Origin of the sequence: Pseudooceanicola aquaeponti, from assembly GCF_050897975.1 — a bacterium.
GTDB lineage: Bacteria > Pseudomonadota > Alphaproteobacteria > Rhodobacterales > Rhodobacteraceae > Pseudooceanicola.
Genome location: NZ_JBPAXY010000006.1, coordinates 166172 through 278041 on the forward strand (window position 1 = coordinate 166172; position 111870 = coordinate 278041).

General features: G+C 68.7%; 102 protein-coding genes, 2 tRNA genes and 1 pseudogene (2 of these 105 only partly in view). 58 read left to right on the plus strand and 47 right to left on the minus strand.

Annotated elements, in window-relative coordinates; all coding sequences use genetic code 11:
* Both ACRARE_RS15735 and ACRARE_RS15740 read left to right on the plus strand, forming a co-directional pair.
* Positions 1–580, plus strand: the 3' portion of a protein-coding gene (locus tag ACRARE_RS15735) for a citryl-CoA lyase (protein WP_432657408.1). The gene continues 236 nt to the left of window position 1, outside the view; 580 of the gene's 816 nt are visible here — the last part of the coding sequence; its start codon lies beyond the left edge, outside the window; the stop codon is at positions 578–580.
* 170 nt (positions 581–750) lie between these two features.
* Entirely contained in the window at positions 751–1743 is a 993-nt protein-coding gene (locus ACRARE_RS15740) for a Gfo/Idh/MocA family protein (protein WP_432657409.1), read from the plus strand.
* 40 nt (positions 1744–1783) lie between these two features.
* Here the strand turns inward: ACRARE_RS15740 and ACRARE_RS15745 are convergent, their stop codons facing one another.
* The 9 genes from ACRARE_RS15745 to ACRARE_RS15785 form a co-directional block, all read right to left on the minus strand.
* Entirely contained in the window at positions 1784–3154 is a 1371-nt protein-coding gene (locus tag ACRARE_RS15745; RefSeq protein WP_432657410.1) for a glutamine synthetase family protein, read from the minus strand.
* Positions 3151–3831, minus strand: a complete 681-nt coding sequence (locus tag ACRARE_RS15750) for a type 1 glutamine amidotransferase (RefSeq protein WP_432657411.1) — start codon at positions 3829–3831, stop codon at positions 3151–3153. Before ACRARE_RS15750 ends, ACRARE_RS15745 begins: the two co-directional genes overlap by 4 nt.
* Positions 3832–3961: 130 nt before the next feature.
* Positions 3962–5278: a glutamine synthetase family protein gene (locus ACRARE_RS15755; RefSeq protein WP_432657412.1), complete on the minus strand. Its 1317-nt coding sequence runs from the start codon at positions 5276–5278 to the stop codon at positions 3962–3964.
* Between the two features lie 203 nt (positions 5279–5481).
* On the minus strand, positions 5482–6321 hold the full coding sequence (locus ACRARE_RS15760) for an ABC transporter permease (protein WP_432657684.1): 840 nt from the start codon (positions 6319–6321) through the stop codon (positions 5482–5484).
* Positions 6321–7238 carry an ABC transporter permease gene (locus ACRARE_RS15765; RefSeq protein ID WP_432657413.1) on the minus strand — a complete coding sequence of 306 codons (918 nt, stop codon included), beginning with the start codon at positions 7236–7238 and terminating at the stop codon, positions 6321–6323. Before ACRARE_RS15765 ends, ACRARE_RS15760 begins: the two co-directional genes overlap by 1 nt.
* Positions 7239–7352: 114 nt before the next feature.
* Positions 7353–8069: a transporter substrate-binding domain-containing protein gene (locus ACRARE_RS15770; RefSeq protein ID WP_432657414.1), complete on the minus strand. Its 717-nt coding sequence runs from the start codon at positions 8067–8069 to the stop codon at positions 7353–7355.
* Between the two features lie 76 nt (positions 8070–8145).
* Complete coding sequence (locus tag ACRARE_RS15775) at positions 8146–8922, minus strand: ABC transporter ATP-binding protein (protein WP_432657415.1); 777 nt, start codon at positions 8920–8922, stop codon at positions 8146–8148.
* Between the two features lie 84 nt (positions 8923–9006).
* The gene (locus ACRARE_RS15780; protein WP_432657416.1) at positions 9007–9831 is read right to left on the minus strand and encodes a phosphate/phosphite/phosphonate ABC transporter substrate-binding protein; all 825 of its coding nucleotides are present in this window, start codon (positions 9829–9831) and stop codon (positions 9007–9009) included.
* A gap of 6 nt (positions 9832–9837) precedes the next feature.
* Entirely contained in the window at positions 9838–10329 is a 492-nt protein-coding gene (locus tag ACRARE_RS15785; RefSeq protein ID WP_432657417.1) for a tellurite resistance TerB family protein, read from the minus strand.
* A gap of 198 nt (positions 10330–10527) precedes the next feature.
* On the opposite strand from ACRARE_RS15785, the gene ACRARE_RS15790 reads away from it, so the two are divergent.
* On the plus strand, positions 10528–11061 hold the full coding sequence (locus ACRARE_RS15790; protein WP_432657418.1) for a hypothetical protein: 534 nt from the start codon (positions 10528–10530) through the stop codon (positions 11059–11061).
* A 43-nt stretch (positions 11062–11104) separates the two neighbouring features.
* On the opposite strand, the gene ppk2 is transcribed toward ACRARE_RS15790, so the two are convergent.
* A complete protein-coding gene (gene ppk2 / locus ACRARE_RS15795) occupies positions 11105–12043 on the minus strand; it encodes a polyphosphate kinase 2 (RefSeq protein WP_432657419.1) in 939 nt (312 codons plus the stop codon).
* 381 nt (positions 12044–12424) lie between these two features.
* On the opposite strand from ppk2, the gene ACRARE_RS15800 reads away from it, so the two are divergent.
* Positions 12425–13723, plus strand: coding sequence for an MFS transporter (locus ACRARE_RS15800; RefSeq protein WP_432657420.1), 1299 nt, complete (start codon positions 12425–12427; stop codon positions 13721–13723).
* 346 nt (positions 13724–14069) lie between these two features.
* Here the strand turns inward: ACRARE_RS15800 and pyrG are convergent, their stop codons facing one another.
* The 3 genes from pyrG to ACRARE_RS15815 all read right to left on the minus strand — a co-directional run bounded on the left by pyrG (position 14070) and on the right by ACRARE_RS15815 (position 17177).
* Positions 14070–15713, minus strand: a complete 1644-nt coding sequence (gene pyrG, locus ACRARE_RS15805; protein ID WP_432657421.1) for a CTP synthase — start codon at positions 15711–15713, stop codon at positions 14070–14072.
* Positions 15714–15958: 245 nt separating this feature from the next.
* The gene (gene secG / locus ACRARE_RS15810; RefSeq protein ID WP_432657422.1) at positions 15959–16327 is read right to left on the minus strand and encodes a preprotein translocase subunit SecG; all 369 of its coding nucleotides are present in this window, start codon (positions 16325–16327) and stop codon (positions 15959–15961) included.
* A 448-nt stretch (positions 16328–16775) separates the two neighbouring features.
* Positions 16776–17177, minus strand: a complete 402-nt coding sequence (locus ACRARE_RS15815; protein ID WP_432657423.1) for a DUF6524 family protein — start codon at positions 17175–17177, stop codon at positions 16776–16778.
* Between the two features lie 283 nt (positions 17178–17460).
* Here ACRARE_RS15815 and ACRARE_RS15820 point away from each other — a divergent pair, with 283 nt between their 5' ends.
* The 3 genes from ACRARE_RS15820 (at position 17461) to ACRARE_RS15830 (ending at position 20490) form a co-directional block, all read left to right on the plus strand.
* Positions 17461–18756: an adenylosuccinate synthase gene (locus ACRARE_RS15820; protein WP_432657424.1), complete on the plus strand. Its 1296-nt coding sequence runs from the start codon at positions 17461–17463 to the stop codon at positions 18754–18756.
* Positions 18757–18940: 184 nt separating this feature from the next.
* Positions 18941–19213: a DUF2842 domain-containing protein gene (locus ACRARE_RS15825; protein ID WP_432657425.1), complete on the plus strand. Its 273-nt coding sequence runs from the start codon at positions 18941–18943 to the stop codon at positions 19211–19213.
* A 44-nt stretch (positions 19214–19257) separates the two neighbouring features.
* Positions 19258–20490: a multidrug effflux MFS transporter gene (locus tag ACRARE_RS15830; protein ID WP_432657426.1), complete on the plus strand. Its 1233-nt coding sequence runs from the start codon at positions 19258–19260 to the stop codon at positions 20488–20490.
* A 114-nt stretch (positions 20491–20604) separates the two neighbouring features.
* Here ACRARE_RS15830 and ACRARE_RS15835 read toward each other — a convergent pair whose 3' ends face one another.
* The gene (locus ACRARE_RS15835) at positions 20605–23730 is read right to left on the minus strand and encodes a valine--tRNA ligase (RefSeq protein WP_432657427.1); all 3126 of its coding nucleotides are present in this window, start codon (positions 23728–23730) and stop codon (positions 20605–20607) included.
* Positions 23731–24150: 420 nt separating this feature from the next.
* On the opposite strand from ACRARE_RS15835, the gene ACRARE_RS15840 reads away from it, so the two are divergent.
* Positions 24151–26457 carry a xanthine dehydrogenase family protein molybdopterin-binding subunit gene (locus tag ACRARE_RS15840; RefSeq protein ID WP_432657428.1) on the plus strand — a complete coding sequence of 769 codons (2307 nt, stop codon included), beginning with the start codon at positions 24151–24153 and terminating at the stop codon, positions 26455–26457.
* Complete coding sequence (locus ACRARE_RS15845) at positions 26441–27511, plus strand: T6SS phospholipase effector Tle1-like catalytic domain-containing protein (protein ID WP_432657429.1); 1071 nt, start codon at positions 26441–26443, stop codon at positions 27509–27511. Before ACRARE_RS15840 ends, ACRARE_RS15845 begins: the two co-directional genes overlap by 17 nt.
* Before the next feature lie 233 nt (positions 27512–27744).
* Here ACRARE_RS15845 and ACRARE_RS15850 read toward each other — a convergent pair whose 3' ends face one another.
* Entirely contained in the window at positions 27745–28218 is a 474-nt protein-coding gene (locus tag ACRARE_RS15850) for a PaaI family thioesterase (RefSeq protein WP_432657430.1), read from the minus strand.
* A gap of 146 nt (positions 28219–28364) precedes the next feature.
* Entirely contained in the window at positions 28365–29231 is an 867-nt protein-coding gene (metF, locus tag ACRARE_RS15855; RefSeq protein WP_432657431.1) for a methylenetetrahydrofolate reductase [NAD(P)H], read from the minus strand.
* A 93-nt stretch (positions 29232–29324) separates the two neighbouring features.
* Between metF and ACRARE_RS15860 the strand changes: the two genes are divergently transcribed.
* Positions 29325–30248 (plus strand): LysR family transcriptional regulator, encoded by a 924-nt coding sequence (locus tag ACRARE_RS15860; RefSeq protein ID WP_432657432.1) that lies wholly within the window; start codon positions 29325–29327, stop codon positions 30246–30248.
* Positions 30249–30360: 112 nt separating this feature from the next.
* Positions 30361–31149, plus strand: coding sequence for an inositol monophosphatase family protein (locus ACRARE_RS15865; protein WP_432657433.1), 789 nt, complete (start codon positions 30361–30363; stop codon positions 31147–31149).
* 206 nt (positions 31150–31355) lie between these two features.
* On the opposite strand, the pseudogene ACRARE_RS15870 reads toward ACRARE_RS15865, so the two are convergent.
* Positions 31356–31415 (minus strand): annotated as a pseudogene (locus tag ACRARE_RS15870) (hypothetical protein); the annotation flags it as partial.
* A 110-nt stretch (positions 31416–31525) separates the two neighbouring features.
* A complete protein-coding gene (locus ACRARE_RS15875; RefSeq protein WP_432657434.1) occupies positions 31526–32374 on the minus strand; it encodes a rhomboid family intramembrane serine protease in 849 nt (282 codons plus the stop codon).
* A 122-nt stretch (positions 32375–32496) separates the two neighbouring features.
* Here ACRARE_RS15875 and ACRARE_RS15880 point away from each other — a divergent pair.
* Positions 32497–32582 (plus strand) — tRNA-Leu (locus ACRARE_RS15880).
* A 30-nt stretch (positions 32583–32612) separates the two neighbouring features.
* On the opposite strand, the gene ACRARE_RS15885 is transcribed toward ACRARE_RS15880, so the two are convergent.
* From ACRARE_RS15885 to ACRARE_RS15920, 8 genes are all read right to left on the minus strand, one after another.
* Entirely contained in the window at positions 32613–32864 is a 252-nt protein-coding gene (locus tag ACRARE_RS15885; RefSeq protein WP_432657435.1) for a MarR family transcriptional regulator, read from the minus strand.
* Between the two features lie 191 nt (positions 32865–33055).
* Positions 33056–33868: an inositol monophosphatase family protein gene (locus tag ACRARE_RS15890; RefSeq protein WP_432657436.1), complete on the minus strand. Its 813-nt coding sequence runs from the start codon at positions 33866–33868 to the stop codon at positions 33056–33058.
* 4 nt (positions 33869–33872) lie between these two features.
* Entirely contained in the window at positions 33873–34904 is a 1032-nt protein-coding gene (locus ACRARE_RS15895; RefSeq protein WP_432657437.1) for a LacI family DNA-binding transcriptional regulator, read from the minus strand.
* Complete coding sequence (locus ACRARE_RS15900) at positions 34901–36391, minus strand: glycerophosphodiester phosphodiesterase (protein ID WP_432657438.1); 1491 nt, start codon at positions 36389–36391, stop codon at positions 34901–34903. The genes ACRARE_RS15895 and ACRARE_RS15900 overlap by 4 nt, the downstream gene beginning before the upstream one ends.
* Positions 36388–37443, minus strand: a complete 1056-nt coding sequence (locus ACRARE_RS15905) for an ABC transporter ATP-binding protein (protein ID WP_432657439.1) — start codon at positions 37441–37443, stop codon at positions 36388–36390. The genes ACRARE_RS15900 and ACRARE_RS15905 overlap by 4 nt, the downstream gene beginning before the upstream one ends.
* On the minus strand, positions 37443–38285 hold the full coding sequence (locus ACRARE_RS15910; RefSeq protein ID WP_432657440.1) for a carbohydrate ABC transporter permease: 843 nt from the start codon (positions 38283–38285) through the stop codon (positions 37443–37445). Before ACRARE_RS15910 ends, ACRARE_RS15905 begins: the two co-directional genes overlap by 1 nt.
* Positions 38286–38292: 7 nt before the next feature.
* A complete protein-coding gene (locus ACRARE_RS15915; RefSeq protein ID WP_432657441.1) occupies positions 38293–39651 on the minus strand; it encodes a carbohydrate ABC transporter permease in 1359 nt (452 codons plus the stop codon).
* Between the two features lie 41 nt (positions 39652–39692).
* Positions 39693–41048, minus strand: a complete 1356-nt coding sequence (locus tag ACRARE_RS15920; RefSeq protein ID WP_432657442.1) for an ABC transporter substrate-binding protein — start codon at positions 41046–41048, stop codon at positions 39693–39695.
* A gap of 290 nt (positions 41049–41338) precedes the next feature.
* On the opposite strand from ACRARE_RS15920, the gene ACRARE_RS15925 reads away from it, so the two are divergent.
* The 5 genes from ACRARE_RS15925 to ACRARE_RS15945 all read left to right on the plus strand — a co-directional run bounded on the left by ACRARE_RS15925 (position 41339) and on the right by ACRARE_RS15945 (position 47885).
* Positions 41339–42268, plus strand: coding sequence for an L-lactate dehydrogenase (locus ACRARE_RS15925; RefSeq protein ID WP_432657443.1), 930 nt, complete (start codon positions 41339–41341; stop codon positions 42266–42268).
* Positions 42269–42457: 189 nt separating this feature from the next.
* Entirely contained in the window at positions 42458–42943 is a 486-nt protein-coding gene (locus ACRARE_RS15930) for an NUDIX hydrolase (RefSeq protein ID WP_432657444.1), read from the plus strand.
* Positions 42940–44496 carry an inorganic phosphate transporter gene (locus ACRARE_RS15935; RefSeq protein ID WP_432657445.1) on the plus strand — a complete coding sequence of 519 codons (1557 nt, stop codon included), beginning with the start codon at positions 42940–42942 and terminating at the stop codon, positions 44494–44496. The genes ACRARE_RS15930 and ACRARE_RS15935 overlap by 4 nt, the downstream gene beginning before the upstream one ends.
* A 167-nt stretch (positions 44497–44663) precedes the next feature.
* Positions 44664–45248 (plus strand): hypothetical protein, encoded by a 585-nt coding sequence (locus ACRARE_RS15940; RefSeq protein WP_432657446.1) that lies wholly within the window; start codon positions 44664–44666, stop codon positions 45246–45248.
* Positions 45249–45284: 36 nt separating this feature from the next.
* Positions 45285–47885: a methyl-accepting chemotaxis protein gene (locus tag ACRARE_RS15945; RefSeq protein ID WP_432657447.1), complete on the plus strand. Its 2601-nt coding sequence runs from the start codon at positions 45285–45287 to the stop codon at positions 47883–47885.
* A 455-nt stretch (positions 47886–48340) separates the two neighbouring features.
* On the opposite strand, the gene metG is transcribed toward ACRARE_RS15945, so the two are convergent.
* From metG to ACRARE_RS15960, 3 genes are all read right to left on the minus strand, one after another.
* Positions 48341–50053, minus strand: a complete 1713-nt coding sequence (gene metG, locus ACRARE_RS15950; RefSeq protein ID WP_432657448.1) for a methionine--tRNA ligase — start codon at positions 50051–50053, stop codon at positions 48341–48343.
* 167 nt (positions 50054–50220) lie between these two features.
* On the minus strand, positions 50221–50976 hold the full coding sequence (locus ACRARE_RS15955) for an SDR family NAD(P)-dependent oxidoreductase (RefSeq protein WP_432657449.1): 756 nt from the start codon (positions 50974–50976) through the stop codon (positions 50221–50223).
* Positions 50977–51181: 205 nt separating this feature from the next.
* Positions 51182–52399, minus strand: coding sequence for an MFS transporter (locus ACRARE_RS15960; protein ID WP_432657450.1), 1218 nt, complete (start codon positions 52397–52399; stop codon positions 51182–51184).
* 186 nt (positions 52400–52585) lie between these two features.
* Here ACRARE_RS15960 and ACRARE_RS15965 point away from each other — a divergent pair, with 186 nt between their 5' ends.
* Complete coding sequence (locus tag ACRARE_RS15965; protein ID WP_432657451.1) at positions 52586–53632, plus strand: aldo/keto reductase; 1047 nt, start codon at positions 52586–52588, stop codon at positions 53630–53632.
* 98 nt (positions 53633–53730) lie between these two features.
* Here the strand turns inward: ACRARE_RS15965 and ACRARE_RS15970 are convergent, their stop codons facing one another.
* A complete protein-coding gene (locus ACRARE_RS15970) occupies positions 53731–54588 on the minus strand; it encodes a helix-turn-helix domain-containing protein (RefSeq protein WP_432657452.1) in 858 nt (285 codons plus the stop codon).
* 122 nt (positions 54589–54710) lie between these two features.
* Here ACRARE_RS15970 and ACRARE_RS15975 point away from each other — a divergent pair, with 122 nt between their 5' ends.
* The 3 genes from ACRARE_RS15975 to ACRARE_RS15985 are packed head-to-tail and all read left to right on the plus strand — an operon-like array spanning position 54711 to position 56700.
* Positions 54711–54893 (plus strand): DUF2061 domain-containing protein, encoded by a 183-nt coding sequence (locus ACRARE_RS15975; protein ID WP_432657453.1) that lies wholly within the window; start codon positions 54711–54713, stop codon positions 54891–54893.
* Positions 54886–55800: a fatty acid desaturase gene (locus ACRARE_RS15980; RefSeq protein WP_432657454.1), complete on the plus strand. Its 915-nt coding sequence runs from the start codon at positions 54886–54888 to the stop codon at positions 55798–55800. Before ACRARE_RS15975 ends, ACRARE_RS15980 begins: the two co-directional genes overlap by 8 nt.
* Before the next feature lie 15 nt (positions 55801–55815).
* On the plus strand, positions 55816–56700 hold the full coding sequence (locus ACRARE_RS15985) for an EamA family transporter (RefSeq protein WP_432657455.1): 885 nt from the start codon (positions 55816–55818) through the stop codon (positions 56698–56700).
* On the opposite strand, the gene ACRARE_RS15990 is transcribed toward ACRARE_RS15985, so the two are convergent.
* A complete protein-coding gene (locus ACRARE_RS15990; RefSeq protein WP_432657456.1) occupies positions 56693–57439 on the minus strand; it encodes an NUDIX hydrolase in 747 nt (248 codons plus the stop codon). The two genes, ACRARE_RS15985 and ACRARE_RS15990, sit on opposite strands and share 8 nt — an antisense overlap.
* A 43-nt stretch (positions 57440–57482) precedes the next feature.
* Positions 57483–57980 (minus strand): DUF983 domain-containing protein, encoded by a 498-nt coding sequence (locus tag ACRARE_RS15995; protein WP_432657457.1) that lies wholly within the window; start codon positions 57978–57980, stop codon positions 57483–57485.
* 395 nt (positions 57981–58375) lie between these two features.
* Between ACRARE_RS15995 and ACRARE_RS16000 the strand changes: the two genes are divergently transcribed.
* From ACRARE_RS16000 to ACRARE_RS16015, 4 genes are all read left to right on the plus strand, one after another.
* Positions 58376–59029, plus strand: a complete 654-nt coding sequence (locus ACRARE_RS16000; RefSeq protein WP_432657458.1) for an EF-hand domain-containing protein — start codon at positions 58376–58378, stop codon at positions 59027–59029.
* 178 nt (positions 59030–59207) lie between these two features.
* The gene (locus tag ACRARE_RS16005; protein WP_432657459.1) at positions 59208–59798 is read left to right on the plus strand and encodes an RNA polymerase sigma factor; all 591 of its coding nucleotides are present in this window, start codon (positions 59208–59210) and stop codon (positions 59796–59798) included.
* On the plus strand, positions 59795–60340 hold the full coding sequence (locus ACRARE_RS16010) for a hypothetical protein (RefSeq protein ID WP_432657460.1): 546 nt from the start codon (positions 59795–59797) through the stop codon (positions 60338–60340). Before ACRARE_RS16005 ends, ACRARE_RS16010 begins: the two co-directional genes overlap by 4 nt.
* A gap of 4 nt (positions 60341–60344) precedes the next feature.
* Positions 60345–60953 carry a periplasmic heavy metal sensor gene (locus ACRARE_RS16015; RefSeq protein ID WP_432657461.1) on the plus strand — a complete coding sequence of 203 codons (609 nt, stop codon included), beginning with the start codon at positions 60345–60347 and terminating at the stop codon, positions 60951–60953.
* 13 nt (positions 60954–60966) lie between these two features.
* On the opposite strand, the gene ACRARE_RS16020 is transcribed toward ACRARE_RS16015, so the two are convergent.
* Entirely contained in the window at positions 60967–62484 is a 1518-nt protein-coding gene (locus ACRARE_RS16020) for a GGDEF domain-containing response regulator (RefSeq protein WP_432657462.1), read from the minus strand.
* Positions 62485–62664: 180 nt separating this feature from the next.
* Between ACRARE_RS16020 and ACRARE_RS16025 the strand changes: the two genes are divergently transcribed.
* Complete coding sequence (locus ACRARE_RS16025) at positions 62665–62961, plus strand: DUF3572 domain-containing protein (RefSeq protein WP_432657463.1); 297 nt, start codon at positions 62665–62667, stop codon at positions 62959–62961.
* A gap of 63 nt (positions 62962–63024) precedes the next feature.
* Here ACRARE_RS16025 and ACRARE_RS16030 read toward each other — a convergent pair whose 3' ends face one another.
* The gene (locus tag ACRARE_RS16030) at positions 63025–63483 is read right to left on the minus strand and encodes a MarR family winged helix-turn-helix transcriptional regulator (RefSeq protein WP_432657464.1); all 459 of its coding nucleotides are present in this window, start codon (positions 63481–63483) and stop codon (positions 63025–63027) included.
* Between the two features lie 225 nt (positions 63484–63708).
* Here ACRARE_RS16030 and ACRARE_RS16035 point away from each other — a divergent pair, with 225 nt between their 5' ends.
* Both ACRARE_RS16035 and ACRARE_RS16040 read left to right on the plus strand, forming a co-directional pair.
* Positions 63709–64404 (plus strand): HAD family hydrolase, encoded by a 696-nt coding sequence (locus ACRARE_RS16035; RefSeq protein WP_432657465.1) that lies wholly within the window; start codon positions 63709–63711, stop codon positions 64402–64404.
* Positions 64405–64592: 188 nt separating this feature from the next.
* Positions 64593–66194, plus strand: a complete 1602-nt coding sequence (locus tag ACRARE_RS16040; RefSeq protein WP_432657466.1) for a trimethylamine methyltransferase family protein — start codon at positions 64593–64595, stop codon at positions 66192–66194.
* A gap of 51 nt (positions 66195–66245) precedes the next feature.
* On the opposite strand, the gene ACRARE_RS16045 is transcribed toward ACRARE_RS16040, so the two are convergent.
* Both ACRARE_RS16045 and ACRARE_RS16050 read right to left on the minus strand, forming a co-directional pair.
* Entirely contained in the window at positions 66246–66770 is a 525-nt protein-coding gene (locus ACRARE_RS16045; protein WP_432657467.1) for a CHAP domain-containing protein, read from the minus strand.
* 262 nt (positions 66771–67032) lie between these two features.
* Positions 67033–67818 carry an NYN domain-containing protein gene (locus tag ACRARE_RS16050; protein WP_432657468.1) on the minus strand — a complete coding sequence of 262 codons (786 nt, stop codon included), beginning with the start codon at positions 67816–67818 and terminating at the stop codon, positions 67033–67035.
* A 144-nt stretch (positions 67819–67962) separates the two neighbouring features.
* On the opposite strand from ACRARE_RS16050, the gene ACRARE_RS16055 reads away from it, so the two are divergent.
* The 4 genes from ACRARE_RS16055 to ribD all read left to right on the plus strand — a co-directional run bounded on the left by ACRARE_RS16055 (position 67963) and on the right by ribD (position 71463).
* Positions 67963–68550, plus strand: coding sequence for a heme NO-binding domain-containing protein (locus ACRARE_RS16055; RefSeq protein ID WP_432657469.1), 588 nt, complete (start codon positions 67963–67965; stop codon positions 68548–68550).
* Between the two features lie 74 nt (positions 68551–68624).
* Positions 68625–69692, plus strand: a complete 1068-nt coding sequence (locus ACRARE_RS16060) for a GGDEF domain-containing protein (RefSeq protein ID WP_432657685.1) — start codon at positions 68625–68627, stop codon at positions 69690–69692.
* 182 nt (positions 69693–69874) lie between these two features.
* Complete coding sequence (gene nrdR / locus ACRARE_RS16065) at positions 69875–70345, plus strand: transcriptional regulator NrdR (protein WP_432657470.1); 471 nt, start codon at positions 69875–69877, stop codon at positions 70343–70345.
* Positions 70342–71463: a bifunctional diaminohydroxyphosphoribosylaminopyrimidine deaminase/5-amino-6-(5-phosphoribosylamino)uracil reductase RibD gene (gene ribD, locus ACRARE_RS16070; RefSeq protein WP_432657471.1), complete on the plus strand. Its 1122-nt coding sequence runs from the start codon at positions 70342–70344 to the stop codon at positions 71461–71463. The genes nrdR and ribD overlap by 4 nt, the downstream gene beginning before the upstream one ends.
* On the opposite strand, the gene ACRARE_RS16075 is transcribed toward ribD, so the two are convergent.
* The 3 genes from ACRARE_RS16075 to ACRARE_RS16085 form a co-directional block, all read right to left on the minus strand.
* Positions 71460–73574: a capsule polysaccharide biogenesis protein gene (locus ACRARE_RS16075; RefSeq protein WP_432657472.1), complete on the minus strand. Its 2115-nt coding sequence runs from the start codon at positions 73572–73574 to the stop codon at positions 71460–71462. The two genes, ribD and ACRARE_RS16075, sit on opposite strands and share 4 nt — an antisense overlap.
* Before the next feature lie 4 nt (positions 73575–73578).
* Positions 73579–74715, minus strand: a complete 1137-nt coding sequence (locus tag ACRARE_RS16080; protein WP_432657473.1) for a polysaccharide biosynthesis/export family protein — start codon at positions 74713–74715, stop codon at positions 73579–73581.
* Positions 74716–74883: 168 nt separating this feature from the next.
* On the minus strand, positions 74884–76176 hold the full coding sequence (locus tag ACRARE_RS16085; RefSeq protein ID WP_432657686.1) for a capsule polysaccharide biogenesis protein: 1293 nt from the start codon (positions 76174–76176) through the stop codon (positions 74884–74886).
* Between the two features lie 270 nt (positions 76177–76446).
* Between ACRARE_RS16085 and ACRARE_RS16090 the strand changes: the two genes are divergently transcribed.
* The 7 genes from ACRARE_RS16090 (at position 76447) to ACRARE_RS16120 (ending at position 80888) form a co-directional block, all read left to right on the plus strand.
* Positions 76447–77037: a riboflavin synthase gene (locus ACRARE_RS16090; RefSeq protein ID WP_432657474.1), complete on the plus strand. Its 591-nt coding sequence runs from the start codon at positions 76447–76449 to the stop codon at positions 77035–77037.
* Positions 77038–77087: 50 nt separating this feature from the next.
* A complete protein-coding gene (locus ACRARE_RS16095) occupies positions 77088–77630 on the plus strand; it encodes a hypothetical protein (protein WP_432657475.1) in 543 nt (180 codons plus the stop codon).
* A 149-nt stretch (positions 77631–77779) separates the two neighbouring features.
* Positions 77780–78910, plus strand: a complete 1131-nt coding sequence (gene ribB, locus ACRARE_RS16100) for a 3,4-dihydroxy-2-butanone-4-phosphate synthase (RefSeq protein ID WP_432657476.1) — start codon at positions 77780–77782, stop codon at positions 78908–78910.
* Between the two features lie 6 nt (positions 78911–78916).
* Positions 78917–79444 (plus strand): 6,7-dimethyl-8-ribityllumazine synthase, encoded by a 528-nt coding sequence (locus tag ACRARE_RS16105; protein WP_432657477.1) that lies wholly within the window; start codon positions 78917–78919, stop codon positions 79442–79444.
* Between the two features lie 40 nt (positions 79445–79484).
* Positions 79485–79979 (plus strand): transcription antitermination factor NusB, encoded by a 495-nt coding sequence (gene nusB / locus ACRARE_RS16110; RefSeq protein ID WP_432657478.1) that lies wholly within the window; start codon positions 79485–79487, stop codon positions 79977–79979.
* Between the two features lies 1 nt (position 79980).
* On the plus strand, positions 79981–80487 hold the full coding sequence (locus tag ACRARE_RS16115) for a GNAT family N-acetyltransferase (protein ID WP_432657479.1): 507 nt from the start codon (positions 79981–79983) through the stop codon (positions 80485–80487).
* Between the two features lie 95 nt (positions 80488–80582).
* A complete protein-coding gene (locus ACRARE_RS16120) occupies positions 80583–80888 on the plus strand; it encodes a hypothetical protein (RefSeq protein ID WP_432657480.1) in 306 nt (101 codons plus the stop codon).
* Between the two features lie 274 nt (positions 80889–81162).
* Here ACRARE_RS16120 and ACRARE_RS16125 read toward each other — a convergent pair whose 3' ends face one another.
* Complete coding sequence (locus ACRARE_RS16125) at positions 81163–81915, minus strand: COG3904 family protein (RefSeq protein ID WP_432657481.1); 753 nt, start codon at positions 81913–81915, stop codon at positions 81163–81165.
* A complete protein-coding gene (locus ACRARE_RS16130) occupies positions 81912–83171 on the minus strand; it encodes a hypothetical protein (RefSeq protein ID WP_432657687.1) in 1260 nt (419 codons plus the stop codon). Before ACRARE_RS16130 ends, ACRARE_RS16125 begins: the two co-directional genes overlap by 4 nt.
* A gap of 173 nt (positions 83172–83344) precedes the next feature.
* Here ACRARE_RS16130 and ACRARE_RS16135 point away from each other — a divergent pair, with 173 nt between their 5' ends.
* Positions 83345–83800 (plus strand): MmcB family DNA repair protein, encoded by a 456-nt coding sequence (locus ACRARE_RS16135; RefSeq protein WP_432657482.1) that lies wholly within the window; start codon positions 83345–83347, stop codon positions 83798–83800.
* Positions 83801–83836: 36 nt separating this feature from the next.
* Here ACRARE_RS16135 and ACRARE_RS16140 read toward each other — a convergent pair whose 3' ends face one another.
* Entirely contained in the window at positions 83837–84037 is a 201-nt protein-coding gene (locus ACRARE_RS16140) for a DUF6324 family protein (protein WP_432657483.1), read from the minus strand.
* Between the two features lie 416 nt (positions 84038–84453).
* Between ACRARE_RS16140 and ACRARE_RS16145 the strand changes: the two genes are divergently transcribed.
* Positions 84454–84530: transfer RNA gene (locus ACRARE_RS16145), tRNA-His, on the plus strand.
* 58 nt (positions 84531–84588) lie between these two features.
* On the opposite strand, the gene ACRARE_RS16150 is transcribed toward ACRARE_RS16145, so the two are convergent.
* Positions 84589–85122 (minus strand): hypothetical protein, encoded by a 534-nt coding sequence (locus ACRARE_RS16150; RefSeq protein WP_432657484.1) that lies wholly within the window; start codon positions 85120–85122, stop codon positions 84589–84591.
* A gap of 131 nt (positions 85123–85253) precedes the next feature.
* Here ACRARE_RS16150 and ACRARE_RS16155 point away from each other — a divergent pair, with 131 nt between their 5' ends.
* The 4 genes from ACRARE_RS16155 (at position 85254) to ACRARE_RS16170 (ending at position 89364) form a co-directional block, all read left to right on the plus strand.
* Entirely contained in the window at positions 85254–85826 is a 573-nt protein-coding gene (locus ACRARE_RS16155) for a hypothetical protein (RefSeq protein WP_432657485.1), read from the plus strand.
* A 1-nt stretch (position 85827) separates the two neighbouring features.
* Positions 85828–86415 (plus strand): LemA family protein, encoded by a 588-nt coding sequence (locus ACRARE_RS16160; RefSeq protein WP_432657486.1) that lies wholly within the window; start codon positions 85828–85830, stop codon positions 86413–86415.
* Positions 86416–86422: 7 nt separating this feature from the next.
* The gene (locus tag ACRARE_RS16165) at positions 86423–87451 is read left to right on the plus strand and encodes a hypothetical protein (RefSeq protein ID WP_432657487.1); all 1029 of its coding nucleotides are present in this window, start codon (positions 86423–86425) and stop codon (positions 87449–87451) included.
* A 101-nt stretch (positions 87452–87552) separates the two neighbouring features.
* The gene (locus tag ACRARE_RS16170) at positions 87553–89364 is read left to right on the plus strand and encodes a serine aminopeptidase domain-containing protein (protein ID WP_432657488.1); all 1812 of its coding nucleotides are present in this window, start codon (positions 87553–87555) and stop codon (positions 89362–89364) included.
* Here the strand turns inward: ACRARE_RS16170 and ACRARE_RS16175 are convergent.
* Complete coding sequence (locus ACRARE_RS16175) at positions 89339–91267, minus strand: vWA domain-containing protein (protein WP_432657489.1); 1929 nt, start codon at positions 91265–91267, stop codon at positions 89339–89341. The genes ACRARE_RS16170 and ACRARE_RS16175 overlap by 26 nt on opposite strands.
* 26 nt (positions 91268–91293) lie before the next feature.
* Positions 91294–92100 carry a hypothetical protein gene (locus ACRARE_RS16180; protein WP_432657490.1) on the minus strand — a complete coding sequence of 269 codons (807 nt, stop codon included), beginning with the start codon at positions 92098–92100 and terminating at the stop codon, positions 91294–91296.
* A gap of 275 nt (positions 92101–92375) precedes the next feature.
* On the opposite strand from ACRARE_RS16180, the gene ACRARE_RS16185 reads away from it, so the two are divergent.
* From ACRARE_RS16185 to ACRARE_RS16210, 6 genes are all read left to right on the plus strand, one after another.
* Positions 92376–94244 (plus strand): hypothetical protein, encoded by a 1869-nt coding sequence (locus tag ACRARE_RS16185; RefSeq protein WP_432657491.1) that lies wholly within the window; start codon positions 92376–92378, stop codon positions 94242–94244.
* Between the two features lie 998 nt (positions 94245–95242).
* On the plus strand, positions 95243–96415 hold the full coding sequence (locus ACRARE_RS16190) for a TolC family protein (RefSeq protein ID WP_432657492.1): 1173 nt from the start codon (positions 95243–95245) through the stop codon (positions 96413–96415).
* Positions 96416–96452: 37 nt separating this feature from the next.
* On the plus strand, positions 96453–98588 hold the full coding sequence (locus tag ACRARE_RS16195) for a type I secretion system permease/ATPase (RefSeq protein WP_432657493.1): 2136 nt from the start codon (positions 96453–96455) through the stop codon (positions 98586–98588).
* The gene (locus ACRARE_RS16200) at positions 98585–99757 is read left to right on the plus strand and encodes an HlyD family type I secretion periplasmic adaptor subunit (RefSeq protein ID WP_432657494.1); all 1173 of its coding nucleotides are present in this window, start codon (positions 98585–98587) and stop codon (positions 99755–99757) included. Before ACRARE_RS16195 ends, ACRARE_RS16200 begins: the two co-directional genes overlap by 4 nt.
* A gap of 94 nt (positions 99758–99851) precedes the next feature.
* Positions 99852–101207, plus strand: coding sequence for a BamA/TamA family outer membrane protein (locus ACRARE_RS16205; RefSeq protein WP_432657495.1), 1356 nt, complete (start codon positions 99852–99854; stop codon positions 101205–101207).
* Positions 101208–101305: 98 nt separating this feature from the next.
* Complete coding sequence (locus ACRARE_RS16210; RefSeq protein ID WP_432657496.1) at positions 101306–101749, plus strand: hypothetical protein; 444 nt, start codon at positions 101306–101308, stop codon at positions 101747–101749.
* A 71-nt stretch (positions 101750–101820) separates the two neighbouring features.
* On the opposite strand, the gene ACRARE_RS16215 is transcribed toward ACRARE_RS16210, so the two are convergent.
* Positions 101821–102465 (minus strand): response regulator transcription factor, encoded by a 645-nt coding sequence (locus tag ACRARE_RS16215; RefSeq protein WP_432657497.1) that lies wholly within the window; start codon positions 102463–102465, stop codon positions 101821–101823.
* A 104-nt stretch (positions 102466–102569) separates the two neighbouring features.
* Complete coding sequence (locus ACRARE_RS16220) at positions 102570–104579, minus strand: hybrid sensor histidine kinase/response regulator (protein ID WP_432657498.1); 2010 nt, start codon at positions 104577–104579, stop codon at positions 102570–102572.
* 510 nt (positions 104580–105089) lie between these two features.
* Between ACRARE_RS16220 and ACRARE_RS16225 the strand changes: the two genes are divergently transcribed.
* From ACRARE_RS16225 to ACRARE_RS16255, 7 genes are all read left to right on the plus strand, one after another.
* A complete protein-coding gene (locus ACRARE_RS16225) occupies positions 105090–106592 on the plus strand; it encodes a BapA/Bap/LapF family prefix-like domain-containing protein (RefSeq protein WP_432657499.1) in 1503 nt (500 codons plus the stop codon).
* A gap of 2 nt (positions 106593–106594) precedes the next feature.
* The gene (locus ACRARE_RS16230; protein ID WP_432657500.1) at positions 106595–106732 is read left to right on the plus strand and encodes a hypothetical protein; all 138 of its coding nucleotides are present in this window, start codon (positions 106595–106597) and stop codon (positions 106730–106732) included.
* Positions 106733–107420: 688 nt separating this feature from the next.
* Positions 107421–108584 (plus strand): ABC transporter substrate-binding protein, encoded by a 1164-nt coding sequence (locus ACRARE_RS16235; protein WP_432657501.1) that lies wholly within the window; start codon positions 107421–107423, stop codon positions 108582–108584.
* Between the two features lie 59 nt (positions 108585–108643).
* On the plus strand, positions 108644–109504 hold the full coding sequence (locus ACRARE_RS16240; protein WP_432657502.1) for a branched-chain amino acid ABC transporter permease: 861 nt from the start codon (positions 108644–108646) through the stop codon (positions 109502–109504).
* Position 109505: 1 nt separating this feature from the next.
* Entirely contained in the window at positions 109506–110456 is a 951-nt protein-coding gene (locus ACRARE_RS16245) for a branched-chain amino acid ABC transporter permease (protein WP_432657503.1), read from the plus strand.
* The gene (locus tag ACRARE_RS16250; protein WP_432657504.1) at positions 110443–111189 is read left to right on the plus strand and encodes an ABC transporter ATP-binding protein; all 747 of its coding nucleotides are present in this window, start codon (positions 110443–110445) and stop codon (positions 111187–111189) included. The genes ACRARE_RS16245 and ACRARE_RS16250 overlap by 14 nt, the downstream gene beginning before the upstream one ends.
* A protein-coding gene (locus ACRARE_RS16255; protein WP_432657505.1) for an ABC transporter ATP-binding protein crosses the window boundary here: on the plus strand, positions 111182–111870 show its 5' portion. The gene runs 22 nt beyond the window's last position; the window shows 689 of its 711 coding nt (coding positions 1–689); the start codon lies at positions 111182–111184; its stop codon lies beyond the right edge, outside the window. The genes ACRARE_RS16250 and ACRARE_RS16255 overlap by 8 nt, the downstream gene beginning before the upstream one ends.

Here is a 111870-nt window from a genome sequence, read left to right on the forward strand (position 1 = left end):
CGATCACGGGCCGCAGGCGCCCTCGATTGCCACGGCGCGCATGGCGATCACCTGCGGCGTGGGTCTGAACAACGCCATGGGGTCGGCTGTCAACGTTCTGGGCGATGTCCACGGCGGCGCTGGCGAACAACTGGTCGAGCTGTTCGAGCGGATCGACGCGGCGGGCGGCGTGCCTGCGGTGCCCGAGATGCTGGCGGCCTTCCGCGCCGAGAAGGGCAAGTTCGTGCCCGGCTACGGCCACCGCTTCCACAAGGACGGCGACCCGCGCGCGCCGCGCCTGCTGGGGCTGGTCGACGATCTGGCGGCGAGGGGCGAGATCTCGGGCCGTTTCGCCGCCATCGCCCGCGCCATCGAGGCCGAACTGGCCCGGGGCCGGACGCGCGGCGTGCCGATGAACATCGACGGCGCCACGGCGGTGATCTTTGCCGAGCTGGGTTTCGCCGCGCCCCTGGCGCGCGGCATCTTCTGCCTGTCGCGCTCGGTCGGCATCCTGGCCCATGCCTGGGAACAAAAACAGCAGGGCGGGCGCAACAAGGGGCCGATGCCGCCCAACTACCTGTGGACCTATTCCGACAGCTAGGCCCCTCTGGCCTGCGCGGGGCGCGGGGCGCGGGGCGCGCCATCGCCCCGCGCCGGGTGTCCTGGCCGCCCGTGACTGGCCCGCCTCGCGCGGCCCGAGCGGCGGGCCCCGGCAATTGATCCCGCGCCCCGCCCGCGCTATCGCGGACGGGCAAGCGTGAGGAGATCCGCATGACCCAGCCCTTAAGATGGGGGATCACGGCCACCGGCCTGATCGCCGAAACCTTCGTCAAGGATCTGCATGTGGCGGGCCTGTCGGTCGTGGCCGCAGGCTCGCGCGATCTGGCCAGGGCGCAGGTCTTCGCTGACCGCCTGGGGCTGGCCCGGGCCCATGGCAGCTATGAGGCGCTGGTCTCCGACCCCGAGGTCGACGTGATCTACGTGGCCACCCCGCATCCCTTCCACCTGGACGGGGCGCGGCTGGCGCTGGAGGCGGGCAAGCATGTGCTGGTCGAGAAACCCTTCGCCATGAACGCCGCCGAGGCGCGCCAGATTGCCGCCCTGGCCGAGGCGCGGCAGCTCTTCGTCATGGAAGCCATGTGGACGCGGTTCCTGCCGCATATGTGTCGGCTGCGCGAGATCCTGGCCTCGGGGCGCCTGGGCCGGCTTCTGTCGTTGCGGGCCGATCACGGCCAGGCCCTGCCCAGTGATCCGGGCCACCGGCTGAACGATCTGTCGCTGGGCGGTGGCGCCCTGCTGGATCTGGGGATCTACCCGGTGTCCTTCGCCTGCGAGGTGCTGGGCCTGCCGAAGGCGCTTCACGCGGTGGCCCGGTTCAAGGAGACCGGCGCGGATGCCGCCGTCGAGGTGGTGATGCGGCACGCAGGCGATGCCCTGTCGCAGCTGTCCTGCGCCAGTGACATCCGTGGGCCCAATACCGCCAGTGTGGTGGGAGAGGCGGGCTCGGTCGAGATCGACGCCACCTGGTATGCGCCCGCTCGGCTGCGCCTGCGCGCGCCCGACGGTGCGGTGCTGGAAGAGTTCGAGGCGCCGATGCAGGGGCGCGGGATGCAGTATCAGGCCCTGGCCCTGCAAGAGGCCGTTCAGGCCGGGCAGCGCAGCCATCCGCTGATGTCGATCGACGAGACGATCCGCATCCTCGAGGTGATGGACGAGATCCGGGCGCAGATCGGCCTGACCTATCCCGAGCGCGCCACCGGCTAAGGCGCCGTGGTCCGCCCCGCCCGGTCGGGCGGGGCCGGGATCAGACGTTCAGCAGCAGGTGTTCGCGTTCCCAGGGCGAGATGACCGAGAGGAATTCCTCGTATTCGGTGCGTTTCACGATGGAATAGACGCGCAGGAATTCCGGGCCCAGCACCTCTTTCAGCGCGGTCGCCTCATCCATCAGGTCCAGGGCCTCGCCCAGGGTGCGGGGGAAGTCGCCCTCGCCTTCGTAGGCGTCCCCGCGGAACTGCTTCTCGGCGCGTTCCTCGTTCATCAGCCCCAGATAGCCGGCCGCCAGAGAGGCAGCGATGCCGAGGTAGGGGTTGCAATCCATGCCCGCCACGCGATTTTCCACCCGCCGCGCATCGGGCGAGCTGATCGGCACGCGGATGCCCGTGGTGCGGTTGTCGCGGCCCCATTCCAGGTTGATCGGCGCGGCGTGGTCCTTCACGTAGCGGCGATAGCTGTTCACATAGGGGGCCATCAGCGGGATACATTCCGGCAGGTGCTTTTGCAGGCCGCCGATGAAGTAATAGAAGGCGTCGGTTTCGCCGCCCTGGGGGCCGGTGAAGATGTTCTTGCCGGTCTCGATATCCAGCACCGAGTGGTGGATATGCATGGCCGAGCCGGGCTCGTCCATGATCGGCTTGGCCATGAAGGTGGCAAAGCAATCGTGGCGCAGGGCCGCTTCGCGGATCAGCCGCTTGAAGTAGAAGACCTCGTCGGCCAGTTTCACCGGATTGCCGTGGCGCAGGTTAATCTCCAGCTGGCCTGCGCCGCCTTCCTGGGTGATGCCGTCGATTTCGAACCCCTGGGCCTCGGCGAAATCGTAGATGTCGTCGATCACCGGGCCGAATTCATCGACGGCGGTCATGGAATAGGCCTGGCGCGCGGCCGCCGGGCGGCCCGAACGGCCCATCATCGGCTCGATCGGCTTGGCCGGATCCAGGTTGCGGGCGACGATGTAGAATTCCATCTCGGGCGCGACCACGGGTTTCCAGCCCTGCTCTTCATAAAGCTTCACGACCCGTTTCAGCACGTTGCGGGGGCTGTAGGGGATCGGGTTGCCCTTGCGGTCGAAGGCGTCGTGGATCACCTGCAAGGTCCAGTCGCCGGTCCAGGGGGCGGCGGTGGTGGTGGACAGGTCCGGTTCCAGGATCATGTCGGGCTCGATGAAGCCCTCGTCGCCCGCCGCATCCGACCAGTCGCCGGTGATGGTCTGGAAGAAGATAGAATTGGGCAGGTGGAAATTCTTCTGCCGGGCGAATTTCGATGCGGGCACCGCCTTGCCGCGGGCAATGCCGGGCACGTCGGCGATGATGCATTCCACCTCGTCCAGGCGCCGCCCTTCCAGGTAGTCGCGTGCGGCCTCGGGGATGTCCTGGATCCAGTCCTTGGTGTCGGGGCTCACAGCGGGGTTCCTTTCAGCACGGCGGCGATGCGTTCGGCCTCGTCCGAGGCGGTGGTGGGCGTGTCCAGCGCCTGGGTCGCCTGGGCGATCAGCGGGGCGGGCACCACGCCGGGGGCGCGTTCGGCCAGCAACATCCCGATGGCCTCGGCGCCATATTCGGGATGGGGCTGGATGGTGTAGACATGGCTGCCATAGGCTAGGGCGGCATATTGGCAGAAGGGCGAGGCGGCCAGGACGCGGGCGCCGTTGGGCAGCACCGTCACCTGGTCCTGGTGCCAGGCGTTCAGCACCTTCTCGCCCTCGGGGCCGGTATAGCGGGTGGCGCCCACGGACCAGCCGCCGGGGAATTTCTCGACCCGGCCACCCAGGGCCTGGGCGATGATCTGGTGGCCGAAACAGACCCCGACCAGCGGCACGCCCGCCGCATAGATGCGCCGGATCAGGTCTTCCAGCGGCGGGATCCAGTCGTGATCCTCGTAGGCGCCGAATTTCGAGCCGGTGATCAGCCAGCCGTCGCAATCGTCCGGGCCCTCGGGAAAGAGGCCGTCACAGACGGCGTAGGTCTGGTAGGTAAAGTCGTGGCCCGCGAGGAGCCGCTCGAAGAAGGCGGGCGTATCGCCCATCGTCTCAAGCATGTTGTCCGGTGCGTGGCCGGTCTGCAGAATGCCGATTTTCATGAAACACCGTTGGGTTGCATCGCGAAGGTAGTAGAGCGCGCGCGGGGCGGCAAGGGCTGAGGGGGCGCCGCGCCACAGGATGGGGCGCGGGCAGACCCCCTTTGGCCGCCCGTCGCCCGGGCGCGCGGCCTCAGACGGTTTCGAGATAAACCAGCCAGTGTTCCTCGGGCGGGATCTCGGCCAGGCGGCGGATCTCCTGACGCTTGGTCATGGCGAAGTTGCGGATCAGCTCGGGGGTGAAGATCCGCGCCATCAGCGGATCGGTCTCAAAACGGTCCAGCGCGGTTTCCCAGTCGGGCATCAGCCCCGGCAGCTTCTGGTCATAGGCGTTGCCGGTGATCGGCGCGGGCGGCTCCATCTCGTCCTCGATCCCCACCAGGGCCGAGCCCAGGATGGCGGCCAGCACCAGATAGGGGTTGATGTCGCCACAGGCCACGCGGTGCTCGATCCGCCGCGCCCGCGACGGCCCCGAGGGGATGCGGATGGCCGCCGTGCGGTTCTCATAGGCCCAGCAGCCGCCGGTGGGGGCGTGCGAACCGGGGGTGAACCGGTCGTAGGAATTGCCATGGGGCGCCCAGATCAGGGTGCCCGGCGCCAGCCCTGCCAGACAGCCCGCCACCGCATTGCGCAGCAGCGGCGTGCCCTCGGGGCCGCGGTTGTCGAAGATGTTGTTGCCGTCGCGGTCCAGCACCGAGAAATGCACATGCATCCCGTTGCCCGCGTCATTGGCAAAGGGTTTCGCCATGAAGGTGGCGGCCATGTCGTGGCGCCGCGCCATGCCGCGCACCATGGCCTTGAAGAGCCAGGCATCATCGGCCGCCGCCATGGCGTCGCGGTGGTCGAGGTTGATCTCGAACTGGCCAAGCCCGGCCTCGGAACTGGCGCTGTCGGCGGGGATCTCCATCGCGTCGCAGGCGTCGTAGAGGTCGGTCAGGAAGTTGTCGAAGGCGTCCAGCTGGCGGATCGACAGGATGGCATTGCCGAAGACCGGCCGACCAGAGATCGGGTTCTGCGGCGCCGCCAGCTGGTGGCCGGTGTCGTCGACCAGGTAGAATTCCATCTCGACGGCGGCCTGCACGGTCCAGCCACGTTCGGCGTAGCGGTCCAGCACCCGGCGCAGGGCATGGCGCGGATCGCCCGCAAAGGGGGTGCCGTCGTCGTGGAACATCCACATCGGCACCAGGGCCGAGGGGCTGTCGAGCCAGGGCATGGGGACGGGCCCGTGTTCGGTGGGTTTCAGAACCCCGTCCTCGTCGCCACTGGCGAAGACCAGCGGGCTGTCTTCGATATCCGCCCCCCAGACATCGACGTTCAGGACCGACAGCGGCATCCGCGTGCCCTCCGTGCCCAGCTTGTCGAAGGTGGCCAGGGGCACGCGCTTGCCACGCATCTGGCCATTGAGGTCTGCGGCCGCCACCCGGAAGGTGCGGTACTGATCGAAGTGCATTGGGTCCTCTCGGGCCGGGATCCGGCCACTCGTTAATATGATCAAATCACGCCCATCATGCCGCATGGCGCCGCATCGGTGAAGCGAAAAGGGGATCAAATCGCGCTGCGTCCCCCCGGGACGCCCGGCCCCTGTCAACCTAAAGCCGAAAATACTCCCGCCGGAGGCCTCCGCCGGTGGCCCCGGGGGGCGGCGCCCGGGACTTAGCGCACCAGCTGCGGGCGGATCTTCATCCGGGGCTTGCGGTTCGACGGCAGGTGGCGGTTCAGGCGGCGATAGATCGCCCCGTAGACCAGCACCACGGTCAGGGTTAGCAGGATGAAATACATCGCCAGGATCGGGTAGGGGATGAAGGGGTTGAAGGTCTTCGAGGCGAAGTAATCGGCGTAGTACAGGGCATCGCCCTTCTGCTGCCGCGCCGGGAAAGAGCTGAAGTAGACCAGCGTCGTGGCGTGGAACAGAAAGATCGCCTCGTTGGTGTAGGCGGGCCAGCCCAGGCGCAGCATGGTGGGGAAGGTGATGCGGCGGAACTTCTTCCAGCCAGAGAAGCCATAGGCATCCGCCGCCTCAAGATCGCCCTTGGGGATGGCGCGCAGGGCGCCCAGGAAGATCTCGCCAGTATAGGCGGTGGTGTTCAGGAACAGCGTGATCAGCGCGCCACCCCAGGCCCGGGTCAGCCAGGAGGTCTCGGCGGTGAACTGCACGAAGCCAAGGTTGATCGGCACCCCGTCGCGCGGCAGCTGGGTGAAAAGGGCGTAGAACAGGAAGAACTGGATGAACAGCGGCGAGCCCCGGAAGACGAAGACGAACCAGTCGGCGGGCTTGCGGATCAGCCGGTTCTCGGAATGGCGCATCAGGGCCACGCCGATAGACGCCCAAAAGCCCAGCAAAAGGGCGCCGAGGCCGAAGTAGAGGTTCCAGATCATGCCCGAGCCGATCAGCACGAACTGATCGCAAAGGGTGAAATCGCTGCGCGGCAACAGCCGTTCGCCAAGGCCGATAGAGCGCAGGCCATAGGCCTGGATCGTGTCGAGACAGGACATCATGCCGGGGCCCCCTTGCCGCTATCGCCGCCCGGGCCCGCATCGCCGCGCCCCTGACGCATCCCCGAGGCTGTGGCCTGGCCGCGCGCGAAGCGGCGTTCAAGCCGGGCAAAGGCCATCTCGGACAGCTTGGTCATCGCCAGGTAGAACAGCAGCAGGGCGGTGAAATACCACAGCCGCCAGTCGGGATGCGGATAGGCATAGGCCGAGGTCTTGGACCCGCCCAGTTCCCGCGCCCAATAGACGATGTCCTCGACCCCCAGCAGGAACAGCAGCGGCGTGGCCTTGATCAGGATCATCCACAGGTTCGACAGGCCGGGCAGGGCATAGGCCCACATCTGCGGCACCAGGATCCGGCGGGTCACCTGGGCCCGGGTCATGCCATAGGCCTCTGCGGTCTCCAGCTGGGCGCGCGGCACGGCGGTCATGGCGCCCGACAGGACATGCGAGGCGAAGGCGCCGAAGACGAAGGCGAAGGCCAGGATCGCCAGGGCAACACCGTAGAGCTCGTGCCAGATTTGCGGTGCGGAGCTGAGGGGGAGCTTGGCGGCGGCGCAGACGACGAAATCATTGCCCTGGCGGATCGGTTCCTGCCAGTCGGGGCATTTCACCTCGTGTCGGATCCATTCCAGCAGCTGATCCAGTGCCAGCGGCACGAACAGGAAGAAGGCGATGTCGGGCACGCCGCGCACGATCGAGGAATAGCCCAGACCCAGCCAGCGCAGCGGCGCGATATGCGACCGTGTCGCCAGCGCCCCCAGAAAGCCGCCGAACAGCGCCACCGGCGCGGTGATCAGCAGCAGCGCGATGACCACCCCGAAGGACTGGTAGAACATCATGTGCTTGGGCGTGGTCAGATAGCAGGCCAGCCAGCGGCTGCCCTCCAAGAGGTCCGGATCTGTGCAGAAGTCGAACACGGGGCGCAGGTATCCCTTGCGTCAGGGGTGAAGCGGGGGGAAGAGGCGGCACCCCTTCCCCCAGAGGCAACGGCCAGGACGCGAGGCGCGCCCCGGCAGCCGCCCGGGACCGGATCAGTAGGTGCCGGTGCCTTCGCCGAAGTACTTGTCGAGAAGGGCGTTCAGCGAGCCATCGGCCTTCATCGCGTCGATGGCGGCGTTGAACTTGTCCTTCAGCTCGGTGTCGCTTTCGCGCAGGCCCAGGCCGATGCCCTTGCCCAGGGGCACTTCCTCGCCCACCATCATCAGCTCGCCTTCATCGGCATAGGGCAGCAGGAAGTCCTTGTCGGCGAAGACCGCGTCGGCCTCGCCGTTCATCACCGCGGCGATGGTCTCGTCGGGGGTGGCGAATTCCAGCAGGGTGGCGCCGGTCTCGGCCACGTAACCCGCCTGGATCGTGGCGGTCTGGGCGGCGACGACGCCGCCTTGCAGGTCCACGCCCTCATCCAGCGCCAGGTAGATCGAGCCGGTCGGCGGGTAGTAATCCTGGGTGAAGTCGATCACCTCTTCGCGTTCGTCGGTGATCGACATGCCCGCGATGATGGTATCGTAGTTGCCGGCCACCAGGTTGGGGATGATCGAATCCCATTCGTTGGTGACCCATTCGCAGTCCAGCTCGGCCAGCTCGCACATCTTGTCGCCCAGCTCGCGCTCGAACCCGGCCACTTCGCCGTTGTCGTCGATGAAGTTGTACGGAGGGTAGGCGCCCTCGGTGCCCATGCGCACGGTATCGGCCAGCGCGGCGCCTGCGGTCAGGGCCAGGACGGCGGTGCTGAGGATGAGTTTCTGCATCTTTCTCTCCCGGTTTGGGTGGCGGCGGCGCCGCCGGTTGTCCGGCCCGGTTTGTCCGGGCTCGGGGTGTCGGTTCTCAGGCGCTGATCGTGGCGCTGAGGAATTGTTTCAGGCGCTCGGTCTTGGGCGCGCCGAACAGCTCGGCGGGCGGGCCCTGTTCGATCAGGTTCCCCTGGTGCAGGAAGACCACCTGATCCGAGACATCGGCGGCCAGGCGCATGTCGTGGGTGACCAGCAGCATGGTCCGCCCCTCGGCGGCCAGATCCTTGATCACCTTGACCACTTCCTGTTCCAGCTCGGGATCCAGCGCCGAGGTCGGCTCGTCGAAGAGCAGGGCCTCGGGCTCCATCGCCAGGGCCCGGGCGATCGCTGCGCGCTGTTGCTGGCCGCCCGACAGCTGGGCGGGCCAGGCATCGGCCTTGTCGGCGATGCCCACCTTGGCCAGGTAATCGCGCGCCTTCGGCTCGACCTCTTTCGGGTCGCGGCCCAGTACGGTGACCGGCGCCTCCATCACGTTTTGCAGGATGGTCATGTGGGACCACAGGTTGAACTGCTGAAAGACCATCGACAGGTTGGTGCGGATCCGCAGCACCTGCTTGGCGTCGCCGGGGCGCCGGTGATGCCCCTCGCCGCGCCAGCGCACGGCCTCGCCCTTGAACAGGATCTCGCCCTGCTGGCTGTCTTCCAGCAGGTTGGCACAGCGCAGCATGGTGGATTTGCCCGACCCCGAAGAGCCGATGAGCGAGATCACGTCGCCCCGATGCGCGGTAAGAGAGACGCCCTTGAGCACCTCCAGCGCGCCATAGGCCTTATGCAGGTCGCGCAATTCGATGACGGGCGGGTTCTGGCTCACGTGTCCCCCTGAAAGCCGGTGCCTTTGGTGTTCGGCGATTTGGACCGAATTTGACCGTGAAATCAATATTTGTGAGAGGTGACTTCACGACAATAGGTCGCAGGCCGGGGCAGGCGGCAGGGGGATGGCGAAATATTGGGCCGGGTCGGGGGGCAGAAGCCGGGTAAAGCCGATGGCCTGGCGCGCGCTTGCGGGCAGCTGGGCCAGGGCGCGGGACAGGGCGGCGGCCAGGGGCGCGGGGTCGCGGCCCGGGGCGGTGATGATCGGATGGGCCGGGGTGGGGCGGGTGATCTCGATCACTTTCAGCGCCCGGGCGGCGGGCAGGCCCTCGGACAGCAGCAGGTTCCAGGTGATCAGGTCGATTGAGGCCAGATCGGCGCGCCCCTCGGCCACCGCCTCGACCGCGTGGACATGGGCGCCGGTGAAGGTGACCGGGCCAAGGCGGATGCCCGCGGCCTGGGCATGGTCGCACAGGGCGGCCCAGCCCGACTGGCTGACCGCCTCGTTCGCCGCCGCCGGGCGCCCGTCCAGATCGGCCATGGCGCGCGCCGGATCCTCGGCCCGGGTCACGATGACCGAGCGGTAATGCCCGGGCGGCGTGTCGGGCAGGGCCGGATCCGTGGTGCCCACCAGGGTCACCTTGCCCTTCAGCGGCCCGCGAAACGGCAGGCCGCAGGTCTGCGCCAGCAGCAGGTCGGGCGCCTGCCACAGATCGAATAGATCGACCTGGCCCCGCCACAGCGCCTGCGGCAGATCCGCCGCCAGATCCGGCAGGGCCGCAGCCAGTTCCGGGCGCAGATGCTGCCACAGCTGATCGTAGATCGGCGCGGTGGCGGCGCGCTCATACATGGGAAAGGCCACCGCCAGGGGCGGGATCCGGGATTGCGGGACGGCGGCGGGGGCTGACATCGGCGCCTAGGACCAGGGGCCGGGGCGGGCGCTGGTGTCGTCGGGATCGCCGACCGCAGGGGCCGTGGCCCCGGCGCGCTGGCGGGCGCGGGCGCTGTCCTGGTCGGTGATCCCCAGAAGCGAGGTGACAAGGCGCAACAGCGCATCCTCTTCCGGGTCGCGGCTGCCATCGGCCAGCACCACCTGCCACAGGGCCTCGACCACCGCCAGGCGGTTGTCATAGGGCACGGCATCCTTGATCGCCCGGGTGAAGCGCACGGTGTCGGGGGCTTGCCCCTCCAGGGTTTCGGCGTCGCGCAGCAGGGCTTCGGCCCCCGCGGCATCCAGGCTATAGCGGGTCGCCAAGATGCGCCCGATGGTGCGCCGTTCGCCGCTGTCGAAGGTGCCATCGGCACGGGCCACGCGCACCAGCAGGGCAGACAGCGCCAGCCGCGCATCGCCATCGGAGAGCGGTTGCGGGCGCGGCGCGGTGAGGCGGGAGAGGAAATCACCAAACATGAGCGGAATATAGGCCAGCGCCCCGCCGCCGCCAATGCGCTTCACGGCTTCGAGAAGGGGGTTTGGAAATCGTGCAACCTGAGGCATCATCACCAGGCCCCAGGGTTGAATGTCCCGGCTTGGCCACAATTGTGACCAACTTATTACTAAAACGGCAGTCACCTTTGTTACTGTGTCAGATTTTTTCAGGAGCGCGAGATGCCAACCCTCGCTCGCATTGATTGGGCTGCGTCCACCGCGGAAGAGCGGTTGGAGGCGCTGCGCCGCGCGACGGACCGCCAGGTCTGCGCCATGGCGCGGGCGGTCGAATGGGAGCGTGACACCTACGAGGTGATCGGCTGGATCTCGGCGCAGATCTGCGTCGACCTGGGCTCTGCCCTGACCCTGTTCCTGAACGCCGAACCCGAGCGGTTCAACACCACCCCGCGCGAGGCGGTGCCACCGGCGTTCCAACCCATGTGCGCCCAGCTGGATGCCCTCAGCCAGCGGATCAACGCCGGGTTCTACCTGCCTGATCCGGCGCGCAAGATGATCGGCCCAGAGCGGCTTTCGGCCTGGCTGGACCGCCAGGCGGAAGAGGGCGCGCCCGGCGTGGCCGAAGGGCGCTGGAAGCTGAACCCGTCCATCGTCGCCCCCATGGCCAGCGCGCTGCACTACAAGGGCGGTCGCCGCAAGGGCGCGGGGCGCGAGAAGAGCCTCTTGGGCCGCATCATCTCGCCCCTGCTGGCCTGAGGGCAGGCGGGCGGCAGGCCGCGCTGGGCCCGGGGCCGCAGCGTCAGTATTTCGACGGCACGTAAAGCTCGGGCGGCAGGACGGCGCGTTCGTAGTCGGAATTGTAGACCCGTTCCGGCAGCTGCACCTCTTCCGAGGGCACATCCTCGTAGGGGAACAGCGTCAGCAGGTGGTCGATACAGTTCAGCCGGGCGCGTTTCTTGTCGTTGCCGGGCACGATGTACCAGGGCGCCTCGGGGATGTTGGTGCGGGCGAACATCTCTTCCTTGGCCTTGGTGTACTGTTCCCAGCGGACCCGGCTTTGCAGGTCCATCGGCGACAGCTTCCATTGTTTCAGCGGATCATGGATCCGCATCAGGAAGCGCAGCTGCTGCTCCTCGTCGGTGATCGAGAACCAGTATTTCACCACCCGAATCCCAGAGCGCACCAGCATCCGTTCGAATTCCGGCACATCGTCGAAGAACTGTTGCACCTGCTCGTCGGTGGAAAAGCCCATGACGCGCTCGACGCCCGCGCGGTTGTACCAGCTGCGGTCGAACAGCACGATCTCGCCCCCGGCGGGCAGATGCGGCACGTAGCGCTGGAAATACCACTGGGTCTTTTCGCGCTCGGTGGGGGCGGGCAGGGCCACGGTGCGCACCACCCGCGGGTTCAGGCGCTGCTGGATGCGCTTGATCACCCCGCCCTTGCCGGCGCTGTCGCGGCCCTCGAAGATCACCACGACCTTTTCCTTGTTGTGGATCACCCAGTCCTGCAACTTGATCAGCTCGGCCTGAAGGTGCAGCAGGTCGCGGAAGTACTGCGGGCGCGGGATCGAGGGGCCATGGGCCTTGCGGTAGATCTCGCGGATCTTCATCGACAGGACGGCATCTTCCAGCTCGATCTCGTAGTCCTCGTCCAGCTCGTCGCGCAACTCGGCTTCAAGCCAGTCTTCGGCACCGGAGAAGTCCTCGGGGAGGGAAGGGGAAGGGTCCTTGGGCATGGTCAGTCTCGTTTCGTTCGGATGGGACGCAGCAGGGGTATAGCAGGGCCCGGGCGCTGGTCAGAAGCGGATGCAGGCAGGGGCGGGGCGCGCGCGCCGGGCCCCGCTCTGCCTCATGCGCAGATCGCCTGCCTTAGATCACCGAAATGTAACGGTTTCTTGGCAGCCGCGCCGCGACGGCACGCAGGGCCACGCAGGGCCGCTCCGGGGGCCTTCTGACCGGCGGGACAGTCATGCGCATTGCTCAACCCCGCCATGTTTGCGCTAAAAATTACTTCAGATGCCTTTCCGCCGCATCTTTGTTGCGCTACGGGCCAGGCTCCGCTGGGGGAGCGGGGAGGAGGCGCCCCCATGCGGTCCGCAACGAACCGGATGATTGACATGACAGATACGACCTCCCCGCCGCCCGAGCTGGCAACCGGCGCCGCGCCGCTGAACAAGCCCTCGCGGGTTCTGCTGGCCAGCCTGATCGGGACCACGATCGAGTTTTTCGACTTCTACATCTATGCCACCGCCGCCGTGCTGGTCTTCCCGCATCTGTTCTTCCCCGGCGAGGATGCGACGACCGCGCTGCTGGCCTCTTTCGCTACCTTCTCGATCGCCTTCTTTGCCCGTCCCCTGGGCGCGGTGGTCTTCGGCCATTTCGGTGACCGGGTGGGGCGCAAGGCCACGCTGGTGGCGGCGCTGCTGACCATGGGCGTGTCGACCGTCATCATCGGCCTGCTGCCCACCCACGCCCAGATCGGCGTGGCGGCCCCGGCGCTGCTGGCGCTGTGCCGCTTCGGCCAGGGCTTCGGCCTGGGCGGCGAATGGGGCGGGGCGGTGCTGATCGCCACGGAAAACGCCCCCGAAGGCAAGAAATCCTGGTACGGCATGTTCCCGCAACTGGGCGCGCCGGTGGGTCTGTTCCTGTCCTCGGGCCTCTTCTCTCTCCTCCTGGCCTTCATGAGCCGCGAGGATCTGCTGGCCTGGGGCTGGCGGATTCCCTTCCTCTTCTCGATGCTGCTGATCGCCATCGGCCTTTGGGTGCGCCTGTCGCTGGCCGAAACCCCGGCCTTCCAGAAGGCCATCGACGAGGAAGAGCGCGTCGCCGTGCCCTTCGTCGAGATCTTCCGCACGCACAAGATGGAGCTGTTCCTGGGCACCTTCGTGGCCCTGGCCACCTTCGTGCTGTTCTACATCGGTTCGGCCTACCTGCTGAGCTATAACGTCAAGGTGCTGGAAATGACCCTGCCCGAGGCGCTGCGGGTGCAGCTGTGGGGCGCGGTGATCTTCGGCATTTTCATCCCTGTGGCGGGCAAGCTGGCCGACCGGATCAGCCGGTTCCGGCTGCTCCTGTGGGTGACCGTGGCCATCGGCGCCTTCTCGTTCCTGCTGGATCCGCTGCTGTCGGGGTCGCTGGCGGGGGTCTATGGCTTCGTCACCCTGGCGATGGCGCTGATGGGCTTTTCCTACGGCATCATCGGCGCCGTGCTGGCCGCGCCCTTCCCGACCCGGGTGCGCTACACCGGCTCGTCCCTGGCCTTCAACTTCGCGGGCATCGTCGGCGCCTCGCTGGCGCCCTATATCGCCACCTGGCTACAAGCCAGCTATGGCATGGCCTATGTGGGCTACTACGTGCTGACCGCGGCGGTGATCACGCTGCTGTGCGTGCTGGCCATGGGCCGCGACAAGATCTGAGTCCGGCGCGGGGCCCTCGTGGTCCCGGACCCGTACATGCGAAGGGCCGCGCCATCCTGGCGCGGCCCTTTCGTCTTTCGGGGTCTGTGGCAGGCCCCCGGGGGATCAGGTCTGGGGGATCAGGTCAGGCGACGAATTGCACGATCGCCATCACGATGACGACAAGCCCGACCATGTAGATGATCGCATTCATGGGGCCTCTCCTTTGGCTGCGGTTGGAAAACCATGTCTGTTGCAAAGACAACGGCGCAGGCGCGGAAATGGTTCCCGCGCGCCCTTCCGGCCAAGGCAAAAGGCGCCTCCTGCAGGGGAGACGCCTTTGCCATTTCACCGATGTCGCGGCGGGTCACACCAGCCGCGAGACCTCTTTCGCGGCGCGCACGAAATCCGCGAACAGCGGGTGCGGGGCGAAGGGTTTGGACTTCAGCTCGGGGTGGAACTGGACGCCGATGAACCAGGGGTGGTCCTTGATCTCGACGATCTCGGGCAGGCGACCGTCGGGGGACATGCCCGAGAAGGACAGGCCGCACTCTTCCAGCTGGTCCTTGTACTTGATGTCCACCTCGTAGCGGTGGCGGTGGCGTTCCTCGATCTCGGTCGCGCCATAGACCTGCGCCACTTTCGACCCCTCTGCCAGGGCGGCGGTATAGGCGCCCAGGCGCATGGTGCCGCCCTTGTCGTCGTCGACCTTGCGCTTGACCGCGTGGTTGCCCTTCACCCATTCCTTCAGGTGATAGACCACCGGTTCGAACCGCTTCTGGCCCGCCTCGTGGTCGAACTCTTCCGAGCCCGCGGCCTCGATATGGGCCAGGTTGCGGGCCGCCTCGATCACCGCCATCTGCATCCCCAGGCAGATCCCCAGGTAGGGGATCTTGCGGGTGCGGGCGAACTCGGCCGCCTTGATCTTGCCCTCGGTGCCGCGCTCGCCGAAGCCGCCGGGGACCAGGATGGCGTGGAAGCCTTCCAGATGGGGCGCCGCATCCTCATGGTCGAAGATCTCGGCGTCGACCCATTCCACGTTGACCTTGATGCGGTTGGCCATGCCGCCATGCACCAGGGCCTCCTTGATCGACTTGTAGGCGTCTTCCAGCTGGGTGTACTTGCCGACGATGGCGATCTTCACCTCGCCGTCGGTGGTGTGGATGCGGTCGTAGACATCCTGCCAGACCGACAGGTCGGGCTTGGGTGCGGGCGAGATCTGGAAGGCGTCCAGAACCGCCTGATCCAACCCCTCGCGGTGATAGGCCAGGGGGGCCTCGTAGATCGAGTTCAGGTCATAGGCCGCGACCACCGAATCCTTGTGGACGTTGCAGAAGAGCGCGATCTTCTCGCGTTCCTTCTCGGGGATCGGCTGTTCGCTGCGGCAGACAAGGATATCGGGGGCAATGCCGATGGATTGCAGCTCCTTGACCGAGTGCTGGGTCGGCTTGGTCTTCAGCTCGCCGCTGGCTGCCAGATAGGGCAGCAGGGTCAGGTGCATGAAGATGCACTGGCCGCGCGGCAGGTCGTGGGAGAACTGACGGATCGCCTCGAAGAAGGGCAGGCCCTCGATGTCGCCCACGGTGCCGCCGATTTCGCAGAGCATGAAATCGACCTCATCCTCGCCGACATGGAGGAAGTCCTTGATCTCGTTGGTGACGTGGGGGACCACCTGGATGGTCTTGCCCAGGTAGTCGCCGCGACGTTCCTTCTCCAGCACGTCGGAGTAGATACGGCCCGAGGACACGCTGTCGGTCATCCGCGCGGCGACGCCGGTGAAGCGTTCGTAGTGGCCCAGGTCCAGGTCGGTCTCGGCGCCGTCATCGGTGACGAAGACCTCGCCATGCTCAAACGGCGACATGGTGCCCGGATCGACGTTCAGATAGGGGTCCAGCTTGCGCAGGCGGACCGAGAAGCCGCGCGCCTGAAGCAGGGCGCCAAGCGCGGCCGAGGCCAGGCCCTTGCCCAGAGACGAAACGACGCCGCCGGTGATGAAGATATATCTCGCCATGTCTGAGGCTCCCGTGAAGTGTCGGCGTGCGGACGCGACTTTGGCTGCGCAAAATAGAAACAGAGCGGTCCGAAGACCGCTGTATCACGGGATTTAAGAGCTACCAGATTCGCATGGCTCTGGCAACAGGATCCCGCAAGATGCTGGGTTTGGCGGGGTTGATCCCGCAAGGTCTAGTGGTCAGGAGGGGGCAGTTTCCCGGCGGGCGCCGAAGCGCCCGTGCCGGGTGGCCGTCCGGGCCGGGATCAGTCGGCCGAGGGCGTCAGCCCGTCGGTGCCCGAGGCGCCCGAGGGCGGCGGCAGCAGGCCACCGGCATCCGGGGTCTCGGAGGTGTCGGCGCCTTGCTCGACGGGGGCAGGGGCGGTGCCCAGCCGGTCGAGGACCGAAGAGCCGGCGGATTTCTCGGCCGCGACGATGGTCAGGGCCAGAGAGGTGATGATGAAGGCCGCAGCCAGGATCCAGGTCACCTTGGCCAGGGCGGTTGCCGCGGCCCGGCCGGTCATCGCCCCGCCGCCGCCCATGCCGAGGCCGCCGCCTTCGGAACGTTGCAGCAGCACCACGCCGATCAGGGCCAGGGCCAGGATCAGGTGGACGATGAGGACGACGTTTTCCATGTACAAAGCCCGTTTCGGTCGCGGGCGCCGGACGCCCCTGGATCAAGTTGCGGCACAGGGGCAGGCGCGCGGAACGCGCAGGCCCGAAGCCGTCATTCGGCGGGTATCTAAGCCAGACAGGGCTGCGCCGCAACCCCGAATGGCGCGGGCGCCGAGCGGGCGGGCAGGCTGTGGCGGGGAGGTTGCGCTGGCCCCGTCGCGGTATCCTCGGGCGAGGGTGGGGGCGCTGTCCCTCGTCGCCGGAGGGCGACAGGTAGAGGGAGGAGGGGGGCGCTGCCCCCCGTCGCCGGAGGGCGACAGGTAGAGGGAGGAGGGGGCTCTGCCCCCCGCCGCGCGTGCCGCGAGACTCCCCCCGGGATATTTCTGGCAAACGAGAAGAGAGGGGCGGGGTGCCCGGAAGGGCGAAGGCGGGCCCTGGGGTGGCGGCCGCGCCGTTGTTAAAGGGGGTTCAGAGGTCGTCGTCGACGTCGTCCATGTCCACCTGGCCCGAGAGGCGGCGGCGGATCAGGCTCCAGGACAGGCCGATGCCCAGCACCAGCGACAGCGACACGATGCCCAGCCAGAGCAGCGAGTTGCGGTTGGTCAGCCCCAGCAGGCCGAAATCCGACAGCACCCAGATCAGCGCCGCGGCGATGGCCAGCACCAGGCCCATGCCGAAGACCCCGATCGAGCGCAGGGTGGCACGCAGGTAGATGACGTAGCCGACGAAAAGCAGAAGCCCCGCCAGCACGGTGACCGACATGAAGTCGGGCCAGTTCTGCATCACCCAGGTGACGTAATTGTAGTCGGTCGGATTATAGGTGGCGGCGATCAGGAAGAAGGCCACGATCCAGCGCAGGAAGAATCCCATCAATGTCCCCTTTGAATCGGATCTTGAGAATAGCCGCCCGGTGGCGGAGCGTCGGTTCGGAAATTGGCGCCGGTTTGCCTGTTTCGCGCCCTTCTGTCCAGCCGCCAGGCCCTGGTTGCGCCCCGTGGTCGCGGCAAAACCCGGCCTGAGGGAACCCCGGCCCGCGCAGAGGCCAGAGATTCGGGTTCCGTTCCCGCCGCCCGGGCGCTATACCGGCGCGGGTTTGGGACGCGCGGCCCGCGTCGTGCGCCCTTTCACATTGCCAAGTCGGAAAGGACCTGAGATGGCCAATGTCGTCGTTGTCGGCGCCCAGTGGGGTGACGAGGGAAAAGGCAAGATCGTGGACTGGCTGAGCGAGCGCGCCGATGTGATCGCCCGCTTCCAGGGCGGCCATAATGCCGGCCATACGCTTGTCATCGACGGCGAGGTCTACAAGCTGAACGCGCTGCCCTCGGGCGTGGTGCGCGGCGGCAAGCTTTCGGTCATCGGCAATGGCGTGGTGCTGGATCCCTGGCACCTGGTGGGCGAGATCGCCAAGATCCGCGAACAGGGCGTCACCATCGACCCCGAAACGCTGATGATCGCGGAAAACACCCCGCTGATCCTGCCCTTCCATGGCGAGTTGGACCGCGCCCGCGAAGAGGCCTCCTCCAAGGGGACCAAGATCGGCACCACCGGTCGCGGCATCGGCCCCTGCTATGAAGACAAGGTGGGCCGTCGCGCCATCCGCGTCGCCGATCTGGCCGACCGCGCCACGCTGGAGGCGCGCGTCGACCGCGCCCTGACCCACCACAACGCCCTGCGCGCCGGCCTGGGGCTGGAGGCGATCGACCGCGATGCGCTGATCGCCAAGCTGGAAGAGATCGCCCCCGAGATCCTGCAATATGCCGCCCCCGTCTGGAAGGTGCTGACCGAGAAGCGCAAGGCGGGCAAGCGCATCCTCTTTGAAGGCGCGCAAGGCTCCCTGCTGGACATCGACTTCGGCACCTATCCCTTCGTGACCTCGTCCAACGTCATCGCGGGCCAGGCGGCCACCGGCGTGGGCATCGGCCCGGGCTCGATCGACTTCGTGCTGGGGATCGTGAAGGCCTATACCACCCGCGTGGGCGAGGGCCCCTTCCCGACCGAGCTGGAAGACGAGACCGGCCAGCGCCTGGGCGAGCGGGGCCATGAGTTCGGCACCGTCACGGGGCGCAAGCGCCGCTGCGGCTGGTTCGACGCGGCCCTGGTGAAACAGACCTGCGCGGTCTCCGGCGTCAACGGCATCGCCCTGACCAAGCTCGACGTGCTGGACGGCTTCGAGACGCTGAAGATCTGTGTGGGTTACGAGCTGGACGGCAAGCGCATGGACTACCTGCCGACCGCCAGCGATCAGCAGGCCCGCTGCACCCCCATCTACGAAGAGATGCCGGGCTGGAGCGAATCGACCGAGGGTGCACGCAGCTGGGCCGATCTGCCCGCCAATGCGATCAAATACGTGCGCCGCGTGGAAGAGCTGATCGAATGCCCGGTGGCCCTGCTGTCCACCAGCCCCGAGCGCGACGACACGATCCTGGTCACCGATCCCTTCGCGGATTGAGGGGGGCAGGGGGCTCTGCCCCCGTCCCGCCCTGCGGGCGCGCCTCCCCCGGAGTATTTAGAGCCGCCGAATGGGAGGGGCGCCGCGCCTTTATATTCGACGGCTGGAAATACTCCGGGGGGAGGCTCCGGCACGGAGACGGGGGGCAGCGCCCCCCTGCCACGCAAGACGAGGGAGGTGCGCCATGGCACTGAGTTACAAGGCCCGGCGGCGCTGGACGCTGGTCATTCTGGTGATCGGCCTGCCGCTTTACATCGTGGCCTGCGTCACGGTGATGAACCTGCTCGACCGGCCGCCGCTGCTGGTCGAACTGGCGATCTACATCGGGCTGGGGGTCCTTTGGGCCTTTCCGCTGAAGATGGTCTTCATGGGGGTGGGCCAGGCCGATCCCGACGCTGCGGCGCCGCAACCCGAGACGGACGGCGACGATAGCAACACCGGCGCGCCGCGCGGCTAAGCCCGGCGGCGCCACATGGATCAGGGGGGAGCAAGGAGCACGACGTGACAGCACGCACCCCGCCGCATCTGGCAACCCTGATCATCGTCACCGGCGGCGCCGTTCTGACCATCAACATGTTCGTCCCCTCGCTGCCCGGCATGGCGCGGGAATTCGGTGTCGACTATGGCGCCATGAGCCTGGTGATCGGCGCCTACCTGCTGATGACCTCGGCGATGCAGCTGATCTTCGGCCCGCTGAGCGATGTCTACGGTCGCCGCCCGCTGATCCTGGGCGGGCTGGCCGTCTTCACCCTGGGCTCGCTGATCTGCACCCTGACCAGCGACGTGACCCTGTTCTGGGTCGGGCGTCTGTTGCAGGCCGCCTCGGCCGTGGGCGTGGCGCTGAGCCGGGCGGTGCTGCGCGACCAATATGCCTCGCGCGAGCTGGCGCAGAAGATGGCGACCGTTTCCATGGTCATGGGGCTGGGCCCGCTTCTGGGGCCCGCGCTTGGCGGGCTGATCGACGAGGCCTTCGGCTGGCGCGGCAACTTCGCCGCCTACACCCTCTTGGGGGCGGGGATGCTGGCCCTGTGCTGGCGCGATCTGGGCGAGACCAACAGCAACCGCGGCGGCGGTTTCGCGGCGCAGTTCCAGGCCTGGCCCGAGCTGCTGCGCTCGCCGCGCTTCTGGGGCTATGCGATCTGCTGGAGCTTCTCTGTCGCCGCCTTCCATGTCTTCGTCGCCGCAGCGCCCCTCGCCATGTCGACGGCCTTCGGCATGGGGGCGGGTCAGCTGGGGATCTACATGGGACTGATGACTGCGGGCTATATCGTCGGGTCCTGGATCTCGGGGCAGGTGGCACGGCGGATCGACTGGCCGTTGACCCGGTTGATGATCCTGGGCCGGGCGCTGGCGGCGGCGGGGCTGGGCGGTGCGCTGCTGGCCTGGGGGACGGGCGACCTTGGCCTGCCGGTGCTGATGGCGGGGGTAATCGCCAACGGCCTGGGCAACGGGCTGACCTCGCCCAATGCCGCCAGCGGGGTGATGGCGGTGCGCCCGCATCTGGCGGGGGCGGCCTCGGGGCTCAGCTCGGCGGTGATCCAGTTCGCGGGGGCGCTGATGACCGGGCTGGTCGGGTTGATCCTGACGCCCGAGGATGCCCTGCCGGTGCTGCTGTCGGCGATGCTGGCGGTGGCCCTGGTAGGCCTTGCCGCCGCCCTCTGGCTGACCCGGGTCGAGCAGCGGCGCGGCGCCATCCGCAGCGATGTGCCCAAGGCCGGGGCGGGGCTGGAGTAGCCCCGCAAGGGATTCCCCAGAATGCAAAAGGTCCGCCCCGAGGGGCGGACCTTTGTCGTTTCAGCCGGGCGGCGCGCCGCGAGGCGCAGCCGCAGGGCGCGAGGGGGGCGCCCCTCAGCCCAGTTCCTGCATCCGCTCCAGCGCGGCCTTCAGCTTGGCTTCCTCGTCCTGGCGGGCGTCCAGATTGGCCTGGGTCTCGGCCACCACCTCGGCGGGGGCGCTTTCGGCGAACTTGGGGTTCTTCAGCCGCCCCGCAAGGCCGCCGATTTCCTTCGCCAGCTTTTGCAGCGATCTCTCCAGCCGCGCCTTTTCCTCGGCCACGTCGATCACATCGGCCAGGGGCAGGCCGAAGGTCGCGCCCTCGGCGGGCAGGGTGATCGTGCCCTTGGGGAACTCGGCCACCTCTTCCAGCTCGCCCACGCGCGCCAGGCGCTTGATCAGCGTTTCGTTGCTGGCCCAGGCGGCCTTTGCAGTGTCCGAGAAGCCGGTGACCACCAGCGGCACGTAAAGGCCTGCGGGCACATGCATCTGGGCCCGGGCCGAGCGGATGCTTTCGATCAGCGCGATGGTCCAGTTCATTTCCGCATCCGCCGCCGGATCGACCAGCTCGGCCCCGTAGGTCGGCCAGTCGTTATGGGCCAGCAGGCCCGCGCGCGGCGCGGTGGTCGACCACAGCTCTTCGGTGATGAAGGGCATGATCGGGTGCAGCATGGTCAGGCACTGGTCGATGACCCAGCCCATGACGGCCCGCGTCTCGGCCTGTTCCGGCGCGCCCTCGGCCAGCAGGGGCTTGGCGAATTCGACATACCAGTCGCAGACCTTGCCCCAGACGAAGGCGTAAAGGCCCAGGGCCGCCTCGTTGAAGCGGTAGGCGTCGAGCGCGGCATCCACGGTTTCGCGGATCTTCGCGGTTTCGCCGATGATCCATTTGTTCACCGTGGCAGTGGCCGCAGGCACCTCGGCCGAGGGAGCGCCGGCCTCGAAGACGCCGTTCATCTCGGCAAAGCGGGTGGCGTTCCAAAGCTTGGTGCCGAAGTTGCGGTAGCCCTTGATGCGCTCTTCCGACAGCTTCAGCACACCGCCGATGGCCGCCATCGAGGCATTGGTCATGCGCAGGGCATCGGCGCCGTATTCGTCGATGATCTCCAGCGGGTCGATGACGTTGCCGGTGGTCTTCGACATCTTCTTGCCCTTCTCGTCGCGCACCAGCTGGTGCAGATAGACGGTGTGGAAGGGGACCTCGTCGACGACGGCCAGCTGCATCATCATCATGCGGGCGACCCAGAAGAACAGGATGTCCTCGCCGGTGATCAGCACGTCGGTGGGGAAGTATTTCGCCAGCTCCGGGGTCTGCTGCGGCCAGCCCAGGGTGCCAATGGGCCACAGGCCCGAGCTGAACCAGGTGTCCAGCACATCGGGGTCGCGCCAGATCGGGTAGATCAGCTTGGTCGGATCCTGGGTGGCGGTATAGTCCGCCAGGCTTTCGGCCAGGGCGTGCTGCGCCGCCTTCTTGTCGGCCACCTCGACGATGCGGGCGTGGCTCAGCGGCGAGGGCAGGTCGGCGTTCAGATCCTTGAAGGTCGAGAGCACCGCGTCCAGGTCCGCGCCGCAGGCCTCGACATCGCCCATGTGCACCATGTGGTCATCGACGAAGAGGGTCAGCATGTCGACCAGATCCAGGTCGCCCGCGCCGCCCTCTTTCAGCGTGCCCATGTCGATCCCGTACCAGACCGGGATCTGGTGGCCCCACCACAGCTGGCGCGAGATGCACCAGGGCTCGATGTTCTCCAGCCAGTGGTAATAGGTCTTCTCGCCCGATTCGGGCATGATCTTGGTGCGCCCAGAGCGCACGGCCTCCAGCGCCGGTTCGACGATGCGGGCGCTGTCGACGAACCACTGGTCGGTCAGCATCGGCTCGATCACCACTTTCGAGCGGTCGCCGAAGGGCTGCATGATCGGCTTGGCCTCGACCAGGGGGACGATCTCGTCGCCCTCTTCCCCCTCGGGGCGCTTGCCGCCCAGGCGCGGGTCGGCGGCCGTGGTCATCACGGCCAGACCGGCGGCGGTGATGTCCTCGACCACCGCCTTGCGGGCCTCGAACCGGTCCATGCCACGGTACTTCTCGGGCACCAGGTTCAGCGTGTCGATTTCCATTTCGGTGGCATCGCTACCTGCGGCGATCTCGCGGGCACGGGCGACGCAGGTGTCGTAATCGTTGCCATCGGCGCGCATGGCGCCGGCCATGTCCATCAGGCGGTACATGGGCAGGCCACAGCGTTTGGCCACCTGGTAGTCGTTGAAATCATGCGCCCCGGTGATCTTCACCGCGCCCGAGCCGAAGGTGGGATCGGGGTATTCATCGGTGACGATGGGGATCAGGCGGTCGCAAAGGGGCAGGTGGACCATCTTGCCGACGATGGGCGCATAGCGTTCGTCATCGGGGTGCACCGCCACGGCGCCGTCGCCCAGCATGGTCTCGGGGCGGGTGGTGGCGATCGAGATATAGTCGCGTTCCTCGGACAGGGTGACGGTGCCATCCTCGTCCTTCTCGACGTAGGTGTAGGTCTCGCCGCCTGCCAGCTTGTACTTGAAGTGCCACATGTGGCCCGCCACCTCGATATTCTCGACCTCGAGGTCGGAAATCGCGGTCTCGAAATGCGGATCCCAGTTGACCAGGCGCTTGCCGCGATAGATCAGATCCTTCTGGTACATCTCCACGAAGACCTTGATCACGGCGTCGTGGAAATTGGGGCTGTTCTCGTGGCCCACGCGCGGATCGCCCGGCGCGCCCGCCATGGTGAAGGCGTTGCGCGACCAGTCGCAGCTCGACCCCAGACGCTTCAGCTGGTTGACGATGGTGCCGCCATACTGGCCCTTCCACTCCCAGACCTTTTCCAGGAACTTCTCGCGGCCCAGATCGCGGCGGCCCTCATTGCCCTGGGCGGCCAGCATCTTCTCGACCTGAAGCTGGGTGGCGATGCCCGCATGGTCCTGGCCGGGCTGCCACAGCACGTCGAAACCGCGCATCCGGTGCCAACGGGTCAGGATGTCCTGAAGGGTGTTGTTGAAGGCATGGCCCACATGCAGCGCGCCGGTCACATTGGGCGGCGGGATCATCACGCAGAAGGTGTCGGCGCCGGGTTTCGCATTGGCACCGGCCTTGAAGGCGCCCGCCTCTTCCCAGGCAGCGGCGATGCGCGGTTCCGCGGCGGCGGCGTCGAAGGTCTTTTCCATGGCCATTGGGCTGATCCCCTGTCGTGTCGGCCCCCGGCGCGGGGGCTATGCGTCTGAAGGCAGGGGATAGCGCAAGGGGCGCGGAAGGTGAAGCCTTCCCAGGCGCCGCGCCGCCCTCCCTGGCCCTGGCCGGCCGCCTCGGGCGGGGCACCGTCCCCCTCTCTTCTCATTGCCGGAAATGTCCCGGGGGAGTCGCGGCCCCGCCGCCCCTGATCTATTTGTCGCCGTCCGGCGACGGGGGCAGCGCCCCCCTCCCGCCACTTTCGTCCTTGTCAGCGCCCGGGCCAGGCGGCCAGCCCGCCGAACCATCGCCCCTCCCGCGCCCTCATGCCGCAGGGCAGAAATCCCCGGCGCGGGGATGGACTATGCGCGCCGAGCGGCTAGTGTTCGCCAAAGGCCATCGCGGCCAGCAGAGGGGAGCGCGCCATGGAAAAGTTCGGGAAAAGCCAGCCGGTCAAACGGGTCGAGGACATCCGCTTCGTCACCGGCCAGGGCGGCTATGTGGATGATGTCGCCCCGAAAGGCGCGCTCTTTGCCCATATCTTCCGCGCGCCCGTGGCCCATGGCACGATCACCGCGCTGGATCTCGACGCCGCGCGCCAGGTCGAGGGGGTGCGCCTTGTGGTCTCTTCCACCGATCTGCACGCCGCCGGGCTGACCGGCGGGCTGGCAGGGGCCCAGGCGCCCAACCGCGACGGCACCAAGGGCGCCGATGTGCGCCACCCGCTTCTGGCCGAGGACAAGCTGCGCTTCGTGGGCGAGGCCGTGGCCCTGATCGTCGCCGAAACCCCCGAGGCTGCCAAGGACGCCGCCGAGCTGATCGAGCTGGACTACGACGACCTGCCCGTACAGGGCTTCCTGGCCCCCCATGTGGCCGATGTCCACGACCATGTGCCCGGCAACCGCGCCGTCGATTATGCCATCGGCGATGCCGAGGGGGTCGAGGCGGCGCTGGCGGCCTCGGCCCATGTGGTGCGCGCCGAGGTGGCCGACAACCGCGTCATGGTCGTCTCGATGGAGCCGCGCGGCTGTTACGCCGAATGGCAAGGCGACCGGGTCCATCTGTGCTTCGGCGGCCAGGGGGTCTGGGGCGCCAAGAAGGAACTGGCGGGGCTCTTCGGCCTGGACGAGGGCCAGGTGCGGGTGACCCACCCCGACGTCGGCGGCGGTTTCGGCATGAAGGCCAAGACCTATCCCGAATACGTCCTTTGCGCCTTTGCCGCGCGCGAACTGGGCGCGCCGGTGCGCTGGACCGCCGACCGGACCGAGTCGATGCTGTCGGACAATGGGGCGCGGGATCTGACCCATGAGGTCGCCCTTGGCTTCGATGCCGATCACCGCATCACCGCCTACCATGTGAAGACCCGCTACAACCTGGGCGCCTACAATTCCAACTTCGGCCAGATGATCCAGACCCATCTGTTCGCCCGCGTGCTGACCGGGGTCTACGACATCAAGACCGCCCTGCTGGAGGCCGAGGGCTATTACTCCAACACGACCCAGACGGACGCCTATCGCGGGGCCGGCCGCCCCGAGGCGATCTATCTGCTGGAACGCGCCATGGATTACGCCGCCCGCGATCTGGGCCTGGACCCGTGGGAGCTGCGCCGCAAGAACTTCATCCAGCGCGACCAGTTCCCATATGCCACGGTCACCGGCGAAAACTACGACGTCGGCGATTTCCCCCGCCTGCTGGACGCGGTGGCCGATGTCGCCGACCGCGTGGGCTTTGCCGAACGGCGCGCCGCCTCGCAGGCGGCGGGCAAACTGCGCGGCTTGGGGCTTTGTTATTACATCGAGTCTATCCTGGGGGACCCTTCGGAAACCGCCAAGGTCGAGTTCAATGCGGATGACACGGTGAACATCTATGTCGGCACCCAGTCGAACGGGCAGGGGCACGAAACGGTCTATGCCCGGTTCCTGGCCGACCAGACCGGCATCCCGATGGAGGCGATCCGCGTGATCCAGGGCGACAGCGACCGTATTGCCACGGGCGGTGGCACCGGCGGCTCGCGCTCTGTGACCACCCAGTCGAACGCCACCCTGGCGGTTTCCGCCGCCATGACCGAGGCCTTCGCGGCCTTCCTGGCCGAGAAGATGGAGGTGGCGCCGGGCGACGTCTCCTTCGACGACGAAAGCTTCCGCATCAAGGGGTCCAACGCCGCGCCCACCATGATGGACGTGGCCGAGATGGCCCGCGAGGCCGGGCGTAGCGATCTTCTGGTGCATGAACAGAAAGCCAAGCTGCCGGGCCGCTCCTATCCCAACGGCGCCCATGTGGCCGAGGTCGAGGTCGACCCCGAGACCGGCCAGGTGCGCCTGGACCGCTACACCGTGGTCGATGATTTCGGCAATCTGATCAACCCGATGCTGGCCGAAGGTCAGGTGCATGGCGGGGTCGTGCAGGGGGTGGGCCAGGCGCTGATGGAAAACGTCACCTATGACGAGGATGGCCAGCTTCTGACTGCCAGCTTCATGGATTACGCCATGCCGCGCGCGGGCGACGTGCCGATGATCGGCTTCTCGACCGAAGCGGTGCCCTCGACCCAGAACCCCATGGGCATGAAGGGCTGCGGCGAGGCGGGCACCGTGGGATCCATGGCCGCCACCGCCAATGCGGTCATGGATGCCCTGGCGGGCGCAGGCGTGGCGCGGGCCGACATGCCCTTCACGCCGCTGCGCGTCTGGTCCCTGCTGACGGAGGCGTCGAAGGACGGTGAAGCAGCCGCTTGAACGTCTGGTCGCCCGGCTCTGGCCGGGCGGATGGCTGCAACGACGCCGCCGCGCGCCCGCGCGGCTGACCCGCCAGCCGGTCACCCATGTGGTGATCCTGGACGGCACCATGTCCTCGCTGCTGCCGGGGCAGGAAACCAATGCCGGGCTGATCTACAAGCTGGTGAACGAGATGTCGGGCAGCGCCCTGTCGGTCTATTACGAGGCCGGGGTGCAATGGGACAGCTGGGGGAACACGCTGGACGTGATGCTGGGGCGGGGGATCAATCGCAAGATCCGCGGCGCCTACGGCTATCTTGCCTCGCGCTACCGGCCCGGCGACCGCATCTTCCTCTTCGGCTATTCGCGTGGCGCCTATGCGGTGCGCTCGCTGGCGGGGGTGATCGACCGCGTCGGCCTGGTGCGCGCGCCCCGCGCCACCGAGCGCAACATCCGCCAGGCCTACCGCCTGTATCAGGACAGCCACGATCAGGTGGTAATCGACGCCTTCCATGCCGCCCAGTGTCATGAGCATGTCGAGATCGAGATGATCGGCGCCTTCGATACGGTCAAAAGCCTCGGGCTGCGCCTGCCCTTGCTGTGGAAACTGGCCGAGGTGAAACATGCCTTCCACAACCACGCCCTGTCCCATTGCGTGAAATCGGGCTTTCACGCCCTGGCGCTGGAAGAGACGCGACAGGTCTATGCGCCCGTCCTGTGGGACAGCGACCCCGACTGGCGCGGACGGCTGGAACAGGTCTGGTTTCCCGGCACCCATGGCGACGTGGGCGGCCAGCTGGGCGACTTCCAGCAGGCGCGGCCGCTGGCCAACCTGCCGCTGGTCTGGATGCTGGGCCAGGCCGAGTTTCGCGGCCTGCCCCTGCCGCAAGGCTGGCGCGAGCGCTTCCCGATGGACATTCACGCCCCCTCGGTCGGGCAATGGCGCGGTGTGGCGAAACTCTTCTGGCTGCGCAAGCCGCGCATCGTCGGCGCCGACCCCTCGGAACGGCTGCACGACAGCGCCCTGGCGCGGGGCACCTATCCGACCCACGCGCAACTGGCGCATCCGCACTAGGCGCCGCGCCCGCGGCCTGCGTTGCCTTTGAGTATTTTCGGCCCGGTGAAAGGAGGGGGGCAGGGCCTGGCCTGGCCAGCGGCGCCCCTCTTGCCGCGGATGCGACCTCCCTTGGCAAAAGGAGGGTCCTGCCGCCCGGATCCCTTGCGCCCTCTGGCCAACCTGGGCGCCGCGCCCCTCTCTTCACCGGGCCCAAAATACTCAAATTTTAGCGTGCAGCCGGGCGTCCGGCCTCAGAAGGCCTTGCCCGGTGGCAGGGGCAGCACCGCGCAGGTGGTCGAACCGGTGGCGTAAAGCTTGCCATCCTCGACCCCGGTCAACTCGCCCACCGACACCCCGGTCGAGCGGCCCACATGCTGGGTGCGGCCCGTGGCGCGCACCGTCAGGCCATAGGGGATCGGGCGCAGGATGTTCACCTTGAACTCCAGCGTGGTGCAGCCGCGCCCGGCGGGCAGGCGGGTCAGCACGGCGCAGGTCATGCAGCTGTCCAGGATGGTGCCATACCAGCCGCCATGCACCGTGCCCGCCGGGTTGGCGTAATCGGCGGTGGGCGTGCCTTCGAAGACCACCGAGCCTTCCTCTGCCGCGATCAGCCGGAAGTTCAGCACCTGGCCGATGGACGGCCCCTGGCGGTGCCCCTCGATGATCGAGCGCAGGGCCTCGAGCCCGGTCATCGCGTCACGCTGCGGCACGCTTTGGTCTGTCATGATCTGTCCTCCTGCGGGCAGCCTAGTCCCGCTCTGCGGATGCAGCAACCGCATGGCGGACATTTTTGCTCGTGACGGAGCGACAAACGCCCGGATCCAGGGATCCGGGCGTCGGGCGAAGGTCGGGGCGCGCAGGGCGGTGGCGGTCAGGCCACCTTTTCCAGCCGCGCGCGCGGGGTCACGCCCAGGGCGTGGCAGACGTCGCGGGTCAGCTCGGGCTTGTTCAGGGTGTAGAAATGCAGGTTCTCCACCCCTTCGCTGATCAGGGTTTCGCACATCTCGGCACAGAGCGCGGTGGCCAGCAGGTCGCTGCGGTCGTCGCGGATCGCCTTGGTGAAGGCCTCGTCCAGCCAGGCGGGGATCGCCGTGCCGCAGCCTTCGGCAAAGCGGCGCAGGCCGGGCCAGTTCTCGATCGGCAGGATGCCGGGCACGATGGGCGCCTCGATCCCGGCCTTGGCGCAGCGGTCGCGGAAGCGCAGGAAGGTTTCCGGCTCGAAGAAGAACTGGGTCAGCGCCTCGGAGGCGCCGGCGTCCAGCTTGCGCTTCAGCCAGGTGATGTCGGCATCCGCATCGGCGGCCTCGGGGTGTTTCTCGGGGTAGGCGCCCACGCGCAGGGTGAACTGGCCGGTGGCCGACAGGGCCTCGATCAGCTCGACCGAATTGGCGAAACCGCCCGGGGTCGGGGTGAACTGCCCCTGGCCTTTCGGCGGATCGCCCCGCAGGGCCACGATGTCGGTCACGCCGACCTCGGCGAAGCCGCGGGCAATGGCCAGGGTCTCTTCGCGGGTGGCGTTGACGCAGGTCAGATGGGCCGCCACGTTCAGCCCGGTGTTCTTGTGCAGCGTGCCGACCGCATCGCGGGTCAGTTCGCGCGTGGTGCCCCCGGCGCCATAGGTGACCGAGACGAAGCGGGGCATGAGCGGCGCCAGCACCTGCACGGTGTCCCACAGACGGAACGAGGCCTCGAGGTTCTTCGGCGGGAAGAATTCGAAGGAAACGGCGGGCACGGACATGATTCACTCCTGTAAAACGGTTTCCCCTTGTCGCTGCGGTGGCGAAATGAGACAACTTCATAATTCTCACGATAATCATGAGGCGCACAGCATATGCATCTGGAGCTGAGACATCTGCGCACCATCCGCGCCATCCACGAGACGGGCGGTTTGCAGAAGGCCGCCGAAAGCCTGCACATTACTCAAAGCGCGCTGAGCCATCAGATCAAGGGGCTGGAGGCCCAGGCGGGGATGGAGCTGTTCGTGCGCCGCACCAAGCCGATGCGCCTGTCGGCGGCGGGGCTGCGGATGCTGCGGGTGGCCGAGAGGGTGCTGGAGGAGATCGAGGCGCTGGAGGCCGAGTTCGACGCCCTGCGCGACGGCCATGCGGGACGGCTGCATATCACCCTGGAATGTCACGCCTGCTATGACTGGCTGCTGCCGGTGCTGGAGCTGTTCCGCCGTGCCTGGGCCGAGGTCGACGTGGACATTCGCCCCGGCCTTGCCTTCAACGCCATGGAGGCGCTGGAGCGCGAGCAGGTGGATGTGGTCATCACCTCGGACCCCGAGGATCTGCCGGGGATCACCTTTGCGCCGCTCTTCGACTATTCGCCGGTTTTCGTCGCCGCCGCGTCGCATCCCCTAGCCGCCAAGGATCGGATCCTGGCCGAGGATTTGGCGGGCGAGACCCTGCTGACCTACCCGGTGGAGCGGGCGCGGCTGGATGTGTTCAAGATGCTCTTGGGCCCGGCCGGGGTGGAGCCGGCGGCACAGCGCAAGGTCGAGCTGACCGAGGTGATCCTGCTGCTGGTGGCCTCGGGGCGGGGGGTGGCGGTGCTGCCCGACTGGGTGATGCGCGAGGTGCGTTATCACCCCGATTACGTGACCCGGCCCATTGGCGACAGCCGGTTGACCCGGCGCATGTATGCCGCCTGCCGCAGCGAGGATGCGACCAAGCCCTACATGGCCCATTTCGCCCGGCTGGCCCGCACCGAGGCGGTGAAACTGCAACATGAGGTGGGGCGGGGCGCGGGCTAGGCCGGGGCGCAGGGCGGGGCTGCACCCGGCGCAGGGCGGGCAGGCGCCGCAGGGCCTTGGCAAGTGGGCGTTCGACGTCTATACGCGCCACTCGAACACAGGAGCCAACCGCATGTCCTTCAGCGCCAACCTCAACATCATGATGAAAGCCGCCCGCAAGGCGGGTCGCTCTCTGGTGAAGGATTTCCGCGAGGTCGAGAACCTTCAGGTGTCGGTCAAGGGCGCGGGCGATTTCGTCAGCCGGGCCGACATCGCCGCCGAGGCGATCCTGAAGGAAGAGCTGATGGGCGCGCGCCCCAACTACGGCTGGCTGGCCGAAGAGGGCGGCGAGGAAGAGGGCGAGGATCCGACCCGGCGTTGGATCGTCGATCCGCTGGACGGCACCACCAATTTCCTGCATGGCCTGCCGCACTGGGCGATTTCCATTGCGCTGGAGCACAAGGGCCAGATCGTCGCGGGCGTGATCTATGACGCCGCCAAGGACGAGATGTTCATGGCCGAGAAGGGCGAGGGCGCCTGGATGAATGACATGCGCATCCGTGCCTCGGGCCGGATCCGGATGATCGAGGCGGTCTTCGCCACCGGCGTGCCCTTCGCCAACAGCCGCGATCTGCCCGCGACGCTGAAGGATCTGGCGCGGCTGATGCCCGCCTGTGCCGGGGTGCGTCGCTGGGGCGCGGCCTCGCTCGACATGGCCTATGTGGCGGCCGGTCGCTATGATGGCTACTGGGAACGCGGGCTGAAGCCCTGGGATCTGGCGGCGGGCCTTGTGATCCTGCGCGAGGCGGGGGCCTTCGTCGAGCCGCTGGAGCCGGAGGGCGACATCCTGGCCGATGGCGCGATCCTGACCGCCAACGAGCCCCTGTTCGATAAATTCGCCAAGGTCATCCGCGACGCCTGAGGCGCGGCGGAGCTGGCATTGAGACAAGGCGCGGCCCTAGGGGGCGGCGCCTTTTTTCTTGGGTTTGCGAGGGGGAGGGGGCTCTGCCCCCCTTGAGCCCTCGCGGGCTCAATTCCCCCCGGGATATTTTGGGCAATGAGAAATATGGGGCGGGGGGCTTGAGAGCAGAGGTTCCGGCACGGACGGAAGGGTGGCAGGAGACCTTTGAGACCAGAGCGAGGGGGGAGGGGGAATGGCCCGTCACCGCTGAAAGTGGTCCTGGGCGATGTCCACGACGCGGCTCACTTCCCGGGGTGTTCCGATAGAGGAACGCAGGCGTGACGCTGCCCCGCCCGAGGCGGCCCGGCAGGGGCATCGAGAGCGGGCGCGCCCGGGGTCAGACCCAGGGGTCGGTCGGGGGCTTGCGGCGAGACCGGCCGGCGCGGGGGATCACGCTGCGGCCCGGGCGCGGGGCGGCGGGGGGCGTGTCGGGGCGGGGCCGCTTGCCGCGGGGCACGCGGGGCACCGAAGAGCGGGTGAAGCTGTAGTCGGCCTCGGGGTTGGGCGGGCGGCCGTGGTTGACGCGCCAATAGGCCGGGCCACCCCGGCGGAAGAAGACCGGCAGGGTCAGCACCAGCCCGATGACGAAGCCGCCCGCATGGGCCCAATAGGCCACGCCGCCGCTGGTCGGATCGGCGCCCACGCCGTTGAACAGCTGGGTCACGAACCAGAAGCCCAGCATCAGCCAGGCGGGCACCGGGAAGACCTTGAAGAAGAAGACGATGATCACCAGGATGTCGACCTTGGCGCGCGGGTAGAGCAGCAGGTAGCCCCCCATCACCCCCGCAATCGCCCCCGAGGCCCCCACCGTGGGCACCACCGAGCCCGGCGCCGACAGCACATGGGCCAGACCCGCGCCCAGCCCCGAGGCCAGGTAGAAGCCCAAGAAACCCAGGTGGCCCATCTCGTCTTCCAGGTTGTCGCCGAAGATCCACAGAAACAGCATGTTGCCCGCCAGGTGCATGAAGCCGCCGTGCAGGAACATCGAGGTCAGCAGGGTCTGCGCCCCGTCGCCCGTGCTGACCCGGGCGGGGATCATCGCATAGCTGTCGAAGAAGGCGTTGATCGCCTGCGGATCGCCCATCTGGCCCGCATAGCTGAAGAAGATCAGCACATTGGCCGCGATCAGCAGCCAGGTGACATAGGCCGTGCGGCCCGACGGGTTGTGATCGCGCAGGGGGAACATGGCCCATAGCTGGGGCCAGCTGCCGCGCAGGTCAAGCGTAAATCACCCGCTGCCGGGCGCGCGCGGGCACGTCGGGGTTTGAACTGGCGCGCGGGCTGTGCCACATCTGGCGCAGGTGGTCGGCGGGCGTGGCGGAATGGTAGACGCACGAGACTTAAAATCTTGCGCCTGAAAAGGCTTACGGGTTCGAGTCCCGTCGCCCGTACCACCTGACCTTTCCCGTTGCCGATCTCGCGCCCTAGCGGCGCGCCTGGCTGCTGTCGCGTCTTTCCCAGATCTGGGTGCCGCCGATCCGTTCGGCGGCGCGCACCAGGCCCTGGGCCTCCATCCGGCGAAGCAGATGCAGGGTGCCGCTGCGGCTCATGCCGAGGCGGCGTTGCAACTCGGTTTGCGTACGGGGGCGGGCCAGTTCGGCCAGCACGACCCTTTTGCGAAGCTCCGCCCCGGCGTTGCGGCGGCGTAGCAGATGCGGTTGATCTCGATCCGGCATGGCGGTCCGGCCCAGGGCGCGGGCCGTCCTTTTCGGTCTTCGTCTGTCACGGGGGGCGCAGAATGGCGCCGGAGGGCTGAAGAAAGCGCAGAAGAATATGGGACAGAAGGACCATGCGGCCCGGCCCATGTCAAGACAAGCCCGTGTCAAGACAGGGTCGTGTCAAGACTGGGCCGGGGCAGGGGCCGTGCCTAGACGTCCACTAGGGCGCAAAGCGCGTCGAAGACGCCCGCGCCTGTGCAGGTCACCGGCTGACGCTCCAGCGGGCGGGACAGGTCGAAGGGGGCGCTGCGCCCCCCCGCCTCGGTCACCAGCAGCTGGCCCGCCAGGCAATCCCAGGCCGAAAGTTCCGGTTCGTGGAACCCCGCGTGATGGCCCGCCGCCACCAGCGCCAGGCTGAGCGCGGCAGAGCCGTTGCGCATGAACCCCGCCTGGGCGGCGGTCAGCCGGGTGACGATGCGCCCGATCCGTTCCGCATGGCGCGGCGCGCCCGGCCCGCAAGAGACGACCTGACCCGCCAGCGCCGTGGCCGGGCTGGCCGACAGGCGGCGTGGGCGGGCCTCGGCCCCGTCCTGGCGCCAGGCCCCCTGGCCCAGGCGCGCCCAGTAGAGGCGGTCGCGGCAGGGTTCGGCGATCAGCCCGGCGGTGATCTGCCCCTCGTGCAACAGCGCCAGCACCACGGTCCAGCTGGGCAGGCCGTGCAGGAAGGGGGTGGTGCCGTCGATCGGGTCGATGACCCAGGTCCAGCCGCTGCGCCCCGTCTCCAGCCCGCGTTCCTCGCCCAGGATGGCGTCCTCAGGGAAGGCGCTGGCGATCTCGCGGCGCAGCAGATCCTCGACCCCGCGGTCGGCCTGGCTGACCGGATCGCCGGGGCCGGTTTTCTGTTCCACGGTCAGCCGGTCGAGATGGTGAAAATGTTCCAGCGCCAGATCGGCGGCGCGGGCGATGGCCAGGCGGGCATGGTCGAGGCGGGCGTCGGCCTCGGCCTTTGGGTCTTGGGTCATGGTATCAGGATCTTGCAGTGCTGCGGCGACGCACCAGATGCACGTCGATCGTGGTGAGGCCCGGGCGGGCATTTCGGTCGGCGATGGCGCTGAGCAGGGCCGCGAGGGCGGCGCGGGTCACCGCGGGCACCGATTGGTGGATGGTGGTCAGGTCGTAGGCGTCCCAGGCGGCCTCGGCGATGTCATCGCAGCCGATCAGGGCCAGATCCTCGGGAATGCGCAGCCCGCCGCGCCGCAGCCCGTCCATGAGGCCAAGGGCGAGGAAGTCGTTGGCGGCGTGGATCCCGTCGACCCCAGGGGCGCGGGCGAGGAATTCCGCCGCCGCCTCTTGCCCGCCGGCATAGTTCTGTGCCGCGCCGCTGACCGTGGTGACCAGGGTCAGGCCCAGCCGGGCCAGATGCGCCTCGAAGGAGGCACAGCGCCGGTCGATCGTGTAGGAGGGGCGGCGCTGGCGGGCCAGGGCCACGCGGGTACAGCCCGCCTCGGCCAGGGCCTCGGCGGCCAGGCGCCCGGCGGCCTCGGTGTCCTGGGTGACATTGGCTACATGGCCGCCCATCAGGGCCTTGTTGACCAGCACCAGGGGCACGTCGTGGCGGGCGCATTCCTCTACGATCTCTTGCGGCGAGGCGTCCGAGGTGACGATGGCGCCCGAGACGTTGTAATGCAGCATCATGTCGATCACCCGCCGGGTCTCTTCGCCCCGGGTGGTGGGCAGCAGGAAGGGGCGGTAGTCGGCGGCGATCAGCGCCCGGCTGAGGCTGTCGATCAGATCGGCGCGCAGCGAATGGTCCATGTCCGACACCACCAGCGCCACCAGGCGCGAGCGCTGGTCCTTCAGCGACCGGGCGAGGAAATTGACCCGGTAGCCCAGTTCGCGCGCCGCCGCCATGACCCGCTTGCGGGTCTCGGGCGCGACCGAGGCGCCCTCGGTGAAGGTGCGCGACACCGCCGAGCGGGACACGCCCGCCAGCTGCGCCACGTCGGAGGCGGTCACCGGCCCGCGGGCGCGGGGCGTCTGTCGGTCGGTGTCGCTCATCTGGCGCTTTCCCGGACCTGCGGATCCGCATGGAGTTCCTGACGCCTGAGCGCTGCCAGAAGAAGGTCGGCCCGGTCAAGGTTAATCATCTCGGGGCGCGCCCGCGCGATCCGATCGAAGGTGGCGGGGTCGGGGGCGCCGAAATATTGCATCATCGGGGTCATCCCGGCGGCGCGCGCGCGCGGGGCGTCGCGGTCCCACAGCTCGAACGGGATTTCCCAGATCTGCGGCGCCAGCTCGTGGATCATCGCCGCCAGGCTGTCGTGCCGCTCGACGTTCGACTTGATCCGGGCCTGGGGCGCATGGGCGCGCAGGGCCTTCAGCCAGCGCAGATCCCAGCACCAGAAGAAGCAGTCCTCGGCAAAGCCCATGTCGCGGACCAGGGCCCAGACCTTTTCGACGGGGGCGTATTTCACCTCGATATACATCCGCTTGCCCCGGCGCTGGCACAGGCGGATGGCCTCGGCCAGGGTCTGGATGCGCTGGCCCGCGTAGTGGGGGGAGAACCAGGCGCCGATGTCCAGGGCGCGCAGCTGGTCCAGCCGCATCTGGGCGATGGCGCCCGTGCCGTCCGAGCAGCGGTCTACGGTGCGGTCGTGATGCACCACCAGGGCGCCATCGGCGGTCTCGTGCACGTCCAGTTCCAGCCAGTCGCAGGCGAGGTCATAGGCCAGTTCGGCGGCGGCCAGGGTGTTCTCCGGGGCGATATGGTTCATGCCGCGATGGCAGACCACCTCGATCCCGGCAAACTCGCCCGGGCGGCGGCCGCGCATCAGCTCGGGCTGATCGGTGCAGATGCCCAGGGCGGGCAGCCGTTCCAGATCGCGCAGCACCTCGGGGCGTTCCTCGTGCCACAGGACCAGGTCCAGCCCCGCCGCCCCGAGCGCCGCCAGAAGCGCCGGGGTGACCAGATCCTGGGGCCGGTCGCCGCCGCGTTCCCAGCACAGGTGCACGGTATCGGCGCCGCTTTCGGCGGCGCGGGCCAGGGGATCCTCGCCCAGCCGGACCAGCACCGCGACCGGCCAGGGGCAGCCTGCGGCGATGACCTCGCGCACGCCGTCGCTGTCGAAAGATCCCAGGGCGGCCCTGTCGAAACCCGCCAGCAGGGGCAGGGCGGCGGGACCGGCGCCGGGGGCCTTCAGCTCGATATAAAGGCCGCAGTCGCGGGCTTTGGCCAGGTCCAGGATCTCGGCCAGGGTCGGCACCTCGGGGACGGCGGCGCGCAGGGTTGCAAAGTCGGTGTCCTCGATTTGCAAATCCACGCCGAAGACATGCTGGGTATTGGCGTCATGGCAAGAGACGGGCAGGCCGTCGGCGGTCAGGCGCAGGTCGATCTCCCACATGTCGGCGCCCAGATCGGCGGCGACGGCATAGGCCTGCAGGGTGTTTTCCACCGCATGGGCCCGAGCGCCGCGATGCGCGATGCAGGCGGGGCGCCCGGCGGGGCGGGGGAAGGGGATCGTGGGGCGGTGGCGGGGCAGGGTCATAGGCGCGCCCCCGCCGCGTCGAAGATCAGAACCGCCTCTGTATCCAGGTTGAAGCGGACCACGTCGCCCAGCGACAGATCCTCGCGCACCGGCTGGATCGAGCGCAGCACCGCGCCCGTGGGCAGGGCCAGGTCGAACAGCGTCTCGCGCCCCTGGGGTTCGATGAAACGGATCGTCCCCTCGACCGGCACGCCGCGCGCCCCGCCCAGGTGTTCGGGGCGGATCCCCAGGGTCAGGGGCCGCCCGCCGGGCAGCCGGGCCAGGCGGCTGGGCAGGGGCAAGGTCAGCCCGCCCAGATCCGCCCCGCCCGCGCCATCGCTCAGCGCCTCGACAAAGACGATGGGCGGATTGCCCAGAAAGCCCGCGACGAAGCGGGTCGCGGGGGCGCGGTACATGTCGGTGGGGCGGTCGATTTGCAGGATCTCGCCCTCGTTCATGATCGCCACGCGGTCGCACATCGACATGGCCTCGACCTGGTCATGGGTGACCAGAATGGCGGTGATGCCGGTTTCCTGCTGGATGCGCCGGATCTCCGAGCGCATCTCCAGCCGCAGCTTGGCGTCGAGGTTGGCCAGCGGCTCGTCCAAGAGCAGCACGGCGGGCTTGCGCACGATGGCGCGGGCCAGGGCGACGCGCTGTTGCTGGCCGCCCGACAGCTCGGCCGGCTTGCGCATCAAGAGCTTCTCGATATGCACCAGCTCGGCAATCGCCTGTACCTCGCGGCGGATCGTGGCGCGATCCTGGCCCGCGACCTCCAGCGGGAAGGCGATGTTCTGGGCCACGGACATATGCGGGTAGAGGGCGTAATTCTGGAACACCACGCCCACGTTGCGTTTCTGGCTGGGCAGGTCCGAGACGTCGCGATCGCCAAACAGGATGCGCCCGCCGGTCACCCGGTGAATGCCGGCGATGGCAAACAGCGTCGTCGACTTGCCGCAGCCCGAGGGGCCGAGCAGGGCCAGCATCTCGCCGTCCTGCACGGTCAGGTCCATGTCGGCGATCACATCGGTGTCGCCGAAGCTTTTGGAAAACTTGTCGAGGGTAAGTTGCATCAGCCTTTCGTGCCTCCGCCGAAGATGTTCATCAGCCGGTTCTGGAAGACCACGAAAAGCACCAGCACGGGCAGGGTGTAGAAGATGCCCACGGCCTTGAAGATGTTGAAATTGTATTCCACCGAGTCGGGGATCGCCGCCTCTTGCAGGAAGATTGACAGCACCTGGAAATCCGCCGAGGGGGCCAGGATCCGCGGCAGCAGGTATTCGCCCCAGCCGTCGAGGAAGGCAAAGACCCCCAGGGCCACCAGGCCGGGTTTCACCTGGGGCAGGATCAGCCTGCGCCAGACGGTGAAGCGCGAGGCGCCGTCCTGCACACCGGCCATTTCGATTTCCCAGGGCACGGCGTCGTAAAAGCCCTTCATGATCCAGATGCCAAAGGGCAGGGCCAGGGTGCCCTTGACCAGGATCACCCCGATCATCGTGTTGTAGAGGCCGCTGAGGTTCAGCACCAGGAAGGTCCCGATCAGCAGGGTCACCGCCGGGAAGGCGTGCATCACCAGCACCGAGGCCAGGAAGAACCGCCGGTAGGGCAGGTTCAGCCGCGACATGGCATAGCCCCCGGTCGAGGACAGGGTCAGGGTGATCGCCACCATGGTGAAGGCCAGGATCAGCGAGTTGCGGGTGGCGATCCAGACATTCCCCGTCAGCTCGAAATCATAGAGAAAGCGCCAGTGCTCCAGGGTGAAGCGGTCGGGGATCAGCGATCCGGGCGGCGCATCGGTGAAACTGTCGATCACCAGGAAGGCATACATGGCCACCAGCGGCAGCGACACCAGGGTCAGGATCACCAGCACCGGCGCCATGCGAAAGTTGCGGGTCAGGGAGGTATGGGACGACATGGGGGCCTCAGAACTCGATCTTCGGACGGCCCACCAGGTCGTCGAATTTGAACAGGATCAGATAGGCGATGGAGAGGGTCAGCCCGACCACCACCAGGATCAGCGCCATGGCGGCGCCAAGGCCGTATTTGAACTCGCCCGAATAGGCCCAAAGCGCGGTCTTGAAGGTGTCCAGCGCCCAGACCGTGGTGGTGGTGCCGGGGCCGCCATCGGTGGTCAGCCAGATCAACTCGTAGGACGAGAGCAGCGACAGGGTCTGATAGGAGGTGACGAAAAGGACCGGCCAGCGCAGTTGCGGCAGGATGATCCGGCGGATCTGTTGCCAGCGCGAGGCGCCGTCGACTTCCGAGGCCCAAAGCTGTTGCACCGGGATGGCCCGCAGGGCGCCGGAAAACAGGATCATCCCGAAGCTGGCGCCGACAAAGCCGTTGGACAGGATCATGATCGTCCAGGCCGAGGTGATCCCCGCCTTCATGTAGTTATAGGCGGGCAGGCCCAGGGTATCGGCCAGGATGTAGACAAAGCCGTTTTCCCAGGTGAACCACTGCCAGAGGGTGGCATAAAGCACCACGGGCGTGATGCGCGGCAGCAGCCACAGCGCCGAGAAAAGGGCGCCAGCGCGTTTCGGCAGGTAGAAGGTGGTCACCGCCAGGAAAAGGCCCACGCCCACGTTGAACGCCAGGGTCAGCGCCACGTAGAGGGCCGTGTTGCCGACGATGCGCAGCGTGTCACGGCGGTCGATCAGGGTTCGGAAATTCTCGGTGGTGAAGACGGCGCCGGTATAGGCGGCCTGGGTGATCCTTTCGCGGGTCGCGGGGGCCAGGTCGGGGGCGGCCTCGGACAGGGCGGCGGCGAAGGCGGCCTCGGTCGCGAAGCGCTGGTTCAGGATCGACAGGGCAAAGGCGCTGGCGGTGCTTTTCAGCGCCCGGGCCGAGCGCGGTTTCGACGGCAGGGCGCGCAGGTCGCGTTCCAGGGCGCGGGCGTCGTCATAGCTTTGACCCGACAGACGGGCCTCGATCTCCGACAGGAAACGCGCATCGGTGCCGGCCTCGCGGGCGCGGTCCAAGGTGGTGGCGTCGATCACATAGCTGGGGGCCGAGATACGCGTGGCCTCGGCCTCGGTCAGCCCGGCGTCGCGCAGGTCGCGCAGCAGGGTTGGGGTGACCATCCAGTCGCCCTTCCCGATGCCGGTCGAGGTGGACATGTTGGTAAAGGCGAAGACGGCGGTAAAGATCGCCGGGGCGAAGAAGAAGGCGCAAAGCAGGATCAGAGAGGGCGCCAGCATGGCCAGGCCCAGGGGGCTGATCCGGGGGCGGCGGCGGCGCGGGGTTTCGGCGGGCGGGACGGGAGTGGAGGGGACCGCCATCGCGGTCCCCCCCGGCGCCCCGTCTGTCAGGGCGCGGACGTTCATTTGACGACGATCTTGTCGCCCAGGGCGGCGGTCACGTCGGCGCGCACGGTCTCGACCGCCTCGGCCACCGACATGGTGCCGGTCCAGGCGTTTTCCAGACCCTTGTACATTGCCGTCCAGTAGGTGCCGAAATCGGCATCGTTGGGGATGGCGTTCACATAGGGCAGGAAGCCTTCGGAGGCTTCGGTCAGCCAGCGGCTTTCGGCGTAAAGCGGCACCGACACCTCGGCCTCGCCAATCGCCAGGTGACCCGATTCCACCGCGTGCATGGCGTTCAGGCGCGGCTCGGAGGCGATCGAGATCAGCTCGGCGGCGATCTGGGCCTCTTGCTCGGTGTTGCCCGCGCCCATCAGATAGACCAGCGGATGGGTGATCGAGTTGGCGCGGCCGGTCTCATTGCCCGCCGGGATCAGGGTAAAGGCGGTGGTGTCGAAGAAGTTCTCCATGCCGAAGGAACTGGTCCACTGGGCATAGTGCCAGGAGCCGCCATGCCAGGCGCCGGCCTGACCGCCGGACACGGCGCGGTGCCAGTCGTCCCATTCACGGCCCAGGTAGGATTGCGGCACGACGCCCATTTCCACCGCATCGACAAAGAACTGGTACATGCCGGTCAGCGCCTGGGTGTCCAGCAGCAGCTTGCCGGTGGCCTCATCGGTCATGGACCCGCCGAAGGACTGGTAGAACTGCCAGTAGTCGGGGCCGTTCTTCACCCGCGGCTGGAAGCCCTGACCGGCTTCGATCACGCCCGCGTCCTGCATGGCCTTCAGGTCGTCCAGCATGGTGTAAAGGGTATAGTCGCCGTCGATGACCCGCTGCGGCAGGGCCGCGACCTGGGCGTCGGTCCAGCCGATGGCCTTCAGGCCGTCGATGTTCCAGAACATGATGCGCGCCTCGGCATCCTGGGGAATGCCCCAGACCACGCCGTTATAGGTCGCCACGTCGATCAGCGAGGGGTAGAGGTCGTTCAGCGGCCACTGGTCGAAATAGACCCAGTCCTCGACCGGACGCAGGATGCCCGCCTGGCTCCAGGGGCCCAGATCCTCGTGGCCCGACACGATGATGTCCGGGGCGTCGCCGGATTCCGCGGCCAGGGTCACCGCCTGTTTGAAATCGTCCCAGCCGGACCAGGCCTGGCCTTCGATGGTGATCGTCAGATCGTCACCGCGCACGGCGGCTTCGCGCATCAGCTGCTCGGCGGCCAGCTTGATGTTGTCGATGCGGTAATGAGAGCTGTCGCCGGTGCCGCCGGACCAGACGGTCAGGGTGATATCTTCGGCGAAGGCGGCCACGGCGGTGCTGGCCAGAAGGGCGGCCGACAGGGTGGCGCGCTTGGAGAAAGACAGAATGCTCATGAGGGGGCGATGCCTCGCTTGTGGAGTGGGTCAGAGGAGTTGCACTCGTGTGCAAGGCCTCTCTAGCGGCGCTGCATGACGGTTTGGTGCGGGTTTCTTGTAGCTTTTGCGACGCGGCGCCCCGGGCGGGGCGGCGGGATGCCTGCGCAGGCGGCGGTGGCGCCCGGTAGGGGCCGGATCGGTGGGGCCATGCCCGCGCGCCCCGTGCAACTGGGCCGCGAAGCCCCTAGGCTGGGAACGAATGGTGCCGCAGGGATGGGGGCGCCGGTGTCAGCACGGGGAGACGGGACATGAAGGTCGGGATTGTGGGCGCGGGCATGGTGGGCTCGTCGGCGGGTTTTGCCCTGGTGCTGCGCGGTGTGGCCAGCGAGCTGGTGCTGGTCGATCACAACCCGGGCCTGGCCCGCGCCCAGGCCGAGGATATCGCCCATGCGGTGCCCTTCGCCCAGCCGACCCGGGTGCGGGCGGGGGGGTATGACGCGCTGGAAGGGGCCGAGGTGATCATCATTGCCGCCGGGGTGCCGCAAAAGCCCGGGGAAAGCCGGCTCGGCCTGCTGGGCCGCAATGCCCAGGTCTTTGGCGAGGTCATCGCCCAGACCAACCGCGTGGCCCGGGACGCGATCCTGCTGATCGCCTCGAACCCCGTCGACATCATGACCGAGGTGGCGCTTCAGGCCTCGGGGCTGCCTGCCTCGCGGGTCTTCGGCTCTGGCACCATCCTGGACACGGCGCGCTTCCGCTATCTGCTGGGGCAGCATCTGAACGTCGCGGCGCAATCGGTCCATGCCTATGTGCTGGGCGAACATGGCGACAGCGAGGTGCTGGCCTGGTCCTCGGCCCGGTCGGGCTGCGAGACGCTGAGCGATTTCGCCGATCAGGTGGGGGCGCCGATCACCGAGGCGGTTCGGGCCGAGATCGACCAGGCGGTGCGCCACGCCGCCTATCGCATCATCGAGGGCAAGGGCGCCACCTGGTACGGCATCGGCGCTGGTCTGGCGCGCATCGTCCAGGCCATTCGCGACGACCAGCGGGCGGTGATGACCGTTTCCGCCCGGGTGGCCGAGATCGAGGGGATCCACGACGTCACCCTGTCGCTGCCCCGGGTGGTGGGGCGCGCGGGCGTGGCCGAGACGCTGATCCCGCATCTGTCCTATGCCGAGGCCACCGCCCTGCGCGCCTCGGCCGAGATGCTGCGCAAGACCGCCGCCGAACTGAGCTGACCGCGCAGCGCCGGGCGGGACTGCGGCCTGCCTGTGCCCCTTGTCCCCCCGGGGAAAGGCAAATGCCGCTCTGTTGCACTTTGGCGTCCTTTCCTGCTAGACAACGTTTTCGCCGGCCCGCGAAATGTCTTTGTTACCGCGCCACGCCTCTGTTTTTCGTATTCCGCGCCGATAACGGTGATCCGCCCGATGCTCGCTCCGCTCTGGACTTCTTATATCCGCCCGCTTCTGGGACGGCCTGCCCGGGTGCAGGTGGCGGCGCTGTGCCATCAGGGCCGGGGGGCGGATCTGCGCATCCTGCTGATCACCTCGCGCGATACCGGTCGCTGGGTGCTGCCCAAGGGCTGGCCGAAGCGGGGCCATGACGCCGGGGGCACGGCGCTGGAAGAGGCCTGGGAAGAGGCCGGGATCAAGCCTGCGGGCCGTCCCGTCGCCGTCGGCCATTACCATTACGACAAGCGCCTGGATGGGGGGCTGCCCCTGCCGACGCGGGTCGAGGTCTTTGCCATCCCCGTGCCCGCGCTGCTGGACGACTACCCCGAGAAGGGTCAGCGCCGCCGCGTCTGGATGACCCCGGCCGAGGCCGCCGCCTCGGTGGCGGAACCCGAGCTGGCCGAACTGCTGGCGGCCTTTCCCCGCCGGGCGGCAAAGCTGGCCGCCGAGGCGTCGCGGTGAAGGGGTCTTTGGCCCCCTTTACCGGGCGGCAGGGGCGTCGTGACCGGGCCGAACGGGCCGACTGGGGCACGCTGGATCGCGACCTCGACCGCATGTCGCTGCTGGAAGCCGGGGCGATGCACCAGGCGCGGCCCTTGCTGGGGGCCGGGCTGGCCCTGGCCTTTATCGTGCTGGCGGTGCTGGTGGCGGCAAGCCTGGGCGGAACCGGGCCGGGCGGCATCGCCATCATCACCGCGGCGGCGCTTGGCGCCTATATGGCGCTGAACATCGGCGCCAATGACGTGGCCAACAACATGGGCCCCGCTGTGGGGGCGGGGGCGCTGCCGATGGCCGGGGCCATCGCCCTGGCGGCGTTGTTTGAAAGCGCGGGGGCGCTGATCGCGGGCCATGACGTGATCGAGACCGTGTCGCGCGGCATCCTGCGCTCGGGGCAGGTCGCCTCGACCGGCAGTTTTCCCCTGGCGATGATCGCCGCCCTGATGGGCTCGGCCCTGTGGGTGAACCTGGCCACCTGGCTGCGGGCGCCGGTCTCGACCACCCAGGCGGTGATCGGCGGGGTGCTGGGCGCGGGCGCGGCTGCGGTCGGGCTGGGGGGGGTGCAATGGCCCACTGTGGGGGTCATCGCCTCTGGCTGGGTGCTGTCGCCGCTGGCCGGCGCCCTGGCCGCCGCCGCGATCCTGGGCCTGCTGCGCTGGCGCGTCCTGTACGTGCCCGACAAGATCGCCGCCGCGCGTCGCTGGGTGCCGGTCCTGCTGGGTCTGATGGCCGGATCCTTCACCGCCTATCTGCTGCAAAAGGCGCCGCCCTGGTTCCTGGATGTCGAGATCCCGCGCCTGACCACCGGCCTGGCCGGGCTGGTCGTGGGTCTTGTGGCCTGGGCCGCCGCGATCCCCACCATCCGCCGCCAGTCGCGCGGGCTGGAGAACCGCCGCGCCGCGCTGAAGCCGCTGTTCCGGCTGCCGCTGATCTGCGCCGCCGCCCTGCTGTCCTTTGCCCATGGGGCCAATGACGTGGCCAATGCCGTGGCGCCGCTGGCCGCCCTGGTCGAGATGCAGCGCGCGGGCGGGCTGGATGCCACCACCGTGCCGCTGCCCTTCTGGGTGACGCTGATCGGCGCGGCGGGGATCTCGATGGGTCTGATCCTCTTCGGTCCGCGGCTGATCCGCCTGGTGGGGCGCGAGATCACCCGCCTGAACCCGCCGCGCGCCTTCTGCATCGCCCTGGCGGCGGCGGTGATCGTGCTGCTGGCGTCCTCGCTGGGCCTGCCGGTCAGCACCACCCATGTGACCATCGGCGGGGTCTTCGGCGTGGGGTTCTACCGCGAAGGGGTGACCCGGCTGCGCGCGCGCCGCGCCGAACGCGCCCAGGGGGCGGCGGCCAAGGGCGACAGCGGCCCGCGCGCCTTCCCGGCCGAGGAACGCCGCCGCCGCCGCCTGGTGCGGCGCTCGCATTTCCTGACCATCATCGCTGCCTGGCTGATCACGCTGCCCGCCGCCGCGCTGCTGGCGGCGCTGGCCTTCCAGGTGCTGCGGCTGCTGGCGCCCCTGGGCTGAGCCCGCCGCCGTGCTGCGCGCCGCGCCCGGGCCGGTGTGACCCCAGTGTGGGGCGCATTTTAGCTAAACGGTGGCCCCGGCGCCGCGCCAACTGAGGCGGGATTAAGCTGCGCGAAAGGCTTTGCCCCCCATTTTCCCGGTGAAACCATCCAGACCGGGGACTTCCGATGAACGCGCTTCAAGCTACCCTTGCCGCCCTGGCGCTTGCCGCCACTACCGCCGCACCCGCCGCCCAGGCCAACGACTACGAGGCCTCAATGCGCGACTACCTGGAAAGCGAGGTCCTGCTGTGGGTCTTCGACGGGGTGGTGATCGATGCCATCCGTGCCCAGAACGAGGCCCATGCGGGCATGACCCAGGCGCGGATCAACACCCTGGACGCGCAATGGCAGGAAGAGGTGGGCACGGCGAGCCACCCTCTGGTCGATCAGGTGCTGAACAATCCCGCCTCGATGTATCTGACCGTGCAGATGAACAATTCCGCAGGCGCCGTCACCGAGATTTTCCTGATGGATGCTCATGGGCTGAACGTCGCCGCCACCGGCCCCACCTCGGACTACTGGCAGGGGGACGAGGCGAAGTTCCGGGAAACCTACCGCGTTGGCCCCGGCGCCGTGCATGTGGGCGAGGTGGAACTGGATGAATCCACCCAGACCTATCAGGGCCAGGTGTCCCTGTCGGTGCTGGATCCCGACACCAAAGAGGTGATCGGCGCCGTCACCGTGGGGCTGAACGCCGAACTTCTGTACTGACCCGCGCCCTCTGATCCTGCAAACGGAGCACGCCAGATGACCGGCCCTTCCCGCGACGCCACCTTGCCGGGGGCCTTGCAGCCCCGCCCGATGCCCTTCTATCGCACCACCTTCTTTCGGGCGACGGCGATCGTGGCGGTATGCATCCTGCTGGTGGTCGTGACCTCGGAACTGATGGGGATGCGGCGGATGAAGGAAAGCATCCGCGACTGGACCGCCATCCGTGCGGTCGAGGCGACCCAGGGCCTGGCCGAGGGGCTGGCAGGGGCGATGAAGTTCGACCGCCCCGAGGCCGCGGAACCGGCGCTGGCGGGCTTCATCGACAACCTTGGCGCGGATGTGCTGGGGGCGCTGATCCTGCGCGCCGACGGGGCCGAAATGACCCGGCTGGGCGGGGCGGCGTTTGCCGCAGAGGCGGCCAGGGAACTGGGCGCCGCCGTGCTGTCCAGTGGCGCGCCACAGGTCGATCCGACAGCGGGCCTCTGGGCCTACCCGGCGCTTTACGGCGGGCAGGGGGACCCGGTCGGTGTGCTGGTCACCCAATGGACGCCCGAGCCGCGCATCGCCCAGGCCATGCGCGACTGGTTGCCCTCGGCGGCCTTCTCGACCGCTGTCTTCCTGGCGGCACTGCTGTTGGCGGCGGTGCTGTTCTATCGCAACCTGTCGCGCCCCTTGCGCCTGGTGGCCGACCAGATGAGTCAGGTTGCCCTGGGCGATTACGACGTGGCGGTGCATGGCGGGCGGCGCGGCGACGAGATCGGACGCATCGCCCGGCGCCTGGAGCGGTTCCGCGACGGTCTGCGCGCGGCGCGGGCCACGCAGAAGGAAAACGCCTTCAAAAGCGCGGGCGTCAGCAATTCCGGCTCGGCGCTGATGTTGCTGGACACCGACCAGTGCATCGCCTTTGCCAACCCGGCCTGTCACCGGCTGCTGGCCTCTTGCGCCCCCCAGATCCGCGCCGCCTGGCCGGGCTTCGATGCGACGAAACTGGCCGAACACCCCGCCGGGCGCCTGCCCGGGCTGGGCACGCCCTTGCAGGACATCCGCAACGGCCAGAAAAGCCTGCCCTGCGATCTGGATCTGCGCTGGGGCGAGGCGGTGATCTCGGTCTATGTGAACAGTGTCAGCGACGAGAGCGGCGAGCCGATCGGCTATGTCCTGGAACTGAAGGACCTGTCGGCCGAGAAGCTGAACGAGGCGGTGCTGAACGCCATCGAGACCCATCAGCTGCGGGTTGATTTCGACCGGGCGCAGAAGCTGACCAGCTGCAACACCCGCTTCCTCGACCTCAGCGGGCTGGCCCTGGCGGATCTGCGCGGCCTTTACGGGCCGGATCTGCTGAAATCCGTCGATGTCTCTGAGGAGGCCCGCACCGCCGCAGTGGCGCAGCTGCACAAGGGCAAGGCGATCAGCGGCAAGTTCAGGCTGCAAAAGGGCCAGGGCGAGATCTATGTAGAGGGCAGCATCAGCCCGCTGGTGGATCGCCATGGCGAGATCGAGCGGATGGTCTTCATCGGCTCCGACATTTCGCGCAGCTATGTCGCCATGCGCGAGGCCGAGCGCGAGCGGCGTGAGACCGCCGAACAGCAACAGAGGGTGGTGGATGCGCTGAAGGTGGGGCTGCGCAAGCTGGCCGATGGCGATCTGACCTCTTCCATCGCTCAGCCTTTCCGCCCGGAATACGAACAGCTGCGCAGCAATTTCAACCAGGCGGTCGAGGCCCTGCACGAGGCCATGGGCGCGGTGGTGCAGAACGCCAATTCCATCAGCGGCGAGGCGGGCGAGATCAGCAATGCCGCCGACGACCTGGCCAACCGCACCGAGAAACAGGCCGCTACCCTGGAAGAGACCGCCGCCGCGCTGGATCAGCTGACGGCCTCGGTGAAATCCGCCGCTGTTGGTGCCGATGAGGCCAGCCAGATTGCCGCCAGCGCCCAGAACAAGGCCGAGACCGGCGGCGCCGTGGCGCGTCAGGCGGTGGATGCGATGGATGCGATCAAGACCTCCTCGAAAGAGATCTCGAAGATCACCAGCGTCATCGACGACATCGCCTTCCAGACCAACCTTCTGGCCCTGAACGCGGGCGTCGAGGCGGCGCGCGCGGGCGACGCGGGGCGCGGTTTTGCCGTGGTGGCCACCGAGGTGCGCGCCCTGGCGCAACGCTCGTCCGAGGCCGCGCGCGAGATCAACCAGCTGATCACCGCCTCGGGTGGCCATGTGAAATCCGGCGTCGATCTGGTGGATCGCACCGGCGCCGCCCTGGGCGAGATCGTGACCTCGGTGGTCGATATCTCCAAACGCGTGGCCTCGATCGCCGCCTCGGCGCGGGAACAGGCCACCGGGCTGAACGAGATCAACGCGGCGGTCAACGACCTGGATCAGGTGACCCAGCAGAACGCCGCCATGTTCGAGGAAACCACCGCTGCCAGCCACGCCCTGACCTCCGAGGCCAACGCCCTGGTCGAGGCCGCCGGGCGCTTCCGCGTCGACACGCCGCGCGTCGGCGGCCCCCGCAAACGTGCGCGCGGGCGCGACGGGGCCGCCCCTCGGGCGACCCGCCCGGCCCGGGCCGCGACCGGCACCGATGGGGCAGGCGAGCCCCCCGCGGACAAGCCGCTGAACTGGGAAGAGTTCTGATCCGGCCTGGCCTTTGGCGCCGAAGGCTGGCGCAATGGGGGCACCGACAGAGCGATCCGCTGAGGGGGGGCAAGCAGCCCCCCATCCTACTGTCCGCGCTGTGGCGGTTGTCCGCTCGGTGCCTGCGCTTAGCCACGACAAGGACGAGTGGCCGACAAGGAAGAGTGGGCGGCAAAGCCGAAGGGGTGGCAAAGACGAAGGCGACACTGGGCGCTCTCGCGGTAGAGGCGGGCCAAAGGACCAGGGCAGGGAAGGGGCCACGCCCCATAATACCAGGGTCCTGCTGCGCCGAACCGCTGGGGGCGCGCGCCACAGAGCCGCTGGCCTCGCGCCAAGCCCCACAAGGGGCGCGGGCGCGCCCGCGCGGGCCTCGCCTTGTTGGAACATAAACCCTGAAGCGACATGAAAAAGGGGCCGCCGAGGCCGCCCCTTCGTCCTGCTCTCTCAGCCCGGGATCAGGCGCGAATGCCGCTGAACCGGGCCTGCCAATCCTCGCGCTCTTCATCGCTGATCTTGCGGAAGAGGTTCTCGGGCACGGTGAAGGCGGCCCCCGGCGCCAGGGCGCTCAGCGCCGCGGGCAGATCCTCGGGCCAGTCGAGGCTGTCGAGCTTCAGCGCCTCTTTCAGCACCTCCGAGGTATCGGGGATGAAGGGGGCAGACAGCACCGCGTAAAGGCGGATCAGGTTCAGCGACAGGCGCACGATGGCAGCGGCCTGCGCCGGGTCTTCCTTGAAGACCGCCCAGGGCGCGGCGGATTGCAGGTATTCGTTGCCCGCGGCCCAGATGGCGCGCAGCTCGCCCGCCGCCTTGCGCACCTCGATGGCGTCCATGTGGCCCTGATAGGCCGCCAGCCGCGTGGTCAGCTCGGCGATCAGCGCCTCTTCCGCCGCGCCATAGGCGCCGCCCTCGGGCACCACCTCGCCGAACTTCGAGCGGCAGAACTTGGTCACCCGGCTGACGAAATTGCCCAGCACATCGGCAAGGTCCTTGTTCACCGAGGCCTGGAAATTCTCCCAGGTGAACTCCGCGTCCGAGCTTTCGGGGGCGTGGCTCAGCAGCCACCAGCGCCAGTAATCCGAAGGCAGCACCTCCAGCGCCTGATCCATGAAGACCCCGCGCCCGCGCGAGGTCGAGAACTGGCCGCCCTCATAGTTCAGATAGTTGAAGGACTTGATGTAATCGACCAGCTTCCAGGGCTCGCCCGAGCCCAGGATGGTGGCCGGGAAGCTGAGAGTGTGGAAGGGCACGTTATCCTTGCCCATGAACTGGGTATAGGTCACGTCCCGGGCGCCCGCATCGGTGCGCCACCAGCGGGCCCAGTCGTCCCCCTTGCCCGCATCGACCCATTCCTGGGCGCAGGCGATATATTCGATCGGCGCGTCGAACCAGACGTAGAAGACCTTGCCTTCCATGCCCGGCCAGTCTGCGTCGCCCTTCTTCACCGGCACGCCCCAATCCAGGTCGCGGGTGATGCCCCGGTCCTGCAAGCCGTCGCCGTCGTTCAGCCATTTCTTGGCAATCGAGGTGGTCAGCACGGGCCAGCCTTCGCGGGTGTCGATCCACTTTTCCAGCTCGTCCTTCATGGTCGACTGGCGCAGGTAAAGGTGCTTGGTCTCGCGCATCTCCAGGTCGGTGGCGCCCGAGATGGTGGAATGCGGATTGATCAGGTCGACCGGGTCCAGCTGCTTGGTGCAGTTGTCGCACTGATCGCCACGGGCACTTTCGAAACCGCAGTTCGGGCAGGTGCCCTCGATATAGCGGTCGGGCAGGTAGCGGCCATCGGTGGGGCTGTACATCTGCGTTTCCGACACTTCGCGGATCAGCCCGCGCTCGGCCAGGACACCGGCGAAATGCTGGGTCAGCTTCTGGTTCTGCACCGAAGACGAGCGGCCGAAATGGTCAAAGCTGAGGCGGAAGCCCTCGGCGATCCTGGCCTGCACTGCATGCATCTCGGCGCAGTATTCTGCCACCGGCTGGCCCGCCTTGGCGGCGGCCAGTTCGGCCGGGGTGCCGTGTTCGTCGGTGGCGCAGAGGAACAGAACCTCATGGCCGCGCCCGCGCTGGTAGCGGGCGAAAAGGTCGGCGGGCAGCTGGCTGCCCACGAGGTTCCCCAGATGCTTGATCCCGTTGATATAGGGAATGGCCGAGGTGATGAGATGCCGCGCCATGGACGCCTCCTTGCGTAACTGGTCCCGTTCAGGTCTGACCAGCCTCATAGCCCGCGCGGCCCCGAATAAAAAGAGCCGCCGAGGGTCCGGCGGCTCTTCTCTTTGCGTGAAATATCCCGGGCGGAGGCCACAGGCCGGGGGCAGAGCCCCCCCGCCCAGACGCCGGGTCATTGTGCGGTATAGCCGCCGTCGACCAGGTGGTAGGAACCGGTGACGAAGCTGGCCTGCTCGGACAGCAGGTAAAGCACCAGCGAGGCGACCTCTTCCGGGCGGCCCAGACGGCCCACCGGGTGCATCCCGGCCAGCATCTCCATCGTGGCCTCGTCCAGGTTGTTGTCCAGCAGCGGCGTCTTGATATAGCCCGGCCCGACCGCGTTGACGCGCACGCCGTCCTGGGCGTGGGCGATGGCGGCGGCCTTGGTCATGCCGACCACCCCGTGTTTGGCCGCCACATAGGCGGGCGACAGCGGCGTGCCGACCGAGCCCAGGATCGAGGCCATGTTGACGATCGACCCGCCGCCTGCGGCAATGATCGCCGGGATCGCATAGCGCATCCCGTAGAAGACGCCGTTCAGGTTGATGCCGATCACCTGCTCCCAGCCGTCGATCGGATAGTCACCCGTGGGCGCCTGCGGCCCGCCGATACCGGCGTTGTTGACGATCCCGTACAGGCTGCCGGTCTTTTCGACGGCGAAATCGACCATCGCCTTGACCTGCTCTGCATCGGCCACGTCCAGGGCAAAGGCCAGGGCCTTGCCGCCCGCGGCGGTGATCTTGTCGGCCAGCGCTTGGGCCGGGGCCTCGTGCAGGTCGGCCACAACCACGGTGGCGCCCGAGGCGGCCAGCTCTTCACAGACCGAGGCGCCGATACCCGAGGCGCCGCCGGTGACGATCACGGTCTTGTCGTTGAAGGTCAGGTCCATCCCAGAACTCCCTTTTTTGAATGGGGCGTGCGAAAGGCACGTATACCCAAGGGGTAAGCCTGAACTGGCCAGTCTGGAATGATTCAGGTCAAACGCCCGTGTGACGGCGGGAATCCGCTGTCGCTGGCGTATGGACCGGGACCAGGACGGAGGCACCGGGGCGAAGGGACGCCGGTGCACAGGGGGGGCGGTTTCGGATGGGGGCCTAGCGCTCGCGCAGCCCGCGCAGCAGGCGGCCGACGACAAAGGTCGTGCGCGGGGCGTAGATATAGCTGGTGCGCCGTTCCGGGGCAGGGCGGGCGCGCATCCGCACCAGGCCGAACAGCAGCAGCGCGGCATGGCCAAGGGCCACCATGGCGTAGATCGCGGCGGGGCCGAACCCCTCGATCAACTGGGCGGCGATCCAGGGGGCGCCGATGGCGCCGATGGCATAGTAGAACAGCAGCGCCGCCGACAGCTCGGCCCGTTCGTCGCTGGCGGCAAAGTCATGGGCATGGGCCAGGGCCACGGAATAGACCGGATAGGTGGCCACGCCGAAGAAGAAGCCGTTGATCATCGCCGCCCGCGCCCCGTCGATGGTCAGCGCCGAGGCCAGGCAAGAGGCCATGGCCGCCAGCGAGATCCCGATCAGCACCCGGCGCCGGTCGAACTTATCCGCCAGCCAGCCGATCGGATATTGCACCAGCGCGCCGCCCAGGATGAACAGCGCCAGGAACCAGGCGATCTGCGGCGTACTCAGGCCGATTTCCTGGCCGTAGACCGGGCCGATCATGCGGAAGGTGGCCGCCGACAGGGCCGAGACCACCACCGCGAAGGCCGCCAGGGGCGAACGGCGCCAGGCCAGCAGCGGGCGCAGGCGCGGCGCCTGGGTCAGGGCGGGCTGCGGTGCGGTGCTCAGCGCCAGGGGCAGCAGGGCGGCGCAGCACAGGATGGCCAGCAGGTTGTAAGAGACGTAGGCGGCGGGCGACAGGATCCCGATCATCAGCTGCGCTACCAGCGAGGCAGACATGTCGGCGATCCGGTAAAGGCTGGTGATCCTGCCCCGGTCGGCGTTTTCCAGCCGGGCCATCAGCCAGCCCTCGATCACCGTATAGCAGCCCGCGACGCAGATTCCGCTGGCCACCCGCATCCCGGCCCAGGCCCAGGGGTCGACGACCATCATGTGCCCCATGAACCCGATAGCCCCCAGGGCGGTGAAGGCGGCAAAGCTGCGCGCGTGGCCGACCCGGCCCAACAGGCGCGGCGCCCCCCAGCATCCGACGAAAAAGCCCAGGAAATGGGCAGAACCCAGCAGGCCGATCTGCCCCCGGGTAAAGCCCAGCTCGATCCCCGACAGGGCGTCCAGCGGGCCGACGCCGCCGGCGGAAAGCTGTAGCAGGATGACGGAGAGGAAGAGGGCAGAGAGGCCGATAACGAGTCGCATGGCCCTTCCTGCGCCGGTGCACGCGCCCCGACCCGCCCGTTCGCGACATGCGTGCGGCGTATTTGGCCCGGGGGCGCGGCGGCTGGGGGCGGGTCGGAAAAATTGCCGTCACTCCCCTTGCGCCTCGCAGGAAAATGGTAACCCTCTGCGCCTATTGCATTAGAAACGGCGAAGACGGGACCAGATATGCGCAGGAACAAGCTTGGCCGCACCGGAATCGAGGTGTCGGAATATTGCCTGGGGTCGATGACCTGGGGCAACCAGACCCCCAGCCGAGAGGCGCACAAGCAGATCGACGCGGCGCTGGATCGCGGCATCGACTTCATCGACACCGCCGAGATGTACCCGGTGAATCCCGTCCGGGAAGAGACCATCGGCCGGACCGAGCGGATCATCGGGTTGTGGCTGGAGAAAAGCCGCGGCCATCGCGGGGACGTGGTGATCGCCACCAAGGCCACCGGCGCGGGCAGCGCCTTTGTGCGTGACGGCGCCGCCCTGACGCCCGAGACGATCACCGAAGCCATCGAAGGCTCGCTGCGGCGGCTGAAGACCGATTACATCGACCTGTACCAGTTCCACTGGCCCAATCGCGGCTCTTACCACTTCCGCAAATACTGGTCCTACGACCCCACGGGGATGGACCGGGCCGAGGTTCTGGACAACATGCAGGCCTGCCTGCAAGCGCTTGAGAAGGAACAGAAACGCGGCACGATCCGCGCCTTCGGCCTGAGCAACGAAAGCGCCTGGGGCATGGCCCAGTGGCTGCGACTGGCGGAGGAAGGGCACGGCCCGCGCGCCGCGACGATCCAGAACGAATATTCCCTGCTCTGCCGCTTGTTCGACACCGATCTGGGCGAGCTCTGCATGTTGGAAGATGTCGGGCTGATGGCCTATTCGCCCCTGGGCGCCGGGCTGCTGACGGGCAAATATCAGGGCCGCGCCAAGCCCCCGGGCTCGCGTATGGCGCTGAACGGTGATCTGGGCGGGCGGGCGACCAAGCGGGTCTTCCCGGCGGTGGATGATTACCTGGACGTGGCCTTCAAGCATGACCTCGACATGGTCTCGATGTGCCTGGCCTGGGCCGCGCAGCGCCCGTTCAATGCTTCGGTGATCTTCGGTGCCACCACGATGGAGCAGTTGGAACGGATCCTGGAGGGGCTGGACCTGACCCTGTCGGACGAGGTGCTGGCCGACCTCGACGCGGTGCATCGCGCCCATCCCATGCCCTTCTGACCGGGGCGGGGCCACCGCGCCCCGCCGCCTCAGGCAGTGCTTGAGCTTTGCCTTTCAAGTCACTGGGTGGAAAGAGGAATATCTTTCCGTCTGGCGCCTCAAACCCAGTCCTTCAGCTCGCGCAGATAGCCCGGCATATCGCGCGAGGCGACGCAGGCCTCGCGCAGCAGGTGGTCGAAGTGATCGGTGATCGCCTGCACCCGTTCGCGGTCGCGGAAGGCGATGTAGTTCTGGCCCAGGTACAGCACCGCCTGAAGCGGGCCGAAGATGGTGACCGGCGCCGAGAACAGCCGCCGCGCGTCAAACAGGTACAGCCGCATCCGGGGATAGAGGCTTTCCAGCAGATCGGCGAAGCGGTCCAACTGGTCGGCGCGGATGTCGGCGGGCAGATCGGCGTAATAGCCGGTGGCGGTGGCGAAGGCGATCATCTCGTGCCGGGGCAGGGCGATCTCGTAATCCGAACTGGAATTGCGCATCCAGGCCAGCCGGTCGGCCGAGGCGCCGATGGCCTGCTGGGTGGTGCGCCCCAGATGCGGCGAATATTCCCATTCCAGCAGGGCGGTACTTTTCAGCATGTCGGGCAGGGCGGCGGGCACATGGCGGATCTTGTAGCCCGCGGCCTCTTGGTGCCAGGCAAAGATCTGTTCGTCGATCAGCGCCCGGGCCGCCGCCGACAACCGGGTCGAGCTGGCCAGCAGATCCGCCGCCGTCTCGGGCCGTTCCGACAGGGCCAGCAGCCAGTCGGCCGAAACCCCCAGGGCGGCGGCGCATTCGGCCACCACCTGGGCATTGGGCAGGCGCGGGCTGTCCCCCGACAGCAGCTGCGAAATGGTCGAGCGGTCGACGCCGACGCGCCGGGCCAGGGCGCTTTGGCTCACGTCGCGGCGGGCCATCGCCTCTTTCAGGCGCTGGCGGAACTGGTCTGCGCGGGCACGTTTGTCGAGTTTATCCATCATCCTGTGAATTAAATCACATATTGGGAAATATGTTAACAGGATACGGAATTCCGCACCGGTTTGGCTGCCCCTACCTTCGTCTAGAAAGCGAGGGGCAGATGGAAACAGCGCAACGGAGCCTAGTGAAGGCCGTTCTTTGGACGGTGTTGGGGATCGTGATGATGAGCCTGGTGGGGCTTCTCTTCACCGGGTCGGTGGCCCTGGGAGGCACCATGGCGCTGGTGAACTCCGCCCTTGGGCTGGCAAGTTACCTGGTCTATGAACGGATCTGGGCGCGCATCCGCTGGGGCCGCCTTGATGGCTAAGGCCCTCGCGCGCGCCCGCCGCGCCGTCGAATGGCCCACCCTGTTGGCGCTGCTGCTGTGCTATGCGGGCTGGGCCCTGGCCACCACCTGGCTGGCGGATCTGGCGCTGCTGCCCGCCATCGCGCTGCTGGCGGTCTCGGCGGCGCTGCATTCCTCGCTCAGCCATGAGGCGCTGCATGGGCACCCGTTCCGCAGCCCGCTGGCCAATGCGGCCCTTGTCTTTCCCGCCCTGTCGCTGATCGTGCCCTATCTACGCTTTCAGGACACCCATCTGGCCCATCACCAGGACGAGATCCTGACCGATCCCTATGACGATCCCGAAAGCAATTTCCTGGACCCGGCCCATTGGGCGCGGCTGCCGCGCTGGCGTCGGGCGCTGCTGAGGGCCAACAACACCCTGCTGGGGCGGCTGACCCTGGGCCCGGCCCTGGGCACCCTGTCCTGGCTGGCGTCAGAGGCGCGCGCGGCCCTGCGCGAGCCCCGGGTGCTGCGCGGCTGGCTGTGGCATATCCCGGCCCTGGCGCTGGTGATCTGGTGGCTGGCGGCGGTGGCGACGATCCCGCTGTGGGCCTTCCTGCTGGGCAGCTACCTGTCGCATTCCCTGCTGAAGATCCGCACCTTCGCCGAACATCAGGCCCACGCCCGCCCCCGGGCCCGCACGGTGATCATCGAGGATCGCGGCCCCCTGGCCTGGCTTTTCCTGAACAACAACCTGCATGTGGTCCACCACATGCACCCCGCCCGGCCCTGGTACGACCTGCCCGCGCTTTACGCCGCCCGGCGCGCCCATTACCTGCGCCGCAACGAGGCCTACCGCTTTGCCAGCTACGCCGCGCTGTTCCGTCGCCATTTCCGCCGCGCCAAGGATCCGGTGCCGCATCCCCTCTGGCATCCGCCGGGGGAATAGGCCAAAGCGGGGTGAATGAGCCTTTGGATCCCCGTCACCCTGGCCGCCGTCCTGTTCCAGACCGCGCGCTTCATGTTGCAAAAACACCTGGCGACCAGCGGCCTCAGCGCCGGGGGCGCCACCTTTGCGCGTTTCCTCTGGGCCGCGCCGCTGGTCTGGGCCGCCTGGGGTGTCAGCGGGATCGGCCTGCCGCCGCTGCCGCCACTATTCTGGCTTTGGGCCGTGCTGGGGGGCGTGACGCAGATCCTGGCCACGGTGCTGGTGGTGCTGCTGTTCCAAAGCCGCAACTTTGCCGTCGGCGTCACCCTGAAGAAGACCGAGGTGCTGCTGACCGCGATGATCGGCTTCGTCCTGCTGGGCGAGGGGGTGTCGCTGCCCGCGCTGATCGCCATCCTGGGCGGGCTGGCGGGGGTGCTGGTGCTGACCAACCTGCCCGAGGGGCGGGGCCTGCTGGGCCGGGTGGCCACCCGCGCCGCCGGGCTGGGCCTGGCCTCGGGGGTCTTCTTTGCCCTGTCGGGGGTGGCCTATCGCGCCGCCTCGCTGATGGTGCCCGCAGCCCCGGGCGCGCGGGCGCTGGTCACCCTTCTGGTGGTGGTCAGCGCGCAGCTGATCCTGATGTCGGCCTGGCTGCGGCTGCGTGAACCGGGCCAGATCAGCCGGGTGATCGGCGCCTGGCGCGGCACGCTCTGGGTAGGGGTGACCTCGGTTGCGGGCAGTTTCTGCTGGTTCACCGCCTTCACCCTGCAAAACGCCGCCCTGGTCTATGCGGTTGGCCAGTTCGAGGTGGTGCTGTCGCTCTTGGCCTCGGTGCTGTTCTTCCGCGAGAGCGTTTCGGGGCGGGAATACTGGGGGATCGGGCTGGTCACCGCCTCGGTGCTGGCGCTGATCGCCCTCAGCTGACCCCGTCCAGGGGCGAGCGGCCCTTCAGCCGCCGGAACAGCTGCGCCTCTTCGCCTTGGGCGAAATAGGGCACGTTGAGGGGCGCCTCGTCGCTGTCGCGGGCGGCCACCTCGGCCAGGACCACCTCGGTGATGAAGGGCAGGTCGAAGGCGCGGGCCTCGGGCAGGGGGATCCATTGCAGATAGCTCAGCTCGTCCGAGGCGGCGGCGAAATCGTCCAGATCCCCGGCAATGGCGCGGTTGGCATCCAGGGTGAAGAAACGCGCGTCGAAGCGGCGCGGGCGGCCCGGCGGGGTGACGGCGCGAAAGACGAACCGCAGGGCCGAGGCATCGGGCACATGGCCCGTGGCGGCAAAGCTCTGCCAGTCGGCGGGGGCACCGTCCCAGGCGCCGGGGCGGCCCAGGACCAGGCCGGTTTCCTCCCACAGCTCGCGGATCGCGGCGGCGGCCAGGGCGGGCGCCAGGCCTGGGGCGCAATCCTCGGCCAGACGTTCGGCGCAAAGGGGGGGCAGGGGGGCGGCCAGGGGCACGGCGGCATCACCGGGATCGACCGCGCCGCCGGGAAAGACGAACTTGCCGGGCATGAAGGCCGCGCGGGCGCCGCGCTGGCCCATCAGGACCTCGCGCTGGCCGTCGCGGCGGCGCAGGGCAATCACCGTGGCGGCGTTGCGCAGCGCGGTCTTGTCCACCGGGGCGCCGCCCGATCCCGTGCCTGCGGCGCCTGTTTTCTGGTTCTGCATCCCGATCCCTCCCCGATCGGCACGGAGTGTGCGGCGGGGCGGGTTAGCCCCCGCGCTTGCCGAACCCGTGCATGTAGCGGGCCCATTGGAAGGCGACCATCGCGCCCTTGAGCCTTGGCAGAAGGTAAAGAGACAGGGCCACGGTGCCAATAGCGAAACCGGTGAACATCACCAGCGGCTCGGGCTGCCAGGCCATCCAGACCGATCCCATCAGCGGCGCCGACAGGTGGCCGACAATCAGGATGGTGATATAGGCCGGGCCGTCATCGGCGCGGTGATGGCTGTAGGTTTCCTGGCAGACCGGGCAATGGTCGCGCACCTTCAGATAGCCCTTCAGCAACGGGCCCGAGCCGCAATTGGGGCAGCGCCGCCGCCAGCCGCGCCGCAGCGCCGGTTTCAGCGGGCGCTCGGGCTGCGCCGTGGCGCGGCTGGCGGCGGCGGGGGGCTCTGCCGCGGTGGTTTCCGCCGGGATGGGGGCGGCCTGGGGTTCGGCGGCCAAGGGGGCAAGCCCGGTTTCGGGCTGGTCTGGCGTCTTCTGCATCTGTCGGTCCTCGGGCGCGGGGTACGCGCCGGTCTTTGTCACGGGTGTTGGCGCAAACATGGGGGATGGGGCCGCGCCTGGGAAGGCTCTGGGCGCGCTTGCGTCCCGATGTCGCAAATGATCGGTGGCAGAGTCATCTCTGCCGACGTGCATCGCTCATGCGCGCGTTCTCCTCCCTCGCGGGCGGCCCGGTGGCCCGGGCGCCGCTCTCTCTCCGGCCTGCATCCTAACGCCTTTGCGCCCCGCTGACAGGGCGGCGCCGCGCCGCAGGCGAAAAAAACTTTGCCCCCCGGCGACGGAAACTCCGGACGCCACCGTTTGATCTGTCATGAGGCGGCTGGCACAGCGCCCCGCCCACACCGCGCCCCAGAGGGGGCGCCAGAGGAGAGAACGACATGAAACGCATCACCCTGTTCGGCGCCGCTACCGCCATTGCCCTGACTGCCCTCGCCTCCGGTGCGATGGCCCATTCCAACGGTCCCCGTGCTGGCGGGGCAGGTGGCATGATGCAGCGCGGCCCGATCTTCGACTTCGCCCAGACCGACGCCGACGGCGACGGCAAGGTGACCATGGAAGAGATCATGGCCGCAGGTCAGGCCCGCCTGGACGAGGCCTTTACCGCGATGGACGCCGATGCCGACGGTTCGGTCACCAAGGACGAGATCACCGCCTTCATGGCGGCCCGTGCCGAGGCCGAGCGCGCGGCGCGCCGCGACCAGGCGGCCCAGCGGATGCTGGACTTCGCCGATGCCGATGACGACGGCGTGCTGACCAAGGACGAGGTCTTCCCGCAGCCCAAGGGCGACGGGTCCTTCTTCACCCGGTTCGACACGGATGAGGATGGCGCGATCAGCGAAGAGGAATTCGCCGCCGCGCAGGACCGGTTCCAGAAGCGCATGGGCGATGGCCCGCGCGGCCAGGGTCAGGGTCAGGGCGGTTACGGCCGTGAGCATGGCGGCCAGCGCGGCTTCGGTCGCGACCACGGCGGCCAGCGGGATGGCATGATGCCCTTCTTCTTCGGCCAGCCGCAACTGGCCCCGACCGAGTAAGGGCCAAGGCCCAAAGGGGCGGGCCCGCGTCCGGGCCCGCCCAAGCGGATCCGCGACCTCCCCCCGAGGTTGCGGGGTGTTCCGGCCCGAAACCGTGCTGCGTCCCTCAGTGGTTTCGGGCCGGGGCAGCAAGCCGCCAAGATGGACAGGGACTTGGGAAAGCGGTAGCCCGGCGGGTATGACTGACATGGCCTTCGACGATCCAGACGCGATACCGGATGACGCGTTGCTGGTGCTCTACGCCAATGGCGACGGGGCGGCGGCGCGTGTTCTGACCGCGCGGCTGGCGCCCCGGGTACTGGCCCAGGCGGCGCGGATGCTGGGGGATCGGGCCGAGGCCGAGGATGTCGCGCAAGAGGCGATGCTGCGCCTGTGGCGTATCGCGCCGGAGTGGCGCCAGGGCGAGGCCAAGGTCACCACCTGGCTGTACCGGGTGACGGCGAACCTGTGCACCGATCGCTTGCGGCGGCGGCGCGGCGGGATGGCGGATCTGGACTCGATTCCCGAGCCCGTCGATCCGGCCATGGGCGCCGATGAGGCGATCCAGACCCGGGCACGGATGGACGCGCTGCAAGAGGCGCTGAACCAACTGCCGGACCGGCAGCGCCAGGCGGTGGTCTTGCGCCATATCGAGGGGCTGGGCAATCCTGAGATTGCCGTGATCCTCGACATCAGCACCGAGGCCGTGGAAAGCCTGACGGCCCGGGGCAAACGGGCGCTGGCCCGCCTTCTGGCGGAGCGGCGCGAAGATTTGGGGTATGACGCATGACCGATCGTGACGACAGACTTTCCGGGCTGCCCGATGCGGCCCTCGACGCCCTCTTCGCCGAGGCGCGCAGCCAGCGGGCCGAGGCCGCCCGGCCAGAGCCCGACCTGCCGCCCGCCGATCCCGGCGGGCTGCCCGCCGGGCTGAGCGCGCGCATTCTGGCCGATGCCGACCACCTGCTGGGCGCGCGCGCGGCCGAGGCCGAAGCGGCCCGCGCCGCCGCCCGCGACCTGGCTCCGGCGCGGGGCTTTGCCCCCGGTCTGGTGCCTGCGGGCGCCGGGGCGACGGGGGGCCTGGGGGGCGCGATGATGCCCGGCGGTGGCCTGGGCCTTGGCGGTTTCTGGCAGCAGTTCAGCCGCGCCATCGGCGGCGTTCCGGCCCTGGCGGGGCTGGGGGCGGTGACCCTGGCGGGGCTCTGGCTGGGGCTGATGCCGCCGGTGGCGCTGCAATCGGGGTTCGACAGCGCCTTCGGCACCAGCCTCAGCGCCGACCCCTTCCTGGTGGACAGCGCCAGTGCCTATGAATTTCTGAACAACGATGGGTGACGAGATGAGCGATCCGAAAGACAACGGGCCGGGCCCGGAGGGGGCCACCCCGCGCCCCGGCGGCCCGGGGCCCGAGACGTCCCCGCCCGTTGCCGCGCCGCGGGCACGGATGTCGCGCGGGCTGCGGCTGTTGCTCTTCACCTCGCTGGCGCTGAACCTGGCGGTGGCGGGGCTGGTGGCAGGCTTCGTGCTGCGCGCGCCCTTCGACGGGCCGCCGCCGCGCCCGGACCGGGTGGCGGGGGCGCTGACCTTTGCTTTGTCCGATCAGGACCGGCGCGAGATCGGTCGCAGCGTTTTTCGCGAGCTGCGCAACGACGGGGTCGAGCGCCGCTCGCGCCGCGACGACTACGCCCGGATCCTGGGCGCCCTGCGCGCCGAGCCCTTCGACGTGGCAGAGGTCGAAAGCGTCCTGTCGGCTCAGTTGCAGGACAGCCTGCGCTTTCAATCCGCGGGCCAGCGCGCCCTGCTGGACCATGTGGCGGGCATGAGCGCCGCGGACCGCCGCGCTTTTGCCGATCGCCTGGAAGAGGGGCTGGCCCGGTTCGACGCCCGCAATCGCGACGGCCATGATCGCGACGATCACGACCGCATGGGGCCGTCGGCCCGGGATTGAGCGCTCGCCGCGCCTAACCGGAGCGGTCGCCGCGCCCCGTCGCCGACCAGAGCGGCAGGCTGTCGGCCTCCGCCTTCCTCTCGGCCCCGGTTTCCGTCGCGGCCAGGGGTTTGGGCGCAAGCGCCTCGCCCCGATCTGTCGCAGGCCAGCCGGGGCTGTGGCAGATCACCCGATCCCGCCCGGCATTCTTGGCCGCGTAAAGGGCCCGGTCGGCATCGGCCAGCAGGGCCTCCGGGCTGCGTCGCCCGGCCCGGCCCAGGGTCAGCCCGACCGAGATCGACAGCGGGATCGGCGCCCCCTGGGGCAGCGGCACCGGGCTGGCGGCCACCCGGCGGCGCAGCCGCTCGGCGCTGGCCAGGGCATCGTCGGGGGCGATGCCGGGCAGGATGGCCAGAAACTCTTCTCCGCCGATCCGCGCCAGCACGTCGTCCTGGCGCAGGTTGGTGCGCATCACCTCGGCCACGGTTTGCAAGGCCAGATCCCCCGCCGCATGGCCGTGGCGGTCGTTGACCCGTTTGAAATGGTCCAGATCGGCCACCATCACCGCAAAGGGTTCTGCCAGAGCGGCGCCCCGGCGGGTGATCTGCGCCAGCAGGGGCAGGGCATAGCGGCGGTTGTAAAGCCCGGTCAGCGGGTCGGTGATCGAGGCGCGCATCCCCTCGTTCAGGGCCCGGCGCAGCTTGCGGCGGCGCAACAGGCGGGCGCGCAGCAGGCGCAGGCGGGCGACGATCTCGGCGGCATCGAAGGGGCCGGTCATCACCGCCCCGGCGCCGATCTCGAACCCCTGGACCTGTACCCGGGGCCGGGCGCCCGGGGCGAACAGAAGCACCTCGCGGTCGCGCTGGTCGCCCTGGCTTTTTAACCGCGCCAGCAGGCGCAGGCACCGCGCCTCGTCCCCGGGCAGAAGGCCCAGCATCAGCAGGCCCGCGGGGTCGCCCGGATCGGTGTCGCCGGGGCCGGGGGCGGCGCTCAGGTCGCTGACATGCACCCGCAGATCGGGGGCGCCGCCCAGGGCGATGCGCCAGGCGCGGGCGCAGTCGGCGTCGGGGGCCAGCAGGCTGACCCGGGTGGGGGCGCGAAAGCGGCTGCGGTCCTCCGCCAGGCCGCTGAGGCCGGGCAGCTGGAGCGCGCTGTCGCGGGGGCGCAGGGTGTCCATCACCTCGCGGGCGCGTTCGTGGCTGCGCAGCCGGGCCTGGAACACCTCTTGCGGTTCGCTGCGTGCGATGACGTCATCGGCCCCGGCCACCAGCAGATCCGACCGCCCGGTCTGCGCCCCGGGCGCGGTCACCACCAGCAGCGCCGCCTCGGCCAGGCCCGGGGTGGCGCGCAGCCGCCGCAGCACGCCCGTTGCGGGGGCGCGGGCCAGGTCGTCGGCCACCAGCACCATCCCCGGCCCCCAGTCCGCCGCCTGGGCCAGGGCCTCGTCCAGGCCCTCGGCCAGGCGGATGTCGTAGAAGGCCCCGGCCAGCCGGGCCGCCAGGGTGATCCGGCGGGGCATGTCGTTGTCGAGGATGAGGATGCGTCCGGGCATTCGTGTCGGGATCCCGTGCTGGGGTCAGGAGAGGGCAGGGCGGCGCCCTGCGCGAGCGGTCAGACAGGGCTGCGTCCCCAACAGCCTTGCCTGCGCCATGAATTGGTGAAATTGGTTAAGAAACCCTTGCCCCCGCTCTGTCGGATTTGTGTCAGCCAGGCCCTGCCCATGCCCCCGTCGATGTCCCGCTCTGCCCCGATGTCCGCCGCCCGCGCCGAAGAGATCGCCACCGCCTGCCTGATCTGGCTGGCGGGCAATGAAGAGCTGTTGCCGGTCTTCATGGGGGCCAGCGGTCTGGCGCCCGAAGACCTGCGCCAGGCGGCGCAAGACCCGCATTTCCTGGGCTCTGTGCTGGATTTCCTGCTGATGGATGACGCCTGGGTCATGGCCTTCTGCCAGGCCCAGGGGCTGGCCTATGACCTGCCCGGCCAGGCGCGGCAGCTGCTGCCGGGCGGCGAACAGGTGCATTGGACCTGAACGCGCGGACGCAGGCCTAGGCCCCGTCGGGGGGGCGGAGGGCATCCGGTCATAACGAAAAGGTTACAGGTGGCTCAGCTGGGCCTCTTCGCCCTCGGCCAGCTTGCGCAGCAGGCGGCGCAGCTCGGCGGTTTCGGCCGGGCCCAGACGTTCGGCCATGACATCGCCATTGGCGCGGGCAAAGGGGGTGCCGATGCGCACCGCCTCGAACCCCGCCTCGGTCAGGTGGATCTGCCGGGTGCGGCGGTCGCCGGTGCCAGAACTGCGCGACAGCAGCCCCGCCTGTTCCAGCTGGCGCAGCGCCCGCGAGGTGGCGGTGCGGTCGATGCCGACGAACTCGGCCAGTTCCGAGGGCTGGGTCAGCCCCTCGTTCGCGACCCCCAGCAACAGGCACCAGGTGATCCGGGTCAGCCCGATCTCGCGCAGTTTCTCGTCCAGGCGGCGTTCCTGAAGGCGCGCTGTCAGCGACAGCCAGTAGCCAAGGGAGTCATGCAGCCGGTAGGGGGGGATCTCGCTCTCCATGGGCCCATCAGACTGAGCGGGAAGGGAAAGTCAAGCATTGCCCCGGCGGCGCCCGGGGCGCAGGGGCAGGGCGCGCAGCCAGGGCGGGTGCCGTCTGTGGGCGACAGGGGCGCAAAACCTGACCCCAGGCCCTGACTGGCCCTTGTGCCCGGGCGCCCGATGGCGCAGCTTGCGCGCCGGGATGCGGGGCCCGGTGAGCCCGGGCGCAGAAGGGAAAGACAGCGGATGCTCAGAGGTTTGATCTTCGACAAGGACGGCACGCTGTTCGACTTTGCCGGCACCTGGAACAGCTGGGCGGAAGGGGTGATCGCCGATCTGGCCAGGGGCGATGCGGCCCAGGCGGCCCTGCTGGCGGGCGCGCTGCGCTTCGATCTGGCGCGCGGCGGCTTCGACCCCGACAGCCCGGTCATCGCGGGCACCAACCGCGAGGCGGCGGAACTGCTGCTGGCGCATCTGCCCGGGCGCAGCCTGACTGAGGTCGAAACCTATCTGGCCGAGGCCGCCGCGGAGGCGCCGCTGGTGCCGGCCACGCCCCTGGCGCCGCTGATGCAGCACCTGAGCGGCGATCTGGGGCTGCACCTGGGGGTGATGACCAACGATTCGGAGTTCTCGGCCCGGCGCCAGCTGCGCGCCGCCGGGGTCGAGGGGTTCTTTCCCTTCCTGGCGGGCTTCGATTCCGGCCATGGGGCCAAGCCGGACGCGGCGCCGTTGCTGGCCTTCGCGCAGCAGACCGGTCTGCCCCCGGCCCAGGTGGGCATGGTGGGCGACAGCACCCATGATATGCTGGCGGGCCGCGCGGCGGGGATGATCTGCATCGCCGTGCTGACCGGCCTGGCCCCGGCGGAAGAGCTGGCGCCCCATGCCCATGTGGTCCTGCCCGACATCAGCCATCTGCCGGAATGGCTACACGCGAGCCGCTGACCCCGCTCTGATCGACGCCCGGAACCGCGCCCTGCCGGGGCGGCGACTGCCCGTGTTCTGCGCAAGGCGCGGGCCGCAGGGGTGCTCTGCGCGGGTGGATGCGGCAAAAGCGACGGTCCATGTCGTTTTCCTGCGGGCAACCGGGCCCAGGCCCGCGCTTCTCTGGGACAGATCCCAGGGAGATCGCCATGACCGACCGCTGCCAGAGCCCCGACACCGGCCTCGACGCCACTTCCCCCTCTGCCCGCAAGGGCCGCCGGGGCGGGGGCCGGGCCGGATCCGCCGCCCGGCGGGGCGACCATGCGATCCAGCAAAGCCCCTGGCGTATCCCGATCAACATCGACGCCCCCACCGAACCGCTGACCGAAGAGGGCGTCGCAGCGGTCCACGCCGCCGCCATGACGGTGCTGGAAGAGATCGGCGTGGCTTTCCTGCACCCCGAGGCGCGCCGGATCCTGGCCGGGGCGGGCTGCCTGGTCGAGGGCGAGGTGGTGCGCATGGGCCGCGATTTCGTGACCGAGATGCTGGCCCTGGCGCCGCCGGAATGGACGCTGCATTCCCGCAACCCGGCCCATGACCTGCCGATCGGCGGGCGGGCGATCCTGTTTGGCAATGTCTCGTCGCCGCCGAACTATTGGGACATGGATCTGGGCCGCAAGATCCCCGGCACCCGCGCCCATTGCGCCAACCTTCTGCGGCTGACCCAGTATTTCAACTGCATCCATTTCGCCGGTGGCTATCCGGTGGAACCGGTCGATATCCACCCCTCGATCCGCCACCTGGACGTGCTTTTCGACAAGCTGACCCTGACCGACAAGGTGCCCCACGCCTATTCGCTGGGCGCCGAGCGGGTCGAGGACGTGATGGAGATGGTGCGCCTGGCGGGGGGCTGGGACGAAGAGACCTTCGTCTCGCGCCCGCATCTTTATACCAACATCAACTCCACCTCGCCGCTGAAGCATGACTATCCGATGCTGGACGGCTGGATGCGTATGGCGCGGCGGGGTCAGGGGCTGATCGTGTCGCCCTTCACCCTGGCGGGGGCCATGGCGCCGGTGACCATGGCGGGCGCGGTGGTGCAATCGCTGGCCGAGGGGCTGTCGGCCATTGCGCTGGCCCAGGTGATCCGCCCCGGCGCGCCCTGTGCCTTCGGCACCTTCACCTCGAACGTCGACATGAAGTCCGGTGCGCCCGCCTTTGGCACGCCGGAATATATGCGTGCCACCCAGATGACCGGCCAGATGTGCCGCCACTACGGGCTGCCGATGCGCGCCTCCGGCTCTTGCGCCGCCAATGTGCCCGACGGGCAGGCCATGTGGGAAACCTCGAACGCGCTGTGGTCGGCGGTGCAGTCGGGGGCCAATATCGTCTACCACGCGGCGGGCTGGCTGGAGGGCGGGTTGATCGCATCCCCGGAGAAATTCGTCATGGATTGCGAAGTGATCCAGCAGATCCAGCGCTATCTCGAACCCGAGATCTGCGCCGTGGATGAGGGATCGCTGGCGCTGGAGGCGATGCGCGAGGTGCGCCAGGACGGCCATTTCTTCGGCATTCCCCATACCCAGGAACGCTATACCACCGCCTTCTATCAGCCCTTCCTGTCGGACTGGCGCAATTTCGAGGCCTTCCAGCTGGCGGGCGAGGTCTGGACCGCCGAGCGGGCCCATGGCACCTGGAAACGCATCCTGGCCGAGTTCACCCCGCCGCCCATGCCCGACGCCAACCGCGCCGCGCTGGAAGACTTCGTGATCCGCCGCAAGGAAGAGGGCGGGGCACCGACCGATTTCTGAGGCCCCGTGATGTCGAGGGCCGCAGGTCGGGCGCAGGGCGCCCGAAAGTCGTCAGGCGTCGGGCAGGATGAATCCCTCGACCGGATAGACCGATCCGAAGGCGCCGGGCACCGTTTCCACCCGCACCCGCGACCAGTCGTTCGCCTCGGAGACGTCGATGACGGCCATGCCCAGCGAGACCTCGTTGCGGTGCCAGTTGGCATGGTCGATCAGCAGCCGCCGCTCGTCTTCCTGGGCCGAGACCACGGCCACATGGCCAAGCGGCATCGAGGGCGTGGCGCGGAACACCATCACCGCGCCGATCTCGGGCGCCTGGCTGACCGGATAGCTGTCCTGGGCCTGGCCCCACCAGGTGCGCGCATTGCCGCGGATCTCGATGCCCGAGAGGTTGCGCGCGAAGGGCACGCACCAGACGCGGGCGCCCCGGCTTTTCAGGGCGTCGACCTCTTCCATGGCGAAGGACAGGCGTTGCGGGGCGATCCCCGGGATGTCTTCCGTCTGCGGCATCTGGGTACAGGCGGTGGTGGCCAGCAGGCCAACGAGCGCCACAAGGCGGCGCGGTGTCGTCAAGCGCAAGATATGCCCCCGAATTGGTCCTTGGTCTTAGAGCCCGGCCGGGTGACCGGCGGGTCAGGGGCTTCTGCGTCAGGGGCGGGGGAAGGCCAAGGGGGGCGGGGGCAGGCAGGCAGAAACCTGCGCAGCGGCGGGACCCGATCGGCGGAGATACGCGTTCGCGCGCGCGAGATGCAACGCGGGCGGAACGGGGGGTGTTCGCCCGCAACCGGGGCGGGTGGCGGGCGGAGCTGATCGGTCCCTGGGGCCGGGGGCAGACGGGGCGTCAGTCCAGCCGCCGCACCTCGACCTGATTGCCTTCGCCACGCCGGGTCTCGAACAGCGGCAGGGACTTCACCAGGTCGCTCAGCTTGCGTTTGCCATAGCTGCGGGTGTCGAAATCGGGCTTGGCGGCGGTGATGTACTGGCCGATCTGGCCCAGCAGATACCAGTCGTCATCCTGGTTGATCGCATCCATGGCGCGGATGATCAGCTTGGTCGGATCCTCGGTCTCGGCGGGGGCCTCCGAGGCGCTGGCGGGGGTCTGGGCCTCTTTTGCGTCGTCCTTGGCGGGGGCACTGCGCGCGCCGCGCTCTTTCTTCGCCGGATCGCCTTTGCCCGTGTCGGGCAACAGGTTCTCGACATAGATAAACCGCTTGCAGGCCTTGACGAAGGCGGCGGGGGTCTTGCGCATCCCCATGCCGAAGACGTCCAGACCCTGTTCGCGGATGCGGCTGGCCAGGCGGGTGAAATCGCTGTCGGACGAGATCAGCACGAAGCCGTCGAACCGACCCGAATGCAGGATGTCCATGGCGTCGATCACCAGGCTGATGTCGCTGGCGTTCTTGCCGGTGGTATTGGCGAATTGCTGGTAGGGGACGATGGCCAGGTTGGCGATCTTGTCCTTGGTCCAGCCCTGGGGGCCGCCGCCCGAGAAATCGCCGTAGATGCGGCGGATGCTGGCCTCGCCCAGGGTGGTGATCTCCTCGAACATCGCCTCGGCGAACTTGGCCGAGATATTGTCCGCGTCGATCAGGACCGCCAGAAGCGGCGGTTTGGTATCGGTGGGCATGAAAACCTCATTATTCAGTCCCCCCGACCCTAGGCCCTTCGCCGCCCGAGGGCCAGCGCTTCGGCGCCCGCGCCCCGGGGCGGCGTTGACCCGTTCTTAAACCTCGCGCCCCATTCTGGCGGTGCAAAGGATGGCGGGGTGCGGATGCACGGATTGATCAACAGGTCGCTGCAATGCTTCCTACGCGACACCTACGGGGCCGCGCTGTGGCAGGACGTGGTCGCCGCCGCCGATCTGCCCGTGGCCGAGTTCGAGGCGATGCTGAGCTATGAGGACGCGCTGACCTTCCGCGTGCTGGAGGCGGCGGGCGAGCGCCTGAACAAGTCCCGCGCCACCCTGCTGGAGGATCTGGGGACCTATCTGGTGTCCCATCCCCATAACGAGGGGCTGCGCCGTCTGCTGCGCTTTGCGGGCGTGGGCTATGAGGATTTTCTGCATTCCCTGGACGAACTGCCCGACCGGGCGCGGCTGGCGGTCTCGGACCTGGCCCTGCCCGAGATGGAGCTGCGGCAGCTGACCGCGACCCGGTTCCAGATCACCTGCACCGCGCATCCGCCGGGTTTCGGCCATGTGTTGGTGGGCATCCTGCGGGCCATGGCGGATGACTATGGCGCGTTGGTGATGCTGGAGCACGGCGGCTGCCGGGCGGGGGGCGAAACGGTCGAGGTGACGCTGATCGAGGCGGCCTTTTCCGAGGGGCGGGCCTTTGATCTGGGGGCGCGCACCGGATGAGCGGGCCCGAGATGATCCCCGCGCCGGGATCCGGGGGACCCTCCCTGGCCCTGGCGGCGCCACCGCTGCCGCCCATGCCGATGGCGGCGCTGGACATTCTGGCGCCGATGCATCTGGTGCTGGACCCCACGGGCCATGTGATCCACGCCGGGCCCACGATGCAGAAACTGCGCCCCGACGCGCCGCTGGTCGGCCAGCGCTTTCTTGAACTGTTCGAACTGTCGCGCCCGCGCGCGGTGGACAGCATGGCGGCGCTCTTGGCCTCGGCGGGGCTGAAGCTGCACCTGAGGCTGCGCGACGCGCCGCGCACCGCGTTGAAGGCGGTGCTGGCGCCGCTGTTGCCCGATGCGGCGGGGCGGGCGGGGGCCGTGGTCACTTTTTCTTTCGGGATCTCGATCCTGGATGGGATCCAGACCTACCGGCTGCATTCCGGCGATTTCGCCCCCACCGACCTGACCATCGAGATGCTGTACCTGATCGAGGCCAAGACCCTGGCGATGGAGGCCTCGCGCACCCTGAACCAGCGCCTGCAAGGGGCCAAGATCGCGGCCGAGGAACAGGCCTTCACTGATACGCTGACCGGGCTGAAGAACCGCCGCGCCATGGATCACGTCCTGGCCCGGCTGATCCGCACGGGCCAGGATTTCGCCCTGATGCATCTGGATCTGGACTGGTTCAAGCAGGTCAACGACAGCTACGGCCATGCGGCGGGCGACCATGTGTTGCAGCATGTGGCGCGGCTGATGATCGACGAGACCCGGGCGGGTGATACCGTGGCGCGGATTGGAGGGGATGAGTTCGTGTTGCTGTTTCACAACCTGACCAAGCGGTCGCGGATCGAAGAGATCGCGGCGCGGCTGATCGCCCGGCTGGAACAGCCGGTGCCCTTCGGCGCCGCCCGTTGCCGGATCTCCTGTTCCATGGGCACCACCCTGTCCACCTTCTACGACGCGCCGCAGCCGGAACAGATGCTGGCAGATGCCGACGCCGCCCTTTACGCCAGTAAACACTCGGGGCGCGGGCGGCATGGGTTCTTTGTCCCGCCCGATGCCCCCCCGTCCGCCATCGCGCCGGATCCCGCCCCACCCCCGCCCGTCCAGGAGACGCGGGGCGCGCGGGCGCCGCGTCGCCCCGCCGACTAGGGCCGATCTGCCGCAAAACGGGGCGCTTGCGCCCCACGGCGGCCCCCGGTCAGTGCAGATCGCGTCGCATATCTAGTTGTGTGAAAACGCCTCTACCCAATCCCAGGGGGACCCCCTATAGTACCTGTGGATAAGATGAAAGCGCGCCCATATCTCGCGGCGCGAGAGGGGAGCAAGGTCCGATGCGCTGTCCGTTTTGCGGCAATGTCGATACCCAGGTGAAAGATTCCCGCCCGGCGGAAGACCATGCTGCGATCCGTCGCCGCCGCCTTTGCCCGGCCTGTGGCGGGCGGTTCACCACCTATGAACGCGTGCAGCTGCGCGACCTGGTGGTGATCAAGTCCAATGGCCGCCGCGAGGATTTCGATCGCGACAAGCTGGAACGCTCGATCCGCATCTCGATGCAGAAACGTCCCGTCGAGCAGGAACGCATCGACCAGATGATTTCCGGCATCGTGCGGCGCCTGGAAAGCATGGGCGAGACCGATATCCCGTCCAAGGTCATAGGCGAGATCGTGATGGAGGCCCTGGCCCGGATCGACACCGTGGCCTACGTGCGTTTTGCAAGCGTTTACAAGAACTTCCAGGCCGCGGACGATTTTGATAAATTCGTCAGCGAACTGCGCCCGAACCTGCCCAAAGACGGGGAATGACCCGCGCGACCGAGGACGCCCGCTATCTGGCGCTGGCCCTGTCGCTGGGGCGGCGCGGGCAGGGCCGGACCTGGCCCAACCCGGCCGTGGGCTGTGTTATCGTCAAGGACGGCCGCATCCTGGGGCGCGGCTGGACCCAGCCGGGCGGGCGGCCCCATGCGGAACGCGTGGCGCTGGATCAGGCGGGCGCGGGCGCGCGCGGCGCCACCGCCTATGTCTCGCTGGAACCCTGTGCCCATCATGGCCGCACGCCCCCCTGTGCCGAGGCGCTGATTGCCGCCGGGATCGCCCGGGTGGTGGCGCCGATCGAGGATATCGACCCCAATGTCGACGGTCGCGGTTTTGCCCTGCTGCGCGAGGCGGGGGTCGAGGTTTCCACCGGGTTGATGGCGGCCCAGGCCCTGGCCGATCACGCCGGGTTCTTCCTGAACCGGGCCCAGGGGCGGCCGCTGGTGACGCTGAAGATGGCGTTGACCCTGGACGGGCGCATTGCCACGGCGACCGGCGAAAGCCAGTGGATCACCGGCCCCGTCGCCCGGCGCGAGGTCCATGCGCTGCGCGCCCGCCATGACGCGGTCATGGTCGGCGCGGGCACGGCGCGGATCGACGATCCCACCCTGACCGTGCGCGATCTGGGCGTCGCGCATCAGCCGGTGCGCGTGGTAGTGTCGCGCCGTCTGGACCTGCCCCTGATGGGCAATCTGGCGCGCACCGCACGGGATGTGCCGGTCTGGATCTGCCACGGTCGTGACGCCGATCCGGCCCTGGTCGAGGCCTGGACCGGCCTTGGCGCACGGCTTTTCTCCTGCGATCTGGCGGGGCGGCAGCTGGATATTTCCTCGGTCCTGCAAGAGCTTGGGCAGGCGGGGCTGACGCGGGTCTTCTGCGAGGGGGGCGGCGCGCTGGCCGCGACCCTGCTGGGCGCCGACCTGGTGGACGAGCTGATCGTGATGTCCGCCGGGATTCTTCTGGGGGCCGAGGGGCGCCCAGGCATCGGCGCGCTTGGCCTGGACCGGCTGGCCGAGGCGCCGCGCCTCAGCCTGGCTGAGATGCGCGCCCTGGGGCCTGATGTTCTGACCCGCTGGGTGCGCCCGACCTCGGACGGATCGGCGCCCTAGCGCCAGAGCGCGGAATGGGTGGCCAGTGCCCCCTGGGCCTTGGCCAGAAGGCGCAGGCCCGGACTGCGCGGCGGCACGGTGCCAGAGGCCAGCCGCGACACCGCCACTTCGACCGAACAGGGCTGGCCCGTCACCGGATCCAGATAGCGCGGATAGTCGATCAAGGTCGCATGAACCAGGCCTTCCAGCGGCACCCGCACCCGGCGGCGCGACAGGTGATCCACGTCGCGGGTCAGGCCCCAGCCCGCATAGAAGGGCAGGCCGGTGCAAAACACCTCGACCCCGCGCAAGAGCGCCTCGAACCCCATCAGCGAGGTCATGGTCCAGACCGCATCCACCGCCTCCAGCAGGGCGGCGGGGTCGGCCTCGGGCACCACCAGATCGGCATAGCGGCGCGCCTCGTCTTCGCTCAGGGCGCCGGGGCGCAGCCCGCGGGTGACATCGGGGTGCGGCTTGTAAAGGATCAGCGCGCCCGGCTCGACCTGGCGCGCGGCGGCCAGCAGGTCGATGTTGCTGGTCACAGACCCGCCGCCCAGGCGGACCGAGGCGTCATCCTCGACCTGGCCCGGCACCAGCACCAGCCGCTGGCCGGGCCGGCGCGGCGGCAGGTCGGGCAGGGCGGTTGGATCGCCAAGGTTGTATTTCGACAGCCCCGCCGCGCGTAAGCTGGCGATCAGCCGGTCCACGCGCAGCGCCTGATCGGGGCGCAGGTTGGCGCGCATCTCGATCCAGCGTTCCAGGCGGCTTTCGCGGCGGGGGTCATAGTACATCCCCAGATCGTCGAGGCAGAGCGACAGCGGCGGCACCAGATCGGCGCCAAGCCCGCGTGAGCGCAGAAAGCCGTCCTCGACCCCCGCCGCGCCGCCCGTGGCAATGCCCCAGCTCATGCGCTTCTGCGGCCCGTTGCCGGGCGAGAAGCGCATCCGCTTTTGCTGGCCGAAGAAGGCCTGGAAATGGCGGCGTTTCCACAGGCGGATGTTCGTCGCGCGCCAGCCCGCGCGGTCCTCGCGCCAGGCGCGGGTGCGGGCGGCCAGGGCCTCGGCCACCTCTTCGGCCTCGCAGAGGCGGTCGTGATGGGGGTCGTACCAATAGGGGTAAAGCAGCAGCGCCCCGGTGGTCAGCTGCGCCCGGGTCAGGCTGCGGCCCCGGCGAGAGGGGCCGGGGGGCAGCGGGTGGCGGTCGTCGCTGAGGCCCCAGCCCGCGTAGAAGGGCAGGCCGAAGACCCGGGGGCGGTGGCCCGCCAGGATCGCCTCGAACCCCAGTTGCGAACTGACCGTATAGACCGCCACCGCGCCTTCCATCAGCGCCCAGGGGCTGACCGGCGCGTCCAGCAGGGTGATCTTGCCCTCGGGGGCTGTGGCCACGTCCTTTTCGCCGAAGTATCCCGGGCGGCGGCCCTGGGTGGTTTCGGGATGGGTCTTGATGACGATGCGGGCGCCGGGGTGATCCTCCTGCGCCCAGTACAGCATCTCGCGGAAGGTGTTGGCATCGGCCCCGCCCAGGCGCACCGAGGCATCGCCGCGCAGCTGATCCACCACCAGCACATAGCCCGGGGCGGGCAGGGGCAGGGTGGGATCGGTGGCGGCATATTTCGACAGATGCGCCTCGCGCATCCGCGCGATCAGCCCGCGCGACCGGGCCAGCAGGTGGCTGTCGTCCAGCGGGTGGCGTTTCAGCAGCCGTTCCAGTTCCGAGGGCGCGCTGCCGTCGAAATGACAGCCCAGCCGGTCGATGGTCAGGCCCAGGGGCGCCTCATGGCCGCTGCGCGCGGGGTGCAGCGAGCGCAGGAAGGCGTCCTCGATCCGCACCAGCTGGGCGCCTGTGCGTTCCGCCATCGCCTCGCCACGGCGGGCATAGGGGGAATGGCCCCAGACCCCGATCAGCCCTTCCGGGTCCGGCCGGCCCAGGGGGGCGATGCGATAGCCCGCCAGGTCGAGGATACGGCGAAGCCGCTTCTGGCGCAGGAAGCCGGCATTGTAGACATGCAGCTTCAGCTTTTCGGCCTCGGGCAGCGCGTCAGTCGGGCCCGCTGCCGCAGCGTCAGCTGCCTGCCGCCGCTCTGCCCCCGCCCCGTGTTGATCAGACGAAGAAAGGCGGCCGGTCGGCGTCATGCGGTTACTGGCCTGCCAGGGTGCCCAGGGCGTTGACCGAACCCAGCGAACCGGTGAGCGCCGCGATGGTCTTGTCCCACTGGGTGAAGGGGGCCTCGGTGACATACAGAAGGTCGCCGTCGCGGATCAGGAAGTCGCGGGCCATGAACATCCCGTTGGGCTGGGTCAGGTCCAGCACATAGACCATGCGCTGCGCGCCGATCAGGTCGTTCCGGCCCAGCACCTGGGCGGCTACTTCCTCGGCCTCGTTGCGGAAGACGAAGACGCCCGTCGGATCGGCCGCATTGGCCTGCAAACCGCCCGCCTGGGCGATGGCCTCGATCCCCGACAGGGTCTGGCTTTCGAAATCGATGACCGACTGCGCGCCGGTGGCGCCCAGCACGGTGAAAGAGCGGGTGTCCTCTTCCACCAGGATGCGGTCGCCGTTGCGCAGGGCGATGTCATAGCGCGGATCGTCGAACAGATCCTGGAACCAGATGGTCGAGCGCTGGCTGCCCCGGATCACCGTGATCAGCGCGCTTTCAGGGGCCACGGCCACGCCGCCCGCGGCGGCCAGCATCCCCGACAGGCGCAGGGTGGGCCGTTCGATCGGGTAGACGCCATTGCCCGCGATGGCGCCGATCAGGGTGACGGTGGCGCCGTCGCCCGCCTCGCGGCGCACCTCGACCTGCGGGTCGGGCGTCTGGTCCTGAAGTTTCTCGGTGATGATCCGGCGGATCGCCTCGGGGCTGTTGCCCGCCGCGCGGATGCGGCCCGCGTAGGGAACAAAGATGAAGCCCGCGCCGTCGACCTGCACCGCGTCGAGCGAGGTGAAGTTTACCCCCTCGCTGGCCAGGAGCCCCTCATCGACGTTTTCCCAGATGGTCAGCGACAGGGTGTCGCCGGGGCGGATCACATCGGCGGCCACTTCGCCCGCGTTGCGGAACCCGTCGGAAAAGCCCAGGGCGGGGATCACGGCGGTGGCCCGGGTCACCCGGTCGTTGACGGCGATGACGAAGGCGTCGCCCTCGCGCTGGACGGACCCGGCGTAGATCTCGCGCTTGGTCGGACCGCTGCGCGGCAGCACGTCACAGGACGACACGGCCAGAATCGTCGCGACCAGCGCGACGGGTTTCGCCCATCGGGTAGCATTGGGTTTCACTGCTCGTCTCCTCGACCTGTGTCCGGTCGTTGTCCTTGTCCCGACTTGGTGCCGGGCTGTTCTTTCCTGCGATCTGCCCGGGCTTGGCCCCGGATCCGCCGCCGGATCTGCCTCATTCCCCTCAGGTTACAGAAGCTTGGGGGCAAAAGCCAGCCTCCTGCGTATGCCTCAGGGCACGGCGCGCAACTGTTGCCTGGGCGCCGCGGTGCCGTGGCGCAGGGCGTCGTAGGGGTCCTTGTCGTCCAGCATCATGTCGACCACCTGGCGCATCAGCTGGCGCCGCCCGGCGGCAGAGTAGAAGCCCCCCGCCACCTGGCTGGTTTCCAGCAGGAAGCGCCGGTAATCCTGATAGGCGCGACGGTCGGGGCGGCTGGCACCGGCGAAGAATTCGGCCAGAGGCTGGGTCGAGACGAACTCGGGCTTGTCGTAGACCGCCGCGCCGAAGGTCTTCAGCGGGATCCCACGGTACAGTACCTGCTGACCGGCGGTCGAATTGACGGTGACCGCGCTGCGGGTGTCGGCCAGCAGCCGCGCCAGCTTGCCGCCGCGCACAAAATGCACCCGCCCCTCCAGCCCGTGGGTGCGGGCCAGCCGGGCGATGTCGCGGCGCAGCGGGCTGCGCCCGTCCTCCAGGGGATGGGCCTTGAACACCAGGTGGTGGTAGCGCGGCGCGCCCTCGGCAAAGCCGCGCATCACCACCTCCAGGAACTCGGTCATGCTGGCGAAGGGGGAATGGGCCTGGAAACTGCTGTCATGGGCCAGTTGCAGCAGGGCGACGTGATAGGGAAAGCCGCCGCGCCGGATGCGGCGCGAGGCCAGGGCGCGGCGCGCCGCCGTCACCGGCATGGTCAGCAGGCGCAGCAGATAAAGCTGGAACTCGCGCGCCACGCCGATCTCGCGATGCGGGCGGAACTGGCGGTAGCGGCGGTTGGCGCACATCACGAACCCATGGTACAGCGCGCCGTAGAACACATGCTGGCGCATGTCGCCCCAGACGGCGGGGGGCAGGGGGGCGTCCATGTCCGACAGGGCCAGCATCTGGCGCATGTCCTCGACGCCCAGGCGCATCAGCCGCGAATTGCCGTTCGAGCCGCCGCGCTCATAGGTCACCCAATAGGGCCGCATGTAGCCCTCTTCGAAGACATGCACCCGAAGGCCGCGCGCCCGGGCGGCGGCCACGGCGCTGGCGTGGATCGGGCGGATGTCGCCGTAAAGCACCAGATCGGTCACACCCTTCTGGGCGCAAAGCGCGTCAAAGCGGTCGGGCCAGGCCTCGGGGGCGTCGCGGAAGGGGATATAGCTGGCCCGGTCCGGCCAGAAGACGGCATCGCCCGCGTTGAACCCGACGCGCCAGCAGGTGCCGCCCGCAGCGCGCAGGGCGCGGGCCAGCTGGTGGAAGAAGGGGCCATGGGGCCCCTGAAGGAACAGGAAGACCCGCTCGTCCGGTGTCTGTGCCGTCATCATGCCGTCAACTTCATGTCCTGACGCGGGCGCCCGGTTGCGGCGCCCCTCGCGTTCTACGCTCTTCAAACCTCTGGCCCCAGCCCTGACGGCGCAAACCGGCAGAAATATGGCTCGGGTCGGGCCTTACGGGGATCTCTACCGCCTAAGGGCCGGGCGTTTCCAGCCTGTTAACCGCGCCGTAGGCAGGCGCGGGCGCGGCGCGGCCCTTGCGGGGCGGCGCGCCGCGCGCTACGCCCGGTTGAAGGCATATTGCAAGGAGACGCGGCCATGTTCACCGGCATCATCACCGACCAGGGCGAGATCCGGGCGCTGACCCGGGGCGGCGATCTGCGGGCGCGCATCGGCTGCGCCTATGACATGGACAGCGTCGACCTGGGCGCCTCGATCGCTTGTGACGGCGTCTGCCTGACCGTGGTCGAGATGGGCCCCGACTGGTTCGACGTCGAGATCTCGGCCGAGACCCTGTCGAAGACCAACCTCGATAGCTGGGCCGAGGGCCGGGTGGTCAACCTGGAACGCGCCCTGAAGGTGGGCGACGAGCTGGGCGGGCATATCGTCTCGGGCCATGTGGACGGGGTGGCGACGCTGATCTCGCTGAGCGAGGAGGGCGACAGCACCCGCGCGGTCTTCGAGGCCCCGGCCGCCTTGGCGCGCTTCATCGCCCCCAAGGGCTCGGTGGCGCTGAACGGCACCTCCTTCACGGTGAACGAGGTCGAGGGCGCGCGCTTCGGGATCAACATGATCCCCCATACCAAGCAGGTCACCACCTGGGGCCGCGCCGCCACGGGCGACCGGATCAACCTGGAGGTGGACACCATGGCGCGCTACGTCGCCCGCCTGCAGGAGTTCGAGGGCTGAGCGGCGGCGGTAATCCCCGGGCCACCATTGGCCACAACCAGGGCCCGTCGATGGCGGCGGGCCGCCAGTTCCGCACCCATATGTGGGCCCGGGCCCGGGCCAGCCGGGCTGAGGCGAAACTGCCCCTGGCGCTGCACCGCGCGCGGCTGGCGCGGGCCCGGGAGCTGGGCCTTAGCTATGCCGACTACAGCGCCATCCGCGCCAGCGCGGGGCGCGATATCGCGGCCTATCTGATCTCGTCCAACGCCCTGGGGGTCTATGCTATTGCGGGCCGCGCCGGTGGTGGGGCAGGGGCCGAGGCCGAGCTGGTGTCAGAGCGGCTGATGTCGCTGCGCCATGTGCGGCGCATCGGGCTGGCCCATCCGCCGCTGACGCCTGCCGCCCTGATGGAGCGGGTGGCGGGGCTGGATCTGGCCTTTGCCGCGCCGCCCCTCTTGGGCAGCTGGGCCGAGATCCGCGCCGCCCTGGCCCGCGCCCAGGGGCGTCTGCCCGCCGCCGGGCTGGTGGCGATCACCGCCCTGGGGCTGGAACGCGACTGGGTCGCCGCCGGGGGCCTGGGCGGCAGCCTGCCCGCCGAGGCGCTCTTTGGCTGAAGGCCCGCGGGCCTCGCCCGGTCCGTGCCGCCCCGCCCCCGTCCCACCCCCGCAGCCCCGCACGCCGCATCTGCGCGGCGATGCGTCGTCTGTGACTGGCCTTTCCCGCGCCTCTGCGCTAAGGCCAGCGCAAGGAAAAGGAGCGTGCCATGTCCGAGAGCGTCGCATTTGAGAACAAGGGCCCGGTGGAAGAAAGCTGGTCCGATGCCATCTCCTCTGTCGAGGAGATCATCGAGGACGCCCGCAATGGCCGCATGTTCATCCTCGTCGATCACGAAGACCGCGAGAACGAGGGCGATCTGGTGATCCCCGCGCAGATGGCCACGCCCGAGGCGATCAATTTCATGGCCACCCACGGGCGCGGGCTGATCTGCCTGTCCCTGACCGGCGACCGGGTCGACCAGCTGGGTCTGCCGCTGATGTCGTCGCAGAACTCGTCGCGGCACGAGACCAACTTCACCGTCTCCATCGAGGCCCGCGAAGGTGTCTCGACCGGCATTTCCGCCCATGACCGCGCCCGCACCGTGGCCGTGGCCATCGACGCAGGCAAGGGCGCCCAGGACATCGCCACCCCAGGCCATGTCTTCCCGCTGCGCGCCCGCGAGGGCGGCGTGCTGGTGCGCGCCGGTCATACCGAGGCCGCGGTGGACGTGTCGCGCCTGGCGGGGCTGAACCCCTCGGGCGTGATCTGCGAGATCATGAACGAGGACGGCTCGATGTCGCGGCTGCCCGAACTGGTGGCCTTCGCGCAGAAACACGGGCTGAAGATCGGCACGATCTCCGACCTGATCGCCTATCGCCGCCGCCACGACAACCTGGTGCGGGTCGAGAAGGAAGAGGTGGTGACCTCGGAATTCGGCGGCGAGTGGCAGCTGAAGATCTACACCGACGAGACCCAGGGCGCCGAGCATATCGTGCTGATCAAGGGCGACATCACCACCGATGAACCGGTGCTGCTGCGGATGCACGCGCTGGACCCGCTGCGCGACGTGGCGGGCCTGGGGCCCGCGGGGCGCGCGGACGAGTTCGGCGCCGCGATGCGGATGATCGCCGCCGAGGGGCGCGGCGTGGTGGTGCTGCTGCGCGATCTGCACATGAAGCTGGCGGGCGGCGAAGAAGTGTCGCCGCAGACCCTGCGCCAATACGGGCTGGGGGCGCAGATCCTGACCTCGCTCGGCCTGTCGCAGCTGGTGCTGCTGACCAATTCCCCGCAACCCAACGTGGTGGGGCTGGATGCCTACGGGCTGGAAATCACCGGCACCCGCCGGATCGAGGAGTAAGGCGCAATGGCTGGTTCCGAACTGCACTACACCCTGCCGCGTGGCGAGATGATCAAGCCTGCCAAGGTGCTGATCGTGGTGGCGCCCTATTACAAGGACATCGCCGACGAGCTGATCGCCGGGGCCCGGGCCGAGATCGAGGCCTGGGGCGCGACCCACGACCTGATCGAGGTGCCCGGCGCCCTGGAGGTGCCCACGGCCATTGCCATGGCGGGCCGCATGGCGGAATACGACGCCTTCGTCGCCCTGGGCTGCGTGATCCGCGGCGAGACCACCCATTACGACACCGTCTGCAACGACAGCTCGCGCGGCATCACCCTGCTGGGCCTTCAGGGCCTGTGCATCGGCAACGGCATCCTGACGGTCGAGAACCGCGACCAGGCCCTGGCTCGCGCCCGGGTGGCCGAACAGAACAAGGGCGGCGGCGCTGCCGCTGCGGCCTTGCATCTTCTGTCGCTTTCGCGCAAATGGGGCGCTCCGAAAGCCGGGGTGGGATTCCTGCCCGCCGCCGATGACCCCGCCCGCGCCGGTTGAGACACCACCGACCGGACCCAGCAAAGAAGACGCGCCCAAGATGAGTGACGACACCCCGACCCCGGCCGCGCCCCTTTCGGGCAACCAGAAGCGGAAGATGCGGTCTGCCTCGCGTCTTTACGCGGTGCAGGCGCTGTACCAGATGGAACTGGCGGGGATGTCCGTCGAAAAGGTGATCGTCGAGTTCGAGGATCACCGCTTTGGCGCCGAATACGAAGAGGCCGAGTACCTCGAAGGCGACGTGGACCTGTTCCGCAAGACCCTGCGCGATGCGGTGAACTGGCAGGCCAAGATCGACCAGATGACCGACCGCGCGCTGGTGGCCAAATGGCCCATTGCCCGCATCGACCCGACCCTGCGCGCGCTGTTCCGCGCCGCGGGCGCCGAGATGCTGGAAGGGGACGCGCCGCCCAAGGTGGTCATCGTGGAATATGTCGACGTGGCCAAGGCCTTCTTCCCCGAGGGGAAGGAAGCTAAGTTCGTCAACGCCGTTCTGGACCACATGGCGCGCGAAGCCAGGCCCGAGGCCTTCTGAGGTGACAAGCCTGTCGCCCGAAACCGCCTCGCACCCTGCGCATTGGCGCCGGGCCCGGGCCGCCGACCTGCCCGCAGTTTCTGCCGTTCTGACCGATCCCGCCTTCTTCGACGTGCTGGGCGCCGTGACGCCCGAGGCGCTGGCCGAGGCCTGCGCGCCGGACGGTGCCCGCCGCCTGCTGGCCTTCGATGTCGCGGGCGACCTGGCGGCCTTCGCCTATCTCTCTGGCTGCGACGGCGACCGGCCGAAGCTCGAGGAATTCGCCGTTCTGTCGCGCGGACAGGGGACCGGCACGCGGGCGCTTGCCTCCCTTCTGGAGGTGCTGCGCGCCGAGGGCCGGGCGTCCTTCTGGCTGCATGTGGTGCCTGACAATGAACCTGCGCTGGCCCTCTACCGGCGCCTCGGATTCGGGCGCGAAGAGTTCATGCCCGACTTCTGGCTGACCCGGAACGGCGACCGCGTGGACATGCTGCGCCTGCATTACGACTTCGTCTCCGTCGAGGCGTGAGCGCGCTGCGACAGCCTGTCCCGGCGCGGATGCCTGACAGGCGGGGCGTTTTGCTGTAGGATAGCCCTACCGCAGACCGTCGCAGGATCTCTCCCATGCCCAAGCTTGTCCGTCTTTACATCACCCAATGCCTGATCGGCTTCGGCATCTCGGCGCTGTTCACCGCCGGGCTGATCTATTTCGACGTCATGGGCCTGCAACGGCTGGTGCTGGGATCCTCGGACGGGATCCTGGGCGCCTTCCTGATCTTCTTCTCCAACGGCATCGTCTTTGCCGGGGTGCAGTTCGCAATCTCGATCATGCGCCTGGCGGAAAAGGACGAGGGGCCCAAGGGCGGCACCCGCCTGCCGATCCTGGCAGAGCCGGTGCGGGTCGAGGCCACGGCCAAGCCGCGCCGCTGAGGGGCGCAGGTCGTTCCTGCTAAGGGGAAAAGTGGCGGGCCCGCACGCAACCGTTTGAGTGACGCATTCCCGAGGACCTGATAATCAGGTGGGCGCCAGATAACCGGACCACGGCCCGGACAGAGCCAGCTCCCTCGGAGTTGCTTAAGGCCACCGGAATGTACTCGTTCACGAGAAGGGCAGCACCCGCCGAGGCCTGAGGTAGGCCCTTCGCCGGGGCGCGGCAAGGGGGCCGGGGGGATTTTGCGTAAATTCCCGCGCCGGGGGAGGGGCGTCAGCCGGTCTCGGTCAGCAGGTTGAAGTCGCGCAGTTCTTCCCGGGTCAGCAGGTAAATCTCCTTGGGCGGGGTCATCAGCGCCGGTTCCATCAGCCGCAGGTCGATCCCCATCTCGTCCAGATAGCGCACCACAAGGCCCTGGCCGCGCTGGATGTCCGAGACGGCGGTGAAGGCGGGCAGCAGGGTGTTTTCACCGAAGTAATGCTGATGCACGCCGATCCGCGCGCCCGCGTCGGCGCGCCGTTCCGTGCCGCCGGACAGCACATAGGGGCAGGCCGAAAGGCAGATCGCCCCGGCCTCCATGTTGGTGGCCAGACCGGCGGCGCGGATCGCGCGGCCCAGCTCCAGCGCGTCGGTCACCGATCCGCCGGGGCTGTCCAGCCAGATCTCTTGCGGCGCCTCCGCGCTGCTGCGCGCGGCGATCTGGTCGCTGATGCGGGCGCCGTCGCCCGGCGCGATCTGCCCGCTGAGGTGCCAGGCGCCGTCGCGTTCGGTCAGCACCAGCCGTTCGGGCATCGGGCCAGAGGGCGCCAGACCTGGGCCCGCGGGACGGGTCGCCGGGTCATAGCGGCGGGTCTGATCGCCGGGCGCTGTCGGCTGGTCGAAGCCCGGCGCAGCGGGGCCGCGTGTGGGCAGGGTGAAATCGCGCCCCAGATCGCCCGCGAAAAGCAAAAGCGCCAGCAGCACCTGTAGCCCAAGGGCAGCGGTCAGCGCCCGGCGCAGGGGGCGGGCGGAGGGATCCTCGCTCATGCCCCGGGCGCCTTATCCTGGGGCGTGAGGGCCGCCGGGGCCTCGGGCGCGCCCGGTTCGGGCAGCTCGGCCCGGCCATGGGCCAGGGCCACGTCCACCTCGCGGGCGGCTGCCAGGGCGGCGCGCAGCTCCGATACGGTCATGCGGTCCTCGATCGGCACCGCCTCGCGCCCCGAGCGGATGGCGGTATGGGTCACTGTCAGGATCAGAACCAGCACCGCAGGCAGCAGGTCGATGGCAATCGCCCCCGCCCAGGAGGGGACGAAGTTGCCCGCATAGCGGATCACCGCATCGGCGGGCGAGAGGGGGGTATAGGTGATCTCGGTCGGGCCGGGCAGGGCGGTCACCTGGGCGGCGGCGGCTTCCAGCGTGGCGGCGCGTTGTGCCAGCACGTCCAGGACCGAGGCAATGGTGGTGCCCTGGGCGCTGCGGTTGGCCTCGGTGCCGCCGTCGAGTTCAGGCAGCACGACCGAGGCGGTCAGGTCCTGCGCCGCGCGTTCCACCAGCGGCGCCACCGACAGTTGCCGCAGCCGCGCGATGAGGCCCGCCAGTTGCACCGCCTGTTCGGAAAACTCGACTGCGCGGGTTTCCACTGGCCCGGGTTCCACCGTCAGGGCGCGCATCCGGCTGAGGATCGCGTTGCCCTCGGCGAAGGCGCCGTCGACCAGGGGCGACTGGGCGGCGATCTGCGCCTGAAGGGCGGCCAGCTCTTCCGACTTCTGCCGCAGCACGCGGAAGACCGCGCCGCGCCCCGCCAGGCCCGACAGCCCGCCCGAGGCTTCCTGCTCCGACAGGTCGGCAAAGCTTTGCTGCACACGCGCCACGTCGCGTTCCAGCCCCTGGGCGGCCAGGGCGTTCTCGTTCGCGCGTTCCAGCGCCGCCTGATAGTCCTGCACGGTTTCCGCCAGGTGCTGTTCCACCGCAGCGCCCCCCGCCAGCGCCGCGGCGTTCAACCAGGAGGACATGGCGACAATGGCCAGCGAGCCGAGGCCAAGCGCCCCCATCAACCCGGCGCGGGACCGCGCGGTGCGCATCGCGGGAAAGAGGCGCATCAGGTAGGACCAGAAGACGAAGATGCCCGTCGAGACGGCGATGGAATAGGCGATGGCGGCAAAGGCCTGCATCGCCCCGTCGCCATCCAGCAGGGACTGGACGCCAAGATAGGTATAGATCCCCGAGGCCACCGCCAGCACCCCCAGGGCGGCGCCGGTGAACGTATCCAGAAATCCCAGATGCTGTTCAAGTTCCTGCACCATGCGGGCGCGCGGATCGGGCCGCGCGGCCCGGTCGGTCTTGGTCTGGTCTGTCAAAGGCCTCTCCCCCGGCTGTGGCGGGCGCCCGGCAAGGGGCCCGTCTCGTTTCAGATAGGGTGGCCGGGAGCGGGGCCAAAGGGACTTGCGCATGTTCACTAAATGTTCAGAATGCCCCCATGCCCGTGACCCCCCTGTCCCCCGATCCCGTTCCCCCGCAGCCCGGCCAGCTGATCGCGCGGGGTGTCTGCCGTCTGCTGAAGGGCCACAACTTTGCCCCGCTGGAGGAATTCGTGCCCGAGCGCGGCAAGCGCGTGGACGTGATGGGCCTTGGACCCAAGGGCGAGATCTGGGTGGTGGAATGCAAAAGCAGCCGCGCCGACTTTCTGTCGGACGGCAAATGGCAGGGCTATCTGGAGTGGTGCGACCGCTTCTTCTGGGCCGTCGATCAGGATTTCCCGGTCGAGCTTTTGCCCGAGGACAGCGGGCTGATCATCGCCGATGCCTACGGCGGCGAGATCCTGCGGATGCCCGAGGAACACAAGCTGGCGGCGGCGCGGCGCAAGGCGATCACCGCCAAACTGGCACGGGATGCGGCCTGGCGGCTGCAAGGGCTGCGCGACCCCCGGGTCTGATCCGGCGGCGCGGGAAGGGGGGCGAAGGCGCGGGGCTTAGCGGCGCTTCTTGCCGCCCGCCTGCTGCGCGGCCTGGGCGGCGGCGCGGATCTCTTCGGCGATTTCCAGCGCCTCGTCGGGTTCGAAATCCATCGGGATCTCGATGCTGCCCGCGTCGATGAACAGGCGCACCATGCCCTGGTCGGTGGGGCCGATCTGAAGGTTTGCTTCGATGTCGCGTTCGGTGTCGATACCCATGAAATCCAAGCTCCGGAAAAGATCCGTGGTCGTTACCTTGGCAGGCGGGCTTTGGCAAGGGCAGGCGGCGGGGCGCCGGGCGGCCCGGGGCGCGTCTTTTTTGCGGCAAGGGACACATTCTTGCCATAATTGAGCAGCATAGTGAACACAACTTCGGCCCAAACGGGCCACCCTCCAGACAAGTCGCCCTCCCTCGGGGGACAGTCAGAACACAGGAATGACAGCCGGGTTGCCCGGATCTTGTCCCGGCGCCACCTTCGGATGCTCTCCCGAAGGTGGCGTTTTCTTTTGTGGCCCCGCGACAGAGTTCTCAAAGCCCGCAAAGCGGCCCGGCGAAGGACGGGCGGGCAGGGTGAATTTTTGCGTGAACTGCCCCTTGCATTCGCTGACGGGGCTGGGTAGATGACCCCTCACGTGCCGCCTTAGCTCAGTTGGTTAGAGCGCTGGATTGTGGATCCAGAGGTCCCCCGTTCAAGCCGGGGAGGCGGTACCACTCCCCCCCCCCCGACATGATGATGCGACGCGCCAATGGCGGGTCGAGCCCTGTGCGGCTAGCGTTGCAGCAGCACGCGGCGGCTGCCCCCGGCGCTATTGGCCATATAGCCGGTCGCGGCGTTCTGATCGTAGAACATCAGCGCCCCCCAACTGCGGCGATTGCCGCTGCCGACCTGCCAGAAATAGCGCGTGGGCCTGTCGCAGGCGGTCAGGATCTGCACGTCTGTCTCGGACAGGCCAGAGGGGGTCGTTGCCTCGGCCGAGACATCGACGGGCGGATCGCCTGCGCCGGTGACCAGGATCAGCGGCACGCTGGGCCCGCCGCCGCCCTCCATCACCAGCTGCCCCGAAGCGGCGGCGCGCAGGGTCACGGCCATGACGTTGGTGCCCAGGGTCAGCCCGGTTCCGGTGGCGCTCATCGACCAGGGACCGGCAAGCAGTTCGGCAAGGCTGGCCTCCATCTGGGCGGAGGGAATCGCCGCGCCGTCCTGACAGACGCTCAGGGCGAGGGTCTGCTGGGCCGGGGCGGGGCCCGCCAGGCCAAGGCCAAGGGACAGGGCCGCGGCGGCGGCAAGGGTGGGTGTCTTCATCTGAACCTCCTTTCGCGTGGATCGCACCCGGTCTAGGGGCCGGCCCGAGGGCGGGCCTCTCTCATATGGGTGGGGCGCGGGGCAGGCATGGGGGGCAGAACCGGGGCCAGATCACAGCTTCGGAGGATCCCATGCCGACACGACGTTTCTTCTGCCACTCTGCGGGGGCCAGCCTGCTGACCGCGCTGGCCGCCGCCGCACCGGGCCTGCCGCGCGCCGCAGCGGGGCGGGCCCTGGCCCTGGTCCTGCCCGATGCGGCAAAGCTGCGTGGCCTGGCGGGGCCGCAGGTCCATGCGGCGCTGGCCAGGCGCCTGTCGCTCAAGGTGGCCAGCCCCGAGGCCCTGGGCTGTGGCCTGGCCTTCGCCCGGGTCGAGGGCGGCGCGGTCGAAGGGCTGTTCCTGTCCGAGCCCTTCCGCGCCAGGGGCGGCGATGTCCTTTTTCCCGGCGACAGTTTCCTGCCCGCGCCGGGGTTCTTCTCGGGCCGTCTGCCGCTGTCCGGCAAGATCGCCTTTCCCGGCGACAGCTTCTTTCCGGGCGACAGTTTCTTCCCTGGCGACAGCTTTGCGCCCACGCAAGAGCTGCGGGCGGTGGTGACCAAGATGGCGTTGTCGGCCGGGATGCGCGCGGGCTATTTCGCGGTGCCGCTGCCGCAGGGCGAGGGGGCGCAGGTGACGCCACTGATGCTTGCGGCGGAGGCGGGCTGATGTGGGGCGCACCCGAGAGGCCGGGCCGATGATCGCCGCCGTCCTGCTGATCGCGCTCGGGATCGTGCTGGCGATCCTGATGCAGAACCGTCTGGCGCAGGCCCGCGCCGCTGTCGATGCGGGCTTCCACGGTATCGAGGTGCAGCTGAAGCGTCGCCATGACCTGGTGCCTGCGCTGGTCGCGGCGGTGAAAGGGGCCATGGCCCATGAAACCGCGCTGATCGACCGGCTGATGGCCGCCCGCGCCGCCGCCATGGCCGCCCCGGCCGAACCCGAGGCAGCGGCGGCGGCGGAAGAGGTGCTGAGCCGCTCCCTGCGGGCCTTCGTCGCCTATGCCGAGGATACGCCCGAGATCACCGCCACCGCCAATATCCGCGATTTCCAGCGCAGCCTGGAGGAAACCGAGGATCAGATCAGCGCCGCGCGGCGCCTCTACAATGGCAATGTGCAGCGCTTCAACACGCTGCTGGATGCGATTCCTTTCTGCTGGCTGGCGCGCGCGATGAAGCTGCAACCGGCCCGCTATTTCACCCTGTCCGAAACCGAGGCGCGCGCCGTGCAGGCGGTGCCCGACACCCGCCTGACATAGGTGCCAGATGAGCCAGAGACGTTACTGGGATCCCTTTGACGGGACGATCCGCATCACCCCCATCGAGACGGCGAAAGGCGGCGGGGCCCGTCTGCCCAACTGGCTGAAACGCCTGCCGCCGCTGGCCATCCTCGGCACCATGCTGTGGCTGCTGATCGCCGCCGTCCGGGCCGACAGTTTCCCGGTGCTGCCGACGATCTGCACCAGCCTGGCCTTCGCCTCTCTCTTTCTCTTCGAGAAGCTGGAGAACACCGAGGGGCGGCGGCGCGCGCGCTATGTGCGGCTGGCCCGGGCCAATGGCTGGGGCTTCACCGACAAGCTGTTGGAACGGCAGGTGGAATTTGGCCGGGCCATCGACGGCGACGGAGATTTCGAGCGCCGCACGCAGTTGCAGAAATCCGAACGGATGCTGAAGATCGAGGCGCATCTGCCCGAGCTGACGAAGCTGAGGGTCGGGGCCTTCATGGGGGCGCTGCTGGACAGCGAGTTCTGGGGGCCGCTGCCCGGCCAGCCGGATCAGCCCATGTGGATGGCCGTCGGCACCACCCAGATGGAGGCCGGGCTGGGCCGCGCCCGCACCCGGCGCGACACCCGGGGCGGGCAGGGGGGCTATGGCCAGCTTTTCACCATCGTCGGGGCCTTTCAGCTGGGGCGCGACACCGGCATCCGGGCGGCCATCGCGCCCGAGAGCCTGTTCAGCCTGGGCCCGCTGGATCGCGACCTGAAGACGGAATCGACCGCGTTCAACGCGGCCTTCCGGATCGCCGGGCGCGCCATCGCGGGCGGTCGGGCGGCGGCGGAGGTCGAACAGGAGGTGCTGCGCATCCTGACCCCCGCCACGCAGACCAGCCTGCTGGATCTGAAGGCGCGACATGCCAAGGTGGGCTGCGTGGTCGAGGCCGAGGTTCTTTATGTCATGGTCCAGGACTGGCTGTCGGGCGGGAATGCGACCGAGGCCGCGCTGGATCGGCTGCTGCCCGAGATCCTGGCCGAGTTCCAGGCCGCGCAGCAATCCTTCCGCGCCTATATCGAATGATCCATGCCCCCCGTTCAGAGGAGGCGACGGCGCCAGGCGGCTGGTAATTTGCCGCCATGGAAACATCTTTTCTGATCGGACCCCAGGACCAGCCCATTCTGATGCGCCGCTGGCGTGGCGATCCCGGACGGCGGCGCGGGCCGCGCCGCGCGGTGTTCCTGGGCCACAGCCAGCCCACCCATTCCGGGATGCTGGCAGAGTTGGCCTGCGCCTTTCGCGACCGCGGGTGGGAGGCCGCCTCGGGCGATATCCGCGGCCACGGCCAAAGCACCGGGCGGCGCTGCCCCCTGGGCCATCTGCCGCTGGAGGGCGGATGGGCGCAGGCGGTCGAGGATCTGCGCCTGCTCTTGCGCGAGACCTTCGAGGGCGTGGCCTGGGAGGACCGCCTGGTGGTGGTGCCCAACATCACCGCCCTGATGACCCTGGAGGTGCTGAAGAGCTGGCCGGATCTGGCCCGGCATATCGCCTTCATCTCGCCGCCGCCCAACCAGCGTTCCATTGCGCTCTTCGGCAAGGCCTTCTCGGCGGTGCGGGTGCGCATGGGCTATGCCGAGGAACCCGATGAGCAGTCGCTGCATCACCTCTACGCCTTCCTTGGCGCCCATCTGAAGGATCGCAAGCATCCGGCGGATGTGATCAGCAACGACCGCGCGGTGGTCGAGGCGGTGCTGGAGGATCCGCAGGGCTGGCCGATGCCAACCTCGGCCTATTGGTCCAACATCTTTTCCGGCATCCTGTCGGCCTGGAAATGGCCGCGCGGGGCGCAGGTGTGCCCCGGCACCCGCTGCGCGATCCTCTATGGTGCCGATGATCCGATGACCCGCGACGGGGGCTTTCTGCCGCCCATGGAGCGGCTGCTGACCCGCATCGGCATGGCCGAGATCACCCCCGCCCGGATCGAGGGCGCGCGCACCGGCCTGTTCCTGGAGGAACGCCGCCTGGGGATCTCGGGCAAGATCACCGACTGGGTGAACCACGACTGGCAACCCGCGCCCGAGCACCGGGAAACCACCCTGAGCGATGTGGTGGGCCAGGTCCTGAACGGCGAGACCGGCCGCGGCGCGCAGAAGAGCCCGGCCGAGCTGGTCGAGATGTGCTATCACGCCATCGACGACGAGACCTACTGGACCGAGCTGATGTACCGCATCATGCAGGAGGCCGAGGCGGAGGGCGAGACCGACGAGGCGGCGATGATCGAGCGGCTGACCCGCCTGATGCCCCATTGGGAGCGGTCCTTCGAGCTAAACCGGCAGGTGATGATGAGCGCGACCCTGGGGGTGCTGCTGCAATCGGTCGTGGAACGGCTGGGGATCGGCGTCGCTATCCTGTCGAGCGACGGCGCGCTGCTGCATTGCAACGAGACCTTCGAGGCCGGGGTGCAGGCCCTGTTTCCCGGTGGCGAAGAGGCCGGGGTGCTGACCCGGCGCTTGCTGGGCGGCGCGCCTGCCCTGACCGGGGGTGAGGCGGCGGTGCTGCACGACGGGCAGCCCGTGGGCTTTCACTTCAGCCCGGCCGCCCTGCGCCAGACGCGGCTGCAACGGCGCGGCCCGGCCTCGGTGCTGGTCCTGCGCGCCCCGGGCCAGGCCGAGATCACCGCCGACAACCGCGTCGCCCTGGCCGGGCTGGCCTACGGGCTGACCGGCAAGGAGGCCGAGGTGGCGCTGATGGTGGCCGATGGCCGTTCGCCCGTCGAGGCGGCCGAGGTTCTGGGGATCGGCACCGGCACCGTGCGCGGCCACCTGAAGAAGGCCTTCCAGAAGATCGAGGTGCATTCCCAGTCCGAGCTGTCGGCGCGGCTGCTGTCGGGGCCACTGGGCTGGCTGCGGGGACCCCGAGAGGCCCCCGGCACCGCGCCTGCCGCGGCCGCCGCCGGGGCGGCGGTGCCGGTCACTTCGGCGGGGTCTCGATGGTGAACCGGTCGTAGATCACCTGGCTTTCGCCCGGCGCGCCCTTGGCGGCCTGGGCCGCCAGCAGGCTGGGCTGGCCGGTCACGCGCAGCAGGGTCAGCGCCTCGGTTTCCACCGCGATCTCCTTGCGGGTCCCGTCCGGGGCGTCGTAGGCCATGCTCAGCGCCGCCGTCATCGCCCGACCGCGCCGCTTCAGGCGCAGGGTGGCGCCGTCGCGTTCCAGCGCCGCGAGCACCGCATCGGCCTCGGCCCGGCCCGCATCGTTGCAGGTGGTCTTGACCACGCCGTCATTGAACAGCGGCAGGTGAAAGGCTGTCGCCTCGGGCTTGCTGCCCTCCGGCCCGGCGTAGCGGATCAGCGACAGGCCCAGTTGCGTACCGCAGCCGTTTACCTCTTGCATCAGGCGGGCGCCAAGCTGGTTGGTGGCGTCCTGGTAGAGGGCCAGCCAGGCCGCCTCGTGTCGGGTCTGCGAGCGCAGGCGCAGGGCGACCGCCAGGTCGAAGTCGCCCTCGGGCAGGGGCTGATCCAGCACCAGCCGATTGCTGGCCTCGGGATCCGTGGTGCGCTGTCGCTTGCCCGCGGCGACCATGTAAAGCTGCCCCTCGGGCCAGAAGGCCATGCGCTCGGGCACCTCCGCCTCGATTTGCCAGGCCGGGTCGAGGGCGGGGCCGTCGAAGTTTTCCTCGAAGACCGGCGCGGCAGGGGCGGGCGGCGCGGGCGGCGGCGTCGGGATGGGGGCGGGCGGCAAGGCCACTTCGGCCGTGGCCTGCACCAGGGCCTCGGCAAATCCGGCGGCATTGTCGGCGGCGTAGTAGCTGCCGCGCCCCTCTTCGGCGATGCATTTCAGCTGTGCATGTTCCTCGGCCGACAGATCGAACCCCACCACATGGACGCGGGTGTCGATGCCCTGGGCCGCCAGGGCCGCGGCGGCGGCGCAGGGATCGCCGCCGCAGGTTTCCAGGCCGTCGGAGATCAACAGCACGTTGCGGGCGCGCGCCTCTCCGTCGCCGAAGGCACGGGCGGCCTGATCCAGGCTGGCCGAAATGGGCGTCTTGCCCAGGGGCCGCAGCGCCTCGACCGCGCCGATCACCTGGGCGGCGGCGGTGGCGCCGACCGGGGCCAGCAGTTCGGTATCGGTGCAATCCCCCTCGCGCCGGTGGCCATAGGCCATCAACCCCAGCCGGGTGGTGGCAGGCAGGTCGCCCAGAAGCCCGGCCAGCGCCTGCTGCGCCGTGGTCATCTTGGCCACCCCGTCGATCTGCCCCCACATCGAGCCCGAGGCGTCGAGGATGATCAGCAGGTCGCGCCCGCCCCCGGCGGCGGGCCCGTTGCCCATATGGGCGGGCAGGTCGCCTTCCTCCATCCCCGGGGTGACGGGCGCCTTCAGCTGCGGCGCCGTGGTTGCCTGCAAGGTCCGTTCCGGGCCCATGGGCACGGTCAGATCGACGCCCGCCTGGCGCGCCAGATCCATCAGGGACCAGCCGCCCTGGACCGAGTAGATATCCGAGATCTGCCAGTGCCCGTGCTCTGGCGTGGCGACCAGCGTATAGGCCATTTCCTGCACCACTCCGAAGTTTTCGAAGGCGACCCAGACCTGGGCCGCACCTTGCAGGATCGGCGCCTCGGGGTCGGTGAAGACCCGCAGCCCTGTGATCTGGATATCCTGGGCGTTGTAGACCGGATCGAAGCCCAGGCGCCCTTGCAGCCCGTCGCGGGCCAGGCTGTCGACGAGGTACAGCGCGCTGGCCTCTGCGTCGTTCAGCAGGGGCGGGCGGCCCTGGGTCAGCCGCGCGCCATGCTCGGCCAGGAAGGCCTCGACCAGGGCCGTGGGTGGCAGCGTCTGGGCCTGGGCGGGCAGGGGCAGCGCCAGCGTCGAGAGCAGAGCGGCAGAGAGGGAGAAACGGGGCATGACGGGATCCTTCGGCGGGCGGCGGGTCAGGAGGTGGGCGCGGTGATCGCGAAACGGGTGAACTGGGCGACGCTCTCGCCGGATCCGGCGCGGCTGGTCTGGCCCAGGGTGAAGGCCGGACGGCCGGGGGCGCTCAGGCGGACCACCTCGGCGCTGCGCAGGTCGATCGGCGCGCCCCCCGACGGGTCGGCCATCTGCAACCGCGCCGCATAGAGAAAGCCGCGCCGTTCCAGCGACAGGGTGAACCCCTGGGTGGCCAGGGCGCTGATCAGCGCATCCCCCCGGGCCCGGCTTTCATCGTTGCAGACGCTGTGGATCAGCGGCCCCTTCGAGAAGAGGTCATCGGCAAACTGCGTGGTCTCTGTCTCTTCGCTCAGGCGCAGGGTCTGGCGGTTGACCACCGACAGCGACATCAGGCTGCCGCAGCCCTTGGTGTTGATCGACAGATGGGCGGCGACGAAGGCTCCGGCACTGTCGTAAAGACCCAGCCAGACACCTTCATAACCCGTCTTGGCCTCGAGCCGGGCCGACAGTTGCATGTCGAAATCCCCCTCGGGGGCCAGGGTCATCTGGTGGATATTCGCCGCCCCTTCGGTCAGGAAGCTGGCCTTGCCACCGCTGGCGATCTGATAGATCTCGCCCGCGTCGCGGACATAGCTCATCGCCTCTTCGTTCAGCACCTGCCAGGGGCCGGGCGCGCCGGGGTCGGCGAAGTCGGTCGCATAGGGCAGGGATAGCGGTCCGGCCTGCTGGGCCAGGGCGGCAGGGGTGCCGGTCAGGCTGGCAAGGGTGGCCAGCAGGGCGCCCGCGGCGCGAGGATGGGAAAACGTCATGGCTGCTTCACCGGGTTGGGGACATGGGCGGCAGGCAAGCAGAGGGGCGGGGCGGGCAAATCTCCCAAATGGGAGGGACGCGGGGGCGGTCCTGGATCAGTTGCGCCGCGACACCGTCCTTTGGCGGTGTTTTGCTCTATTGCGAGCTTTTGTCGGCTGGTATACATACTATAGGATATGACTAGATCCAGCGGCCGAAGTTGATTCTGCGGTCGCGCGATCCCGAGCTTGCAAGGCCAGCCGCAGAAGGCTGGCCGAAGTCCCTGGAGGCCGCCTTGGCGAAGCAGACTGACATCAAGGGCGCGGAGGCCCTGACGCGGGTGGTCGAGACCTCGCTGGGGGGACTGACGGCCTCTGCCCGGGGCGATCGCGATGCGGCGCGCCCGGCCAGCTCTGCGGTTTCCATGGCGGCGGCCGGGGCCATAGGCCTGGACCTGGCGATGCAAAGCGCCTCGGGCGACGGCATGGCGGCCTTCGCGGCCACCTCGGATCTTCCGGTCGAGACCCCCGGCGCCGAGGGCTCCGAGGCCTCCGCGCCTGCCGAGGCCGCGCTGTCGCCGGACGAGGCCGCGCCCGAGGCGCCCCCGGCCGAGCCGGAGCTGGCGTCGGGCGATGCCGAGGAGACGGACGAAGAGGCCACGGGCGCCGTGGCCGAGGCCGTGGGCAGTTTCGTCATGGGCTATGGCGGGGCGGTGACCTCGCTGGGCAGCGTGCCGGTGGCCAGCGGGTCGCCGGGGCTGACTGCCGAGGCCCGGGTGGAGCCGGCCGCCGATCCCGGCGCCGAGTCCCCGGCAGCTTCCGTCCCCGCCGAGGAGGGTGCGGGCGAGGAGGCGCAGGCCCCGGGGCTGGTCGGTGGGCTGATCGGAGACGGCGGCGTCGTCGATGACCTGCTGGGCGAAGACGGCGTGGTCGACGATCTGCTGGATGGTCTGCTGGGCGACGGCGGTGTGGTGCAGGGCGTCGTGACCGGCGTCCTGGGCGACGGTGGCCTGGTCGATGGCCTGCTGGGCTCGGGCGGCCTTCTGGACGGCATCATTGATTACGACAGCGCCCTGGGCAGCGTTGTCGAGGTGGTCGTCGGCGAAAACGGGTTGCTGGGCCTGGTCTATGGCGAAAACAGCCTTGTCGTCAGCCTGGGCGAAGGCCTTCTGGACGGCCTGGTCGGCGACGACGGCCTGGTCGATGGTCTGCTGGACGGGCTGGCGGGCAGCGGCGGCCTTCTGGATTCCGTGGCCGGCATCTTCAGCGGCGAAACCGGGGTGATCGAAGGCGTCGTCGGCGGTGTCCTGGGCGAAGAGGGGCTGATCCCCTCGGTCGTGGATGGCCTGCTGGGCGAAGACGGTCTGGTCGATTCGGTTCTGGACGGTCTGATCGGCGACGAAAGCCCTCTGGGGGGCGACGGCCTGCTGGGCGGCGTGCTTGGCGACGACGGCCTGTTGGGCGGGATCGTCGGCGACGATGGCCTGCTGGGGGGCGTGCTTGGCGACGATGGTCTGCTGGGTGGAGTCGTCGGTGACGATGGCCTGCTGGGCGGTGTCCTGGGGGACGACGGCCTGCTGGGCGGTCTGACCGGGGGCTCGGGCCTGCTGGGCGGTCTGCTTGGCGGTGGCGGATCGGAAGAGGGGACGGCAGAGGCCGCCGAGGTCGACGAGGTCGACAGCTTTGTCGATACCCTGGTGTCGGGTGGCGCTGGCGACGGGCTACTGGCCGCGCCGGATCTGCTGGACGGGTTGCTGGGGGAAGAGGATGTCTTCGGCATCGACGCCGACGCGCCGCAGGAGGCCATGGGCGACATCTTCGCGGGTCTCGACGATCTCAGCTCGCTGAGCGGGCGGCTGGTCACGACGGGGATTGTCGAAACCCTGGTCGGCGGCGAGGGCGAGGATGCGGACCCGGAAATCGACGGCCTGCTGAACGATCTGCTGGGCGAGGGCACAGGCGAGATCCTGGGCGGCTCGGTCGTCTTCGATGCGCTGCTTGGCGAGGCCGAGGCGTCCGAGAGTCCGTCGGAAGGCCACGAAGGTCTGCTGGGCGATACGGCGATCGACAATGCGATCGGAACGCTGTTTGGCGCGGTCGAGGATCTGGGCGGCTCGCTGATCGACGGGCTGTTGCCCGGTGCCGGAGACGACGACGCGGTCTGACTAGGGACGTAACGTTGTCGTCCCGGGCTGATCGGGCAGGGGCGCGGCGCAGGGGGCGGGAATTGCCTTATTTCTCCCGGGCAGGCCCTGCCCAGAGGATGAACGAATGGCGATAGGGCGCGGCTTTTAAAGATAACTCTTTGTTGCACCTACTGGACGTCGTGGTATGGTTTGGTTAAGGGGCCGGGTAACCGGGATCTTTGTCGTTGTGGCGTGAAGGGATGCTCTGAAACTAAAGCGAACGGAAGGCGTTTCCGGCAGGCGTGTCACAAAAAGCCGCCTTGCAATTGGAGTTCTTTCCGGTTTCTTTTTTCAGGCCGCGTTGCGCGACTGTTTTTGCCCCAGGTTGGGGCTGTATTGGTTCGAGACGAGTGTTTCTGTGGGTTCACCGCCTTTTCCCTGTGTGCGGGGGCGGTCGGTGATGTGGGTTCATGAGGTGGCTGGAAAGATCGGGATGATGTGGGGCGTCGGGTAATCACCTGATTAACATGCATCTTTTCGACTTTCACGGGGCGGTCCTTCAGGGCTCTTGTAATTGGTATCGAGTGGTGGAGGCGCCGGTGACCGGTGTGCCGCCTGTTTGAAGGAGAGTTAAGCCCCGGCCTTGAATGGCTGCGCTGCTTTGTAATGATTTCGTGACGCAATTGTCCTGGTGAAGGGAGATATGCGCTGCGTGTCTTGCGGGGCGTGCAGATTGGCCTCGGGCTCCGATTAGAGTAAGTGGGCCGGTGAAGACGAAACCCAATTCCCCTGTTGCGAGTTGTGACACGTTTGAAAGGCTGACCCTGGGGTCAAATGGCGCGACGGATCATTCCGTATCTGCGCGCCGTAGCGGCGTAATGTCGCTGCGCTCCGGATTTGGGCGATTTCTCGCTTATCCTGTTAATGAATTAATCTGTCGTTTTAGGTCTCGTGGAATTGGCCCGCGCCGCTCGCGCCGCATTCTTGCGGGGGCGCTGGCAGGGTCTGTCCTGTTTGCCGCCCCGGCGATGGCGCAGATGTCCCTGCAACAGGCGGTGCTGCAATCGACGCAGATCGACCCGGGCGTGCTGGCCCTGCGCCAGCAGGTGCTGGGCCGCGCGATCGACATCGAGGCCGAGAAAGAGGCCTGGTATCCCAGCATCGGCCTGTCGGGCGAGGGCAGCAGCGACAGCGACGGCTCTGACCTCACGCTGAGCGTCACGCAGTTGCTGTACGACTGGGGGCTGACCCGCAGCCGGATCGAGGCGGCGACCCATGTGCGCGCCCAGGCGGTGGCCGAGCTGAAGCTGGCGATCGAGGATGTGACGCTGGAGGTGGCGCAGTTCTTCCTTCAGGTCGAGACGATGAACCAGAAGCTGGCGCGCACCGAAAGCTACATGCAATTCGCCCGCCGCATCGCCGGTCAGGCCGAGGATCGCGCCCGTGCCGGTGTCGGCGACAATGCCGAGGTGGCCCGCGCCCGTCTGGAGATTGCCCGCGCCGAGGACGAGCTGTCGCAGCTGCGCGCCAGCCGCAGCCTGGCCCTGTCGCAGATCGCCTTCCTGGTGGGCCAGCCGGTGACCTCGGTGCGACCGCCGCCGGGGCTGAACTTTGCCGGGCGCTATGCCGATCCGGGGCGTGTGCGCACCGCCGTGCGGCTGGCGCCCGACTATATCCGCGCCCGGGCCGAGGCGGATGAGGCCGAGGCGGGCATCCGCACCGCCAAGGCGCGGCGTCTGCCGACCATCGAACTGGCCGCCGAGGGGCGGCAGGACCTGAACGGCGGTCGCTCCAGCACCTCGATCGGGATTTCGGCGGGGGTCAACCTCAGCTCCAGCGGGTTCGGCCAGCGCCAGATTCAGGCCGCCGCGATGGAGGCCGAGGCGGCGCGCAACACCCTGCGCGCGACCGAGCGCGACCTGGGCAACGCGGTGTCCACCGCCCTGGACCAGCTGCGCATTCTGACCCGCAGCGAGGCCAGCCGGAAGCGGCAGCTGGTGGAATCCGAACGGGTGCTCGAGACCTACGAGAACCAGTTTTCCGCCGGGCAGCGAGAGCTGATCGACCTGCTGAGCACGGGGCGTGACCTTTATGACGCGCAGATCGACGCGATCGACACCCGCGATGAACGCAAGGGCACCGAATACCAGGCGGCGCGCGATCTGGGCGTGCTGGGCGCGCTGATCGTCGCCACAGCGCCCGCCCGATGACCCGTAGAGAATGCAGCGACCTGAAGGGGAGCCACCGATGAAGGATGACATTCCGCAAGACCGCCTGGTGCAGGGCCTGGTCGAGTTGTGCAGGGTACAGGGCGTTTCGACCAGCGCGGCGCAGCTGTCGGATGGTTTGCCGCGCGACGAAGAGGGGCGCCTGAGTGCCGACCAGGCCCAGGCCGCCCTGCGCCGGGCCAACATGAGCTGTCGCATCAGCCGCGAACCGCTGAAGTCCCTGCCGGAAACCAGCCTGCCGGTGCTGCTATTCCTGGCCGAGGATCGCTGTGTCATCCTCGAAGCGCTGGACGAGGCGGGCGCCCATGTGGTCCTGCCCGACGCGGCGGGCGGGCGCAGCGTCTGGACCCGCGCCGAGCTGGAGGCGCGCCACGACGGCCGCGTGCTGGTGTCGAAACCCCTCGATATCGTCTCGGCCCGCCTGGCCGAGGCGAAGCCCGACCGGCGGCACTGGATCCTGGGCCCGGTGCTGGACAACTGGTGGATCTACCGCGACGTGGTGCTGGCCTCTTTCGCGGCCAACCTGCTGGCGGTGGCCACGGCGCTGTTTTCCATGCAGGTCTATGATCGCGTGGTGCCGAACAATGCCTTCGATACCCTGTGGATCCTGGCCAGCGGCGTGGGCCTGGCCATCGTGCTGGAATTCGCGCTGCGGCTGATGCGGGCCTCGCTGGTGGATGTCTCGGGCCGCGACCTGGATCTGCGGCTGTCGACGCAGCTGTTTGCCAAGGTGGCGCATATGAAGCTGGCCTATCAGCCGGCCTCGACCGGGGTGATGGCCAACCAGGTGCGCGACTTCGCCACGGTGCGCGAATTCTTCACCTCGGGCACCGTCACCGCGATCTGCGATCTGCCCTTCGTGCTGATCTTCCTGGGCGTGATCTGGTACATCGGCGGCAATGTCGCCTGGGTGGTGCTGGCGGGCGTGGTGCTGACCGTGCTGCCGGGGCTTCTGCTGCAAGGGCGCCTGGCCAAGGCGTCGCGCGAAAACGCCCGCGAGGCGGCGGCGCTGAACGGGCTGTTGCTTGAAACGATCTCGAACCTCGAGACGGTGAAGGCGGCGCGCGCCGAAGGGCGGCTGCAACGCTCTTACTCGCAACTGAACGCCACGATGGCGACCACGGCGGTGAAGACGCGCAACCTGACCACCTTCATGACCCAGCTGGTCAATGCGGTGCAACGGCTGGCCTATGCCGGGGTGATCATCGCCGGTGTCTACCTGATCAGCGCCGGTCAGCTGACCGTCGGCTCGCTGATCGCCTGCACCCTGCTGGCCACCCGCACCATGTCGCCCATGGGCCAGGTGGCCAGCCTGCTGGCGCGCTGGCAGCAGGTGCGCGCGGCCATGGAAGGGCTGGACCGGATCATGAAACTGCCGGTGGAACGCCCCGCGGGGCGCCATTTCGTCCGCGCCCCCAACATGGACGGGGATTTCCGCCTGGACGATGTGGTCTTCCGTCACGACCGCGACGCGCCGCCGGTGTTGCAAATCGCCGATCTGCGCGTCGCGGGCGGCGAGAGGGTTGCCCTGCTGGGCGGCAACGGGTCGGGCAAGACCACGCTGCTGCGTCTGCTGGGCGGGCTGATCGACCCCGAAAGCGGCACGGTGCTGGTCGATGATCTGGCGATGAACCAGGTCGATCCGATCGACCGTCGCCGCCAGATCGGCTATCTGCCGCAAAGCGTGGCGCTGTTCCACGGCACCCTGCGGGACAACCTGCTGCTGGATCACGGCCTGCATTCCGACGACGAGTTGCTGGCGGCGCTGGATGCGGTCGGCCTGGGCACCTTCGTGCGCCGCCATGTGCGCGGCCTTGACCTGGTGATCCATGGCAATGCCAATGTCTCGGGCGGGCAGCGGCAGTCCATCGGCCTGGCGCGTATCCTGTTGCAGGACCCGCGCATCGTGCTGCTGGACGAGCCGACCTCGGCGCTGGATCACGTCACCGAGGCGCAGGTGATCAAGTACCTCAAGACCTGGCTGCAGGGGCGGACCACGGTCATTTCCACCCACAAGCGCGAGCTGCTGGCCCTGACCGAGCGCGCCGTGGTGCTGAAGGACGGTAAGGTGGCACGGGATGGCGACCTGATGCAGATCCTGAACACCGCGCGGGCGAACTCGGCCCAGAAGACCCCGGTGAAGGCGGTGCAATGACCCAGGCGGACGTCACCCAGACCAGCCATGTGGACGGCAGCTATCGGCGCCAGACCCTGCGCCGTGCCCGGATGACCATCCAGCTGATCGTCGCCAGCCTGATTCTGGCCATCACCTGGGCCCATTTCGCCCAGATCAACGAGATCACCCGCGGCGACGGCCGGGTGATCCCGGTGCGTCGGATGCAGACGATCCAAAGCCTGGAAGGGGGCATCCTGTCCTCGCTGGCGGTGCAGGAGGGCGAGCTGGTGCAGAAGGGCCAGCTGCTGGCGCGGCTTGACCCGACCCGGTCCGAGGCGGCCTTCCTCGCCACCCGGGGCGAGATCGAGGCGCTGACCGCCGAGGTGGCCCGCCTGGAGGCCGAGGTGCTGGAGCAGCCCGCGCTGGATTTCGGCGCCACCCCAAGCGAGGCCGAGGCGGCCGAGCTGCGTCTGTTCCATGCCCGCCGGACCAAGCTGGAGGCCTCGCTGTCGGCGCTTCAGGCCGAACAGGACACGATCCAGCAGCAGATCGACATCACCAGCCCGCTGGCCGCAAGCGGATCGGTCAGCAAGATCGACCTGCTGCAACTGCAACAGCGGCTGGCCGAATTGCAGGGCAAGATCAGCGAGACCCGCAACGCCTATGTCCAGGATGCCTACAAGGACCTGGCGACGCGGCGCGCCAAGCTGACCACCCTGGAACAGGACCTGGTCCAGAAGCAGGACGAGTTCACCCGGACCGAGATCCGCTCGCCCGTGTCGGGGCGGGTCAACAACATCGACATCACCACCCTGGGCGGGGTCGTTCAGCCGGGCGAACCGATCATGGAGATCACGCCCACCGACGACCAGCTGCTGGTCGAGACCAAGGTGATGCCCCGCGACGTGGCCTTCATTGCCCCGGGGATGCCCGCCAGCGTGAAGATCACCGCCTATGACTTTTCCACCTATGGCGATCTGCGCGGCACGGTCACTCAGATCTCCGAGGATACGGTGGAAGAGGACACGCCGCAGGGGCCGCAGGATTTCTACCGCGTCATGGTGCGCACCGAGGCGGGCTATCTGGAACGCTATGGCGAGCAGTTCTTCATCCGACCGGGGATGCTGGCCCAGGTGGATATCGAAAGCGGCAACCGGTCGGTGCTCAGTTATCTGACCCGGCCATTGCTGAAGGCGCGGCTGCGCTAAGGGATCGGGGCGCGGGGATGCGCCCGAAGAAGACGACAGGCCGCCAACCCGGATCTGCCCCGGGGCGCGCGGGCCCAGAATAGGGAAGAAAGACGTGCATCTGCTGCCAGAACTGCCCGAGGGCGGGCGCGGGACCCCGCGCGCCCTGCGCTCCAGCACCGTGTTTGCCAGCGCCCTGGCGCTGACGGCTGTCGGCCTGTGGAGCCTGGCTGTCGTGCTGCCCGATCCCGCCGCCGCGGCGCCGGTGATGCGCGCGGTCGAGGTGCGCGGCGCCCAGTTCATCCCCGAGGCCGACATCCAGGCCACCTGTGGCGTGGAACCCGGCATCGACTACTGGGACGAGGAACTGCGCGCCATCGAAAGCTGCCTGATGCTGACCGGGGTCTTCGAGACGGTCACGGTCCTGCGCGAGGGCGAGGTGCTGGTGATCGAGGTGGTCGAGCTGAATAGCCGCCCCGGCCGGATCGAAGCGACGCTTCAATGGGACAGCGAGGCGGGCGGCATGGCTGGCCTGTCCTTCGAGCGCTACAATCTGCTGCCCGACATCTACGGCGCGCTCAGCCTCAGCTACAACGCCGAGGCGGCGCGGCTGAAGGGCTCTCTCTACCGGGCCGATGCCTTTGGCGAGAGCCTGGACTGGGGCCTCGACCTCTACGGGCTGCGGTCGGACTATGACGATGCGGCCTATGCGGAGGAAGGGGCCCGGATCGAGCCCTACCTGGCCTGGACGCCCGCGCCGGGGCTGCGGGCCGAGCTGGGCCTGGGCTATCGCGGCTATCGCATGTTCGACGTCGATCCGGCGGCCAGTGCCCTGTTGCTGGCCGAGGAAACCGACTGGATCGAGGCGCCCTATCTGCGGGCCAGCCTGGAATGGCGCACCCCCGAGCCGGAAGAGGGGCAGGCGGCCTATGCGGTGCGTCTGACGCAATATGCCTGGAACCTGGGCAGCGGCGAGGCCCTGCTGGACAGTCGCCTGGCGCTGGATGCCCGCTGGCCCCTGGGCGCAGGCACCCGGCTGCTGGCGGGGCTGGACGCCGGGGCGGTCTGGGGCGCCAAAGGCAACGATACCCGCGCCATCGACCGCTTCTATCCCGGCGCCGCCAGCTTCCGTGGTTTCGCGCCCCGGGGCCTGGGCCCCCGCGATGCGGGGGATGCCCTGGGGGGGATGAACTACGCCGTGGCCTCGCTGGAGGTGCAGCGCGACTTTGCCGCGCTTGGCGGGCGCGAGCTGCGCGGCGGGGTCTTCGTCGACATGGGCGGCGCCTGGGGGCTGGAGAACACCCTGGGCGGCAGCATCGACGATGATTTCCATCTGCGCAGCAGCGCCGGGGTCTCGGTCAGCTTCGATGTCGGCCAGGTGCCGGTGTCGCTGTATCTCGCGACACCGATTGAACGGCAAAGCGGGGATCGGGCCCAGGCCTTCGGGATCAGCATCGCGACACGTTTCTAAGGGGCATATTCTAAAGTATTGGTTGAAAGTTGGAGGCTAATACGTAAGGTGGTAATGCGCCTGCGGCGCGTCCCGTCCCTGCGTTGCGGAGTCCTGCCATGTTCCTGTCCCGTCGTACCCGTCCCGAAGCCATGGCAGGCGCCCCGCCGCTGCCCATGGGGCTGCCGGCCCGCGATGTTCTGATCCTCGCGGATTGGCAAGAGGTGCCGCAGGCGCTTTCCTTCCCGGGCTCGGGCCTGAAAACACAGCTGGCCCAATGCCCGACCGCCGCCGAAGCGCTGGCCCTGGTGCTGGAGCGGGGGATTGATCTGGATGCGGTGGTGGTGGAAACCGATGTCTTCGGCGCGCCGGAAGAGGCCGCCGATTTCTGTTTCTCGCTGCGCCGCCTGGCGCCCTGGGTCTGGATCCTGGCGCTGGAAAGCGAGCTGTGGGAGGACGAGGGGATGTTGCAGGTGCTGGGCGCCTGCGACTTTTTCCTGCCCCGTCAGGCCGGGCCGCTGCGCATCCATGAGGTGCTGATCCAGAACGCGCCGGCCTCTTGATCGGGGCGCGTGATCGGGTCTGTTGATCCGCTGCCCCGAGGCCGCGCCGCAGGGCGCGGCGGGGCTGGGGGTCAGATCAGGCCCAGATCCTGGGCCACGATCACCGCCTGGGTGCGGTTGCTGGCGCCCAGTTTCGAACAGATCGACTTCACATGCATCTTCACCGTGGCCTCGGCCAGCGACAGGTCGGCGCCGATCTCGCGGTTCGACTTGCCCTCGCCCAGCAGGTCCAGCACCGTGGTCTCGCGCGCCGACAGGGGCGAACTGGTGGCCTCGCGCGAGCGGGTGCGCACCGGGCCGGTCTCGATCAGCTCGACCGGGATATAGCGCCCCCCCGCCGCCATGAAGCGCACCTCATTGGCCAGGTCCTTGAGGCTGGTGGTCTTCAGCACGATACCGGCGGCGCCCATCTGCAACACGTCCGACACCACCGCCGGGGTGGGGTTGCTGGTCAGCAGCGCGACCGGCTTGTCCGCGTTATGTTCCATCGCCTTGCGCAGCCCGGCGGTGCCCTCCATGCCCGGCATGTTCAGGTCGATCAGCGCCAGGTCGAAGGGCCCGTCGCTGTCCATGCTGGCCAGGGCCGCCGCCAGATCGGGCGCGGTCTGGGCCGCCATGTTGGGCTGGTTCGACAGGAACTGCTCGAACATCTCAAGGACCATCACATGGTCGTCGGCGACCAGGATGCGAAGGGGAGACGGGGTATCGGTGGTCATGTCTTTGCTCTTCTCGGAAGGGTCTGCCGCAACAGAGAGCGAGGCGCCGGGGCCAGCGATCTGAAGCCCGAGCTATAGCACGGGTCGGTGCTGCTGCAACACTCTCAGCCGTCCCCTGCGGTCAGCGTCTCGATCGCCTGGCTGCTGTCGCGCAGCGCCGCTTCCAGGGCTTCGGTCAGGGGTGTCAGGTCGGTCTCGCCGCGTTCCACCGCCAGTTCCAGCTGTCGCAGCGCCTGTTCCAGGCGGCTGAGCCCGGTCAGGCTGCTGGCGCCGGTGGCGGCGTGCAGGCGTCGCCCGGTGTCGGGCTGCACACCGCTGCGGCGCAGGCCCTGGGCGACCTCGGCGGCCTCGTCACGGGCGCGGGTCATGAAGTCGCGGGTGCCCTTGGGGCCGAACTGGTCCAGAAGTTCGTTCACCACCGGACGGGCCAGCGCGCCCGTGGTGTCGGCGGAAGGTTCGGCCGGATCCGGCGCCTCGGCCGGGGTGCCGGGGGCCTTTAGGGCTTCCAGGATGGCGGTGCGCAAGGCCGCCGGGCGGATGGGTTTTTCCAGCACCTTGACGATTCCGGCCTCTTCGCAGGCCTGGCGCAGCCGGTCGTCCACATGGGCGGTCAGGCCCAGAACCGGCCCGTGCCAGTCCAGTGCGCCCGAAGCCCGGGCGGCGCCGATCCGCTGGGCCAGTTCGAAGCCGTTCATATAGGGCAGGGTCATGTCGGTCAGCACCAGGTCGAGGGTGGCGCGGATCTCTTCCCGGTCCAGCAGGGCCAGCGCTTCCATGCCGTTGCCGGCGGGGTGGACGCGGGCGCCGGAGGCGCGCAGCACCTGAAGCAGCCAGTCCCGGCTGGAGGGGCTGTCTTCGACGATCAGCAGCGTCAGCCCGGCCAGTGGCGCCGGGCCGCGCGGTGCCTCTGCGGCGCGCGGCGGCGGGGCGCTGCGCGGCGTGCCTGCCGACAGGCTGAAGCGGGCGCGCAGGATGGTGCCCAGAACCTGGCTGCCCTCGGGGGCGCTGCCGGGCAGGGCGCTGCCGTCCGGGGCGCGGTCGAAGACGGCCAGTTCGCCCCCCAGCTGTCGCAGGGCATGGGCCAGCACGTTCAGCCCCGCCGAGGGGCGGCTGTCGGTGGGATGGGCCACCGGTGGCAGGGCAATGGTGCCCGACTGACCCAGGGCCTCGTTCAGCTGCGCCTTGCGCTCCAGCGGCAGACCGCCGCCCTGGTCGCGGACCTCCAGCGTGACGGTGACCCGGGGGGCGCTGGCGCCCGGGGCCTGGGGCTCGGGCATGCAAGTCAGGCGGATATCGACGCGCGCGCCACCGTATTTCGCCGAATTGTCGATCATGTTCTGGAACAGGGCGCGGACGAACCGCACCGGCCCGTGCAGCCAGACATCCTCTGCGGGATCCAGCGCAACGGCGATCTCGGCGCCGCGCTGGCGCAGGATCGGGGCGACCATGGCCAGCAGGCTGCGCAGCTCTTCGGTCAGGCAGAAATCCTCGTCGGGCTGAAGCCCGGCCACGCCGCTGGCGCCGCGAATGACGTTCAGCACGTTGTCGATATGATCCAGCGCCAGTTCCGCCGCCCGGCGCATCTGGTCGGCGCTGCCCGCCCCGCCGGTTCCGGCGCCGCTTTCGGCGATGGCCAGCAGGGACTGGATCGGGGTGCGCAGGTCATGGGCCACCCGCATCAGCGTGGCGGACCGCGCCCGGTTGCGCAGCCAGACGGCCTCGTGCTCGCTTTCCGCCAGGCGCAGCAGATAGCCGTCGGCAGGGCCAAGCGGCAGATGCACCAGTTCGCCTTCCAGCGGCTGGCCCGCGCGGGTGCCCGACAGCTGGGCGCTGCCCGCGGCGCGGGCGCGCGCCACGCAGGCGGGCCAGTCGAACAGGGTTGTCAGCGCCTCGGTGTCGAGGGACATCTGATTGGCCGGGGCATTGGCCAGCAGGATCTCGGCCTGGTCGGAGGCCAGCACCACCGCCCGCCGGTCGGTGGCGATCATCCGCGCCACGGTCTGCAACAGCGGCCGCACAGAGGCGGCGGCAAGGGGGCGCAGATCCTCAGGCACGCGGGCCGGATCCGGGCGCGCCGGTCGGTCCTGCTGCGGGGCGGGGCGGTCGGATGTCATGAGAGCCTGCCTCCTTTCGTTGTGCCCATCATGGGCGAAAGTGGGGATGCCCCCCGGCTTTAATGCCGCTCCCTGGCGCCGAGGACAATAGAGCCGAGAAAGATTCGCCGGGGGGACGTTTGTCTGAGGCGGCGTGGAGCGGAAATTACTACTGAAGTATGTATTCCTGCGCGCTGAGACTGCCTGAGTTTTCGCCGGTGTTTTGTGGCAGCTTGGGGCGAGGCTGGAGGTCGGGGCGGCGAGAGGTGAGCGGGATTTGTTTGGGGGAGCTGTTTATCTATCTGAAATTAAAAATTTATTGTGGGTCTTGGGTGTTTTTAGGTCCGGTCGGGCCCTTCTGGGTCATGCCTCCGAGATGCGGCGGGCCTGAGCGCAGGGGTGGGGCAGGCCGCAAAACCTCTTGATGCTATCTCGAAAGTATGTGTTAAACAGCCTTAAGCATGGATGTGTGTCGTGTGTGCTGTGCTGGGAGCGGGCGTGTCAGGCCCAAAGCTATGAGAGGTGGTTAAAATGGCTATTACGAAAATTCAGGCTGGCGATGCGGTGCCGGTCAAGATCGACGCGGAACGGATCGATGTCGAACGCTACGGGCGGGATGGCACGGATCTGATGATCTACATGAAGAACGGTGAGCAGATCCTCGTCGAGGATTACTACAGCAATACCCCCAACGAATCCATTCACAGCCTGATCTTCGACGGTGAAGAGGTGGCGGCCGAGGGTCTTGGCGGTGCGATCTCGGATGAAGGTCTGGCGGCCATGGCCGGTGCGGGCATCCTTGGTCTTGCAGCCCTGGGTGGGGGCGGTGGCTCCAGCGACAGTGACGGCGACGGTGGCGGTGACGGCGGTGGTGATGGCGGCGGCGACGGTGGCGGTGATGGCGGCGGCGACGGTGGCGGTGATGGCGGCGGCGACGGTGGCGGTGATGGCGGCGGCGACGGCGGCGGTGATGGTGGCGGCGACGGCGGCGGTGATGGTGGCGGCGATGGCGGCGGCGATGACGCTGTGCAGGGCGTGCTTGACCCGCTGATCGGCGCCGAGGGTCTGCTGGGCGGTCTGACCGCAGATGGCGGCCTGCTGGGCCCTGTCACCGGATCGAACGGCCTTCTGGGCGGTCTGCTGGGGGCAGGCGGCCTGCTGGGCGGGACGGTGACCGGCCTGGTCGGGACCCCGCTGATCGGCGATGGCGTGGTCAGCCCCGAGGTCGGCCTGCTGGATCCGCTGCTGGCCGATGGGGGCCTGCTGGGCGATGTGACCGGCAATAGCGGCCTGCTGGGCAGCGTGACCGGCTCCGAAGGTCTGGTCGGCTCGCTTCTGGGGAGTGACGGCCTGCTGTCGCCCGTGACCGGCGCCGATGGCGTGGTGGGCGGCCTTCTGGGGACGGGCCTGCTGGGCGAAGGCGGCGAGGCCGCCCCGGCGGATGACGGTCTTCTGGGTGGCCTGCTCGGCGACGAGGGCCTTCTGGGCGGCCTGCTGGGCGGTGACGGCGGCCTGCTGGACGGCGTCCTGGGCGACGAAGGTCTGGTCGGTGGCCTGCTGGGCGGCGACGGCGGCCTGCTGGACGGTGTCCTGGGGGACGAAGGTCTGGTCGGCGGTCTGCTGGGCGGTGAGGCTGGCCTGCTGGACGGTGTCCTGGGGGACGAAGGTCTGGTCGGTGGCCTGCTGGGCGGCGACGGCGGCCTGCTCGGCGGTGAGGGCGGCCTGTTGGGTGGTGTCCTGGGCGAAGGCGGCGCGGTCGATGAACTGCTCGCCAGCCTCGGCGCCGAAGACGGTATCCTCGATCCGGTCCTGGCCGATGGCGGCCTGCTGGGCGATGTGACCGGCAACTCGGGCCTGCTGGGCGATGTGACCGGTTCTGACGGGGTCGTGGGGGACCTCGTCGCGGATGGCGGCCTGTTGGGGGATGTCACCGGGCACGACGGCCTGCTGGGCGAGCTGACCGGCGCGGGTCTGCTGGATGACGGCACCGGCGGGGGGCTGCTTGACGGTCTGCTCGGCGGCGACGAGGCCTGATCATGGAGGGCGCAGGGCATCGCGACGATACCGACCGGGCCCTGCGCCACGTCTTCCGGCGCTCGCGGGCAGAGCGGATGCTGCCCGTCGTCCTGGCCTCCCTTCTGATCCTGTTGCGGGACGCCGGCCCCTGGTCGTGACGCCTTCGGGCGGGCCGGGGGCGGCGTGAGGTGTGTTCTGCGGGTCGCCGGCTGGCGCGAGCAGTGTTCAGGTGTCACCCCCCGTGCACACCTGGGCGGGTCCGGTCCTTACCCTGGCCGGATCCAGTGACGGGGTGGCCTGCACACGGGCCATGCCGAGAGGAGCAGGCAGCGACCAGCCAAAAGACCACCTCTCGCGGTCTGCTCCTCATCCCTTTCTGTTCAATTGCAATTGGGGACCCGGGCCGGGTCCCTTTCCCTTTGGGGGCGGGCGCGCCGCACCTGTGCCTTGGCGCGCGGTCTGCGGTGAAAGGCGGCGGCCCGCCTCAGGGCGCTGCTGGCCTTCCCAGGCTTCGGCAGGGCCTTGGTGCGTGACGAAGGTCCGTCCAGAGGGCTGATTTCAAATGACATTCTCTCTTCCTCTGGCCGCCCGTATTTCGGGTTGAGAATCCAGTTGACATGACAACGGACTTCGGGGACCCTGAAGTCGGTTGATCCGTCAACCGGCATGGATCCGCGAAATCGTTCCCCAGGAGGAAATCGGAACGGCTTTCGCAATCTGCCCTGCGTCGCGGGGGGAAGGGATCCAGGCGGCCCGCAGAGGGGAGGTTCTCTTCGGGCCGGAACGGGGCTGCATCGCAGGCCCGGAAACGCAGCGGCCTTGGGAGGGGCCGCAAAGGGAGGAAACATGACCAGAACCCACCTAGCACTCGGGCTTGCCCTGGGGCTCTTCAGCCTGTCCGCCGCCCAGGCGGAGACCGTCAAAATCGGGGTGATCACCCCCTTCTCGGGGCCCTTCGCGCAATATGGCACCCAGTACCAGCAGGCCATCGAGGTCTATCAGGCCCTGCACGGCACCAGTGCCGGGGGCCATGAGATCGAGTTCATCTACAAGGACGTGGGCGGGCCGAACCCCGACCAGTCGCGCAGCCTGGCGCAGGAACTGCTGATCCGCGAGCGGGTCGACTACCTGGCGGGCTTTACCTTTACCCCCAATGCCCTGGCCGTGGCGCCGATCATTGAGCAGTCGGAAACGCCGACGGTGATCTTCAACGCCGCCACCTCGTCGATCAACCGCGAAAGCGACTTCTTCCTGCGCACCAGCTATACCCTGTGGCAGGTTTCGGCGCCGATGGCCGACTGGGCCTATGACCAGGGGATCCGCACGGTGGCCACCACGGTGACCGACTATGGCCCCGGCATCGACGCCGAAAGGGCCTTCGAGGCGGCCTTTACCGCCAAGGGGGGCGAGGTGGTCGACAAGATCCGGATGCCGCTGTCGACGACCGATTTCACGCCCTTCCTGCAACGGGTGCGCGATCAGGCCCCCGATGCGGTCTTTGCCTTCCTGCCCGGTGGCCCGCCCACCTTCACCTATACCAAGACCTATAACGAGAACGGTCTGAAGGACGAGGGCATCCGCTTCCTCGGCACGGCCGAGACGGAAGAGACCAACCTGCAAGGCTTCGGCGATCTGGGGTTGGGTCTGACCACGGCCTATCACTATTCGGCCGCCCATCCCTCGCCCGAGAACGAGGCCTTCCTGGCCAAGCTGGCGGAACTGCATCCCGACGCGGTGGCCAACTGGGCCTCGGTCGGCGCCTATGACGGGGTGCATCTGCTGTACCAGATGATCGCGGCGGCGGGCACCGATGGCCCGGCGGCGGTCGAGGCGGCCAAGGGGCTGGCCTGGGAAAGCCCGCGCGGGCCCATCGAGATGGACCCCGACAGCCGCACGGTGATCCAGAACGTCTATATCCGCGAGGTCGAGCGCAACGCACAGACCGGCCTGCTGGAAAATGCCGAGAAGGGCATCATCGCCACCGTGGGCGACCTCGGCTGGGACCAGTGATCCTTTCCCCGCGGGCGGTCGGCTGATCGCCCGCGGGGCCCTCCGGATCGGATGAAATCATGTCATTACTGCTTAATATCGCCGTGGACGGGATCGCCTACGGGATGATCCTTTTCATGATCGCGGTCGGCCTGTCGGTGACCATGGGGCTGATGCGGGTGATCAACCTGGCCCATGGCGGCTTTGCGATGATCGGCGGCGCCCTGGCCCATTGGCTGGCGCTGGATCTGGGGCTGGGCTTCTGGGCTGCGCTGCCGCTGGCGGTGGCGGGCACCATCGCCCTGGCCCTGCCGCTGGAGCGGCTGATCTACCGCCGTATCTACGGCTTCGGCGACCTGCAACAGGTGCTGGCCACCATCGGCCTGACCTTCCTGATGATCGCCTCTGTCAACCTGTGGCAGGGCTCGACCCTGCTGAACGTGCCGCTGCCCCAGGGCATGACGGCGCCGGTCGACCTGGGCTTTCGCACCCTGCCGCTGCACCGGCTGGTGGTGATCGCCCTGGGGCTGGCGGTGATCGCGGGCCTGTGGGCGCTGATCGACCGCACCCGCTTTGGCATCCGCCTGCGCGCGGCGGTGGACAACCGCGCCACCGCCTCGGCGATCGGCATCGACACCGGGAGGATCTATATGCTGACCTTCGGTCTGGGCGCCGGGCTGGCGGCCTTGGGGGGGATCTTCGGCGCGGAACTGCTGCCGATAGATGCCTATTACCCGCTGCGCTACATGGTGCTGTTCCTGATCGTGGTGGCCGTGGGCGGCATGGGGTCCATCCCCGGCAGTTTTGCCGCCGCCCTGGGCCTGGGCCTGGTCGAGACCGCCGCCCGCTATCTGCTGCCTGACATGGCCACCATCACCTTCTTTGCCCTGGTCATCGCCCTGCTGGCGATCCGGCCCCAGGGCCTGCTGGGGAGGGTCTGAGATGCGCCGTTTCCTGCCTTTCGTTCTGCTGGCTGCCGGGGTCGCGCTGTTCTTCCTCTTTCCCTACAACCTGGCCTTCGTGACCCGGATCGTGATCATGATCGTCCTGGTCCTGTCTATCGACCTGGTGCTGGGCTATGCGGGCATCCCGACCCTGGGCCAGGCTGCGATGTATGGCGCGGGGGCCTATGCGGCGGGCCTTTTCGCTATCCACGTCTGGGCCGATCCGGTGACCGGGCTGCTGGTCGGCGGTGTCGCGGGGGCCGGGCTGGCCCTGGTCTCGGGCCTGGTGCTGATGCGCACCCAGGGGCTGACCCTGATCATGCTGACCATCGCCGTGGCGCAGATCTGCGCCGAGATCGCCAACCGCGCCCGCGACATCACCGGCGGCGCCGACGGGCTGCGCGGCATTCGGATGCAGCCGGTGCTGGGCCTCTTCGAGTTCGATTTCATCGGCCAGACCGGATACTGGTACGCCCTGGCCGTGGCGGCGCTGGTCTTTGCCGGACTGTCGGTGCTGGTGCGCTCGCCGTTCGGCCTGTCCCTGCGCGGCATCCATGAAAGCCCCCAGCGGATGGAGGCGATCGGCGCGCCGGTCTACCGCCGCCGGGTCACCGCCTATACCATCGGCGGGGCCATCGCCGGTGTGGCCGGGGCGCTGACCGCGCAGATCACCCAGCTGGTCTCGCTGGAGACCTTCGCCTTTGCCCTGTCCGCCGAGGCGCTGATCATGCTGATCCTGGGCGGCACCGGGCGCCTTTACGGCGCGGTGATCGGCACCTTCGTCTTCATGTGGGTGCATCACACCGCGGCGGCCAACGATCCCTTCAACTGGCTTTTCGTCATCGGCGCCCTGGTGCTGGCGGTGGTCTTCTTCCTGCCCTCCGGGGTGATCTCGGCGCCGCGCGCGCTGACCCGTCTGCTGAAAGGAGACCGCGATGAACGGGCTTGAGGTACGGGGGCTGTCCAAGCGCTTCGGCGGGCTGACGGTGTCAGAGGATATCGACTTTGACCTGCCGCCGGGGGCGCGCAAGGCGCTGATCGGGCCCAACGGGGCGGGCAAGTCGACCTTCGCCAATCTGGTGACCGGCATCCTGCGTCCCTCGGGCGGCACGATCCGCTTTGACGGGCGCGACATCGGCGCCCTGAACGAGGCGGCGCGGGTCAAGCTTGGCATCGCCAAGACCTTTCAGATCACCACGCTGTTCCCCTCGCTGACGGTGCGCGACAACCTGCGGATGCCGGTGCTGGAACGCCAGGGGCTGGGCGGGCGGATGCTGCGCCGGGCCCAGGGCGACGCGGCGGTCGAGGCCGAGGTGCAAGAGCTGCTGGAGCAGTTCGAACTGGCGCCCCTGGCCGAGACCCCGGTGGCGGATCTGGCCTATGGCCAGCAACGGCTGGTGGAACTGGCCCTGACCCTGGCCCTGCGGCCGCGCGTCCTGATCCTGGACGAACCCGCCGCCGGGGTGCCGTCAAGCGAGACCCATCTGATCACCGAGGCCATCGACCGGCTGCCCGCCGATCTGGCGGTTCTGGTGATCGAACATGACATGGACCTGGTCTTTCGCGTGGCCTCTTCCATCGTGGTGCTGGTCGCGGGCCACATCCTGACCGAGGGCACGCCGACCGAGATCGCGGCGCATGACCAGGTGCGCGAACTTTATCTGGGGGCGGGCCATGGCTGATCCTGTGCTGAACCTTTCCGGCGTCACGGCGGGCTATGGCCCGACCCATGTGCTGCGCGGCATCGACCTGTCGCTGGGGGCGGGCGAACGGCTGGCGGTGATCGGGCGCAACGGGGCGGGCAAGACCACGCTTCTGGCCACGATCATGGGGTTGACCCGGCTGCACGGCGGGCAAATCCGCCTGAAGGGGCGCGGCATCGAGGGGATGAAACCCTTCCGCCGCAATGCCGCCGGTCTGGGCCTGGTGCCGCAGACCCGCGACGTTTTCCCCTCGCTGACGGTCGAGGAAAACCTGCTGGCCGCCCTGCGCGGCGATGCGACCCTGGAAGAGGCCTACGCCCTTTTCCCCCGGCTGAAGGAACGGCGCCGCAACGGCGGCGCGCAGCTGTCGGGCGGCGAGCAGCAGATGCTGGCCATCGCCCGAACCCTGATGACCCGCCCAGAGGTGCTGCTGCTGGACGAACCGCTGGAAGGCCTGGCGCCGGTCATCTGCGAGCAGCTGATGCAGGTCTTCGAGGATCTGGCCCGCGACGGGCGCCGCAGCGTCGTTCTGGTGGAACAACATGCGCAGGCGGCGCTCGGCTTCGCCACCCGCGCCGTATTGATGGCCAATGGCCGCATCGTCTTTGACGGGGCGGCGGCCGAGCTGAGAGACAACCCCGAGCTGCTGCACCGCCATGT

Coding starts and splice junctions, on each gene's coding strand:
- ACRARE_RS15740 (WP_432657409.1), top strand. CDS start 751: ATGACCCAGCCCTTAAGATGGGGGATCACGGCCACCGGCCTGATCGCC.
- ACRARE_RS15750 (WP_432657411.1), bottom strand. CDS start 3,831: ATGAAAATCGGCATTCTGCAGACCGGCCACGCACCGGACAACATGCTT.
- ACRARE_RS15755 (WP_432657412.1), bottom strand. CDS start 5,278: ATGCACTTCGATCAGTACCGCACCTTCCGGGTGGCGGCCGCAGACCTC.
- ACRARE_RS15760 (WP_432657684.1), bottom strand. CDS start 6,321: ATGTCCTGTCTCGACACGATCCAGGCCTATGGCCTGCGCTCTATCGGC.
- ACRARE_RS15770 (WP_432657414.1), bottom strand. CDS start 8,069: ATGCAGAAACTCATCCTCAGCACCGCCGTCCTGGCCCTGACCGCAGGC.
- ACRARE_RS15780 (WP_432657416.1), bottom strand. CDS start 9,831: ATGTCAGCCCCCGCCGCCGTCCCGCAATCCCGGATCCCGCCCCTGGCG.
- ACRARE_RS15785 (WP_432657417.1), bottom strand. CDS start 10,329: ATGTTTGGTGATTTCCTCTCCCGCCTCACCGCGCCGCGCCCGCAACCG.
- ACRARE_RS15790 (WP_432657418.1), top strand. CDS start 10,528: ATGCCAACCCTCGCTCGCATTGATTGGGCTGCGTCCACCGCGGAAGAG.
- ppk2 (WP_432657419.1), bottom strand. CDS start 12,043: ATGCCCAAGGACCCTTCCCCTTCCCTCCCCGAGGACTTCTCCGGTGCC.
- ACRARE_RS15800 (WP_432657420.1), top strand. CDS start 12,425: ATGACAGATACGACCTCCCCGCCGCCCGAGCTGGCAACCGGCGCCGCG.
- pyrG (WP_432657421.1), bottom strand. CDS start 15,713: ATGGCGAGATATATCTTCATCACCGGCGGCGTCGTTTCGTCTCTGGGC.
- secG (WP_432657422.1), bottom strand. CDS start 16,327: ATGGAAAACGTCGTCCTCATCGTCCACCTGATCCTGGCCCTGGCCCTG.
- ACRARE_RS15815 (WP_432657423.1), bottom strand. CDS start 17,177: ATGGGATTCTTCCTGCGCTGGATCGTGGCCTTCTTCCTGATCGCCGCC.
- ACRARE_RS15820 (WP_432657424.1), top strand. CDS start 17,461: ATGGCCAATGTCGTCGTTGTCGGCGCCCAGTGGGGTGACGAGGGAAAA.
- ACRARE_RS15825 (WP_432657425.1), top strand. CDS start 18,941: ATGGCACTGAGTTACAAGGCCCGGCGGCGCTGGACGCTGGTCATTCTG.
- ACRARE_RS15835 (WP_432657427.1), bottom strand. CDS start 23,730: ATGGCCATGGAAAAGACCTTCGACGCCGCCGCCGCGGAACCGCGCATC.
- ACRARE_RS15840 (WP_432657428.1), top strand. CDS start 24,151: ATGGAAAAGTTCGGGAAAAGCCAGCCGGTCAAACGGGTCGAGGACATC.
- ACRARE_RS15850 (WP_432657430.1), bottom strand. CDS start 28,218: ATGACAGACCAAAGCGTGCCGCAGCGTGACGCGATGACCGGGCTCGAG.
- metF (WP_432657431.1), bottom strand. CDS start 29,231: ATGTCCGTGCCCGCCGTTTCCTTCGAATTCTTCCCGCCGAAGAACCTC.
- ACRARE_RS15860 (WP_432657432.1), top strand. CDS start 29,325: ATGCATCTGGAGCTGAGACATCTGCGCACCATCCGCGCCATCCACGAG.
- ACRARE_RS15865 (WP_432657433.1), top strand. CDS start 30,361: ATGTCCTTCAGCGCCAACCTCAACATCATGATGAAAGCCGCCCGCAAG.
- ACRARE_RS15875 (WP_432657434.1), bottom strand. CDS start 32,374: ATGTTCCCCCTGCGCGATCACAACCCGTCGGGCCGCACGGCCTATGTC.
- ACRARE_RS15885 (WP_432657435.1), bottom strand. CDS start 32,864: ATGCCGGATCGAGATCAACCGCATCTGCTACGCCGCCGCAACGCCGGG.
- ACRARE_RS15890 (WP_432657436.1), bottom strand. CDS start 33,868: ATGACCCAAGACCCAAAGGCCGAGGCCGACGCCCGCCTCGACCATGCC.
- ACRARE_RS15895 (WP_432657437.1), bottom strand. CDS start 34,904: ATGAGCGACACCGACCGACAGACGCCCCGCGCCCGCGGGCCGGTGACC.
- ACRARE_RS15900 (WP_432657438.1), bottom strand. CDS start 36,391: ATGACCCTGCCCCGCCACCGCCCCACGATCCCCTTCCCCCGCCCCGCC.
- ACRARE_RS15905 (WP_432657439.1), bottom strand. CDS start 37,443: ATGCAACTTACCCTCGACAAGTTTTCCAAAAGCTTCGGCGACACCGAT.
- ACRARE_RS15910 (WP_432657440.1), bottom strand. CDS start 38,285: ATGTCGTCCCATACCTCCCTGACCCGCAACTTTCGCATGGCGCCGGTG.
- ACRARE_RS15915 (WP_432657441.1), bottom strand. CDS start 39,651: ATGGCGGTCCCCTCCACTCCCGTCCCGCCCGCCGAAACCCCGCGCCGC.
- ACRARE_RS15920 (WP_432657442.1), bottom strand. CDS start 41,048: ATGAGCATTCTGTCTTTCTCCAAGCGCGCCACCCTGTCGGCCGCCCTT.
- ACRARE_RS15925 (WP_432657443.1), top strand. CDS start 41,339: ATGAAGGTCGGGATTGTGGGCGCGGGCATGGTGGGCTCGTCGGCGGGT.
- ACRARE_RS15930 (WP_432657444.1), top strand. CDS start 42,458: ATGCTCGCTCCGCTCTGGACTTCTTATATCCGCCCGCTTCTGGGACGG.
- ACRARE_RS15940 (WP_432657446.1), top strand. CDS start 44,664: ATGAACGCGCTTCAAGCTACCCTTGCCGCCCTGGCGCTTGCCGCCACT.
- ACRARE_RS15945 (WP_432657447.1), top strand. CDS start 45,285: ATGACCGGCCCTTCCCGCGACGCCACCTTGCCGGGGGCCTTGCAGCCC.
- metG (WP_432657448.1), bottom strand. CDS start 50,053: ATGGCGCGGCATCTCATCACCTCGGCCATTCCCTATATCAACGGGATC.
- ACRARE_RS15955 (WP_432657449.1), bottom strand. CDS start 50,976: ATGGACCTGACCTTCAACGACAAGACCGTGATCGTCACCGGCGGCGCC.
- ACRARE_RS15960 (WP_432657450.1), bottom strand. CDS start 52,399: ATGCGACTCGTTATCGGCCTCTCTGCCCTCTTCCTCTCCGTCATCCTG.
- ACRARE_RS15965 (WP_432657451.1), top strand. CDS start 52,586: ATGCGCAGGAACAAGCTTGGCCGCACCGGAATCGAGGTGTCGGAATAT.
- ACRARE_RS15970 (WP_432657452.1), bottom strand. CDS start 54,588: ATGATGGATAAACTCGACAAACGTGCCCGCGCAGACCAGTTCCGCCAG.
- ACRARE_RS15980 (WP_432657454.1), top strand. CDS start 54,886: ATGGCTAAGGCCCTCGCGCGCGCCCGCCGCGCCGTCGAATGGCCCACC.
- ACRARE_RS15985 (WP_432657455.1), top strand. CDS start 55,816: ATGAGCCTTTGGATCCCCGTCACCCTGGCCGCCGTCCTGTTCCAGACC.
- ACRARE_RS15990 (WP_432657456.1), bottom strand. CDS start 57,439: ATGCAGAACCAGAAAACAGGCGCCGCAGGCACGGGATCGGGCGGCGCC.
- ACRARE_RS15995 (WP_432657457.1), bottom strand. CDS start 57,980: ATGCAGAAGACGCCAGACCAGCCCGAAACCGGGCTTGCCCCCTTGGCC.
- ACRARE_RS16000 (WP_432657458.1), top strand. CDS start 58,376: ATGAAACGCATCACCCTGTTCGGCGCCGCTACCGCCATTGCCCTGACT.
- ACRARE_RS16005 (WP_432657459.1), top strand. CDS start 59,208: ATGACTGACATGGCCTTCGACGATCCAGACGCGATACCGGATGACGCG.
- ACRARE_RS16010 (WP_432657460.1), top strand. CDS start 59,795: ATGACCGATCGTGACGACAGACTTTCCGGGCTGCCCGATGCGGCCCTC.
- ACRARE_RS16015 (WP_432657461.1), top strand. CDS start 60,345: ATGAGCGATCCGAAAGACAACGGGCCGGGCCCGGAGGGGGCCACCCCG.
- ACRARE_RS16020 (WP_432657462.1), bottom strand. CDS start 62,484: ATGCCCGGACGCATCCTCATCCTCGACAACGACATGCCCCGCCGGATC.
- ACRARE_RS16025 (WP_432657463.1), top strand. CDS start 62,665: ATGTCCCGCTCTGCCCCGATGTCCGCCGCCCGCGCCGAAGAGATCGCC.
- ACRARE_RS16030 (WP_432657464.1), bottom strand. CDS start 63,483: ATGGAGAGCGAGATCCCCCCCTACCGGCTGCATGACTCCCTTGGCTAC.
- ACRARE_RS16035 (WP_432657465.1), top strand. CDS start 63,709: ATGCTCAGAGGTTTGATCTTCGACAAGGACGGCACGCTGTTCGACTTT.
- ACRARE_RS16040 (WP_432657466.1), top strand. CDS start 64,593: ATGACCGACCGCTGCCAGAGCCCCGACACCGGCCTCGACGCCACTTCC.
- ACRARE_RS16050 (WP_432657468.1), bottom strand. CDS start 67,818: ATGCCCACCGATACCAAACCGCCGCTTCTGGCGGTCCTGATCGACGCG.
- ACRARE_RS16055 (WP_432657469.1), top strand. CDS start 67,963: ATGCACGGATTGATCAACAGGTCGCTGCAATGCTTCCTACGCGACACC.
- ACRARE_RS16060 (WP_432657685.1), top strand. CDS start 68,625: ATGCCGATGGCGGCGCTGGACATTCTGGCGCCGATGCATCTGGTGCTG.
- nrdR (WP_432657470.1), top strand. CDS start 69,875: ATGCGCTGTCCGTTTTGCGGCAATGTCGATACCCAGGTGAAAGATTCC.
- ribD (WP_432657471.1), top strand. CDS start 70,342: ATGACCCGCGCGACCGAGGACGCCCGCTATCTGGCGCTGGCCCTGTCG.
- ACRARE_RS16075 (WP_432657472.1), bottom strand. CDS start 73,574: ATGACGCCGACCGGCCGCCTTTCTTCGTCTGATCAACACGGGGCGGGG.
- ACRARE_RS16085 (WP_432657686.1), bottom strand. CDS start 76,176: ATGACGGCACAGACACCGGACGAGCGGGTCTTCCTGTTCCTTCAGGGG.
- ACRARE_RS16090 (WP_432657474.1), top strand. CDS start 76,447: ATGTTCACCGGCATCATCACCGACCAGGGCGAGATCCGGGCGCTGACC.
- ACRARE_RS16095 (WP_432657475.1), top strand. CDS start 77,088: ATGGCGGCGGGCCGCCAGTTCCGCACCCATATGTGGGCCCGGGCCCGG.
- ribB (WP_432657476.1), top strand. CDS start 77,780: ATGTCCGAGAGCGTCGCATTTGAGAACAAGGGCCCGGTGGAAGAAAGC.
- ACRARE_RS16105 (WP_432657477.1), top strand. CDS start 78,917: ATGGCTGGTTCCGAACTGCACTACACCCTGCCGCGTGGCGAGATGATC.
- nusB (WP_432657478.1), top strand. CDS start 79,485: ATGAGTGACGACACCCCGACCCCGGCCGCGCCCCTTTCGGGCAACCAG.
- ACRARE_RS16120 (WP_432657480.1), top strand. CDS start 80,583: ATGCCCAAGCTTGTCCGTCTTTACATCACCCAATGCCTGATCGGCTTC.
- ACRARE_RS16125 (WP_432657481.1), bottom strand. CDS start 81,915: ATGAGCGAGGATCCCTCCGCCCGCCCCCTGCGCCGGGCGCTGACCGCT.
- ACRARE_RS16130 (WP_432657687.1), bottom strand. CDS start 83,171: ATGGTGCAGGAACTTGAACAGCATCTGGGATTTCTGGATACGTTCACC.
- ACRARE_RS16135 (WP_432657482.1), top strand. CDS start 83,345: ATGCCCGTGACCCCCCTGTCCCCCGATCCCGTTCCCCCGCAGCCCGGC.
- ACRARE_RS16140 (WP_432657483.1), bottom strand. CDS start 84,037: ATGGGTATCGACACCGAACGCGACATCGAAGCAAACCTTCAGATCGGC.
- ACRARE_RS16150 (WP_432657484.1), bottom strand. CDS start 85,122: ATGAAGACACCCACCCTTGCCGCCGCCGCGGCCCTGTCCCTTGGCCTT.
- ACRARE_RS16155 (WP_432657485.1), top strand. CDS start 85,254: ATGCCGACACGACGTTTCTTCTGCCACTCTGCGGGGGCCAGCCTGCTG.
- ACRARE_RS16165 (WP_432657487.1), top strand. CDS start 86,423: ATGAGCCAGAGACGTTACTGGGATCCCTTTGACGGGACGATCCGCATC.
- ACRARE_RS16170 (WP_432657488.1), top strand. CDS start 87,553: ATGCGCCGCTGGCGTGGCGATCCCGGACGGCGGCGCGGGCCGCGCCGC.
- ACRARE_RS16175 (WP_432657489.1), bottom strand. CDS start 91,267: ATGCCCCGTTTCTCCCTCTCTGCCGCTCTGCTCTCGACGCTGGCGCTG.
- ACRARE_RS16180 (WP_432657490.1), bottom strand. CDS start 92,100: ATGACGTTTTCCCATCCTCGCGCCGCGGGCGCCCTGCTGGCCACCCTT.
- ACRARE_RS16190 (WP_432657492.1), top strand. CDS start 95,243: ATGTCCCTGCAACAGGCGGTGCTGCAATCGACGCAGATCGACCCGGGC.
- ACRARE_RS16195 (WP_432657493.1), top strand. CDS start 96,453: ATGAAGGATGACATTCCGCAAGACCGCCTGGTGCAGGGCCTGGTCGAG.
- ACRARE_RS16200 (WP_432657494.1), top strand. CDS start 98,585: ATGACCCAGGCGGACGTCACCCAGACCAGCCATGTGGACGGCAGCTAT.
- ACRARE_RS16210 (WP_432657496.1), top strand. CDS start 101,306: ATGTTCCTGTCCCGTCGTACCCGTCCCGAAGCCATGGCAGGCGCCCCG.
- ACRARE_RS16215 (WP_432657497.1), bottom strand. CDS start 102,465: ATGACCACCGATACCCCGTCTCCCCTTCGCATCCTGGTCGCCGACGAC.
- ACRARE_RS16220 (WP_432657498.1), bottom strand. CDS start 104,579: ATGACATCCGACCGCCCCGCCCCGCAGCAGGACCGACCGGCGCGCCCG.
- ACRARE_RS16225 (WP_432657499.1), top strand. CDS start 105,090: ATGGCTATTACGAAAATTCAGGCTGGCGATGCGGTGCCGGTCAAGATC.
- ACRARE_RS16230 (WP_432657500.1), top strand. CDS start 106,595: ATGGAGGGCGCAGGGCATCGCGACGATACCGACCGGGCCCTGCGCCAC.
- ACRARE_RS16235 (WP_432657501.1), top strand. CDS start 107,421: ATGACCAGAACCCACCTAGCACTCGGGCTTGCCCTGGGGCTCTTCAGC.
- ACRARE_RS16240 (WP_432657502.1), top strand. CDS start 108,644: ATGTCATTACTGCTTAATATCGCCGTGGACGGGATCGCCTACGGGATG.
- ACRARE_RS16245 (WP_432657503.1), top strand. CDS start 109,506: ATGCGCCGTTTCCTGCCTTTCGTTCTGCTGGCTGCCGGGGTCGCGCTG.
- ACRARE_RS16250 (WP_432657504.1), top strand. CDS start 110,443: ATGAACGGGCTTGAGGTACGGGGGCTGTCCAAGCGCTTCGGCGGGCTG.